94 protein-coding genes, 1 tRNA gene and 17 pseudogenes (1 of these 112 running past the window's edge) are annotated in these 115343 nt (G+C 67.6%); 48 read left to right on the plus strand and 64 right to left on the minus strand.

Annotation, left to right across the window (positions count from 1 at the left end; genetic code table 11):
* From T428_RS29300 to T428_RS0118255, 7 genes and pseudogenes are all read left to right on the plus strand, one after another.
* Positions 1 to 1484: pseudogene (locus T428_RS29300) on the plus strand (ATP-binding cassette domain-containing protein); the annotation flags it as partial.
* Between the two features lie 86 nt (positions 1485 to 1570).
* Entirely contained in the window at positions 1571 to 2038 is a 468-nt protein-coding gene (locus T428_RS0118230) for a ribonuclease FAU-1 family protein (RefSeq protein WP_025737598.1), read from the plus strand.
* A gap of 8 nt (positions 2039 to 2046) precedes the next feature.
* Positions 2047 to 2451, plus strand: coding sequence for a DNA polymerase ligase N-terminal domain-containing protein (locus T428_RS34845; protein WP_245604980.1), 405 nt, complete (start codon positions 2047 to 2049; stop codon positions 2449 to 2451).
* Positions 2452 to 2610: 159 nt separating this feature from the next.
* Positions 2611 to 3608, plus strand: a pseudogene (gene ligD / locus T428_RS34850) (non-homologous end-joining DNA ligase).
* Entirely contained in the window at positions 3608 to 4498 is an 891-nt protein-coding gene (ligD, locus tag T428_RS0118245) for a non-homologous end-joining DNA ligase (protein WP_025737599.1), read from the plus strand. The pseudogene ligD (T428_RS34850) and the gene ligD (T428_RS0118245) overlap by 1 nt, the downstream one beginning before the upstream one ends.
* Positions 4491 to 5266 (plus strand): annotated as a pseudogene (locus T428_RS29315) (Fpg/Nei family DNA glycosylase). Before ligD (T428_RS0118245) ends, T428_RS29315 begins: the two are co-directional and overlap by 8 nt.
* A gap of 24 nt (positions 5267 to 5290) precedes the next feature.
* Complete coding sequence (locus T428_RS0118255) at positions 5291 to 5701, plus strand: hypothetical protein (RefSeq protein WP_025737600.1); 411 nt, start codon at positions 5291 to 5293, stop codon at positions 5699 to 5701.
* A 1-nt stretch (position 5702) separates the two neighbouring features.
* On the opposite strand, the gene coaE is transcribed toward T428_RS0118255, so the two are convergent.
* From coaE to polA, 3 genes are all read right to left on the minus strand, one after another.
* Positions 5703 to 6917 (minus strand): dephospho-CoA kinase, encoded by a 1215-nt coding sequence (gene coaE / locus T428_RS0118260; RefSeq protein WP_025737601.1) that lies wholly within the window; start codon positions 6915 to 6917, stop codon positions 5703 to 5705.
* A gap of 6 nt (positions 6918 to 6923) precedes the next feature.
* Positions 6924 to 8372 carry a 30S ribosomal protein S1 gene (rpsA, locus tag T428_RS0118265; RefSeq protein WP_025737602.1) on the minus strand — a complete coding sequence of 483 codons (1449 nt, stop codon included), beginning with the start codon at positions 8370 to 8372 and terminating at the stop codon, positions 6924 to 6926.
* 238 nt (positions 8373 to 8610) lie between these two features.
* On the minus strand, positions 8611 to 11271 hold the full coding sequence (gene polA, locus T428_RS0118270; protein WP_025737603.1) for a DNA polymerase I: 2661 nt from the start codon (positions 11269 to 11271) through the stop codon (positions 8611 to 8613).
* Positions 11272 to 11405: 134 nt separating this feature from the next.
* Between polA and T428_RS0118275 the strand changes: the two genes are divergently transcribed.
* On the plus strand, positions 11406 to 11861 hold the full coding sequence (locus tag T428_RS0118275) for a Zn-ribbon domain-containing OB-fold protein (protein ID WP_025737604.1): 456 nt from the start codon (positions 11406 to 11408) through the stop codon (positions 11859 to 11861).
* On the plus strand, positions 11858 to 13060 hold the full coding sequence (locus T428_RS0118280) for a lipid-transfer protein (RefSeq protein WP_025737605.1): 1203 nt from the start codon (positions 11858 to 11860) through the stop codon (positions 13058 to 13060). The genes T428_RS0118275 and T428_RS0118280 overlap by 4 nt, the downstream gene beginning before the upstream one ends.
* Before the next feature lie 76 nt (positions 13061 to 13136).
* On the opposite strand, the gene T428_RS0118285 is transcribed toward T428_RS0118280, so the two are convergent.
* Positions 13137 to 13763, minus strand: a complete 627-nt coding sequence (locus tag T428_RS0118285; protein WP_156942996.1) for an ANTAR domain-containing response regulator — start codon at positions 13761 to 13763, stop codon at positions 13137 to 13139.
* A 112-nt stretch (positions 13764 to 13875) separates the two neighbouring features.
* On the opposite strand from T428_RS0118285, the gene T428_RS0118290 reads away from it, so the two are divergent.
* A tRNA-Leu gene (locus T428_RS0118290) sits at positions 13876 to 13952 on the plus strand.
* A 339-nt stretch (positions 13953 to 14291) separates the two neighbouring features.
* On the opposite strand, the gene T428_RS29320 is transcribed toward T428_RS0118290, so the two are convergent.
* Positions 14292 to 15086, minus strand: coding sequence for a sensor domain-containing protein (locus T428_RS29320; RefSeq protein ID WP_169733674.1), 795 nt, complete (start codon positions 15084 to 15086; stop codon positions 14292 to 14294).
* Positions 15083 to 16312 (minus strand): serine/threonine-protein kinase, encoded by a 1230-nt coding sequence (locus T428_RS29325; RefSeq protein WP_281173959.1) that lies wholly within the window; start codon positions 16310 to 16312, stop codon positions 15083 to 15085. Before T428_RS29325 ends, T428_RS29320 begins: the two co-directional genes overlap by 4 nt.
* 333 nt (positions 16313 to 16645) lie before the next feature.
* Between T428_RS29325 and T428_RS32900 the strand changes: the two are divergent.
* The 9 genes and pseudogenes from T428_RS32900 to cydC all read left to right on the plus strand — a co-directional run.
* A pseudogene (locus T428_RS32900) lies at positions 16646 to 17131 on the plus strand (DUF6308 family protein); the annotation flags it as partial.
* A 104-nt stretch (positions 17132 to 17235) separates the two neighbouring features.
* Positions 17236 to 17439 (plus strand): hypothetical protein, encoded by a 204-nt coding sequence (locus tag T428_RS0118315; protein ID WP_025737609.1) that lies wholly within the window; start codon positions 17236 to 17238, stop codon positions 17437 to 17439.
* 435 nt (positions 17440 to 17874) lie between these two features.
* On the plus strand, positions 17875 to 18258 hold the full coding sequence (locus T428_RS0118320) for a hypothetical protein (RefSeq protein ID WP_025737610.1): 384 nt from the start codon (positions 17875 to 17877) through the stop codon (positions 18256 to 18258).
* Between the two features lie 158 nt (positions 18259 to 18416).
* Positions 18417 to 19600: pseudogene (locus T428_RS35835) on the plus strand (adenylate/guanylate cyclase domain-containing protein).
* Positions 19601 to 19641: 41 nt separating this feature from the next.
* The gene (locus T428_RS0118330) at positions 19642 to 20223 is read left to right on the plus strand and encodes an HdeD family acid-resistance protein (protein WP_425412054.1); all 582 of its coding nucleotides are present in this window, start codon (positions 19642 to 19644) and stop codon (positions 20221 to 20223) included.
* A gap of 68 nt (positions 20224 to 20291) precedes the next feature.
* Positions 20292 to 21746 carry a cytochrome ubiquinol oxidase subunit I gene (locus T428_RS0118335; RefSeq protein WP_025737612.1) on the plus strand — a complete coding sequence of 485 codons (1455 nt, stop codon included), beginning with the start codon at positions 20292 to 20294 and terminating at the stop codon, positions 21744 to 21746.
* Between the two features lie 19 nt (positions 21747 to 21765).
* Positions 21766 to 22806, plus strand: coding sequence for a cytochrome d ubiquinol oxidase subunit II (gene cydB, locus T428_RS0118340; protein WP_025737613.1), 1041 nt, complete (start codon positions 21766 to 21768; stop codon positions 22804 to 22806).
* Positions 22807 to 22862: 56 nt separating this feature from the next.
* On the plus strand, positions 22863 to 24476 hold the full coding sequence (gene cydD / locus T428_RS0118345) for a thiol reductant ABC exporter subunit CydD (RefSeq protein ID WP_025737614.1): 1614 nt from the start codon (positions 22863 to 22865) through the stop codon (positions 24474 to 24476).
* 58 nt (positions 24477 to 24534) lie between these two features.
* Positions 24535 to 26250 (plus strand): annotated as a pseudogene (gene cydC, locus T428_RS29335) (thiol reductant ABC exporter subunit CydC).
* On the opposite strand, the gene T428_RS36165 reads toward cydC, so the two are convergent.
* The 12 genes and pseudogenes from T428_RS36165 to T428_RS0118405 all read right to left on the minus strand — a co-directional run bounded on the left by T428_RS36165 (position 26163) and on the right by T428_RS0118405 (position 37297).
* Positions 26163 to 26345: a hypothetical protein gene (locus T428_RS36165; protein ID WP_425412057.1), complete on the minus strand. Its 183-nt coding sequence runs from the start codon at positions 26343 to 26345 to the stop codon at positions 26163 to 26165. The pseudogene cydC and the gene T428_RS36165 sit on opposite strands and share 88 nt — an antisense overlap.
* 5 nt (positions 26346 to 26350) lie before the next feature.
* Positions 26351 to 27113, minus strand: a pseudogene (locus tag T428_RS29340) (phosphatidylglycerol lysyltransferase domain-containing protein); the annotation flags it as partial.
* 122 nt (positions 27114 to 27235) lie between these two features.
* Positions 27236 to 28121 (minus strand): annotated as a pseudogene (locus T428_RS29345) (acyl-CoA thioesterase domain-containing protein).
* 19 nt (positions 28122 to 28140) lie between these two features.
* The gene (gene pyk / locus T428_RS0118365) at positions 28141 to 29559 is read right to left on the minus strand and encodes a pyruvate kinase (protein WP_025737615.1); all 1419 of its coding nucleotides are present in this window, start codon (positions 29557 to 29559) and stop codon (positions 28141 to 28143) included.
* 98 nt (positions 29560 to 29657) lie between these two features.
* Positions 29658 to 30080 carry a DUF2752 domain-containing protein gene (locus T428_RS0118370; RefSeq protein WP_025737616.1) on the minus strand — a complete coding sequence of 141 codons (423 nt, stop codon included), beginning with the start codon at positions 30078 to 30080 and terminating at the stop codon, positions 29658 to 29660.
* On the minus strand, positions 30070 to 30459 hold the full coding sequence (locus T428_RS0118375) for a TM2 domain-containing protein (RefSeq protein ID WP_025737617.1): 390 nt from the start codon (positions 30457 to 30459) through the stop codon (positions 30070 to 30072). Before T428_RS0118375 ends, T428_RS0118370 begins: the two co-directional genes overlap by 11 nt.
* A 41-nt stretch (positions 30460 to 30500) precedes the next feature.
* Complete coding sequence (lgt, locus tag T428_RS0118380; protein WP_025737618.1) at positions 30501 to 32057, minus strand: prolipoprotein diacylglyceryl transferase; 1557 nt, start codon at positions 32055 to 32057, stop codon at positions 30501 to 30503.
* Positions 32054 to 32860 carry a tryptophan synthase subunit alpha gene (trpA, locus tag T428_RS0118385; RefSeq protein ID WP_025737619.1) on the minus strand — a complete coding sequence of 269 codons (807 nt, stop codon included), beginning with the start codon at positions 32858 to 32860 and terminating at the stop codon, positions 32054 to 32056. Before trpA ends, lgt begins: the two co-directional genes overlap by 4 nt.
* Entirely contained in the window at positions 32857 to 34122 is a 1266-nt protein-coding gene (trpB, locus tag T428_RS0118390) for a tryptophan synthase subunit beta (RefSeq protein WP_036468440.1), read from the minus strand. Before trpB ends, trpA begins: the two co-directional genes overlap by 4 nt.
* Before the next feature lie 63 nt (positions 34123 to 34185).
* Positions 34186 to 35004 (minus strand): indole-3-glycerol phosphate synthase TrpC, encoded by an 819-nt coding sequence (gene trpC, locus T428_RS0118395; protein ID WP_025737621.1) that lies wholly within the window; start codon positions 35002 to 35004, stop codon positions 34186 to 34188.
* Between the two features lie 102 nt (positions 35005 to 35106).
* Positions 35107 to 35766: a TIGR02234 family membrane protein gene (locus T428_RS0118400; protein WP_025737622.1), complete on the minus strand. Its 660-nt coding sequence runs from the start codon at positions 35764 to 35766 to the stop codon at positions 35107 to 35109.
* The gene (locus tag T428_RS0118405; protein ID WP_025737623.1) at positions 35759 to 37297 is read right to left on the minus strand and encodes an anthranilate synthase component I; all 1539 of its coding nucleotides are present in this window, start codon (positions 37295 to 37297) and stop codon (positions 35759 to 35761) included. Before T428_RS0118405 ends, T428_RS0118400 begins: the two co-directional genes overlap by 8 nt.
* A 123-nt stretch (positions 37298 to 37420) precedes the next feature.
* Between T428_RS0118405 and T428_RS0118410 the strand changes: the two genes are divergently transcribed.
* On the plus strand, positions 37421 to 37885 hold the full coding sequence (locus T428_RS0118410; protein WP_025737624.1) for a peroxiredoxin: 465 nt from the start codon (positions 37421 to 37423) through the stop codon (positions 37883 to 37885).
* Positions 37886 to 37904: 19 nt separating this feature from the next.
* Here T428_RS0118410 and T428_RS0118415 read toward each other — a convergent pair whose 3' ends face one another.
* From T428_RS0118415 to hisD, 9 genes are all read right to left on the minus strand, one after another.
* The gene (locus tag T428_RS0118415; RefSeq protein WP_025737625.1) at positions 37905 to 38984 is read right to left on the minus strand and encodes a calcium:cation antiporter; all 1080 of its coding nucleotides are present in this window, start codon (positions 38982 to 38984) and stop codon (positions 37905 to 37907) included.
* Positions 38985 to 39041: 57 nt separating this feature from the next.
* The gene (hisI, locus tag T428_RS0118420; RefSeq protein WP_025737626.1) at positions 39042 to 39389 is read right to left on the minus strand and encodes a phosphoribosyl-AMP cyclohydrolase; all 348 of its coding nucleotides are present in this window, start codon (positions 39387 to 39389) and stop codon (positions 39042 to 39044) included.
* Positions 39386 to 40171, minus strand: coding sequence for an imidazole glycerol phosphate synthase subunit HisF (hisF, locus tag T428_RS0118425; protein WP_025737627.1), 786 nt, complete (start codon positions 40169 to 40171; stop codon positions 39386 to 39388). The genes hisI and hisF overlap by 4 nt, the downstream gene beginning before the upstream one ends.
* Position 40172: 1 nt before the next feature.
* Positions 40173 to 40973 carry an inositol monophosphatase family protein gene (locus T428_RS0118430; protein WP_025737628.1) on the minus strand — a complete coding sequence of 267 codons (801 nt, stop codon included), beginning with the start codon at positions 40971 to 40973 and terminating at the stop codon, positions 40173 to 40175.
* 4 nt (positions 40974 to 40977) lie between these two features.
* Positions 40978 to 41709 (minus strand): bifunctional 1-(5-phosphoribosyl)-5-((5-phosphoribosylamino)methylideneamino)imidazole-4-carboxamide isomerase/phosphoribosylanthranilate isomerase PriA, encoded by a 732-nt coding sequence (priA, locus tag T428_RS0118435; protein WP_025737629.1) that lies wholly within the window; start codon positions 41707 to 41709, stop codon positions 40978 to 40980.
* Positions 41710 to 41773: 64 nt separating this feature from the next.
* Positions 41774 to 42394 carry an imidazole glycerol phosphate synthase subunit HisH gene (gene hisH / locus T428_RS0118440; protein WP_025737630.1) on the minus strand — a complete coding sequence of 207 codons (621 nt, stop codon included), beginning with the start codon at positions 42392 to 42394 and terminating at the stop codon, positions 41774 to 41776.
* Positions 42391 to 43005, minus strand: coding sequence for an imidazoleglycerol-phosphate dehydratase HisB (gene hisB, locus T428_RS0118445; RefSeq protein ID WP_025737631.1), 615 nt, complete (start codon positions 43003 to 43005; stop codon positions 42391 to 42393). The genes hisH and hisB overlap by 4 nt, the downstream gene beginning before the upstream one ends.
* Positions 43002 to 44201, minus strand: coding sequence for a histidinol-phosphate transaminase (locus T428_RS0118450; protein WP_025737632.1), 1200 nt, complete (start codon positions 44199 to 44201; stop codon positions 43002 to 43004). Before T428_RS0118450 ends, hisB begins: the two co-directional genes overlap by 4 nt.
* Positions 44198 to 45514 carry a histidinol dehydrogenase gene (hisD, locus tag T428_RS0118455; RefSeq protein WP_025737633.1) on the minus strand — a complete coding sequence of 439 codons (1317 nt, stop codon included), beginning with the start codon at positions 45512 to 45514 and terminating at the stop codon, positions 44198 to 44200. Before hisD ends, T428_RS0118450 begins: the two co-directional genes overlap by 4 nt.
* 109 nt (positions 45515 to 45623) lie before the next feature.
* Between hisD and T428_RS0118460 the strand changes: the two genes are divergently transcribed.
* The gene (locus T428_RS0118460; protein WP_025737634.1) at positions 45624 to 46034 is read left to right on the plus strand and encodes a nitroreductase family deazaflavin-dependent oxidoreductase; all 411 of its coding nucleotides are present in this window, start codon (positions 45624 to 45626) and stop codon (positions 46032 to 46034) included.
* Between the two features lie 217 nt (positions 46035 to 46251).
* The gene (locus T428_RS32210; protein ID WP_156942992.1) at positions 46252 to 47352 is read left to right on the plus strand and encodes a GGDEF domain-containing protein; all 1101 of its coding nucleotides are present in this window, start codon (positions 46252 to 46254) and stop codon (positions 47350 to 47352) included.
* 52 nt (positions 47353 to 47404) lie between these two features.
* Here T428_RS32210 and T428_RS0118480 read toward each other — a convergent pair whose 3' ends face one another.
* From T428_RS0118480 to nadA, 4 genes are read right to left on the minus strand one after another with little or no spacing between them, the layout of a single operon-like run.
* On the minus strand, positions 47405 to 48385 hold the full coding sequence (locus T428_RS0118480; RefSeq protein WP_245604984.1) for an alcohol dehydrogenase catalytic domain-containing protein: 981 nt from the start codon (positions 48383 to 48385) through the stop codon (positions 47405 to 47407).
* Positions 48386 to 48443: 58 nt separating this feature from the next.
* Positions 48444 to 49298, minus strand: coding sequence for a carboxylating nicotinate-nucleotide diphosphorylase (gene nadC, locus T428_RS0118485; RefSeq protein WP_025737639.1), 855 nt, complete (start codon positions 49296 to 49298; stop codon positions 48444 to 48446).
* A gap of 11 nt (positions 49299 to 49309) precedes the next feature.
* Positions 49310 to 50878 (minus strand): L-aspartate oxidase, encoded by a 1569-nt coding sequence (locus T428_RS0118490; protein WP_025737640.1) that lies wholly within the window; start codon positions 50876 to 50878, stop codon positions 49310 to 49312.
* Positions 50875 to 51906, minus strand: a complete 1032-nt coding sequence (nadA, locus tag T428_RS0118495) for a quinolinate synthase NadA (RefSeq protein ID WP_425412056.1) — start codon at positions 51904 to 51906, stop codon at positions 50875 to 50877. Before nadA ends, T428_RS0118490 begins: the two co-directional genes overlap by 4 nt.
* A gap of 65 nt (positions 51907 to 51971) precedes the next feature.
* On the opposite strand from nadA, the gene T428_RS0118500 reads away from it, so the two are divergent.
* Together T428_RS0118500 and T428_RS0118505 are read left to right on the plus strand one after the other, a co-directional pair.
* The gene (locus tag T428_RS0118500) at positions 51972 to 52694 is read left to right on the plus strand and encodes an NUDIX hydrolase (protein ID WP_025737642.1); all 723 of its coding nucleotides are present in this window, start codon (positions 51972 to 51974) and stop codon (positions 52692 to 52694) included.
* Positions 52695 to 52806: 112 nt separating this feature from the next.
* The gene (locus T428_RS0118505; protein WP_025737643.1) at positions 52807 to 54147 is read left to right on the plus strand and encodes a lipase family protein; all 1341 of its coding nucleotides are present in this window, start codon (positions 52807 to 52809) and stop codon (positions 54145 to 54147) included.
* An 8-nt stretch (positions 54148 to 54155) separates the two neighbouring features.
* On the opposite strand, the gene T428_RS0118510 is transcribed toward T428_RS0118505, so the two are convergent.
* The 3 genes from T428_RS0118510 to bioB are packed head-to-tail and all read right to left on the minus strand — an operon-like array spanning position 54156 to position 56084.
* Positions 54156 to 54794: a DUF2567 domain-containing protein gene (locus T428_RS0118510; protein ID WP_036468401.1), complete on the minus strand. Its 639-nt coding sequence runs from the start codon at positions 54792 to 54794 to the stop codon at positions 54156 to 54158.
* A gap of 8 nt (positions 54795 to 54802) precedes the next feature.
* Positions 54803 to 55030, minus strand: a complete 228-nt coding sequence (gene bsaP, locus T428_RS0118515; protein ID WP_025737645.1) for a biotin synthase auxiliary protein BsaP — start codon at positions 55028 to 55030, stop codon at positions 54803 to 54805.
* 16 nt (positions 55031 to 55046) lie between these two features.
* Positions 55047 to 56084, minus strand: a complete 1038-nt coding sequence (gene bioB / locus T428_RS0118520) for a biotin synthase BioB (protein WP_025737646.1) — start codon at positions 56082 to 56084, stop codon at positions 55047 to 55049.
* A 137-nt stretch (positions 56085 to 56221) separates the two neighbouring features.
* Here bioB and T428_RS0118525 point away from each other — a divergent pair, with 137 nt between their 5' ends.
* From T428_RS0118525 to T428_RS29360, 4 genes and pseudogenes are all read left to right on the plus strand, one after another.
* Positions 56222 to 56401, plus strand: coding sequence for a hypothetical protein (locus T428_RS0118525; protein WP_025737647.1), 180 nt, complete (start codon positions 56222 to 56224; stop codon positions 56399 to 56401).
* 95 nt (positions 56402 to 56496) lie between these two features.
* Positions 56497 to 58335 (plus strand): annotated as a pseudogene (locus T428_RS29355) (hypothetical protein).
* A 4-nt stretch (positions 58336 to 58339) separates the two neighbouring features.
* Positions 58340 to 58690, plus strand: a complete 351-nt coding sequence (locus T428_RS0118535) for a hypothetical protein (protein WP_025737648.1) — start codon at positions 58340 to 58342, stop codon at positions 58688 to 58690.
* Positions 58687 to 60025: pseudogene (locus tag T428_RS29360) on the plus strand (hypothetical protein). The gene T428_RS0118535 and the pseudogene T428_RS29360 overlap by 4 nt, the downstream one beginning before the upstream one ends.
* Here T428_RS29360 and T428_RS0118545 read toward each other — a convergent pair.
* Genes T428_RS0118545 through T428_RS0118560 form a run of 4 tightly spaced genes read right to left on the minus strand, consistent with a single transcriptional unit; the run spans position 60022 to position 63676 of the window.
* On the minus strand, positions 60022 to 60528 hold the full coding sequence (locus T428_RS0118545; RefSeq protein ID WP_025737649.1) for a 2'-5' RNA ligase family protein: 507 nt from the start codon (positions 60526 to 60528) through the stop codon (positions 60022 to 60024). The pseudogene T428_RS29360 and the gene T428_RS0118545 overlap by 4 nt on opposite strands.
* The gene (gene bioD, locus T428_RS0118550; protein ID WP_025737650.1) at positions 60528 to 61220 is read right to left on the minus strand and encodes a dethiobiotin synthase; all 693 of its coding nucleotides are present in this window, start codon (positions 61218 to 61220) and stop codon (positions 60528 to 60530) included. Before bioD ends, T428_RS0118545 begins: the two co-directional genes overlap by 1 nt.
* Complete coding sequence (locus T428_RS0118555) at positions 61217 to 62365, minus strand: 8-amino-7-oxononanoate synthase (protein ID WP_025737651.1); 1149 nt, start codon at positions 62363 to 62365, stop codon at positions 61217 to 61219. Before T428_RS0118555 ends, bioD begins: the two co-directional genes overlap by 4 nt.
* A 6-nt stretch (positions 62366 to 62371) precedes the next feature.
* Entirely contained in the window at positions 62372 to 63676 is a 1305-nt protein-coding gene (locus T428_RS0118560; protein WP_025737652.1) for an adenosylmethionine--8-amino-7-oxononanoate transaminase, read from the minus strand.
* Positions 63677 to 63837: 161 nt separating this feature from the next.
* On the opposite strand from T428_RS0118560, the gene T428_RS29365 reads away from it, so the two are divergent.
* The 6 genes and pseudogenes from T428_RS29365 (at position 63838) to treZ (ending at position 73959) form a co-directional block, all read left to right on the plus strand.
* Positions 63838 to 64230, plus strand: coding sequence for a hypothetical protein (locus tag T428_RS29365; protein WP_051465284.1), 393 nt, complete (start codon positions 63838 to 63840; stop codon positions 64228 to 64230).
* Positions 64231 to 64566: 336 nt separating this feature from the next.
* The gene (ripD, locus tag T428_RS0118570) at positions 64567 to 65421 is read left to right on the plus strand and encodes an NlpC/P60 family peptidoglycan-binding protein RipD (RefSeq protein WP_025737654.1); all 855 of its coding nucleotides are present in this window, start codon (positions 64567 to 64569) and stop codon (positions 65419 to 65421) included.
* Between the two features lie 103 nt (positions 65422 to 65524).
* Positions 65525 to 67693 carry an acyltransferase family protein gene (locus T428_RS0118575; protein WP_025737656.1) on the plus strand — a complete coding sequence of 723 codons (2169 nt, stop codon included), beginning with the start codon at positions 65525 to 65527 and terminating at the stop codon, positions 67691 to 67693.
* Between the two features lie 113 nt (positions 67694 to 67806).
* Positions 67807 to 69945 carry a glycogen debranching protein GlgX gene (gene glgX / locus T428_RS0118580; protein ID WP_025737657.1) on the plus strand — a complete coding sequence of 713 codons (2139 nt, stop codon included), beginning with the start codon at positions 67807 to 67809 and terminating at the stop codon, positions 69943 to 69945.
* 3 nt (positions 69946 to 69948) lie between these two features.
* Positions 69949 to 72245 (plus strand): annotated as a pseudogene (gene treY / locus T428_RS29370) (malto-oligosyltrehalose synthase).
* Positions 72238 to 73959, plus strand: a pseudogene (gene treZ, locus T428_RS32215) (malto-oligosyltrehalose trehalohydrolase). The pseudogenes treY and treZ overlap by 8 nt, the downstream one beginning before the upstream one ends.
* A gap of 14 nt (positions 73960 to 73973) precedes the next feature.
* Here the strand turns inward: treZ and T428_RS0118595 are convergent.
* On the minus strand, positions 73974 to 75296 hold the full coding sequence (locus T428_RS0118595) for an aminotransferase class I/II-fold pyridoxal phosphate-dependent enzyme (protein ID WP_025737659.1): 1323 nt from the start codon (positions 75294 to 75296) through the stop codon (positions 73974 to 73976).
* 40 nt (positions 75297 to 75336) lie between these two features.
* On the opposite strand from T428_RS0118595, the pseudogene T428_RS29385 reads away from it, so the two are divergent.
* Positions 75337 to 75983, plus strand: a pseudogene (locus T428_RS29385) (pyridoxamine 5'-phosphate oxidase family protein).
* Positions 75984 to 76057: 74 nt separating this feature from the next.
* On the opposite strand, the gene ilvA reads toward T428_RS29385, so the two are convergent.
* On the minus strand, positions 76058 to 77353 hold the full coding sequence (ilvA, locus tag T428_RS0118605) for a threonine ammonia-lyase (RefSeq protein ID WP_025737660.1): 1296 nt from the start codon (positions 77351 to 77353) through the stop codon (positions 76058 to 76060).
* A 43-nt stretch (positions 77354 to 77396) separates the two neighbouring features.
* Positions 77397 to 77834, minus strand: coding sequence for a nitroreductase family deazaflavin-dependent oxidoreductase (locus T428_RS0118610; protein ID WP_025737661.1), 438 nt, complete (start codon positions 77832 to 77834; stop codon positions 77397 to 77399).
* Between the two features lie 209 nt (positions 77835 to 78043).
* Between T428_RS0118610 and T428_RS0118615 the strand changes: the two genes are divergently transcribed.
* Positions 78044 to 78877 carry a mycofactocin-coupled SDR family oxidoreductase gene (locus tag T428_RS0118615; protein WP_025737662.1) on the plus strand — a complete coding sequence of 278 codons (834 nt, stop codon included), beginning with the start codon at positions 78044 to 78046 and terminating at the stop codon, positions 78875 to 78877.
* 2 nt (positions 78878 to 78879) lie between these two features.
* Here the strand turns inward: T428_RS0118615 and T428_RS32220 are convergent, their stop codons facing one another.
* Positions 78880 to 79668, minus strand: coding sequence for an AraC-like ligand-binding domain-containing protein (locus T428_RS32220; protein WP_084298795.1), 789 nt, complete (start codon positions 79666 to 79668; stop codon positions 78880 to 78882).
* A gap of 349 nt (positions 79669 to 80017) precedes the next feature.
* A pseudogene (locus T428_RS32225) lies at positions 80018 to 81909 on the minus strand (lysophospholipid acyltransferase).
* Between the two features lie 186 nt (positions 81910 to 82095).
* Here T428_RS32225 and T428_RS0118630 point away from each other — a divergent pair.
* Positions 82096 to 82941, plus strand: a complete 846-nt coding sequence (locus T428_RS0118630) for a class I SAM-dependent methyltransferase (protein ID WP_025737664.1) — start codon at positions 82096 to 82098, stop codon at positions 82939 to 82941.
* On the opposite strand, the gene T428_RS0118635 is transcribed toward T428_RS0118630, so the two are convergent.
* Positions 82938 to 83333: a MerR family transcriptional regulator gene (locus T428_RS0118635; protein WP_025737665.1), complete on the minus strand. Its 396-nt coding sequence runs from the start codon at positions 83331 to 83333 to the stop codon at positions 82938 to 82940. The genes T428_RS0118630 and T428_RS0118635 overlap by 4 nt on opposite strands.
* Before the next feature lie 51 nt (positions 83334 to 83384).
* Between T428_RS0118635 and T428_RS0118640 the strand changes: the two genes are divergently transcribed.
* On the plus strand, positions 83385 to 83819 hold the full coding sequence (locus tag T428_RS0118640; RefSeq protein ID WP_036468409.1) for a PPOX class F420-dependent oxidoreductase: 435 nt from the start codon (positions 83385 to 83387) through the stop codon (positions 83817 to 83819).
* A 127-nt stretch (positions 83820 to 83946) separates the two neighbouring features.
* Here T428_RS0118640 and dnaE read toward each other — a convergent pair whose 3' ends face one another.
* Positions 83947 to 87489 carry a DNA polymerase III subunit alpha gene (gene dnaE, locus T428_RS0118645; RefSeq protein WP_025737667.1) on the minus strand — a complete coding sequence of 1181 codons (3543 nt, stop codon included), beginning with the start codon at positions 87487 to 87489 and terminating at the stop codon, positions 83947 to 83949.
* A 65-nt stretch (positions 87490 to 87554) separates the two neighbouring features.
* The gene (locus tag T428_RS0118650; RefSeq protein ID WP_025737668.1) at positions 87555 to 87986 is read right to left on the minus strand and encodes a type II toxin-antitoxin system Rv0910 family toxin; all 432 of its coding nucleotides are present in this window, start codon (positions 87984 to 87986) and stop codon (positions 87555 to 87557) included.
* 176 nt (positions 87987 to 88162) lie between these two features.
* Here T428_RS0118650 and T428_RS0118655 point away from each other — a divergent pair, with 176 nt between their 5' ends.
* From T428_RS0118655 to T428_RS0118665, 3 genes are all read left to right on the plus strand, one after another.
* Complete coding sequence (locus tag T428_RS0118655; protein ID WP_025737670.1) at positions 88163 to 88573, plus strand: group I truncated hemoglobin; 411 nt, start codon at positions 88163 to 88165, stop codon at positions 88571 to 88573.
* A 74-nt stretch (positions 88574 to 88647) separates the two neighbouring features.
* Complete coding sequence (locus tag T428_RS0118660; protein WP_025737671.1) at positions 88648 to 89274, plus strand: MliC family protein; 627 nt, start codon at positions 88648 to 88650, stop codon at positions 89272 to 89274.
* An 8-nt stretch (positions 89275 to 89282) separates the two neighbouring features.
* Positions 89283 to 90038, plus strand: coding sequence for a class I SAM-dependent methyltransferase (locus T428_RS0118665; RefSeq protein ID WP_025737672.1), 756 nt, complete (start codon positions 89283 to 89285; stop codon positions 90036 to 90038).
* Here the strand turns inward: T428_RS0118665 and T428_RS0118670 are convergent, their stop codons facing one another.
* Positions 90039 to 90965, minus strand: coding sequence for an RluA family pseudouridine synthase (locus T428_RS0118670; RefSeq protein WP_025737673.1), 927 nt, complete (start codon positions 90963 to 90965; stop codon positions 90039 to 90041).
* The gene (gene lspA, locus T428_RS0118675; protein ID WP_025737674.1) at positions 90962 to 91582 is read right to left on the minus strand and encodes a signal peptidase II; all 621 of its coding nucleotides are present in this window, start codon (positions 91580 to 91582) and stop codon (positions 90962 to 90964) included. Before lspA ends, T428_RS0118670 begins: the two co-directional genes overlap by 4 nt.
* Before the next feature lie 75 nt (positions 91583 to 91657).
* Here lspA and T428_RS0118680 point away from each other — a divergent pair, with 75 nt between their 5' ends.
* On the plus strand, positions 91658 to 92584 hold the full coding sequence (locus tag T428_RS0118680; RefSeq protein WP_025737675.1) for an asparaginase: 927 nt from the start codon (positions 91658 to 91660) through the stop codon (positions 92582 to 92584).
* On the opposite strand, the pseudogene T428_RS29400 reads toward T428_RS0118680, so the two are convergent.
* Positions 92549 to 93759: pseudogene (locus T428_RS29400) on the minus strand (DNA polymerase IV); the annotation flags it as partial. The gene T428_RS0118680 and the pseudogene T428_RS29400 overlap by 36 nt on opposite strands.
* A gap of 356 nt (positions 93760 to 94115) precedes the next feature.
* On the opposite strand from T428_RS29400, the gene T428_RS0118690 reads away from it, so the two are divergent.
* Positions 94116 to 95549, plus strand: a complete 1434-nt coding sequence (locus T428_RS0118690) for an FAD-binding oxidoreductase (protein WP_025737676.1) — start codon at positions 94116 to 94118, stop codon at positions 95547 to 95549.
* Between the two features lie 13 nt (positions 95550 to 95562).
* The gene (locus T428_RS0118695; protein WP_211243976.1) at positions 95563 to 96594 is read left to right on the plus strand and encodes a class I SAM-dependent methyltransferase; all 1032 of its coding nucleotides are present in this window, start codon (positions 95563 to 95565) and stop codon (positions 96592 to 96594) included.
* Positions 96595 to 96597: 3 nt separating this feature from the next.
* Here the strand turns inward: T428_RS0118695 and lpqB are convergent, their stop codons facing one another.
* The 10 genes and pseudogenes from lpqB to T428_RS0118740 form a co-directional block, all read right to left on the minus strand.
* Positions 96598 to 98352 carry an MtrAB system accessory lipoprotein LpqB gene (gene lpqB, locus T428_RS0118700; protein WP_025737678.1) on the minus strand — a complete coding sequence of 585 codons (1755 nt, stop codon included), beginning with the start codon at positions 98350 to 98352 and terminating at the stop codon, positions 96598 to 96600.
* Entirely contained in the window at positions 98352 to 100043 is a 1692-nt protein-coding gene (gene mtrB, locus T428_RS0118705; protein WP_084298796.1) for an MtrAB system histidine kinase MtrB, read from the minus strand. Before mtrB ends, lpqB begins: the two co-directional genes overlap by 1 nt.
* 49 nt (positions 100044 to 100092) lie before the next feature.
* Positions 100093 to 100779: a two-component system response regulator MtrA gene (mtrA, locus tag T428_RS0118710; protein ID WP_007168097.1), complete on the minus strand. Its 687-nt coding sequence runs from the start codon at positions 100777 to 100779 to the stop codon at positions 100093 to 100095.
* 102 nt (positions 100780 to 100881) lie between these two features.
* On the minus strand, positions 100882 to 101514 hold the full coding sequence (locus T428_RS0118715) for a dTMP kinase (protein ID WP_025737680.1): 633 nt from the start codon (positions 101512 to 101514) through the stop codon (positions 100882 to 100884).
* 61 nt (positions 101515 to 101575) lie between these two features.
* Positions 101576 to 103033, minus strand: coding sequence for an adenosylhomocysteinase (gene ahcY / locus T428_RS0118720; RefSeq protein WP_025737681.1), 1458 nt, complete (start codon positions 103031 to 103033; stop codon positions 101576 to 101578).
* Positions 103034 to 103134: 101 nt separating this feature from the next.
* A complete protein-coding gene (gene alkX, locus T428_RS0118725) occupies positions 103135 to 103740 on the minus strand; it encodes a TetR family transcriptional regulator AlkX (protein WP_036468414.1) in 606 nt (201 codons plus the stop codon).
* A 26-nt stretch (positions 103741 to 103766) separates the two neighbouring features.
* Positions 103767 to 103949: a rubredoxin gene (locus tag T428_RS0118730; RefSeq protein WP_025737683.1), complete on the minus strand. Its 183-nt coding sequence runs from the start codon at positions 103947 to 103949 to the stop codon at positions 103767 to 103769.
* Positions 103946 to 104128, minus strand: a complete 183-nt coding sequence (locus T428_RS33305; RefSeq protein ID WP_169733675.1) for a rubredoxin — start codon at positions 104126 to 104128, stop codon at positions 103946 to 103948. The genes T428_RS0118730 and T428_RS33305 overlap by 4 nt, the downstream gene beginning before the upstream one ends.
* Positions 104125 to 105367, minus strand: a pseudogene (locus T428_RS29405) (alkane 1-monooxygenase). Before T428_RS29405 ends, T428_RS33305 begins: the two are co-directional and overlap by 4 nt.
* Before the next feature lie 100 nt (positions 105368 to 105467).
* On the minus strand, positions 105468 to 106943 hold the full coding sequence (locus T428_RS0118740) for an amino acid permease (protein ID WP_025737685.1): 1476 nt from the start codon (positions 106941 to 106943) through the stop codon (positions 105468 to 105470).
* 96 nt (positions 106944 to 107039) lie between these two features.
* Between T428_RS0118740 and T428_RS29410 the strand changes: the two are divergent.
* A pseudogene (locus tag T428_RS29410) lies at positions 107040 to 108422 on the plus strand (FAD-dependent oxidoreductase).
* Here the strand turns inward: T428_RS29410 and manA are convergent.
* The 4 genes from manA to T428_RS0118765 form a co-directional block, all read right to left on the minus strand.
* Positions 108400 to 109626, minus strand: coding sequence for a mannose-6-phosphate isomerase, class I (manA, locus tag T428_RS0118750; protein ID WP_025737687.1), 1227 nt, complete (start codon positions 109624 to 109626; stop codon positions 108400 to 108402). The pseudogene T428_RS29410 and the gene manA sit on opposite strands and share 23 nt — an antisense overlap.
* Positions 109627 to 109634: 8 nt before the next feature.
* The gene (locus T428_RS0118755) at positions 109635 to 110720 is read right to left on the minus strand and encodes a hypothetical protein (RefSeq protein ID WP_025737688.1); all 1086 of its coding nucleotides are present in this window, start codon (positions 110718 to 110720) and stop codon (positions 109635 to 109637) included.
* Positions 110717 to 112114 carry a phosphomannomutase/phosphoglucomutase gene (locus T428_RS0118760; protein ID WP_025737689.1) on the minus strand — a complete coding sequence of 466 codons (1398 nt, stop codon included), beginning with the start codon at positions 112112 to 112114 and terminating at the stop codon, positions 110717 to 110719. The genes T428_RS0118755 and T428_RS0118760 overlap by 4 nt, the downstream gene beginning before the upstream one ends.
* 67 nt (positions 112115 to 112181) lie before the next feature.
* The gene (locus tag T428_RS0118765; protein ID WP_211243977.1) at positions 112182 to 112631 is read right to left on the minus strand and encodes a DUF3499 domain-containing protein; all 450 of its coding nucleotides are present in this window, start codon (positions 112629 to 112631) and stop codon (positions 112182 to 112184) included.
* Between the two features lie 173 nt (positions 112632 to 112804).
* Here T428_RS0118765 and T428_RS0118770 point away from each other — a divergent pair, with 173 nt between their 5' ends.
* On the plus strand, positions 112805 to 113227 hold the full coding sequence (locus T428_RS0118770) for a metallopeptidase family protein (protein WP_025737691.1): 423 nt from the start codon (positions 112805 to 112807) through the stop codon (positions 113225 to 113227).
* A 9-nt stretch (positions 113228 to 113236) separates the two neighbouring features.
* On the opposite strand, the gene T428_RS0118775 is transcribed toward T428_RS0118770, so the two are convergent.
* Positions 113237 to 113602 (minus strand): WhiB family transcriptional regulator, encoded by a 366-nt coding sequence (locus tag T428_RS0118775; RefSeq protein ID WP_342666348.1) that lies wholly within the window; start codon positions 113600 to 113602, stop codon positions 113237 to 113239.
* Positions 113603 to 113889: 287 nt separating this feature from the next.
* Between T428_RS0118775 and cofD the strand changes: the two genes are divergently transcribed.
* Together cofD and T428_RS0118785 are read left to right on the plus strand one after the other, a co-directional pair.
* Positions 113890 to 114891, plus strand: coding sequence for a 2-phospho-L-lactate transferase (gene cofD / locus T428_RS0118780; protein ID WP_025737693.1), 1002 nt, complete (start codon positions 113890 to 113892; stop codon positions 114889 to 114891).
* Positions 114888 to 115343, plus strand: the start of a protein-coding gene (locus T428_RS0118785) for a coenzyme F420-0:L-glutamate ligase (RefSeq protein ID WP_025737694.1). It continues 897 nt past the right edge of the window; 456 of the gene's 1353 nt are visible here — the first part of the coding sequence; its start codon is at positions 114888 to 114890; its stop codon lies off the right edge, out of view. Before cofD ends, T428_RS0118785 begins: the two co-directional genes overlap by 4 nt.

The following is a 115343-nucleotide window of genomic DNA, read 5'->3' on the forward strand; positions in this document are numbered from 1 at the left end:
TTCGAGGGCCACAACATCCATACGGAGTACGCCTCGCTGCGCAGCCGGATCGGGATGGTCCCCCAAGACGACGTCGTGCACCGTCAGCTGACCGTCAACCAGGCGCTGGGCTATGCCGCCGAGTTGCGGCTGCCACCGGACACCAGCAAGGCCGACCGCGAACAGGTCGTCGCGCAGGTGCTCGAGGAACTCGAGCTGACCAAGCACGCCGACACCCGCGTCGACAAGCTCTCCGGCGGCCAGCGCAAGCGCGCGTCGGTGGCCCTGGAATTGCTCACCGGCCCGTCGCTGCTGCTCCTCGACGAACCCACCACCGGCCTGGACCCGGCGCTGGACCGCCAGGTGATGATGATGCTGCGCCAGCTGGCCGACGCCGGCCGCGTCGTGTTGGTCGTGACGCACTCGGTGTCCTACCTCGACGTCTGCGATCAGCTGCTGCTGGTCGCGCCCGGCGGCAAGACGGCCTACTGCGGCCCGCCCAGCCAGATCGGCGCGGCGATGGGCACCACCAACTGGGCCAAGATCTTCACCAAGGTGGGTGCCGATCCCGAGGAAGCCAACCAGCGCTTCCTGGAGCGCAGCGCGGCGCAGCACCGGAAACGTTGGCGGGCAAGGACGACGAGCCGGGTGAGCTGGGCGAGCCGGTGCATACCAGCGTGCGGCGCCAGATCTCGACGATCGCCCGCCGGCAGATCCGCCTGGTCGTCGCCGACCGCGCCTACTTCATCTTCCTGGCGCTGCTGCCGTTCATCCTGGGGTCGCTGTCACTGACGGTTCCGGGCTCGAACGGGTTCCATCTGCCCGCCCCGAACGCGGGCACCCCCGACGAATCCGCCCAAATCCTGGCCCTGTTGATGCCCGCCACGGCGTTCATGGGCACCGCGCTGACGATCCGCGACCTGGTCGGCGAACGCGCCATCTTCCAGCGCGAGCAAGCGGTCGGGCTGTCCACGACCGCCTACCTGCTGGCCAAGACGGCGGTGTTTTGCGGGTTCGCGATCGTGCAGTCGGCGATCATCACCGCGATCGTGGTGATCGGCAAGAGCGCACCGACACGGGGCGGCATGCTGCTGGGCCACGGAACGGTCGCGGCCACCGTCGAGCTGTTCGCGACCGTCGCGGCGACGTGTGTGGCGTCGGCCGTTCTCGGCCTTGCCATTTCGTCGCTGGTGCGCTCCAGCGAGCAGATCATGCCGCTGTTCGTGGTGGCGGTGATGGCGCAGCTGGTGCTGTGTGGCGGCATGGTCCCGGTGACCGGCCGGCTCGGGCTGGACCAACTGTCCTTCACGATGCCGGCGCGCTGGGGTTATGCCGCGGCCGCCGCGACGGTCGACCTGCGGCACTTGGTACCGGATTCGCTGCTCTCCCAGGACCGTTTCTGGCAGCACACATTGCGGACGTGGCTGTTCGATATGGGGATGCTGGGCGGCCTGTCCATGCTGTACCTCGGCTTTGTACGGTGGAAGATCCGGCTGCGCCGCTGAGCGCCCGGTAAAGTGACGCCATCCATCCACCGAAGCGCGAGACGTTCGACCTGCGCGACCGCACCAACACCGATCCGAAGGGCATCGTGCGGGCGGTCGACGAGTACGCGGTGCATCCGTGGGGCCTCTACGTGGCCCGCCCCACTCCCGGCCGCGCCCAGTTCCACTACCTGGAGTCGTGGCTGCTGCCGTCGCTGGGATTGCGCGCCACGGTGTTCCACTTCAACCCGGGTCACCAGCGTGACCACGACTACTACCTCGACGTCGGCGAGTACACGCCCGGCCCGGACGTGTGGCGCGCGGAGGACCACTACCTCGACATCGAGGTGCGCACCGGCTCCGGCGCGGCGCTCGCCGATGTCGACGAGCTGCTGGAGGTGATGCGGCACGGCCTGCTGCCCGCCGAGGTTGCCGAGCAGGCGGTGCGCCGCGCCGTGCACGCCGTCGAAGGGCTGGCCCGAAACGGGTATGACCTGCACCGCTGGTTGGCCGGCAACGGCATCGACCTCACCTGGCGCGGCCGGGAGCGGTTTCCGAAGCGGACGCCCGGGTAATCTGCGACATGCCCTTGAGCGAATATCGGCGCAGACGACGGTCCGGGCGCAGCCCGGAGCCGCGCGGGCGGCGGGCACACAAACGCCGTACCACCGCGGCCGAGCCGTGTTTCGTCATTCAGCATCACGCCGCGACCAGCGACCACTACGACTTTCGCCTGGAGATCGGGGGCGTGCTCGCATCGTGGGCGATACCCAAGGGCCCGTCGACGAACCCGAAGGACCGGTGGATGGTGCGCCGCACCGAGGATCAGCCGCTCGATTACGCGGATTTCGAAGGTGTGATCCCCGACGGGGAATACGGTGCCGGACCGGTGATCGTCTGGGACCGCGGCACCTACGTCAATGCCACCGACCACGAGATGACCGAATGCCTGGGCACGTTTCGTTCCGTCTGCAGGGCGCCAAGCTGAGCGGTGGCTTCGCGCTCACCAGGATTCGTGAGGGCAAGGACGAGATCTGGCTACTGATCAAACGCAAAGACGAACATGCCGACGCTCGGCGCAAACCCGTCAAAGCCAACCCGAATCGGTGTTGTCCGGCCGCACGTTCGACGATCTGGCCGAGTCGTCATGACCGATCTGGCCGGTCTGCCCGCCGCGGTGCAAGCCGCACTGCGCGACGAGCCGGTGCCGGATTGGCGGGCCCCCAACCTGGCCACCCTGACCGACAAGAGGTTCAGCGACCCGAAATGGATCTTCGAGCGCAAGTTCGACGGCATGCGTTGGCTGGCGTTTCACGACGGCGACCGAATCCGGTTGCTATCGCGAAATCGGCAGCCGCTCAACGGAACCTACCCGGAGCTGGTCGACGCGCTGGCCGCGCAACGCGCCACCCGATTCGTCGTCGACGGTGAGGTCGTCGCATTCCAGGGCCGCCACACCAGCTTCGCCAGGTTGCAGGGACGCCTGGGCATCACCGACCCGAGGTGGCCCGCGCATCGCGAATCCGGGTCTACTACTACCTTTTCGACCTGCTGCACCTGGACGACAAGTGCCTCACGGAAGTGCCGCTGCGGTGGCGGAAACGACTGCTGCGCGACACGATCAGTTTCGACGACCCGCTGCGCAACACCGCTCATCGTGTCGGCGACGGCCTGGCCGCCTACCAGGCGGCGTGCGAACGCGGTGACGAAGGCGTGATCGCCAAGCTGGCCGACTCCACCTACGAAAGCGGCCGCTCCAGGAATTGGCTGAAATTCAAATGCGTCCGCGACCAGGAATTCGTCGTCGGCGGCTACACCAGTCCCAAAGGCAGCCGAATCGAGTTGGGCGCGTTACTGCTCGGCTACCACGACGGCCACGACCTCGTCTACGCCGGCAAGGTCGGCACCGGCTTCGACGAGACCACGCTGCGCAGCCTGCACGAAAGACTCTCCCCCATCGAGCAGGACACACCGCCGTTCACCCGAGGGTTGGTGCGCGAGAACGGCGCTCGGTGGGTACGTCCGGAGCTGGTGGCCCAGATCAGATTCACCGAATGGACGCGCGACGGGAAACTCCGCCATCCGCGCTACCAGGGCCTGCGCACCGACAAGGACGCCGCCGATGTGGTACGGGAGACAAGCTGATGCCACGCATCGAGGTCGAAATCACCCATCCGGATCGGGTGTTGTTCCCGCAGAGCGGAATCACCAAGCGCGAGCTGGCCGACTACTACGGCGAGGTCGCCGACACCATGCTGCCGCACCTGAAGGGTCGTGCCTTGACCGTGCAGCGGTTCCCGCGCGGAATCAGCGAAAAAGGCTTCCTACAACAGGATTTCGCTGATACACTGCCGAGCTGGATGAGCGGTGTCGAGGTGACGAAGGAAGGCGGCACCCTGGTACACCCACTGGCCGAACGCCCGGAGGACCTGCGCTGGCTGGCGAACCAGAACTGCATCACGCTACATGTGTGGCAGTCGCGGAAGGACCGGCTGCACAATCCCGACCGGTTGGTCTTCGACCTCGATCCGTCCGACACCGATTTCGCGGTGGTGCGTGCCACCGCCCATGCGCTGGCCGGCGTGCTGAACGATCTGGGGCTGGCCCGATACGTGCAGACCACCGGGTCGCGCGGACTGCACGTCGTGGTGCCCGTGCGCCCCGAGGTCGACTTCGACACCACTCGGCAATTCGCCCGCGATGTCGCCGAACTGGTCGTCGCCGACGACGACGCGCACCGCACCGTGGCGGCCCGCAAAGACAAGCGCGGTGGCCGGGTGTACCTGGACGTCATGCGAAACGCGTACGCGCAGAAGGCCGTTGCGCCGTATTCGGTCCGGGCCCGCGAAGGCGCGCCGGTGGCCACCCCGCTGGAGTGGGGCGAGCTGGATGCGCGGGGCCTGCGAGCGGACCGGTTCACCATTCGAGGCATTCCGAAACGGGTTGCCGGACAACGTGATCCGTGGGCGGATATGTACCGGCACGCCCGGTCGCTGACCGGGCCGCGAGCGCAATTGGCGAAACTTCGTGCCTAAACTACCCGATGTCGAAGGGTTTCGTCGCGAGCTGGCTAACACCTTGCCCCGCCGCCGGATTCAGCGCGTGCAGGTGCACGATCCCGGCATTCTGCGCAACACCTCCCCCGCCGCGATCGGCCGCCACCCCACCAGCCACCGGTTCCAAACGCCGCGCCGACACGGCAAATGGTTGATACTTCCGACCGACGGGCCCACGCTGCTGATCCACAGTGGCATGACCGGGCATCCGTACTTCGCCGCCCCCAACGCCGAGCCCGAACGGTGTGAGCGGCTGGTGGTCTCGCTCGACAAAGGTGAGCTGCGCTACGCCGACCTGCGCAAGCTACGCGGGGTATGGCTGGCTCATGGCGACGACGACCTCGCCGAGGTCCTGGGTCCGCAAGGGCCCGACGCGCTGGGGCTGCGGGTCCCCGAGTTCCGCGACGTGCTGGCCGGTCGGCACGGACGGTTGAAACCCACGCTGATGGACCAGTCGGTCATCGCCGGCCTCGGCAATCTGCTGACCGACGAAATCTGCTGGCGGGCCAGGTTGCGTGTCACCCAACCCGTTGCCGACCTCACCGACGACGACGTACAGCGCCTGCACGCCGCAATGGCTCAGGTGTTGCGCACCTCGGTGCGACACGGCCGCGTTCCGGGCTGTCCCGCTGGCTGACCGGCGTGCGTGACGAGCCGGATCCGAGCTGCCCGCGCTGCGGAACACGCCTGCGCCATGACCGGGTGGGCGGCCGGATGTCGTTGTGGTGCCCCCACTGCCAGCGCTAGTGGCTGGGCGTAATCTCTGCAGCTATGACCCCTCGTACAGGCAGGTGGCTGCCGCTGGTCGCAGAGACCGTGATCGGCTCGCAGTTGGCGCCCGCGACTGCGCATGCGGACCTGCACAACATCACCTACCGGGCCAGGATCGACGCCCTGACGACCGGCAGCAAGGCCACCTTCGTCACCAACGGCGGCCAGACGAACACCACGAACCTTCCGTCGATGCCGGGCAACGTCTTCGAAGCCAACACCGTGTTGCCCGATCCGGCCGAGGCCGGGCTACGGATCGTGCTGCATTTCCCGTACGCGGCCAACGTGCACTGCGAGATCGACGTCGACGACAACGTTTTCACCCAGACCGATCAGATGGTGCGCCCGCTACCCGGCAGTTCCGATCCCAATAACGGTGCGCTGCAATGCGGGGCGCCGCTACCCGGCTGAATCAGGGCTTCCAGCCGGTGAAGTCCGCCCACTCCCAGGCCCGGCGGTAGGCGTCGGCGAACCACGGCTCCTTGGCCTCGAAGTAGGCCGCCATATCGCCGTCTGCGGGCTTCCCGGCCTCGTGCTTGACGGCCAGGTAGTTCACCCGCTCCCCGGGGTTGGCGGCCAGCCAGTCGACGAACAGCAGGGCGAACTGCTGGTTGGGCCAGCCGGCCACCCTGATGTGCACATTGGTGGGCCGCCCGGGATCGGCCGAGGCATGAATTCGCTTGCGCCACAACGCCGGATCGTCGCTGCGGTCGTACTCGCGGACGGTGCTGCGCGCATCGGCCTTCGCCTCGTCCCGATCGACGTGCTCGATGCGCGGGTAGCCCGCCGCGAGCAACGCCTCGCCGAGTTCGTCTGGCAGCCCCAGCGATTCGACCGTGATCTGGATGTCGATGACGTCCTTGGCGTCGAAGTCCGGCACCGCGGTCGAACCGATGTGGTCGACGCGCAACGCCTTGTGGCCGCACGCCGTCGCCAGCCGGTTCACGATCCGTCGCGCCTGATCCGGCCAGGTCGGATCGGCCGGCACCACGCGCGCCGGGGCGCGGACGAACCGTCGCTCGGCCAGGTTGTGCGCGAACGGCACGATCCTGTCGTTCCACACCTCGCGGGCCCGCTTGACCAAATCCTCTTGGCTGCCAGAGTTATCCAGCCAGATGTCGGCAACGGCTTCGCGCTGCTCGTCGCTGGCCTGCGCCGCAATGCGGGCGCGGGCGTCGTCCTCGGACATGCCGCGCAACTCGACCAGCCGACGCACCCGCAGCTCGACGTCGGCATGAACGATGATCACCAACGGAAACAGCGGCGCCATGCCGGATTCCACCAGCAGCGGAATGTCCTCGACGACGACCGCATCCTGCGGCACCGACGCGATGATCTCCTCGCGCCGCTTGCCCACCAGCGGGTGAACGATCGAGTTCAGCTTCTGGCGCGCCGCGTCATCGGCAAAAGCCTTGGCCGCCAAGGCCGGACGATCCAATGACCCATCGGACCGCAGGATGTCCTCACCGAACGCCGCGACGAGCGACACCAACCCCTCGGTGCCCGGCTGGACAACTTCCCGGGCGATGACGTCGCCGTCGACGATGATCCCACCGCAGTCCGCGAACGTGGCCGACAGCGCCGATTTCCCGGCGCCGATGCCACCGGTCAACCCGACGCGCAGCATCGAGGGTTAGGCGTTGCCGGCGAGCTTTTCCCGCAGCGCAGCCAGTTGGGCGTCGCTGGCCAGCGAGCCGCCCGCGGCTTTCTCCGCGGGCGCGCCATTGCCCTGCGTCGGGTGGTCGCCACCGGCGTACACCTCGGCCTCGGCGGCGGCGAACTTCTCCATCTGCGCGGTGTGCATCTTGTGCCGGCGCTCGGCCTCGGCGTAGCGGGCCTCCCACTCGTTGCGCTGAGTGTCGAAACCTTCCATCCACTCGTTGGTTTCGGAGTCGAAACCCTCGGGGAAGATGTAGTTGCCCTGCTCGTCGTAGCTGTCCGCCATGCCGTACTTGGCCGGGTCGAACTCGTCGGTGTAGTCCTCGTTGGCCTGCTTGAGGGACAACGAGATTCGGCGGCGCTCCAGGTCGATGTCGATGACCTTGACCATCGTGTCGTCGCCGACGGCCACCACCTGGTCGGGCACCTCGACGTGGCGCTCAGCCAGCTCGGAGATGTGCACCAGACCCTCGATGCCCTCCTCGACGCGCACGAACGCGCCGAACGGCACCAACTTGGTGACCTTGCCGGGCACGATTTGGCCGATCGCGTGCGTGCGGGCGAAGTGACGCCACGGGTCTTCCTGAGTTGCTTTGAGCGACAACGAAACCCGCTCGCGATCCATGTCGACGTCGAGCACCTCGACGGTGACCTCGTCGCCCACCTGCACCACCTCGGACGGGTGATCGATGTGCTTCCAAGACAATTCGGACACGTGGACCAGACCGTCGACACCGCCGAGATCGACGAACGCACCGAAGTTGACGATCGAGGAGACCACACCCTTGCGGATGGTGCCCTTCTGCAGTTGGTTGAGGAACTCGCTGCGCACCTCGGACTGGGTCTGCTCCAGCCAGGCGCGCCGCGACAACACCACGTTGTTGCGGTTCTTGTCCAGTTCGATGATCTTGGCTTCGATCTCCTTGCCGATGTAGGGCTGCAGATCGCGAACCCGGCGCATCTCGACCAGCGAGGCGGGCACGAAGCCGCGCAACCCGATGTCGAGGATCAGGCCGCCCTTGACGACCTCGATGACGGTGCCCTTGACGGCCTCGTCCTTCTCCTTGAGCGCCTCGATGGTGCCCCAGGCGCGTTCGTACTGGGCGCGCTTCTTGGACAGGACCAGCCGGCCCTCTTTGTCCTCCTTGGTGAGAACAAGGGCCTCGACCTCATCACCGACGGAAACGACCTCGTTGGGGTCGACATCGTGCTTGATGGACAGTTCGCGGGCGGGGATGACCCCCTCGGTCTTGTAGCCGATATCGAGGAGCACCTCGTCCCGGTCCACTTTGACGATCGTGCCTTCGACGATGTCGCCATCGTTGAAGTACTTGATCGTTTTGTCTATTGCGGCGAGAAAGTCCTCGCTCGAGCCAATGTCGTTGACGGCTACTTGCGGCGAGGTGACGGCGGGACTCGGCATATTGTTGGGGTGCTCCGGACAGGTTGGGTCGTAGGGATAAAACCGGGATTTAACTGATAAGGCTACTCGACAGGGCGCACGCTGGACAAACTCGCCCGGCGCGCCTCGTACGCCACGCCCAATATTCGACCCGCCGCGACCTCGGCGCAACCCGGAATTTGAGGTCGATTGTTGTCATCGCACCGGCCGCGAAAACGGCCGGGCCTGCGGTTGGGGGCAATGAGCTCCGACTGTTTAGCTAATGCGCGGCGCTGTCCCAGGAGCGCCCGTAACCGACCGACACCTCCAGCGGGACATCCAACGGGTAGGCGGAACCCATCTTGTCCCGGACCAACGCCTCGACCCGCTCACGCTCGCCGGGGGCAATTTCGAACAGCAATTCGTCGTGGACCTGCAACAACATCCGCGACTTCAGCCCGGCCTCCTTGAGGGCCTTGTCGACCTGGATCATCGCCACCTTGATGATGTCGGCCGCCGAACCCTGGATGGGCGCGTTGAGCGCGGCCCGCTCGGCGGCCTCCCGCACGTTGCGGTTGCTGCTGTCCAGCTCGGGCAGATGGCGCCGGCGGCCGAACACCGTGGAGGTGTAGCCGTCCTTGCGGGCCTGTTCGACGACGTCGCGCAGATAGTCGCGGATGCCGCCGAACCGGGCGAAATAGGCGTCCATCTGCTCTTTGGCCTCTTCGGTGGAGATTTTCAGCTGGGCGGCCAATCCGTAGGCGCTCAATCCGTAGGCCAGGCCGTAGGACATCGCCTTGACCCGGCGGCGCAGCTCGGCGGTGACCTCCTCGATCGGCACCCCGAACGCCCGGGACGCGACGAAGGAGTGCAGGTCTTCGCCGGTGTTGAACGCCTCGATCAGGCCCGCGTCGCCGGACAGATGCGCCATGATCCGCATCTCGATCTGGCTGTAGTCGGCGGTCATCAGCTCGGCATAGCCGTCGCCGACCACGAACGCGTCGCGGATGCGCCGGCCGGCCTCGGTGCGGATCGGAATGTTCTGCAGATTCGGCTCGATCGACGACAACCGCCCCGTCGCGGCGATGGTCTGGTTGAACGTGGTGTGGACACGCCCGTCGGAGGCCACCGAATTCAGCAGCCCGTCGACGGTGACCTTGAGCCGGGTGGCGTCGCGGTGGGTCAGCAGATGCTGCAGGAACGGATGGCCGGTCTTGTCGAACAGCGACTGCAGGGCATCCGCGTCGGTGGTGTAGCCGGTCTTGGTGCGTTTGGTCTTCGGCATGCCCAACTCGTCGAAGAGCACCGTCTGCAACTGTTTTGGCGAGCCCAGGTTGATCTGTTTGCCGATCACCTCGTAGGCCGCCTCGGCGGCCTCGCGGATCTGGGCTGCGAAATCGCTTTGCAGCTCGGACAGTTGGCCCATGTCGACCGCGATGCCGGCGTGCTCCATGCCGGCCAGCACCCGCTGCACCGGCAGCTCCATGCCCTCCAACAGCGACGTGGAGTTGATCCGGGCCAGCTCCTCGTCGAGCGCGTCGGCCAGGTCCAGCACCGCCACGGCGCGCAGGATCAGCGTCTGCACCGCCTGGTCGTCGAGCCCGTCGGAATCGTCGAGGAGTGAAAGCTGTTGCTGCTCAGCAGTTTCGGCACGCAGCTCCCGACGCAGGTAGCGCAGCGAGAGGTCGTCGAGGGCGAAGCTGCGCTGCCCGGGCCGCACCAGATACGCGGCCAGGGCAGTGTCGGAGGTGACGCCGTTCAGTGTCCAGCCCCGCCCGGCCAGGTCGTGCATCGCCAGCTTGGCTTCGTGCAGCGCCTTGGGCGGGCCGGGGTCGGCCAGCCAGGATGCCAGCACCGCCTCGTCGTCGGGGTCCAGCGCCGAGGTGTCGATGTAACGGCCCTCGCCGTCGGAGGACACGATGGCCAGCGCGGTGGCGTCGGCGTCGTAGGCCAGGTGCGTGCCGACGACGGCCAGGCCGAACCGCTTGCCCGAGCTGTGTTCGGCCAGCCACACGGCCAGCTGCCCGGCCTCCAGCGCGCCCCCCCGGACGTCGAATCCCTCGTCCACCTCGGGCTCGATGGCGGCCAGGGTGTCGAACAGCCGGTCGCGCAGCACGCGGAATTCGAGGTCGTCGAAGAGCCGGTGGATCTGGTCGCGATCCCACGGCAGCATCCGCAGCGTGTCGGGGGTTTGGGCCAGCGGCACGTCTTTGACCAGGTCGGTGAGCTCGCGGTTGCGGATGATGTTGGCCAGATGGGCCCGCAGCGCGTCGCCGACCTTGCCGCGCACCGAGTCGACGTTGTCGACCAGGCCCTGCAGCGAGCCGTACTCGGCGATCCACTTGGACGCGGTCTTCTCGCCGACGCCCGGAATGCCGGGCAGGTTGTCGCTGGGGTCGCCGCGCAGCGCGGCGAAGTCGGGATATTGCGCGGGAGTCAGCCCGTATTTCTCGACGACGGCCTCCGGGGTGAACCGGGTGAGTTCGCTGACGCCCTTGCGCGGGTACAGCACCGTCACGTCGTCGCTGACCAGTTGCAGGGAGTCGCGGTCGCCGGTGACCACCAACACCCGGTAGCCCTCGTTCTCGGCCTGGGTGGCCAGCGTCGCGATCAGGTCGTCGGCTTCGTATCCGGGCTCGGCCAGCACCGTGATGCCCAGCGCGCCCAGCACCTCCTTGGTGATGTCGATCTGCCCGCGGAACTCGTCGGGGGTTTCCGACCGGCCGGCCTTGTACTCCGGGTAGCGGTCCAGCCGGAACGTCTGGCGCGAGACGTCGAACGCGGCGGCGACGTGTGTCGGCGCCTCGTCGCGCAGCAGGTTGATCAGCATGGCGGTAAAGCCGTAGACGGCGTTGGTGGTCAGGCCGCTGCGGGTCTTGAAGTTCTCCGCCGGCAGCGCATAGAAAGCCCGGAAGGCCAGCGAATTGCCGTCCAGCAACATCAGCGTCGGCTTGGTCTGTTCCTCTGTGGCGGCAGGCACGGCTTTCACTCTAGGCACCCGCTGTGACGAGTCACCCGCCCCGGCAGAACTGCAACACGTTTCAGTTTTGTGTTTGACCTGGGTAGTCTGGCCGAGTGCCAGAGGTGACCAGTACGCAAGCCGCGATCGACGGGTGGTTCGCCACCGACCCATCTACTGAGGGGGCCGGAAAAACCCATCTGATCGGCGGCAAGTGCCCCGAATGCGGAACGTATGTGTTCCCGCCGCGAGAAAACAACTGCCCCAACCCGGCCTGTACCAGCGACACCCTCGAATCCGTCGCGCTGTCGACCCGGGGCAAGCTGTGGAGCTACACCGAAAACCGGTATCCCCCGCCCGCGCCCTATCCCGCGGCCGACCCGTTCGAGCCGTTCGCGATCGCCGCGGTGGAACTGGCCGCCGAGGGCATCATCGTGCTGGGCAAGGTGGTCGAGGGCACGCTGGCCGCCGACCTGAAGGTCGGCATGGAGATGGAGCTGACCACGATGCGGCTGTTCACCGACGAGGACGGTGTCGAGCGCATCGTGTACGCCTGGAGGATCGCATCATGAGTACGCCCGAACCGTTGTACATCCTCGGCGCCGGGATGCATCCCTGGGGCAAATGGGGCCGCGACTTCACCGAATACGGCGTGGTCGCCGCGCGCGCCGCGCTGGCCGAGGCCGGGTTGGACTGGCGACAGATCCAGCTGGTCGCCGGCGCCGACACGATCCGCAACGGCTACCCCGGCTTCATCGCCGGGTCGACGTTCGCGCAGAAGCTCGGCTGGAACGGCGTACCGGTCAGCTCCAGCTACGCCGCCTGCGCCAGCGGTTCGCAGGCGCTGCAGAGTGCCCGGGCCCACATTCTGGCCGAGTTCTGCGACGTCGCGCTGGTGATCGGCGCCGACACCACGCCGAAGGGCGCGTTCGCCCCGGTCGGCGGGGAACGCAAGAACGACCCCGACTGGCAGCGGTTCCACTTGATCGGCGCGATGAACCCGGCGTACTTCGCGTTGCTGGCGCGGCGACGGATGGACCTCTACGGCGCGACCTCGGAGGACTTCGCCCGGGTGAAGGTCAAGAACTCTCAGCACGGGCTGCAGAACCCGAACGCCCGCTACCGCAAGGAGTCTTCGGTCGAGGACGTGCTGGCCAGCCCGGTCGTCTCAGATCCGTTGCGGCAGCTGGACATCTGCGCCACCTCCGACGGTGCGGCGGCGCTGATCGTGGCCAGCGCGGAGTTCGCCCGCAAGCACCTGGGTTCGCTCGACGGGGTGCCGTCGGTGCGCGCGGTCAGCACGGTCACGCCGCAGTATCCACAGCATCTGCCCGAATTGCCGGATATCGCAACGGATTCCACCGCCGTCGTGGCCGCGCCCGAGCGGGTCTTCAAGGATCAGATTCTCGACGCGGCCTATGCCGAGGCCGGCATCGGGCCCGAGGACGTGAGCCTGGCCGAGGTCTACGACCTGTCGACGGCGCTGGAACTGGACTGGTACGAGCACCTGGGGCTGTGCGCCAAGGGCGAGGCCGAGCAGTTGCTGCGCAGCGGCGCCACCGCGATCGGCGGCAAGGTGCCGGTGAACCCGTCCGGCGGCCTGGCATGCTTCGGCGAGGCCATCCCGGCCCAGGCGATCGCTCAGGTCTGCGAGCTGACCTGGCAGTTGCGGGGCCAGGCGACGGGCCGGCAGGTGGAGAACGCCAAGGTCGGCGTCACCGCGAACCAGGGCCTGTTCGGCCACGGTTCGTCGGTGATCGTGGCCCGCTAAGGCTCACGCCCTCTCGGGTGTGCGCCCACGGCTTTCGGTATGCATCCAGGGCGCCCTCAATACACGCGTAAGCGGCTTAGCCGGACGCCTCGTCGGACTCGCCGCTGAGGGTTTCCAGCACGACCTCGGCCACGCGCTTCATCGTGGTCCGGCGATCCATGGCGGCGCGCTGGATCCACTTGAACGCCTCGGGCTCGGTCATGCCCTGCTTGGCCTGCAGCAGCCCCTTGGCGCGCTCGACGACCTTACGGGTCTCCAGCCGGTCGGACAGCGTCGCGACTTCGCGTTCCAGCGCGGTGAGCTCGCCGAATCGGCTGACGGCCAACTCAATGGCCGGAATCAGGTCGCTGATCGTGAACGGCTTCACCAGGTACGCCATCGCCCCGGCGTCGCGCGCGCGCTCGACCAGGTCGCGCTGGCTGAATGCGGTCAGCACGACAATCGGCGCGATGCGTTTGCTGGCGATCTCCGAGGCCGCGTCGATGCCGTCCCGGCGCGGCATCTTGACGTCCATGATCACGAGGTCGGGCTTATGCAGCTCGGCGAGTTCGACGGCCTCCTGGCCATCCCCTGCCTCGCCGACGATCTCATACCCCTCCTCTCGCAGCATCTCGGCCAAGTCCATGCGGATCAGCGCTTCGTCTTCCGCGATCAGGACCCGGCGCGGCACAGCGGCGTCGGTGTCGGTCGTGGGGCCTGTCATGACGGACATTGTCTCGTGGATCGCGACGACCAGCGACATCGGGGGCGGTGAGAGCGCACGCCCACACCGATCCTCTATGGTGGGAGGCCGCTTAAGGTAAATAACAAGTAGAGCCCTCGTATCCCAACTGGCAGAGGAAACGGATTCAAAACCCGTCCAGTGTGAGTTCGAATCTCACCGAGGGCACCACCAAAGAGCTGGCTACAGCGATTCCCCATCGTGGCCGACGGCTCTCGGGTTCCAAGTCGTCCGCAGACCGTTCGCAGCAGCTTTAGCGGCGGCATCAAGGACGTCCGCATCCGGCCAGATCATCGGGGAAAGGTGCCCGTAGCGCTGGGAAAGCTTGCGGCGACACTTCGATTCATCACATGCCTGGGCGAGGATCCCCGGCCTGAGGGGCGATCCGTGATGGCGGTGCCGGTTAGCATCTGGCCAGCAAGGTTCGCTCACAGCTTGACGTTTTCCAGCATCGCTTTTGCTATCCCTGCGGCGTCAGGTACCGCCGATCCAGGATCTCTTGGCCAGCCCTTAACTGGGTTCGTAGTTGGCGGCTACGTTCGGAACTTGGCAGGTGCGGGTTTCGACGACGACGTTTTCATGCGCTCCCAATGCCTGCTGACAAGCATCCGGTCCATTCAGCCCGCTATTGGTCGCCATGGAAACTGTGATGAGGTTTCCGTGCCGTTGTACCTGGCCAAGAACGTATCCGGCACCGTTTTCGAAGCCGAGGGTCGCATCGACCTCGCCCTTGGCGCAGGTCGTCCATTGAGCCTGCGAAGAGGTCAAAAAATCTTGTGCCTGCCTGGTGGACGGATACACGGCGGCCGTCTGCTCAATAAGATGTGGCCCTTTGTCCGGTCCGCCGAGGTACAGGTTGCCAAACGTCTGAGTCTTGATTTCCGTGGGCTGTGAGGCGGCGTAGACATCATGCTCGCCGGTGAACACCACGCCGACACACGACCGTGGTTTGACCTGACCCGAATGATCTGACATCCCATATGACGAGGAATTGATGCCAAGCGCAATGCCTCCGCCCGCGCTACCAGGGTTGTCACTGACGTCGGCTCCCAGCAGCTTGCTCAGCTGGTCACCAGTTAGCAACACCTGATCAATCGCCTTGGGTGAGAACAAGGGCTGCGGAATCGGCGGTGGTGACCCGTTGCCGGGGCCGACACGATCAGACTCATCGAGAAGCATCACGCCATCCACCAATGCCACCTTGAGCCAACGGTTTTCAGTACTGGACGTGCCGTCGCGACGGACGTACTTGAGTTCGGCAACGACGCTGCTCGCATCTCGCGGGCTAATCGAGACAACTGTCACCGACTGGATTGTCGCCCAAAACCCGTTGAAATCGCTTTGCCCAGTTTGGTTTTGGCAGTGGGCATCGAGCTTTCCCATGCATCGTTGGGATGCGCTGGAAGGTCGGCGTAGTAGCCGGTGACGAAATCTCGCATACTTTCGAAAGTGATTGCTGGCGCGACCGGTGTTGCGGTACCGGCACCGCTAATAGTGCTTTGGTTGCGCGACGGTGACCACAGTAGGAACGAGGCCGCTCCGATTGAAGCGACCAATCCAACCGCAATTATGGCGGCTATGGATACAGTCCGTCGCCTTGCCGGTTTAGCCGGTCTAGCCACAGGGCCGGCAAGGGGCATAGCCCTGGGCGCCGTAGCCGTGGGAGCCGAAGTCGTTGTTCTACTGGCTGAGTCGATTTGCTCGCTCAAGGCCCGCGCGAAATCGGAACAGCGTTCGAATCGGTCTTCGGGGCGCTTGGCGAGACCGACCGCAAGCACCTGGTCCAATTTGGCAAGTTCCGGTCGACGATCTGCTAAAGCCGGCGGTGAGACGTTGAGATGGCGGCTGATGACAACCGCAGGGTTGGAGTTTTGAAACAGCTGAGTTCCCGTGAACAGGTGGTAAGCAGTGGCCGCTAATGCGTATTGATCAGCTCGGCCATCGATGCCTTCGCCTAGCAATTGCTCGGGCGCGCAGTAGGCAACCGTACCGACGGTCATGTTGGTCTTCGTTAACCCGCTAATGTCGTTGACGTTGCGGGCTATTCCGAAGTCCGTCAACAGGATTCGGTGCTCGCCCTCATCGTCGAGATGGGTCATCATAATGTTGGCTGGCTTGATATCGCGATGCAAGAGAGCCTGTTTGTGGGCGTAATCCAATGCACCGGCGACGGCGATGATAATGCGAACGACTTCCTCGACTAGCATTCCGGCCGGGTAGCGATCGGCCAACAGCCGAGCCGCATCGAGTCCGTCGACGAAGTCCATGGATATCCACAGTTGCCCGTTTTCTTCACCGCGGTCGTGCACACCGACGATGTGGGGATGCCAGAGTGTCGAAGCCAGGTCGGCTTCTCGGGCGAAGCGAGCCCGGAACTCCTCGTCGGCCGACCACTCGGGAGGCAGCAGCTTCAGTGCATCACGCCTAGGCAGTCGCGGATGCTGGGCCAGGTAGACGTCGCCCATACCGCCGGATCCCAGCAGGCGAACAATGGTGTAACCGGCGAACACCTGCCCGCTAGCTAACGCCATGGGGCGGATGCTACACAGGCGGCCACGCCTTTTGGACCGTATCTGGTGAGAGCCAACCTGGGTGTTGCCAGTAGTGTTCGTCAAGGGTGCTGACGCTGCACGAGCTAGCAGGCGAGCAGACAACCTTGCCGACGCTCGTGGCGCTTGTCGGCCACGGAAGGCACAATCAGCAATCGTGCCTAGCTTTAATCGCGATCTCGGCGATTGGTTTGAGATCAATGCCGCACAAGTGGAACGTAACCTCGGCCGATACTTTGGTGGCAAACTTAAGGACCTATTCACGAGGCGCTGGTTTGATCACTTCGCCGCCATCGGTGACCCAGCCGATTCGAGGCGACAGATATTTTGGCAGCCGATGCTCTACTTGTGGGCCATGAGATACTCCCAGATGCAGCTGCCAAGTTGCTGATCACCGAGCCAGATCGCTTCAACAGCTTCCTGCGAGAAATCCCATGGTCGCTGGATATCTGGCAAGTTCGGCGCTTAGACCTGGATGTCGGAAGCAGCGCTAGCGATTTGCACGAATTGTTGTGTAGCGATGCGGTCCCCGGCATCGGATGGGTTACGGCGGGCAAGCTACTGGCCGCAAAGCGTCCGCGATTGGTACCGATTTTATATAAGGAGGTCCAGGCATTCCTGCAGCCTCGCCAAGGACTCTTCTGGGTGTCGATGTACGACGAACTTTCCGACGATTATCGGCGCAAAACTATCGCTGACGTATGCAGAAGCGCACCATCGCATGTCAGCTTGTTACGCCGCATGGATGCGGCGTTGTGGATGGCCGCGAAGCGTGAAAACCTACGCCCAGGGCGTGGTTGAGGGCGACGATGTGTCACCGTCCACGTGACGCAACAGTCGAAACCGTCACCTCGCCCCGACTGCAACAAGCCGCATTGTCAATTACCATATCTACGATCCAGGTAATGGAATCTGATGACATCGCTAAACAAGGTGATGCCGCGATCCAAGCCCTCTTGGCGCTCAGCGCAGACAACACCCGCAACGAAGAGAAGCGGGACATGCTCGTGGATTTCATTCTGGCTACCCCGCCGCTCGCGGAGTGGCCATCCGACTGGCGGGCATCGATGTCAAGGCTGCCGGATCGCGTTTCGGCAACCCCGCAATAACGCGACAATCCCGAATACAACACAGTTGGTTCGCGACACGTTTCGGCTTGTTTGACAGACGTACAGTAAGCACGCTTTGCCAGTCTCAGAGAGTAGAGTTCGTCGTGTCGCGTGTCCGCAGAATTTTCGTTGCCTTCGTTATCGTGCTCACCCCGCCCACCACTTCGGGATGCGGAAGCTTCTGCCTTTCTGGCGGATCCTGCATCGCGTTCTAAGTGGCTCGGCTCTATCACCCCTCCACGGAGGGGTGATAGTCGTTTCCACGGCGGCGGCCGACAGCTGAGACCGACTGTACGCCGACGCATTCGATGAATCCGCTGGCGAGAGGTTGTGGTGTGAAACTACGACACGATCGACAAGAACCGTTGGCGGACATCGTCATTGAATTGAATGACCCCAGCGACCTGTTCGCATCGCGTTGGATATCGCCGGCGAGTGGCCGGCGGTGCGCCGCTACGGCGAGTCATCCGAGCGCCGGGCCAACCGGCCGCACGACCTGATCTGGCGGCAGGGCATGCGGTCATCAGCGGCTCGGGGCTGTTCGTGATCGGAATAGCGCTGTCGTACCTGTTCACTCGCCCGGTGGTCGACGAACTCGCAGGCCAACTACTCGGCAACGGTGTGTTTCCGATGGTGACCTGGGTCGGTGTGTGGTACCCGTTCCACGTGCTATTCATCGCCCAGGGGCAGGCAAACCGCGAGGCCCGAGTGTCGGCCACCATGGCCTCCGTGCCCGTCGTGGTCCAGACCAGCGTCCTGGCGGTCCCACGACTTCGCCGCCACGCTGGGTATATGCGGCTTCAGCGGTTACGCTTTTGAACGTGGCGGCTAGAAATTGTGGCGCCCCACCCAGTCGGCCGGATGGCTCGGCACGCCCGGACTGTAAAGCGGCGGTACGGGCACAAAACCGCGCCCGCACCGACCACTACGCCGACAGCCACGCCCGTCGGGTCAGGGTCCTCAACATCAACGCGGTGATGGGCGTGGTCGTCTGCCTGGTTTTCGCCGTTCTCGGCTTCTGGTCGGGGCCCGCCGCCTACCCCATCCAAGCGGTCAACGTGGTGACCGGCATCATCTTCGCGTTGGTTCCGTGGCTGCACCGCTTCGGGGAATTGGTTGCGCCGCTTACCGTTATCTTCACGGCATACACCGCTGTCGTCGTGACGTGCTGGGACGTGGGCACCGGCGGCGGCGTGCAGTACTACCTCGTGACGACCGCCAGCCTGGTGGTGTTGCAACTCGGAATCGAACGCATCGGCCTCGCGGCGCTGCTGGCGACCCTCGGCGTCGCGCTGGTGGTCATGCTGCAGTTCCTGGTCCCCCGCTCCACCGGCCTGGAACCGGCCTGGGCGATGACGATGAGCTTCGTCATCACCACCGTCTCGGCGTGCGCGATGGTGGTGGTGACGGTGTGGTTCGCAATGCGTGACACCGAGCGCGCCGAGGCCGTCATGGAGGCCGAACACGAGCGCTCGGAGGCGCTGCTGGGCAACATGTTGCCGGCCAGCGTCGCCGACCGGCTCAAAGAACCCGAGCACGACGTCATCGCCGACCGGTACGAAGAAGCCTCGGTGCTGTTCGCCGACATGGTGGGCTTCACCGAGCGCGCAAGCTCGACCGCGCCCTGCGACCTCGTGAAATTCCTGGACCGCGTCTACAGCACGTTCGACGAACTGGTCGACAAGCACGGACTGGAGAAATCAAGGTCAGCGGGGACTCCTACATGGTGGTCAGTGGAGTCCCCCGGCCCCGGCCCGATCATGTACACGCACTGGCCGACTTCGCCCTCGACATGGTCGCTGCCGCCGCGAAAATCAAAGACGCACAAGGCCTCTCGGTGCCCCTACGAGTCGGCTTTGCCATGGGCACCGTGGTCGCGGGCGTGGTGGGGTCGCGGCGCTTCTTCTACGACGTGTGGGGTGACGCGGTCAATGTCGCGGCCCGGATGGAATCCACCGACTCGGTGGGACAGATTCAAGTGCCCCAGGACGTTTACGAGCGCCTGAAGGACGAGTTCGTGCTGTGGGAGCGCGGCCGCATCGAGGTCAAGGGCAAAGGCGTGATGCGCACCTGGTACCTGATCGGGCGCAAGCCGGCACCCGCCGAAGCCGCTGACCTGGCCACCGAAAAGCCCCGAACGGCCCACGGCGCCACGGTCTAAAGCCCCTATTCTCGGCCGCATCGTTGTGCCACAGTGAGGCTATGCAGCCCCGCGAAGTCCCAAGCATGTTGCCACACCTCTGGAAATCCACACTGGCATCGGGAGTGCTGACGCTGATCGTCGGCGCATTGGTGCTCGCATGGCCGGGCATCTCCGTGCTGGCCGCCGCGATCGCCTTCGGTGTCTATCTGTTGATCACCGGTGTCGCCCAAGTCGTATTCGCATTCAGCCTGCATGTTTCGACGGGCGGCCGCATCCTGCTGTTCGTCAGCGGCGCCGCGTCGCTGATCCTGGCCGTGCTGGCTTTTCGCCACTTCGGTGAGGGTTACGCGGTGCTGTTGCTGGCCATCTGGATCGGCATCGGATTCATCTTCCGTGGCGTTGCCACAACGGTTTCCGCGATCAGCGATCCGGTGCTGCCGGGACGCGGCTGGTCGGTCTTCCTCGGCGCGATCAGTCTGATAGCCGGCGTGGTCGTGCTGGCATGGCCGGTCGCGTCGATCATCACCCTGGCGATCGTGGTCGGCATTTGGCTTGCCGTCATCGGCGTCTTCGAAGTCGTCGCATCGTTGCGGATTCGCAAGGCCTGCAAAGAACTCGGGAGTGGCGCCACCAGCGCCTAACTACTACACTGTGTCGTAGAACGCTGCAGTCACAGGAGCTGACCGATGAATGTCGTCGACATTTCGCGGTGGCAGTCGTCGACATTTCGCGGTGGCAGTTCGGTATCACCACCGTCTACCACTTCATCTTTGTGCCGCTCACGATCGGCTTGGCCCCGTTGCTCGCGGTCATGCAGACCGCGTGGGTGGCCACCGGCAACACCGCGTGGTATCGATTGACCAAGTTCTTCGGGAAGCTCTTCCTGATCAACTTCGCGATCGGGGTGGCCACCGGAATCGTGCAGGAATTCCAGTTCGGCATGAACTGGAGTGAGTACTCGCGGTTCGTCGGCGACATCTTCGGCGCCCCGCTCGCGATGGAAGGCCTAGCCGCGTTCTTCTTCGAATCCACCTTCCTCGGGCTGTGGATCTTCGGCTGGAGCAGGCTGCCGCGATTGGTGCACCTGGCATGCATCTGGATCGTCGCCATCTCGGTCAACGTGTCGGCGTTCTTCATCATCTCGGCGAATTCGTTCATGCAGCATCCGGTCGGCGCACACTACAACCCCGTGACCCGGCGTGCCGAGTTGGACAGCATCGGGGCGTTGCTCGGCAATAACACTGCGCGAGCGGCGTTTTCACATGCGGTCAACGGTTCGCTGCTGACCGCGGCCACCTTCGTCGCCGCCGTGAGCGCTTGGTGGCTGATCCGCGCGAAGAAGACCTCGAACGTCGACCTCGACACGGTGTTTCGCCCCGCCGCCGTGCTGGGGTGTTGGGTGGCACTGTTCGCCGCCGTCGGACTGTTCTTCACCGGCGACCAACAGGGCAAGCTGATGTTCGTCCAGCAGCCGATGAAAATGGCGTCGGCGGAATCGTTGTGCGACACCGAGACCGATCCGGACTTCTCCATCCTGACCGTCGGTACACACAACAACTGCGACAGCATCACCCGCGTCATCGAGGTGCCCTACGTCCTGCCGTTCCTCGCCGAGAGCAAGTTCACCGGCGTGACATTGCAGGGCGTGCGCGATATCCAGCAAGCCTCGCAACACAAGTTCGGGCCAAATGACTACCGGCCCAACCTGTTCGTCACCTATTGGTCGCTCCGAATGATGATCGGGTTGATGGCGATCCCGGTGCTGTTCGCGCTGGCCACCTTGTGGCTGACGCGCGGCGGTCGCACCCCCACCCAATCGTGGTTCTCCTGGTTCGCGCTGTTGACCATCCCCACGCCGTTCCTGGCCAACAGCGTCGGCTGGGTGTTCACCGAAATGGGCCGGCAGCCATGGATTGTGGTGCCGAACCCGACCGGCGACCAGCAGGTCCGGTTGACGGTCAGCCAGGGCGTGTCGGATCACACGTCCGGCATGGTGGTGACCTCGCTGGTGACGTTCACTCTGGTCTACGCGGTGCTCGCGGTCATCTGGTTCTTCCTGCTGAAGCGCTACGTCGCCGAGGGACCGTTGAAGCACGACGCGGAACCCGCACCGCCGAAGGCACCCGGCGACGACGAAGTCGCGCCGCTGTCGTTCGCCTACTGACCCGGGAAGGAGCTGACCAATGGCGCTGCAAGAGTTGTGGTTCGGCATCATCGCCGTGCTGTTCTTGGGCTTCTTCATCCTGGAGGGTTTCGACTTCGGCGTGGGGATGCTGATGGAACCGTTCGCTCGTGTCGGCACCGGCGATCCGGAAGTCCACCGGCGCACCGCGCTGAACACCATCGGGCCGGTATGGGACGGCAACGAGGTGTGGCTGATCACTGCCGGTGCCGGAATGTTCGCCGCGTTTCCCGGGTGGTATGCGAGCGTGTTCTCGACGCTGTATCTGCCGCTGCTCGCAATTCTGTTCGGCATGATCGTGCGCGCCGTGGCCATCGAATGGCGCGGCAAGATCGACGACACGAAATGGCGGGCCCTGGCCGATTTCGGGATCGCGGCCGGGTCCTGGCTGCCCGCGGTGCTGTGGGGTGTGGCGTTCGCGATCCTGGTACGGGGTCTGCCGGTGGACGCCCGGGGCCATATTCATCTCTCGATCGGCGACGTACTGAACGTCTACACGCTGCTGGGTGGGTTGGCAACAGCCGGGCTGTTCTTGTTCTACGGCGCGGTGTCCATCGCGTTGAAGACCTCCGGCGCGATCCGCGCCGACGCGCACCGGTTCGCCAGGCAGCTGTCGGTACCGGTCACGGGACTGGTTGGCGTCTTTGGCCTTTGGACGCAACTGGCGCATGGCAAGGACGGGACCTGGCTGGTGCTGGCGGTGGCGGTCGTCGCGCAGCTTGCCGCGGTGGCATCGGTGTGGAGTCGCGCCTCCGACGGCTGGGCGTTCGCGAGCACCGCGCTGGTGGTCGCGTCGGTGGTGATCTTGTTGTTCGGTGTGCTGTATCCGAATTTGGTGCCCTCGACCCTGAACTCGCAGTGGAGCCTGACGATCTACAACGCATCGTCGACGCCCTACACGCTCAAGGTCATGACGTGGATGACCGCTTTCTTCGCTCCGCTGACGGTCGCCTACCAGGCGTGGACGTATTGGGTGTTCCGGCAACGGATCTCGGCTGACCGGATACCGGCGTCGATCGGGCTGGCAAGGCGTCCGTCCTGAGCACACGCAATTCCCGCGCGCCCCTGGACCCGCGACTGTGGCGGGCGTCCGGCGCGTTGCGCTGCTACTTGGTCGCAACGGTGAGCTGTGGAGTGGTGATCTCCGCCTGTGCGATCGGCTCGGCGATCGTGCTGGCGGGCATCGTCGCGACGGTCATCACCGATCCCTCGGCCCGAGGTCTGCGGGGCTGGCTTGGCCCGCTGTCAATCCTGTTGACGCTGTGGGTAGTTCGCACAGTGACGCACTGGCTGCAAGCGCGGCTCGGTCAACGGGGCGCCAGCGCGGTGATCGCCGATCTCAACGGCGAGGTGCTGGCGGCGGTCACCGCCCGCCAACCCCACGAACTGCCCGCGCAGCGGGATGCGGCCGCGATCGTGGTGACCCGGGGCCTGGACGGCTTGCGCCCTTATTTCACCGGCTATGTGCCCACGCTGCTGCTCGCCGCGATCCTGACGCCGGCGACCGTGGCCGTGATCGCAATCTATGACTTGAAATCCACGTTGATCGTGGTGATCACGCTGCCGCTGATTCCGCTTTTCATGGTGCTGATCGGGCTCGCGACGGCCGAGCGATCCGCGGCGGCGCTGGCCGCCATGACCACCCTGCAGGGTCGGCTGTTGGACCTGATCGCCGGTATCCCCACGCTGCGGGCGCTGGGTCGCGCCGCGGGTCCCGAGCACCGCATCGCCGAACTCGCCGCCGCCCACCGGCGCTCGGCAATGGCGACGCTGCGCATCGCATTCCTGTCCGCCCTGGTCCTCGAGCTGCTGGCCACCTTGGGTGTCGCCCTGATCGCGGTCGGTATCGGCCTGCGCCTGGTGTTCGGCGAGATGAGCCTGACCACCGGGCTGACGGTGCTGCTGCTGGCACCCGACGTGTACTGGCCGCTGCGCCGCATCGGCGTGGAATTCCATGCGGCCCAAGACGGTCGGACCGCCGCCGACGAGGCGTTTGCGTTGATCGGCGAGCCCACCGCGGCGGTGCCGCGCAGCCGAACCGTCGCTGCCCGGGGTGCGGAGATCCGCGTGGAGAACTTGAGTGTGGCCGGGCGAAACGGCAATTTGCCGTTCGAGTTGACCGCGGTGATCCCGCCGGGCCGGGTGACGGTGCTGACCGGCCGCAACGGCGCCGGCAAGAGCACCACCTTGCAGGTCATCGCCGGGCTCACGGCGCCGTCGTCGGGGCGGGTCACCGTCGACGGCGTCGACGTCACCGAGCTCGAACAGACCGGGTGGTGGCGCCAGCTGTCCTGGCTGCCGCAACGCCCGGTGCTTGTGCCCGGCACGGTCCGCGACAACCTGGCCCTGCTCGGTAAGTTAGACGATATGGAAAGTGCTTGCGCCGCATCGGGATTCGATGCGGTGCTGGCCGAGTTGCCGGACGGGCTGGACACCCCGCTGGGGCGCGACGGCCTGGGGCTGTCGCTGGGACAGCGACAGCGGTTGGGCCTGGCGCGTGCGCTCGGGTCGCCCGCCCCGGTGCTGCTGCTCGACGAACCCACCGCCCACCTGGACGCCGCCACCGAACAGCGGGTGCTGCGGGCCATTGTCGAGCGGGCACGGACGGGGGCGACGGTCGTGGTCGTCGGGCACCGGCAGCCGGTCGTGGCGATCGGAGACCACGTTGTCGAGGCGGTATCGGAGAGCGAGGTGCATTGTGCGCTCGTCTGATCCCGCGGCGATCGCAGGCGCGGCAGAGCCGGGCGCAACGGGACGACGTGCGAGCCTCCTGCTGGCCGCGTCCAGCCTGTTGCGGCCGCGGTTGCCCCGTATCCTGGCGGCCATCGCGTTGGGAGTGCTCTCGCTGGGCAGCGCGCTGGCGCTGGCCGGGGTGTCGGCGTGGCTGATCACGCGGGCCTGGCAGATGCCGCCCATCCTCGATTTGTCCGTCGCGGTCGTCGCGGTGCGCTTGTTCGCGATCGCGCACGCCGTGCTGCACTACTGCGAGCGGCTGGCCACCCACAACACCGCGCTGCGCGCGGCCGGGGTTGCGCGCGCGGAGATCTATCACCGGCTCGCCGACGGACCGGCCGCGGTGGCCGTCCGGCTGCACAGCGGCGAGCTGGTGGCACGGGTGGGCGCCGACGTCGACGCACTGGCCGACGTGCTGGTGCGGGCGCTGATCCCGATCGGTGTCGCCGCGGTATTGGCTCTGGCGGCAACCGTTGCGGTCGGGGTCATTTCGCCGGCGGCCGGCACGGTACTGGCGATCTGCCTGCTCATCACCGGTGTGGCGGCGCCACTGCTTGCCGGCAAAGCCGCGGTCACCCAGGAAGAGGTTGCCCGCCAACATCATTCCGAACGCGATACGGCCGCGACGATCGCCCTCGAACACGCCCCCGAGCTTCGGGTTGCCGGCGCCCTGCCCGACGTCATCGCCGAATCGCGTCGCCGCCAACTCCATTGGAGCGATGCGCTGGACGCGGTTGCCCGACCTGCCGCGCTGGCCGAATCCATGCCGACCGCCGCGATCGGCGCCAGTGCGCTGGGCGCGGTCGTGGCCGGGATCGGGCTGGCACACGCGGTGGCCCCCACCACCCTGGCGGTCTTGATGCTGTTGCCGCTGTCCGCCTTCGAGGCGATGACTCCCCTGCCGGCGGCCGCCATCCAGCTGACCCGTTCCCGCATCGCGGCGCGCCGTCTGCTCGATCTGGCTCCGGAAGTCCCCACGGTCGCATCCCGCACGCCGACACCACTTCCGGTCGGCACCGCCCGGCTGTCGGCTGACCTGCTTTCCGGTCACACGCGGGCCTTCGCCCACCGGGTGACGGTCGACCTCGAACCCGGGCGCGGTTGGCCATCACCGGCGCCAGCGGCTCCGGCAAGACCACGCTGCTGATGACCCTTGCCGGGCTGATCCCACCGCTGGACGGCCATGCGATGCTGAACGGAGTCGACCTGGACAGCTTCGATCAGCATGAATTACCCGGCGCCGTAGCCTTTTTCGCCGAGGCCGCGCACGTGTTGGCCACCACGGTCCGAGACAACCTGCTGGTCGCCCGGGGCGACTGCGGGGACGCCGACCTGGCGGCAGCATTTGATGCGGTCGAACTCGGCGAGTGGCTCGCCAATCTGCCCGAGGGCTTGTCGACGGTGCTGACCGGCGGGGCGCGCGCCGTCTCGGCCGGTCAGCGCCGCCGGCTGCTACTGGCCCGGGCGATGCTGTCGCCGGCGCGGATCGTGCTGCTCGACGAGCCCTCCGAACATCTCGACGCGGCCGACGCCCAACGAATGCTGGCGGATCTGCTGTCCCCGACGTCCGGGCTGATCAGCGCGGAGCGGACGGTTGTGGTAGCCACTCATCATCTACCCGAAGGCATCCGCTGCCCCGAATTGCGCATCGGCTAGCCGCCCACCTCAGAGGTGGCGCCGGCGCGGCATGAATTCCAGTGTCAGCAGCACGAATACCAGCGGCACCAGCTGCGTCAGGGAGATCAGCGCGTAGCGTCGGGCATCCAACGCATGAAACTTGTGCACGTACCGGTACAGCGATTCGAGCGCGATCAACGGGTCGAGCAAATGGATCAGCCGGTAGAACACGCGCTCCGCCCGGCCATCTCGAACCCGGTCACGTCGACGCCGACGTCGCGACCGATCGGTACGGGCCGCAACGATTGCCGGACCACCGCTCGGTCACTCCACAGCGCGAGCCGGCGTTCGCTGCACCCGACCACCGCGATTCGCCAGCCGTGGGTGTGACACATCGAGGCGAAATCGGCGACCAGTTCAGGGAATTGCGTCTCGTCACCGATCGGGTCGCCGCCGACCACCGCGAAGCCCATCCGGGTGCGATAGGCCAGCGCCGCGGTCCCCGCGGCGCTGAAGTGATAACTCTTACCCGTTTGCATCGCGAACGGCGCCAACGGGTCGTCGCTGGTGGCGTCGATCAACGCCCATACCCGGGGCAGATTCTCGGGCTCTGGATGCGATGCCGTCGGCCACATCAACACCAAACCCGAACCGGCGATCAGCACGTCACCGAACAGGTCGAATCCCAACACATGCGAACCCAGCCCCGCCAATACACACAGGGCGGCCGCTCCCGCGTGCATGGTCGTCACGGGGCGCCCCAGGAAAATGCCACGGGCGATCAACGCCACCGCGGCCAGCACCGTCAGCGACCAGCCCAGCCGATCGGCGTAATGCCATTGCGGCTGAGAGCGGTGGTGGGCGACGACGGTGACCAGCCAGCACGCGGCGCACAGCAATGCCACGGCGCCCACGCAGCGCGCCGCGAGCGAATCGACGGGCACCACAACGCGTTCGCGCGCGCAGTTTAGGAAGGAGATCTGCCGACGGGCCCTTCACGCGTCACCTCCCGATGGGCGTAGTGCTTGTTCCATCGAATACCCGGCTCGTTTGAAGTTACGCTCGATCGCGGCCCAGCAGGACCGAAATCGGACCGGTGTCCGGTAGCTATTCGATAACCGCTACCGACCGGACGGCGGGAAGTATTTCAACACGCCTTCTTGCACCACGGTCGCGACGATTCGGCCGGAGCGATCGAAGAAATGGCCAGTGCCCAGCCCGCGGGAATCGGCGGCCACCGGCGACGATGTCGAATACAGCACCCAGTCGTTGAAGTCGACCTGCCGGTGAAACCACACCGAATGATTGGCCGACGCGGCGAAAATGCGGTCGAAACCCCACGACAGCCCGTGCGTGGTGATCACCGAATCCAGCACCGTGGTGTCCGAGGAGTACACCATCGTCGCGGTGTGCAGCACCGGATCGTCGGGCACCGAACCCAGCGCCTTGAGCCACACCCGGTTGTGCGGTAACCGTTCACCCTTGTCCCGCATCACCCACGCCGGATCGTTGGTATAGCGCCATTCGATCGGCTGCAGCGCGTCGACGAAGTGCGGGACGGTTTCCTCGTAGCCGCGCAACAGGTCACGTAGCGGCGGCTGATCGTGGGCTTCGCCCACCTGCGGCGGCTGCACGCCGTGCTCGAGACCCCGCCCGCCGGACATGTAGGCGATCATCGCCGAGGACAACAGCACCCCGTCCTGCACGGCGTCGACGCGGCGGTTGGCGAAGCGGCGCTCGTCGCGCAACCGGCAGACGTGGAATTCGATGTCCTTGGTCGTGTCGCCGCCGTTGATGAAGTACACCGAGAGCGCGCTGGGCGGCAGATCGCCGCGGACCAGGCTGCGGCTGCCCGCGACGAACGATTGCGCCATCAGCTGCCCGCCGAAGGTCCGCATCGGGTTCTTGCTGGGATGGGAACCCGACGAACAGGTCGTCACCCAGGCGATTGAGGTCCAGGACCGCCAGCAAATCGTCGAAGTCGGTATTCGGCTGATCGCCGGCCAGCACGGGCTCTCCTTGTGGGTTAGAGGTCGTCCTCCCCGATGCGGTGGACGTGGATCAAGTTGGTTGACCCTACTGTGCCAGGTGGGGCGCCGGCGACGATCACCACCAGGTCCCCCCGCTTGTATCGGCCCAGCTCGAGCAGCGATTTGTCGGCCTGACGGATCATCTCGTCGGTGGAATCCATGATGGGCACGATGAACGTCTCGGTGCCCCACGTCATCGCCAGCTGGCTGCGCACCTCCGGCCATGCGGTGAAGGCGAGCAGCGGCAACGGGGTGTGCAGGCGCGCCAACCGCTTCACGGTGTCGCCGGACTGCGTGAACGCGACCAGTGCCTTGGCGTCGAGCCGCTCGCCGATGTCGCGGGCGGCATAGGAGATGACTCCCCGCTTGGTGCGCGGCACGTGGGTCAGCGGCGGGGCGGCCGTCGAGTTGTCCTCGACGGCGGTCACGATGCGCGCCATGGTGCGGACCGCGGCCAGCGGGTACTTGCCCACCGAGGTCTCCCCGGACAGCATCACCGCGTCGGCGCCGTCGAGCACGGCGTTGGCGACGTCGGAGGCCTCGGCGCGGGTGGGCCGCGAGCTTTCGATCATCGACTCGAGCATCTGGGTAGCGACGATGACGGGTTTCGCGTTCTCCCGGGCCATCTGAATGGCCCGCTTCTGTACCAGCGGAACCTCTTCCAGCGGCAGCTCGACGCCGAGGTCGCCACGGGCCACCATGATGCCGTCGAAGGCCAGCACGATCGCTTCGAGGTTGTCGACGGCTTCGGGCTTCTCCAGTTTGGCGATCACCGGCACCCGCCGGCCGATCCGATCCATCACCTCGTGCACCAGTTCGACGTCCGACGGCGAGCGCACGAACGACAGCGCGACCAGGTCGACGCCCAGGTCCAGCGCGAAGGTCAGATCGTCAATGTCCTTGTCCGACAACGCCGGTGCGGACACGTTCATCCCGGGCAGCGACATGCCCTTGTTGTTGCTCACCGGGCCGCCCTCGACGACGGTGCAGACGACGTCGTCTCCGTCGATGGCCTCGACGACGAGCCCGACCTTGCCGTCGTCGACGAGGACCCGGTCACCGACCGCGGCGTCCTTCGACAGCGTCTTGTAGGTGGTCGATACCCGGTCGTGGGTTCCTTCGCAGTCTTCGACGGTGATCCGGATCGTTTCGCCGTCGGCCCAGTAGGTCGAGCCCGTGGCGAAGCGCCCGAGCCTGATCTTCGGGCCTTGCAGGTCGGCGAGCACCCCGACAGCGCGCCCGGTGGCATCCGAGGCGGCACGTACCCGCTCGTACGCGGCCTTGTGATCGGCATAGTTGCCGTGGCTGAAGTTCATTCGGGCGACGTCCATTCCAGCCTCGACTAGCGCCAGAGTCAGCTCGTCCGTCTGGGTCGCAGGGCCGAGGGTGCAGACGATCTTCCCGCGTCTACTCACGCCGAACAGCTTAGTCGTGCGGTCGGTTACCGGGGTGACCCGAAGGTGACCGCGCGTTGAGCCACCGGGAAATCACCACGCCGCGTTTTGGTGCCCGGCTACCCGCCGAGCATCGTCGGAACCAGCGGAAACCCGGGCACGTTGCGCAGCACCGTCCACGCGATCGCGGCGACAGTGATCGTTATCACCGCCGGCATGGGCAGCAATGGTTGCCGACTCTGCCGCCACCGCAGCAACAGAAACCCGGCCAACACCGGGAGACCGACCAGCACGAAGACGTTGTCGTAGACGCTGGCCGCCAGGTGTCCGTGCAGCAGGTCATGGGTCATCCGAAGCCCGCCACACAAGGGGCAATCCCAGCCGGTGAGCCATTTGAACGGGCAGTGCGGGTAGGCCGAATTCGCGTCGTGCGGGTCTACCGACCCGACATAGCCGAGCGCCGCGGCCAGCAGCAGGCCGGTACCGGCGGCGATGTAGCGGCCGGGGTGACGAGCCGTGCGGGAGGCCGAGTCAGGTTCCATCGCGCAGCGGTCGACCGTGTGGGTCGTTGACTTTGTCGGTCAAGATCAGGATGGCGTCGACGATGCTCCAGATCAGACCGATTCCGCAGGTCAGCAGGCCCACGAGCAGTTGTGCGACGCCCAGCCCGATGTCGCCGATGTAGAAGCGGCCGATTCCGCCGATGCCGACCAGGCTGAGCAGCTGCAGCAGACCGGCGATGGTCTTCGACTTGTCCGAATACGGCAGTCCCGTCACCGGGTGACGGCCGTACGGCGCCGCCGGGTCGTAGCCGCCTGCGCCCGGGTACGGCTGGTGTTGCGGGTACGGCGGTGGGTATCCCGACGGCTGCGGTGGTGGTGCGCCTGGGTTTGGGCCATCGCTCCACGACGGTTCGGTCACCGCTTCAGCATGCCAGATGAACAGGCTGTACCCAGGGCTTGCTAGCCGCGCGAACGCCTGCTCCGCCGTCGCAGGGCCCAGCGACGGCGCGTTCCCGTGTCGTCGCCGCCGCTGGTTGTCCCGGGCGTTTCGCCCGCGGGTTCTTCCGGCGTCACGTCGCCGGCCTCAGCTTCGGGCTCGGGCTCGCTCTCGTCGGTTTCGGCGGCCTCGTCCGGCTCCGGTTCGCTCTCGTCGGGCTCGGCGGTCTCGGCGGTCTCGGGATCGGCGTCCAGTTTTTCGGCGTCGGATGCCTCGGGTTCTTGGGTCTCGGTTTCTTGAGCCTCAGTTTCTTCGGGCGCTGGTTCCTCGGCGCCTGCCTCTTCAGGCTCGGCCGCTTGGGCCTCTTCCGCTTCCGGCTCTGCTACCGCTTCCGGTGCGGGCTGTTCGGCTGCAGGCTCCTCGGTTCCGGGTTCCTCGAGTTCTGCCTCCGGCTCCTCGGCTTCCGGCTCGGCCGCTTCAGACTCCTCGGCTTCGGGTTCTTTGGTCTCTGCAGGCTCCTCAGCCTCTTCGCCTCCCGACTCGTCAACCTTCGCCGTTTCGACCGACCCCGCGGAAGCGTCCGCACCGGCCGCATCCGCCCTGGCAGCAGTCGCGGCCACCGAAGCCGCGGCCACACCGGCCGGTTCCTCCGCCGGCTCTTTTTCGGGCTCGGATTTCTCCTCAGCCGCATAATCCTTGCCACGCAAACTCTCGGGATCTTCGCGGCCCTTGGGCGCCAAAACGCGGCCCTTGGGCGCCAAAACGATGTACACGACGGCGCCGATGAACACGAAAGTCGATGTGAACGAGTTGATCCGGATACCGGCGATATGCGTGGCCGTATCGTCACGCAGCAGCTCGACCCAGAAGCGCCCCACGCAGTAGAGCGCGACGTAGCTGGCAAACAGCCGTCCGTGACCGATCGCGTAGCGGCGGTCGATGTAGATCAGAATCACGGAAACCAGGACGTTCCACAGCAATTCGTACAGAAACGTCGGCTGCACGACGACCGCGAGCTGCCCGGTCGACACCCCGTCAAGCGAATGCGGGTCGATGTAGCCCGAGGGATCGCGGCGATAGAAGATCTCCAGACCCCACGGCAACGTGGTTTCCCGGCCGTACAGCTCCTGGTTGAAGTAATTGCCGAGCCGACCGATGGCTTGGGCCAAGATGACTCCCGGGGCGAGGGCGTCGAGGAAGGCCGGCAACGGCATTCCTCGCCGCCGGCAACCGATCCACGCCCCGAGCACACCGAGCGCGACCGCGCCCCAAATGCCCAAACCGCCGTCCCAGATCCGCGCCGCCGCGCCGAACCCGGCACCACCCGGACCCCAATACGTCCGCCAGTCGGTGGCCAGGTGATAGAGCCGGCCGCCGATCAACCCGAACGGCACCACCCACAGCGCGATGTCGTAAATCACCCCGCGCTGCCCGCCGCGCGCTGCCCAGCGCCGGTCGCCGATCATCAGCGCGACGACGATTCCGGCAATGATGAACATCGCGTATGCGCGAATCGGCAACGGCCCAAGGTGCCAGACACCTTGCGGTGGGCTAGGGAAATACGTGGGCAGCATCGTCATGATGTCGACACTCGCACACCTTCGGCCAATTCCTGGGTCAAGGCACGCAAGCTAGGCAGACCGTCGGTGAGCGCCGATACCAAAGCCGAACCGACGATCACCCCGTCGGCGTAGGCGCCGATCTGCGCCGCCTGCTCGCGCGATCGCACGCCCAGGCCCACGCCAACCGGGATTTCGGACACCGCTTTGACCCTGCTCACCAACTCGGGAGCGGCGTTCGACACCGCATCACGGGCCCCGGTCACTCCCATCGTCGAGGCGGCGTAGACGAATCCGCGCGACGCCTCGATCGTGGTCACCAGGCGCTGCGGTGTCGACGACGGCGCGACCAGAAAGATCCGATCCAGGTGATGTGCCTCGGATGCGGCCATCCACTCGTCGGCTTCATCGGGGATCAGGTCCGGCGTGATGAGCCCGTGCCCGCCCGCCGCTGCCAGGTCCCGCGCGAAGGCGTCAACCCCGTAACGCAGCACCGGGTTCCAGTACGTCATGACCACCGCGCGACCACCGGCCAAGCTGATCGCCTCGACCGCGGCCAACGTGTCGCGCACCCGCACTCCCCCGCGCAGCGCGGCCTCGGTGGCCCTGGCGATGGTCGGGCCGTCCATACCGGGATCCGAATACGGAACCCCCACTTCGATGAGGTCGCAACCCGATTCGGCCAGCGCGGTCATCGCGTCCACCGACGTCCGCACGTCGGGGTAGCCCGTCGACAGATAGCCGATCAGCGCGGCGCGGTTTTCGGTCCGGCACGCGTCGAAAAGCGGTGCCAGCCTGCTGGCTTGGCTCTGCTCCACCGTCATCGCTTGTCCAGGGAGTCCATCAGACCGAACCATTTCGCCGCCGTCTCGACGTCCTTGTCGCCGCGGCCGGACAGGTTCACCACAATGACTGCGCCGCTGCCCAATTCGTTGCCGAGCTGGACGGCACCGGCGACGGCGTGCGCGGATTCGATGGCCGGGATGATGCCTTCGGTCCGGCACAACAGGCGAAACGCGTCCATCGCCTCGGCGTCGGTGATCGGCCGGTACTCGGCGCGCCCGGTCTGCCGGAGCCACGCGTGCTCCGGCCCCACTCCGGGGTAGTCCAAACCCGCTGAAATCGAATGGGACTCGATCGTCTGCCCGTCTTCGTCCTGCAGCAGATACGAAAACGACCCCTGGAAGGCACCGGGTGAACCACCGGTGAATGTCGCCGCGTGCCTGCCGGTCTCAACACCGTCACCAGCGGCCTCGTAACCGATCAGCCGCACACCGGGGTCGTCGATGAACGCGTGAAAGATTCCGATCGCGTTGGATCCCCCGCCGACGCACGCCGTCACGGCGTCGGGCAGCCGGCCGGCCTGCGTTTGGATCTGCGCGCGCGCCTCCAGACCGATGATGCGCTGAAAATCGCGCACCATCGTCGGGAACGGGTGCGGCCCCGCCGCGGTGCCGAAGCAGTAGTAGGTGCTGTCGGCGTTGGTGACCCAATCCCGGAACGCCTCGTTGATGGCGTCCTTCAGTGTTTGCGATCCCGTGTCGACCGAGACGACCTCGGAGCCCAGCAGTCGCATCCGCGCCACGTTGAGCGCTTGGCGCGCCGTGTCGACGGCGCCCATGTAGATCACACACTCCAGGCCGAGCAACGCGCAGGCGGTGGCCGTGGCCACGCCGTGCTGGCCGGCGCCGGTCTCGGCGATCACCCGGGTCTTGCCCATTCTCTTGGCCAGCAACGCCTGTCCCAGGACGTTGTTGATCTTGTGAGAACCGGTGTGGTTCAAGTCTTCTCGCTTGAGAAACAGCCGCGCGGAGCCGGCGTGCTGGCTCAGGCGAGTGGCCTCGTAAAGCGGCGACGGCCGGCCCGCGTAGTTGGCCTGCAAATCGTCCAGCAAATCCAGGAATTCGGGGTTGACGCGTTCCTTCTCGTAGGCGGCGGTGACTTCTTCGATCACCGCCATCAACGCCTCGGCGACGTAGCGCCCGCCGAACACGCCGAAATGCCCACCCGCGTCGGGATCGTGCCGGGTGGGTTCGGAAATCGCCGCACTGGAAAGCGGAAGGGCTGGGCGAGTCAGATCCACCATCACCAGTGCGCAACGCGGAGATGGCTCATGGGGTTCAACGTTACAACGCGGGGCTCTTGATAACTAACGAGCCGGTTTCGGACAGGACGGATGGGTGCCCGCGGTCACCAGATCGGCGACCGCGGCACGCGGGTCGCCACTTTTGACCAGACCCTCACCGACGAGGACCGCGTCAGCGCCGGCACCGGCATAGGCCAACAGGTCCGCGGTCCCCCGCACACCGGATTCGGCGATCCGGATCACGTTGCTGGGCAGCCCGGGTGCGATCCGCGAGAAGCTGTCCCGGTCCACCTCCAGCGTCTTGAGATCGCGGGCATTGACCCCGATCACGTTGGCACCGGCCGTGAGCGCGCGATCCGCCTCTTCTTCGGTGTGCACCTCGACAAGCGCTGCCATGCCTAGCGATTCGGTGCGGTCGAGCATCGCGGCCAACGCCGACTGCTCCAGCGCGGCGACGATCAGCAGCAACATGTCGGCACCGTGCGCGCGCGCCTCGTGGATCTGATAGGGCTGCACCACAAAGTCTTTGCGCAAGACCGGGATCGACACGGCGGCGCGAACCGCATCGAGGTCGTCGAGCGAGCCCTGAAAGCGCCGCTCCTCGGTCAACACGCTGATGATCCGGGCGCCGCCGTCTTCGTAGGCCTGGGCCAGCTTGGCCGGATCGGCAATGGGCGCTAGCGGACCCGCCGACGGGCTGGCCCGCTTGATTTCGGCGATGACGCCGATGCCGGGCTCACGCAACGCCGCCATCACGTTCAGTGCGGGAGGTGCCGCCGCGGCGGCCGCCTTGATCTCGGGAAGCGGGATACGGGCTTCGCGCGCAGCAACATCGGCCCGAACTCCCTCGAGGATGGAGTCAAGGACAGTCGCCGGACTCATACCTGTCGTTTCCCTTCCACATGTCGCTCACGGTCACCTAACCGGTTTCGAGCCGATTTCGACGACGTCAATGAAGGGTAGCGACCGTCGGCTCGCGACCCGTCACCGACCCTCGGTGTCAGACCCGCGGGGCCGATCGGTCGGGTCGTGCCCCTCATCGAGTGCGTCCCAGATCATCCGCTCCGACATCTCTGGGGCCCCCGGCTGCTCCAGCATCGCCCCGTCGGCGCCCTCGCGTCTCGCGATTGAGCGGCGGGTCGCCGGCGCGACGTACTTTTTTGCCCTGGCGCGCGCCGACATCGCCGACCGCATCAACAGCACGGCCGCGACCAACGTGCACACCGCGGCGCCCACCGCGAACCCCGCTCCGGCGTAGCGGCGCTCGCTGCCCACTAGCGTCACCAGCGAAATGTGGGCCAGTTCGGTCGCCCGCACCGCTACGTCCGGCAACGCCCACAGGCTGACGCCCAGATAGCCGATCGCCAGGCTGATCACGGCCAGCAACCCCGCCACCGCGCGCAGCGCCCAGCCGTGCACCGCCAGCGCCGCGACGGCCGTGGCCAGCATCAGCAGCGCCAACGGCAGCAGGGCCGTCGACCACTCCGCACCGGCCAGGATCACCTGCTTGGGCGGCCCCAGCCCGTCGAACGACCGGATCACCACCCACGGCAGCCGCGAGGCCGTCCACAACAGGCCCGCGGCGACGACGAGCAGCAGCTGGGCGACGCCGATCGTCAGCCGGGCCCGCCGGGCATCAGCCATTGCGGGCGGCGTCCGGGGCGCTGAGCGTCTGCGCCGCGGCGATGGCGTTGAGCACCGCGCGCGCCTTGTTGCTGGCCTCGGTGTACTCGTACGAGCCGTTGGATTCGGCGACGACGCCACCGCCGGCCTGGACGTAGGCGGTACCGTCGCGCATCAGCGCGGTACGGATCGCGATCGCGAAGTCGGCGTTACCGGCGAAGTCGAGGTATCCGAGCACACCCCCGTAGACGCCGCGGCGCGTCTTCTCCACCTCTTCGATCAGCTCCATGGCGCGCACCTTCGGCGCTCCGGACAGCGTGCCGGCCGGGAAGCAGGCCGTGACCGCGTCCAAGGCGGTGCGGCCCGCGTCGAGCATGCCGGTCACCGTGGAGACCAGGTGCATCACGTGGCTGTAGCGCTCGATGTGGCTGTAATCCTCGACCCGGACCGTGCCGGGCGTGCAGACCCGGCCGAGGTCGTTGCGGCCGAGGTCGACCAGCATCAGGTGCTCGGCGCGTTCCTTGTCGTCTTCCAGCAGCTCCTTTTCCAGCAGCTGGTCTTCTTCCTCGTTGGCTCCGCGCCACCGGGTGCCGGCGATCGGATGCGTGGTCGCGCGGCCGTCGACGACGGTGACGAGCGCCTCCGGGCTGGACCCGACGATCGAAAAGTCCGTCTCCCCAGCACTATTCGGCACGTGCACCAGATACATGTACGGGCTCGGGTTGGTCACCCGCAGGATCCGGTACACGTCGATCGGGTCGACGTCGGTGTCCATCTCGAAGCGCTGCGAGGGCACCACCTGGAAGGCTTCGCCGGCCGCGATCTGGTCGACGAGGTAGTCGACGATCTTGCCGTATTCCTCGACGGTGCGCTGCGCCCGGTACTGCGGCTCGGGCATGCTGAACGTGGCCACCGTCGACGGCAGCGGTTGACCCAGCGCCTCGGTCATCACGTCCAGGCGCGCGATGGCGTCGTCGTAGGCCTCGTCGACCCGCTCGTCGGTGCCGTTCCAGTTCACGGCGTTGGCGATCAGCGTGATGGCGCCCTCGTGGTGGTCGACCGCCGCCACGTCCGTGGCCAGCAACATCTGCATGTCGGGCAACTGCAGGTCGTCGACGGCCATCTCCGGCAGCCGTTCCAGGCGCCGCACCATGTCGTAGGCGAAGAACCCGACCAGGCCGCCCGACAGCGGCGGCAGCCCCGGCACCGCGGCGGTGGCCAGCAGCTCGAGGGTGGCCTGCAGCGCCTCCAGCGGGTCGCCGCCGGTGGGGGCGTCCTGCGGCACCGCACCCAGCCACACCGCTTCCCCGTCGCGCACGGTCAACGCCGAGGGCGACCCCGCGCCGATGAACGACCAGCGCGACCACGAGCGGCCGTTCTCCGCGGACTCCAGCAGGAACGTGCCGGGTCGATTGGCGGCCAGCTTGCGGTACGCCGACAGCGGCGTCTCGCTGTCGGCCAAGACCTTCCGGGTCACCGGAACAAAGCGGTGCCCGGCCGCGAGCAGGCGAAACTCCTCCCGTGAGGTCGTGTCGGCGAGGTGAGGGTGCACCAAACCATCCTCGCAGATCCCCCGGGTCAGCCCGCGAGCGTAGCGCCACGACGGCCCTCGGCCGCGATTTTCACCGCGGCGTTACGCCCGTCGGGCGCGCGGCCACGGCGTAGCCTGACGCCCATGAAAACTGGTGACACAGTGGCCGACTTCGAACTTCCCGATCAGACCGGAACGCCGCGCAAGCTCAGCGCGCTGCTTGCCGACGGCCCGGTGGTGCTGTTCTTCTACCCCGCGGCGATGACTCCCGGGTGCACCAAGGAAGCCTGCCACTTCCGGGACCTGGCCACCGAATTCGCGGCGGTCGGCGCCAACCGTGTCGGCATCAGCACCGATGCCGTGCAGAAGCAGGCGAAATTCGCCGACAAGGAGAACTTCGACTACCCGCTGCTGTCGGACATCGAGGGCACCGTCGCCACGCTGTTCGGCGTCAAGCGGGGCCTGCTCGGCAAGTTGATGCCGGTCAAACGCACGACGTTCGTGATCGACACCGATCGCAGGGTGCTCAACGTGATTTCCAGCGAGCTCAGCACGGACACCCACGCCGACCAGGCGCTGCAGACGGTGCGGGCCCGCTCGTCGGCGTAATCGATTGTGCTGCTTGTGATTACGGGATGATCGCGAGAAACACGAACGCGGCCAGCAACACCAGATGGACCTCGCCCTGCAGCCGGGTCGCCCGGCCCGGGATCACGGTGAGCATGCTGATCACCACGGTCAGAGCGAACAGCACCAACTGAGTCGGGCCCAGCCCGAGAATCAGCGGTCCCTTGATCCAGATCGACGCCAGCGCGATGCCGGGAATGGTCAGCCCGATGCTGGCCATCGCCGAGCCGTAGGCGAGGTTGAGGCTGGTCTGGATGCGGCCTTGACGCGCCGCCCGCACCGCCGCCAGCGTCTCCGGCAGCAGCACCAGTGCCGCGATCACGACGCCGACGAACGAGTGCGGGAAGCCCGCCGCCGACACCAGTTCCTCGACGGCCGGCGACTCCTGTTCGGCCAGGCCCACCACCGCGACCAGCGCCGCCACCAGCAGCCCCAGGCTGCGCAGCGCCGCGGCGTTGCTCGGCGGTTCGGCGTGGCTTTCCTCGTCGAAGGGGCTGTGCTGGCCGCGCTGCGCGACCGGCAGGAAGAAGTCGCGGTGCCGCACCGTCTGGGTGAACACGAACAGCAGGTACAGCAGCAACGAGGCGACGGCGGCGAATTCGAGCTGCCCGGGGGAGAATTCCTGACGACCCCGGGTGATGGTGAAGCTGGGCAGCGCCAGGCTCAGGGTCGCCAGCGTGGTGAGCGTCGCCAGCGCCGCACCGCTGCCGTGCGGGTTGAACAACGTCACGCCGTACCGATGCGAACCCAGCAGCAGCGACAGCCCGGCAATGCCGTTGGTGGTGATCATCAGGGCCGCGAACGCGGTATCTCGGGCCAGTGTCTCCGCCTCGTTACCGCCCGAGGCCATCAGCGCGATGATCAGGGCCAGCTCGATGACGGTCACCGCGGTGGCGAGCACCAGCGACCCGAACGGCTCGCCGACCCGGTGCGCGACCACCTCGGCGTGGTGCACCGCGGCCAACACGGCGCCGATCAGCAGCACCGCGAGCCAGGCTCCCGGCTGCGTGCCCCAGGTGAGTGCCAGCGTGACGAGGGCGACCAGCGGCACCACCACGTTCCACGAGATCCGTTCGCGCATCGTCGCCCATTCTCACCGAAATCGTCGGCCGGTGCCCGCTGGTGTCGGGCGCCGCGCTTAATCCTCGGGTGCCAGCAGCGTATCGGCGTCGAAGCAGCTGTGGTCTCCGGTGTGGCACGCGGCGCCGACCTGGTCGACGCTCAACAGCACCGCATCGCCGTCGCAGTCCAGGCGCACCGAGTGCACGTGCTGGGTGTGGCCCGACGTCGCACCCTTGATCCACTGCTGGCCGCGGGATCGCGAAAAGTAAGTTGCCTCACGGGTTTCCAGGGTGCGGGCCAACGCCGCATCGTCCATCCAGGCCACCATCAGCACGTCGCCACTGCCCCGCTCCTGCACCACGGCGGTGAATAGTCCGTCGGCATTGCGCTTGAGGCGCGCGGCGATATCGGGGTCCAGCGTCATCGCACCGTGATCCCGTCCGCGGCCATCGCGGCCTTCACCTGTCCGATCGTCAGCTCGCGGAAGTGAAAGACGCTGGCCGCCAACACCGCATCGGCCCCCGCCTCGACCGCCGGAGCGAAATGGTCCACCGCGCCGGCCCCGCCGCTGGCGATGACCGGAACCGTGACCGCGGCGCGCACCGCGTGCAGCATCGCCAGATCGAAACCGGCCTTGGTGCCGTCGGCGTCCATCGAGTTGAGCAGAATCTCCCCCACTCCGAGTTCGGCGCCGCGGACCGCCCACTCGACGGCGTCGATGCCGGTGCCGCGCCGGCCGCCGTGCGTGGTGACCTCCCAGCCCGACGGCGTCGGCGCCGAACCGGGCGGCACCGTGCGGGCGTCGACGGACAGCACGATGCATTGCGAGCCGAATTGCCTTGACATCTCCGCCAATAGATCGGGGCGGGCGATCGCGGCGGTGTTCACCGAAACCTTGTCGGCCCCGGCCCGCAGCAACACGTCCACGTCGGCCACGGTGCGCACACCACCGCCGACCGTCAGCGGGATGAACACCTGCTCGGCGGTGTGGCGCACCACGTCCAGCATCGTCGCGCGGTTCGACGACGACGCGGTCACGTCGAGAAAGGTCAGCTCGTCGGCGCCTTCGGCATCGTAGGCGGCGGCGAGTTCGACGGGGTCACCCGCGTCGCGCAGGTTCTCGAAGTTGACCCCCTTGACGACCCGCCCGTGGTCGACGTCCAGGCACGGAATCACCCGTACGGCAAGGTCGGTACCCGTATGCATCTCAGTAATCCTCCGGCCGGCCGGCACTGCGCAGAATCTCGAGGATCTCCTCGTACGCGCCGGGGGCCGCGGCCAGCACCGACCGCGACTCGGGGGTCCACAATCGACCGGCCAGATCCGAGACGGTGCCGCCAGCGGCCCGGACCTGCGCGATCCCCGTCGCGTGATCCCACACCTGACCACCGAAATAGACTGCGCCGGCCAAGATTCCGTCGGCTACATAGACCAGGTCGATGCCGGTCGAGCCGTGCATGCGCAGCCGCGAGGACACCCGGCTCAGTCTCTCCAGCACCGCAAGCCGGTACCGTCCGGGGAATCGGCCCCGGGAATCGACGTTGAAGGTGCCGACGCCGATCAGTCCCTCGGCCAGCGGCGTATAAGTCAACGGAAGCTGTGCCACAGCGTTTTTCACCAGTAACCCGCCGGCAACGGCCGTGTAGCGGTCGTCGGTGAACGGTATCCAGGTCAGGCCGGCCACCGGCTCACCGTCGTGCAGCAGGCCCAGCAGTATCGCGGCCATCGGTGATCCGGCGGCGTAGTTGAAGGTGCCGTCGATCGGGTCCAACACCCACACCCACGACGAATCGACCGGTGTGCCACCGAATTCCTCACTGTGCACCCTGATTCCGGTGGCGGCCTGCAGCGCGGCCACGACCTGCCGCTCGATCGCGAGGTCGACCTGGGTGGCGAAGTCGTTGCCCTTCTTGCGAACCGCCGAGTCGGCGCGGTGCCCGGCCACGAATGGCTCCACCGCGGCGTCGAGAATGGTCGACGCCTCGGCGAGCAGCCCGTGCAGGTCCATCGGTCTACTGCCGTACCGCGTCGAGTGCCTGCGGCAGGGTGAACCGCCCGGCGTAGAGCGCCTTGCCCACGATGGCGCCCTCGACGCCGCGGTCGGTGAGCGTGGCGATGGCGCGTAAGTCATCCAGGCTCGACACGCCGCCGGACGCGATGACCGTAGCGTCGGTGCGCTCGGCGACGCGGGCCAGCAGGTCCAGATTCGGACCGCCCAGCGTGCCGTCCTTGGTGACATCGGTGACGACGAAGCGCGAACATCCTTCGCCCTCAAGACGTTCCAGCACATTCCACAGGTCGCCGCCGTCGGTTTCCCAACCACGCCCGCGCAGCCGGTGCTCGCCGTCGACCATCTGCACGTCTAGCCCGACGGCGACCTTGTCGCCGTGCTCGCTGATCGCCCGCGCGCACCACTGTGGATTCTCCAGCGCCGCGGTGCCCAGGTTGACCCGGGCGCAACCGGTCGCCAGCGCCGCCGCCAGCAAATCGTCGTCGCGGATGCCGCCGGACAGTTCCACCTTGACGTCGAGCTTGTCCACCACCTCGGCGAGCAGCTCGCGGTTGGAACCGCGGCCGAACGCGGCGTCGAGATCCACCAGATGGATCCACTCGGCACCGTCGCGCTGCCAGTTCAGCGCCGCGTCCAGCGCCGAGCCGTACTCGGTTTCGCTGCCGGCCTTGCCCTGCACCAGGCGCACGGCGCGACCCTCCACGACGTCGACGGCCGGTAACAGAATCAGCACTGTCTCTCCTTTGCGCCAAGAATGCGATTGGCTACGCCGCTTCTCGACGTGTGCGTGGTCGGCTTCACAGTCCCGCAACCCAATTGCTCAATACGGCTGCGCCGGCATCCCCACTCTTCTCCGGGTGGAATTGCGTGGCGGCCAACGGGCCGTCCTCGACCGCCGCCAAAAACGGCACCTGGTGGGTGGCCCAGGTCAGTACCGCCTCCGACGAGCCCTCCCACCACTGCGCGGCGTAGGAATGCACGAAGTAGAACCGGGCCGAGGCGTCCAGCCCCCGGAAAAGTGCACTGCCCGAACCGGATCGCACGACATTCCAGCCCATGTGCGGGATGACCGGGGCGTCCAGCCGGGTCACCGCCCCCGGCCATTGCTCGCAGCCGGTGGTCTCGACGCCGAACTCCACGCCGCGCGCGAACAGGATCTGCATGCCCACGCAGACCCCCAGTACCGGGCGTCCGACGGCGACCCGGTCGGCGATGATGCGCTCCCCCGCGATCTTGCGCAGCCGCGTCATGCACGCTTCGAAGGCACCGACGCCGGGCACCACCAGCCCGTCGGCGGCCGCGGTCGCCCCCGCGTCGGCGGTGACTTCCACCGTCGCACCGACCCGCTGCAGCGCCCGCTGCGCGGACCGAAGATTGCCCGAGCCGTAGTCCAGCACAACGACGGATTTGCTTGTCAAAAAACACCTTTGGTGGACGGCACACCCGACACGCGAGGATCGGGCTCGACGGCTTGGCGCAGCGCGCGCGCCACGGCCTTGTACTGCGCCTCGGTGATGTGGTGCGGGTCGCGTCCGTAGAGCACCCGCACGTGCAGGGCGATGCGGGCATTGGCGGCCAGCGATTCGAACACGTGCCGATTGATCACAGTGTGGTAGGGCACCGAGTTCCCGGCGATCGTGGTGTGCTGCAGGTGATCCGGCTCGCCGCTGTGCACACAGTACGGCCGGCCGGACACGTCCACGGCGGCGTGGGCCAGCGTTTCGTCCATCGGAATGAAGGCGTCGCCGAACCGGCGGATGCCCTTCTTGTCGCCGAGAGCCTGCCCGAGTGCCTGTCCCAGCGCGATCGCGGTGTCCTCGATGGTGTGATGCCCCTCGATTTCGACATCACCGGTGGTGCGCACGCTCAGGTCGAAGCTGGCGTGGCTGCCCAGCGCGGTCAGCATGTGGTCGTAGAACGGCACCCCGGTGTCGACGTGGACCTGCCCGGTGCCGTCGAGGTCAAGCTCGATGACAATGTCGGATTCCTTGGTGCGGCGCTCGATTCGCGCGCGGCGAGTGGTGGTCACGGGGCTCCTATCACACGGTCGCGACCCGCTTCGCGCGGCCGCGCCGCGCTCGCGATCGCTGCTACGGGGCCGGCATCGGCCGGGGCCAACTCGGTGGCGGCGACTCGGGCGCTCGCCTCGAGGAATGCGTCGTTCTCGTCGGCCAGCCCGATGGTGGTGCGCAGATAGCCCGGGATGCCCACGTCGCGGATCAGGACGCCGTCGTCCAGGTAACGCTGCCAGGCCGCGGGTGCGTCGGCGAATACGCCGAACAGCACGAAGTTGGCGTCGCTGGGGATGACCCGAAACCCCAAGCGGCTCAAGGCCGTCACGACGCGTTCGCGTTCGGCGATCAGGGTGGCGACGCTGCCCAGCGTGTCGTCGGCGTGGCGCAACGCGGCGCGGGCGGCGGCCTGGGTGAGCGCCGACAGGTGATAGGGCAACCGCACCAGCAGCATCGCGTCGATCAGCGCCGGCGTGGCGACCAGATACCCGAGCCGCCCGCCGGCGAACGCGAACGCCTTGCTCATGGTGCGGCTGACCACCAGCCGAGTCGGGTACTCCTCGATCAGCGCCACCGCGCTGGGCTGCGACGAGAACTCGCCGTACGCCTCGTCCACGATCAGGATGCCCGGGGTCACGTCGAGCAGCCGGCGCAGATCCGGCAGCGTAATGCTTTGCCCCGTCGGGTTATTCGGGCTGGTGACGAACACCACGTCGGGCTTGCGCTCGCTGACCGCGACGACCGCCACGTCGACGTCGAGGCTGAAGTCGTCGGCACGCGGGGCCGTCAGCCATTCGGTGCGAGTGCCGTCGCAGATCAGCGGATGCATCGAGTAGGACGGGACGAACCCGATCGCGCTGCGTCCCGGCCCGCTGAACGCCTGCAGCAGCTGCTGCAGAATCTCATTGGAACCGTTTGCGGCCCAGAGGTTTTCGACGCCAAGCAGGGTGCCGGTCTGCGCGGTCAGATAGCCGGCCAGGTCGGTGCGCAACGCCACCGCGTCGCGGTCGGGGTAGCGGTGCAGGTCCGCGGCGGCCTCTTGTACGGAGCGGACGACGTCGTCGACCAGCGCCCGACTGGGCGGGTGCGGGTTCTCGTTGGTGTTCAGCCGCACCGGGACCGCCAATTGCGGTGCGCCGTAAGGTGATTTACCGCGTAGGTCGGCACGCAGCGGCAGGTCGTCGAGGGTGACCTGCCGTTCGGATGCGGTCATCGTTCGAACCTACGCTGTACCGCCTCGCCATGGGCGGGCAGGTCTTCGGCCTTCGCCAGCGTAACCACGTGACCGGAGACGTCTTTGAGGGCCGCCTCGGTGTAGTCCACGACGTGGATGCCGCGCAGGAACGTCTGGACCGACAGGCCGCTGGAATGCCGGGCGCTGCCCGCGGTCGGCAACACGTGGTTGGACCCGGCGCAGTAGTCGCCGAGGCTGACCGGCGCATACGGGCCGACGAAAACGGCTCCGGCCGAACGTATTCGGCTGGCGACCTGCGGCGCGTCGGCGGTCTGGATCTCGAGGTGCTCGGCGGCGTAGGCGTCGACGACCTTGACACCGGCGTCCAGGTCGTCGACCAGGATGATCGCCGATTGCGGGCCGCTCAACGCGGTCGTCACGCGTTCGCGGTGCACCGTGGTCTGCAGCTGCGCCGCGACTTCGGTGGCCGTGGCCGTGGCCAGCTCCTCGCTCGCGGTCACCAGCACGCTGGCGGCCATCTCGTCATGTTCGGCCTGGCTGATCAGATCCGCGGCCACATGAGCCGGGTCGGCGGTGTGGTCGGCGAGGATGGCGATCTCGGTCGGCCCGGCTTCGGCGTCGATGCCCACCAGCGAGCGGCACAGCCGCTTGGCGGCCGTGACGTAGACGTTGCCGGGCCCGGTGATCAGGTCGACCGGCGCCAGTTGCGTGCCGTCGGTGTCGACGCCGCCGTAGGCCAGCAGCGCCACCGCCTGCGCACCGCCGACGGCCCACACCTCGTCGACCCCGAGCAGCCGGGCCGCGGCCAGGATCGTCGGGTGCGGCAGGCCGTCGAATCGCGCCTGCGACGGGCTCGTGACCACCAGCGACTCGACCCCGGCCGCCTGCGCTGGCACCACGTTCATCACCACGCTGGACGGATACACCGCGTTGCCGCCGGGCACGTAGAGACCGACGCGCGCCACGGGGACCCACCGCTCGGTGACCGTCGCGCCGGGACCGAGCACGGTGGTGGTGTCGGTGCGTCGCTGGTCGGCGTGGACGGCGCGGGTCCGCTCGATCATCACCCGCAGCGCGTCGCGGACGTCGGCATCCAATCCGTCCAGCGCGGCCTGCAACGCGGCCTCTTGTACCCGGACGGCGGCGGGGCGTACGCCGTCGAACGAGGCACCGTAGTCCAGCGCCGCCTCGGCCCCGCGCTCGGCGACGGCCGCCACGATCGGGCGCACCTGCGACAACACCGTCTCCACATCGGCGCCGCCGCGCGGTAGCGCCGCCCGCAACCGGGCGGTCGTCAGCTCCGCCCCCCGCAGGTCGATGCGGGCCAGCACGGATGGGGGTGTGGCAGTCACAGCGTCCATTGTCCCAGAGGAACTCAAATCAATATCCGACCGGTACAGTGCCGGTATTCAGGCAACAGACGTTCCGCAAGGGAGCCGCATGTCCACCAAGGATCACCCGAACAACGCCCCGGGCATCCCGATGGTGTATCCGGAGTGGTTTGAGAACTTCCAGGTCAAGTACGTCAACCCGGCGCTGAAGCCGATCGCGCGTTTCCTGCCCGGGACCGGCACGATCGAGCACCGCGGCCGTAGGTCGGGCAAGTCGTACCAGACCATCGTGACGGCCTATCGCAACGGCAATGTGCTGGCGGTCGCGCTGGGCCACGGCAAGACCGACTGGGTGAAGAACGTGCTGGCCGCGGGCCAGGCTGACCTGCACTTTGCCCGCAAGGTCGTGCACATCACCAATCCCCGGATCCTGCCCGCCGGCTCCGACGGCACCGGCCTGCCCTGGCTGGTGCGCCTGCAACTGCGCCGCATGGCGGTATTGGTCGCCGACGTCGCCTGAGTGTGGTGGGTTACCGCTCGTAGCGGGTTAGCTCGGGGACTGCGCGCCACCGCCGCATGGCTGCCGTGCCGGGGCGGGGATCAGTGGCTACTCTTGTCATCCTCATCATTCGATCGCGCCAGTTGACACGGCTTTACGGGATTGGCGGCCCAGAGCGGGTTCGTGACCGGACCTCTCACGGAGGTACGGATTGCGTGCACATTCGAGAAGCTTCGTCGTGTTCGCTCGATTTATGCGCGACTGGTGGCGGGGGCCGGTCGACTACACCACACAGGTGGAGTACTTCACAAAGCGTGGGATGTCCGGGGCGATCCAGACGCTGATCGGGGCGGGCACGACATTGAACGGGTTGATCACGCTGACGATCCTACTGCCGTCCGCGGGTACGCGCTGGTCGCGCGTCGTCGTCGCGTTGCTCGCCTTGATCGAGCTCGGCTGGGGATGGGTGTTTGCCCGACGGCCATGGCCGTCGGGTCGGACGTCACTGGCGTTCGTGGTCTCCGCCGACATCGGGATAGCCGGGGTGGCCACCGTGGACGCGAGTTGGCTGTTGGGCTTGTTCGCGTTCAACGCGTTCTCGATGATCTCGGTGTATCTGATGTTCTTCGACGGGCCGAAAGTACTTGCGGGCCATGGATTGTGGATACTGATGTCGACCGCGGCCTTCGCCATACAGGCCGGCGCGGCCGCGGGGTTCGACGTCGTCGAACTCACCGCCAGCACGCTAACGGCCGTGGCACCGGCCGTCGTGACACCCCTGGGTATCCAGCTCGGCATCTCGGCGCTGCGCAAGGACGCCAATGAGTCGGTCACCGATCCGCTGACCGGGTTGTTGAACCGGCGCGGTCTTCACCTGCATATCGAAGACCTGTTGCGCGACGGCACCAACATGGCCGCCGAGGTGGTCGTGATGGTCGTCGACTTGGACCGCTTCAAGGACGTCAACGATGCGTTCGGCCACACCGCGGGCGACGCGGTGTTGATCCGCTGTGCGCGACGGATCAAGTCGGCGGTTCGCGGCACCGCGCTGTGGCACGGATCGCGGCGAAGAATTCGTCGTCGTCGACCTCGCCGAACCGGTCCACCGGGCGCACCGGGACTTCGACCTCGTCAGGACGGCGATCGCGGCTCCGGCCGACCATGCGGTCACGGCCAGCGTCGGCGTCGCAAGCGTGGACGTCGCCAGCTTCGCGGCGCCCGGACTCGGTGTCGCGCAGTTGCTCGACGCCATGATCGAGCGAGCGGACCAGGCGATGTTCGACGCGAAACGCCAGGGCGGCAACGCGACCGTCCACATTCGCTAGCCCCGAGACTGTAACTACCGACGCATCGGCCGAGTGGCACCGTCGGCAGTTGCAGTCTCGCGGCCCCTAGGCGCGGGTGAAGACCGTCTTGCCGGTCATCGTCGGCCATACCGACGACGCCTCGGCCCAGGGCACCACCCGGTCGACGGCCGAAGCCAGGTCGCATCCGGCGGCCAGCAGTTCCAGCACCGCGGGAATCGCCGACCGCGCGTTGACCCGGCCGGTGACGAACCTCACCCCGTGGGTGTACATCGGCAGCAGCGGCATCTCGACAACGGGCTGGTAGTAGATCCCGGTGTCGGTGCACACGCCGTCCGGCCAGGTCGCCCGCAGCGTGGCGGCCAGCATCGACGGATCGGCGGAGGTATGCACGGTGACCGGATACGGCTCCCAGGACTTGTCCGGCTTGACCCGATCGTGGACCACCGCGCCGAGCTTTTCGGCGGCCGCCAGGCGGCACACGTCGTGGTCGACGTAGTCGACGCGGGCTCCCAGCGCGGCCGCGAACGCCGCGGCATACAGCCCGATCGACAGCTTCCCGATCACCAGCACGCGACGGTCGGTCGCATCGAGTGCGGCCAGCTCGGCCGCATACGGCCCGACCGCGCGCCAGCCGTCGGGAATGTTGTCCGACAGCGACGCAATCGCGTTGGGCGCCACGCCATCCGGGACGGGGATCAGCATCGCGTCGGCATACGGCACCAGCACCTCGTCCGACATGAATCCCCCGCCGTTCAGACCGGCGAGCGGGCCGAGGCCGTACATCGCCATCAACGGCACCGAGCCACACGAGCCGGTCGCGCCGCGGCGGCAGGCCGAGCAGCTGCCGCAGCTGATCTGGAAGGGCACCACCACCCAGTCGCCCGGGCGGACACCGTTTACCGCGTCGCCCACAGCCACCACCTCGGCCAGGCCCTCGTGCCCGACGGCATAGCCGGGCGGCAGCGGCGCCTGGCCATTGGCGACCGCGATGTCGAGGTCGCAGCACGCCACCACCAGCGGCCTGACCACGGCTTGTTCCGGTGCGGTGATTTCCGGTTCCGGCACATCGCGCCAGGCGTACCGCCCGGCGTCTTCGAAGGTCAGCTGCCGTATCTCGGCAGACCTACATGTCCAGCCCGATATCGAGCACGCGCACCGAGTGCGTCAGCGCGCCGACCGCCAGGTAGTCCACCCCGGTGCCGGCATACGCCGCCGCGGTGTCCAGGCTGAGCCCGCCCGACGACTCCAGCAGCACCGCCGGCGCGCGGGCGTCCCGACGCTGCACGGCGATCTGGGTCTGCCACACCGGGAAATTGTCCAACAGGACCAACTCCGGCTTCTCCGGCAGTACCTCGTCGAGCTGCTCGAGCGAGTCCACTTCGACCTCGCAGGGCAGATCGGGGGCGGCCTCGCGGACCGCCCGCAGCGCCTCGACGACCGATCCCGCGGCCGCGACGTGGTTGTCCTTGATCAGCGCGGCATCGCCCAGCCCGAGGCGGTGGTTGACCCCGCAGCCGACCCGCACCGCGTACTTCTGCAGGGCGCGCAGACCGGGCAGCGTCTTGCGGGTGTCGCGGATCTGAGCCTTGGTGCCGCTCACGGCGTCCACCCAGGCGGCCGTCGCGGTGGCGATCCCCGACAGGTGACAGATCAGGTTCAACATCGTGCGCTCGGCGGTCAACAGCCCGCGGTTCTCCGCCCGCACGGTCAGCACCGGGCGGCCGGGCTGGATGCGGGCACCGTCGGAGACGCGGTCGAGCACCTGATAGCCGTCGGCGCCGAGCACCTCGTCGAGCACCAGCAGCCCTACGTCCAGGCCCGCGATCACGCCCGGCTCCCGAGGCACCATCGCCGCCGTGGCCGCGCCGGCGGGCACCGTGGCGAGCGTGGTGATGTCGGGCCCGTAGCGCAGATCCTCGTCCAGCCCACGCCGGACGATGTCGACGGCCGCGGCGAGTTCGGCGTCCGACAGAGTCATCAGGGTGGCCATCAGGACACCGCCGCCAGGTCCTCGACGAACACCGTGTCGGCCGACCGCACCAAGATGCTGCGGGCCTTGTCCGGGGCGGCCTCCGGGTACTCCGCCCGGTGGTGGCAGCCGCGGCTTTCGCCGCGCGCCAACGCCGCGGCGACCACCGCGCGGGCGGTCAGCGTCAGCGCCACATCCTCGAAATCGCGACGGCCCTCGACCGCGCGGACCCGCGCCCGCGACAGCGTCTCGGACAACCGCTGCAACCCCGCCGCGTCGCGGACCACCGACGCGTCGCGGGTCATCGCGGTCTGCAGTTCGCGGCGCCTGGACGCCGTGTGCGCGATCGGCTCGGGCGGGGCCGCGAGCACCCGGCCCGCCGACAGCGCGTGCCTGGCCGCGGCCTTCCCGGCGCGACCACCCACCACCAGCCCTTCGAGCAAGCTGTTGGACGCCAACCGATTTGCGCCGTGCATCCCGGTGCGGGCCACCTCGCCCGCGGCGAACAGGCCGGGCAGCTCCGTTCGACCGTGCACGTCGGTGACCACGCCGCCACAGCTGTAGTGCGCGCCCGGAACGACGGGGATGGGTTGGGTGACGGGGTCGATGCCGGCGGCCCGGCAGGCGGCAGTGACATTGGGGAATCGGGCCTCGAAGCCGTCGATGCCGCGCGCGTCGAGGAACACGCATTCGTCGCCGGTCGCCCGCAGCCGCGCGTCGATGGCCCCGGCCACGACATCGCGCGGCGCCAGATCGCCCATCGGGTGAACGCCGGCGGTAACCGAATTGCCTTGCCGGTCAACCAATACCGCACCCTCGCCGCGGATGGCCTCGGTAATCAGTGGTCGGCGACCACCGGCCTGGCCGGCGAACAACATGGTGGGGTGAAACTGAACGAACTCGAGATCGCTGACGGGAACACCGGCCCACAACGCCAAAGCGATTCCGTCGCCGGTGGATCCGTCCGGGTTGGTGGTGGCGCTGTAGAGCTGCCCGAGGCCGCCGGAAGCAAGGATCACCGACGGCGCGGTGACAATCCCGACGCCGTCCGAGTTGCCCACGGCCACCCCGGTCACCGCCGCACCGTCGTGCAGCACACGCAACGCGACGTGGCCGCTGCGAATGTCCAGTGTCCGGGCGGCGTGATCCAGTGCCCGCTGGACCTCGGCACCGGTGGCGTCGCCCCCGGCGTGCACGATGCGCCGCCGCGAGTGGCCACCCTCGCGGGTCAGCGCCCACCGGCCCGGCACCGATTCGTCGAATCGCGCTCCGTCGGAGACCAATTCGCTGACCGCGCGGTAGCCGTCGGCGACGATCGAGTACACCGCTCCCGGATCGCACATGCCCGCGCCGGCGGCCAGGGTGTCGGCGACGTGCGCCTCGACGGAGTCGTCGTTGTCCGGCAGCACGACCGCGATCCCACCCTGCGCGTAGTGCGTCGCGGTGACCCCGTGGGCTTCTTCGGCCTTGCTGAGCACGACGACGTCACGGCCGGCACGGTGGGCCGCCAGCGCGGCGGCCAATCCCCCGACTCCCGTGCCGATGACGACGACGTTGGCGCGACCGGTCCATGCCGGACGGGCCGTCATTCGCCACCGCCGGGCTGGCCGATCTCGATCATGCGCTGCACGCTGCGCCGGCCCGCGGCGGCGGTTTCCGGGTCGACGTACACCTCGTCGGCGCCCTCGACCAGGCAGCGCAGCAGCGCCGCGGGGGTGATCATCTTCATGTACTTGCAGGACGCACGGTCGTCGACCGCGCGGAAGTCGACTTCCGGTGCGGCTCTGCGCAATTGGTACAGCATACCGACCTCGGTGGCGACCAGGACCTGGCGGGCGCGGGTCTGGTGCGCCGCGTCGAGCATGCCGCCGGTGGACAAGATCTTCACCCGCTCGGCCGGGAAGGCTCCCTCACCGGCGAGGTACAACGCCGAAGTGGCGCAACCGCATTCGGGGTGCACATACAGCTCGGCGTCGGGATTGGCGCGGGCCTGCTCGGCGAGCTCTTCGCCGTTGATCCCGGCGTGCACGTGGCATTCGCCGGCCCACACGTGGATGTTCTTGCGGCCGGTCACCCGTTGCACGTGGGCACCGAGGAACTGGTCGGGGCAGAACAGCACCTCGCGATCGGGGTCGATGGACTGCACGACGTCGACCGCGTTGGACGAGGTGCAGCAGATGTCGGTGAGCGCCTTGACGGCCGCCGTGGTGTTGACGTAGGAGACGACGACGGCGTCCGGGTGCTCGTCTTTCCAGGCGCGCAACTCGTCGGAGGTGATCGAATCGGCCAGCGAGCAGCCGGCCCGCTGATCCGGAATCAGCACGGTCTTGTCCGGGCTGAGGATCTTGGCCGTCTCGGCCATGAAGTGCACGCCGCAGAACACGATGGTGCCCTCGGGGGCTTCGGCGGCGACGCGTGACAGCGCGAGCGAGTCTCCGACGTGGTCGGCGACGTCCTGAATCGCGGGCAGCTGGTAGTTGTGTGCGAGCACGGTGGCGCCGCGCAGCTTCGCCAGCCGGCGAATCTCGTTGGCCCACTGCTCATCACCGTCGATGCCGCCGTAACCGGTGGCCGAATTGGTGATGCTGGCAACCATATCTTCGGCGAGCGTGTCCATGCGATGCACGACCGTCACGGCGGCTCCTTATCGACCTAGCAGGTTTTCGACTTATAATCGAAAACATGCCCAATGGTAGCACCGCCCACGAAGTGCTCGCGGTCGTGTTCCAGGTTCGGCACGCTACCGAGCAGGTTAAGACCGCCTCCCGAACCGGAAAACCGCAGCTTAACGTGCTGTTATGGGAGCGTGCGCGCGATCCGCAACGGCGCGCGTGGTCACTGCCGGGCGGGCGGCTGCGCAACGACGAGGATATGACCACCTCGGTGCGCCGTCAGCTAGCCGAGAAGGTGGATTTGCGTGAGCTGGCCCACCTGGAGCAGCTCGCGGTGTTCTCCGATCCGGGCCGCGTGCCGGGCGCACGGGTGATCGCGTCGACGTTCCTGGGGCTGGTACCCTCCCCCGCCACTCCGGAGCTGCCGCCGGACACCCGCTGGCACCCGGTGAGCGCACTGCCGCCGATGGCGTTCGACCACGGCCCGATGGTGACGCACGCGCACGCCCGGCTGGTCGCCAAGATGTCCTACACCAACATCGGATTCGCCTTAACACCAAGGGAATTCGCGCTGTCCACGCTGCGCGACATCTACAGCGCGACGCTGGGCTATCAGGTCGACGCGACGAATCTGCAGCGGGTGCTGGCCCGCCGCGGCGTGATCACGCAGACCGGCACCATCGCACAGTCGGGCCGCAGCGGCGGGCGACCGGCCGCGTTGTACCACTTCACCGATTCGCAGCTGCGGGTCACCGACGAATTCGCCGCACTTCGGCCACCCGGCCAGCCTTGATCTGGGTCACCCGACCCGGTCGACGAGAAATCGCTCACAGCCTGGCCATTACATTTTGATTACCGCCCGTTCATGCGCGAAGATGCGCGATGGCCTAGAAGGGATCGGCGAATTGGTTGAACTCGGCAATTTGGCGGGCACCGACGGTGCGGAATGGATCGGTCGGCCGCCACACGAGGAATTACGGCCCAAGGCGCGCCCGCTGCTGCCCGCGGACGACCCGTTCTACCAGCCACCGTCGGGCTTCCAACACGCCGCGCCCGGCACCGTGCTGCGCTCCCGCGACGTCGAACTGGCGTTCCTCGGCCTGATCCCGCAATCGGTTTCGTCCATCCAGCTGCTGTACCGGACCACGGACATGAACGGCGCCCCCGAGGCCTGCGTGACGACGGTGCTCATTCCGGCCGAACGCGTCGTCGGGCAGAACACCCCGCTGCTGTCCTACCAGTGCGCGATCGACGCCATGTCCGCGCGCTGCTTCCCGTCCTACGCGCTGCGCAGGCGGGCCAAGGCGCTCGGATCCATCGCCCAATTGGAGCTCTTCCTGGTCGCCGCGGCCCTCGCCGAGGGCTGGGTGGTGTCGGTGCCCGACCACGAGGGCCTGTTGGGCATGTGGGGTGCTCCGTACGAGCCCGGCTACCGCACCCTGGACGGCATCCGCGCCGCCATGAACTCCGACCGGATCCCGACGTCGACGTCGGCGCCGGTCGGGCTGTGGGGCTATTCCGGCGGCGGGCTGGCCAGCGCGTGGGCCGCCGAGATGTGCGCCGATTACGCGCCCGAGCTCGACATCGTCGGGGCGGTGCTGGGATCGCCGGTCGGAGATCTGGGCCACACCTTCCGCCGGCTCAACGGCGGCTTTCTGGCGGGGCTACCCGCGATGGTGGTGGCCGCCCTGGCGCACATCTACCCCGACCTGAACAAGGTCATCGAAGAGCACACCAACGCCGAAGGACGCGCCCTGCTGAACCGGCTCGAGTCGATGACGACGGTCGAGGCCGTGCTGCGGATGGCCGGCAAGAACATGGGCGACTATCTCGACGAGCCGCTCGAAGACATCCTGTCGACTCCCGAGGTGTCGCACGTCTTCGACAGCATCAAGCTGGGCGTCGCGACACCCGCGCCGCCGGTGCTGATCGTGCAGGCCGTCCACGACTACCTGATCGACGTCCACGACATCGACTCGCTGGCGGACGCCTATTCGGCCGGCGGCGCCAGCGTCACCTATCACCGCGACGCGTTCAACGAGCACATGCTCCTGCACCCGCTGTCGGCGCCGCTGACGCTGCGCTGGCTCACCGACCGCTTCGCCCGCCGCCCGATCGACGACCACTTGGTCAGGACCGTTTGGCCGACGGCGTTCAACCCCATGACCTACGCGGGCATGGTGCGATTGGGCGTGATCGCGGCCAAGGTCCTCACCGGGCGAAAGATCCGCCGCCGTCCACTCTGAGGCACCCGCTAGGACACCGAGGCTTCCGGCTCCATCGGCAGCGCGTGCGACGGTTGACCGGCAAGCGCCGAGCTGCCCAGGTCGTCATGGGCGCTGCTGGCCGCCAGCAGGGCATAGACCAGCGCGGCGATGGCGGCGGGCCACAACAGCGTGGTGGCCATCTGCAGCGGCCCGGGCCCGAAGAACACAGGGGGCGCCTGGATGACGTAGGACACCGCGGGACTGCCCACCACCGGCACCTTGTCGACGTCCAGCGCGCCGTAGCGCAGCAGCACCAGCACCGCCCCCACCGCCGAGGCCAACCCGGCGGCGCCGACCATGCCGACCGTCAGCCCGACGACCATGCCCGGGCCCCGCAGCCGGCGCCACTGCCACGCCAGAACCGGCGCCACCACCGCCAGCACCGTCAACAGCCCCAGCATCAGGCACGGCACGTCGAAGAAGTGCTCGGACTCCGTACCCAGGTAGTCATGCACCCGCTCGCCGGCGCGAGTGATCGCCACCACCAAATGAATCGGCGGGGCCATCCACGCCCACAGGCCACCGACCAACACCCCGGTTGCCGAAAGTGCAAGCGCCGCAACGACTATCGCGCGCAGCTGCGGCGGGGCCGGGAGACCTGCGGGCTGGGGAGCCCCGGGCACCATGGGAGCGGTCACCGCTGCGTCTCCAGATCCGCCGAGTCCACCTCGCCGTGCCGCGAACAGCGTGCCCGCCAGCCGTCGGGGCGAACCTGGACGATCATCCGGCGCCCGCATTCGGCACAGAAGCGCGGGGGCTCGAGACCCAGCTGGGCCGCGGTGGGCACGGTCGTGCCCCCCAATTCCCCGGTGTAGACGTTGTAGACGCCGGCGCCGACTGGAGCGCCCAGATCTGCCACCACAAACCCAACCTAGCCGCTACAAGGTGGCATTCAGCGCCTTGATCGGCATCTGCAGATCCTCGAGCAGTTCCAGGTCGGATTCGGCGGGACGGCCGAGCGTGGTCAGGTAGTTGCCGACGATCACGGCGTTGATCCCGCCTAGGATGCCCTGCTTGGCGCCGAGGTCGCCCAGGGTGATCTCCCGGCCGCCGGCAAAGCGCAGCATCGTGCGCGGCAACGCCAGCCGGAACGCGGCCACCGATTTCAGCGCCTCGCTGACCGGCATCACCTCGAGGTCGCCGAACGGCGTCCCGGGCCGCGGGTTGAGGAAGTTCAGCGGCACCTCGTCGGGGCCCAGCTCGGCCAGATCGGCGGCGAACTCCACCCGCTGCTCCAGCGTCTCGCCCATGCCGAGGATGCCGCCGCAGCACACCTCCATGCCCGCGTCGCGCACCATGGTCAGCGTCTGCCAGCGCTCTTCCCACGTGTGGGTGGTGACGACGTTGGTGAAGAACGACCGCGCGGTCTCCAGGTTGTGGTTGTAGCGGTGCACGCCCATCGCGGCGAGCTCGTCGACCTGCTCGGCGGTCAGCATGCCCAGCGAGCAGGCCACGTTGATCTCGACCTCGTTGCGGATCGCCTCGATCCCGGCCGCGACCTGCGACATCAGCCGCTTGTCCGGGCCACGCACCGCGGCCACGATGCAGAACTCGGTGGCACCCGACTTCGCGGTTTGCTTGGCCGCCTCGACCAGGCTGGGGATGTCCAACCAGGCGCTGCGCACCGGGGAGGCGAACAGGCCGGATTGTGAGCAGAAGTGGCAGTCCTCGGGGCAGCCGCCCGTCTTGAGGCTGATGATGCCCTCGACCTCGACCTCGGGGCCACACCAGCGTATCCGCACCTCGTGGGCCAGCGCCAGCAGCTCCTCGAGCCGCTCGTCGGGCAGCTGCAGCACCGCAAGGACCTGGTCCCGGCTCAATCCCTCGCCGCCCTCGAGCACTTGCCGGCGGGCTACCGCCAGGATGTCTGCGTCGTGGCCGGCTTCGGTGGTGGGTCGAGTTGCCGCTTGAGTCACCAAGTACTCCCCTGCATCTTTGTCGCGTCCGCAGCTGCGGTCACATCCGCCACTACGCCGTGGCAGCCTGAATGAAACGGTGTTCAAAGTAGGGTAACGGCCGTAGTACACCGAAACCGTCGGGGTATACGAGGACCATGGCTACTCAGCATGTCGAGTACCTGGCACACCACATGCTCCTGCTGGCGGCGCCGGCCTTCCTGCCGGCCGTCATCGTCGTCGGCGTCGTCCTGTATGTCGCGTTGAAGGACCGCCGCGCCGGTTCGTCCGGGGATTCCCAGGAACCGGCCGAAGCTCCGGACGACAAGGGTGATTGACGCGCCCTCGATCTGGGCATTACAGGTTGGGTCAGGGTGAACTTACCTGCCAGTAATGAGGGTCTCCCGGGACGTCCCGGCGCAGTAGGGAGGACATGACAATGGCGTCAACGGTGCTACCACTTCTGGCCGAACCGTCGGCTCGCGGTGCCGGCCTCAACCAGGTGATCGGGCTGTCGATCGCCGCGGTGATCATCACGCTGGTCATGTTGTGGGTGGGCCACGCGCACCGCACTCGTCGCATCACGTGGTTGACTCGCCTGGCCGACAAGCTGGGCGAGAAATTCCACCGCCCGAACTGGGTGGCGCTGCCGACCCTGATTTACACCACGTCGATCATCTGCGCGCTGTTCGGCTTCATCTGGGACGTCAGCTGACACATCGGCAACGGCCGCGATCCCGGGCCGCTGGCCAACCCGGCGCACTACTTCATCATCATCGGCTTGTTCGGGGTGTTCCTGGCCGGCATGACCGCGATCGTCACCCCGTACGACAAGCTCGGCCCGGCCGCGGTGCGCATCACCCGGGACTGGCACGCACCGGTCGGCGGGGTACTGATGGCCGGCTGCGGGCTCTACGCGATGATCGGCTTCCCGCTCGACGACGTCTGGCACCGGATCTTCGGCCAAGACGTCACCCTATGGGGCCCAACGCATTTGATGATGATCGGCGGCGCCTGCTTTTCGCTGTTCGCGGTGTTGATGCTGGAGCGCGAGGGCGAGGCCCAGCAGGCCGCCGAGGCCGCGCACGGCGCTTTCATCACGTTCTTGCGCTACCTGTCATTCGGCGGGATGTTCATCGGTCTGTCGGTCTATCAGATCGAATACGACTTCGGCGTCGAACAATTCCGGCTGGTGCTGCAGCCGATGATGATCGCCTTCGCGTCGGCACTGGCGGCCGTCGCCGCCCGCATCACCATGGGCCGCGGCGCGGCGATCATCGCGGCGTTGTTGGCGATCGCGTTGCGCGGCGGGGTCGCGCTGCTGGTGGGCCCCATCCTGGGCGCGCCGATCAACTGGTTCCCGCTGTACCTGGGTCCCGCACTGGTCGTCGAACTGATAGCACTGACTCCATTGTTCAAGCGCCCCATCGCTTTTGGCGCCGTCTCCGGCTTGGGAGTGGCGACGGTGGGGCTGTGGCTGGAGTCGCTGTGGATCGGCGCGGTCTATCACTACCCGTGGCCGGTCAGCATGTGGGGCGAGGCCCTGGCCATGGCGGTACCGGTCGGGGTGCTGTCCGGGATGTGTGGCGCGATGTTCGGCATGGTACTGACCGGCCAGCGGCTGCCGCAGCGCTGGATCGGCGTTTCGACGGTGGTGGCCACCGTGCTGGTGATCGGCGGCGCGGTCGCCAACGGCCTGCACATCGTGGTGCCCGAGCAGGGCAAGGCCGCGATAACACTGACCGAGCTGCCGAGCAAACCCGGCCAGCGCATGGTGTCCGCCGATGTGCAGCTGACACCGGCCAATACGGTTGGCCCGCAACCGGATTGGCTGACGGTGCTGTCCTGGCAGGGTCGCATGGAAAACCAGCGGGGTCTGGTGATCGACCGGCTCGAAAAACTGGGCCCCGGCCATTACCGCACCACCCAGCCGGTACCGGTGTGGGGATCGTGGAAGACGCTGCTGCGCATCCAGGACGGCTACACCATGACGGCCGTGCCGATCTACGAGCCGGCCGACGACGCCATTCCCGCCGCCGAGGTTCCCGCCCTGTCCTCGATCGACCGGCCGTTCGTGCACGAGATCACCATCTTGCAGCGCGAACGCGATCAGAACGCGCCCGGCTGGCTCTACAACGCCGGTTCGCTCGTCGTGCTGGTGCTGACGCTGATGGTCATCGCGGGGCTGACGTGGGGCGCGGGCCGCATCAACAACGCGCTGTCCGAGCCCGAGCCGGTCTCCGAAAAGCAACCCCTACCGCGGGCGGCGTGAGCCGATGACGTTGCGCGGCACGCTTATTACGGCGTGGGTGACGGTGCTGATGGGCTGCGGCAGCGAACCGGGCCAGCCTCCCGCCGAGGCGTTGAACATCGACGTGACCATTTCGTACGGGCAGGTGACCCCGACCAACGCCATGCTGCAGGCCAAGGTCAAGCAGCAGATCACCCTGCACGTGGCCAGCGACGTCACCGACGAGTTGCATGTGCACTCGGTGCCCGATCACAAGTTCCCGGTCGCCGCCGCACCTAACCAGCTGTTCCATTTCAGCGTCGACGTCCCGGGCAGGGTTGACGTAGAACTCCACCATCTGGACCGCACGATAGCGACGATTCAAGTCGAGCCGTGACGGTGCTGCTGGCCCATGGCCTGGGCGGGTCGGGCGATCTTCCGGTGCCCTACCTGTACGCGATGGTCGGTGCGGCGTGGGCGTTGACGTTCACGTTCGCGTTGGTCGCCTTCGCGTGGCGGCGACCGCGGTTCGATCCGGATGCGCCCGGCCGTCCGTTGCCGGCGTGGGTGACGACGCTGGTCGACGCCCGCGCCACGCGCCGGACGGTCGCGGCCCTGGCCCTGGCCTTCGCCGTCTGGGTGGTGCTGGCCGGGGTGTTCGGCCCGCAAACCCACGCCAACGGCCTGCTCGGGGCGTTCTACGTGTTGCTGTGGGTGGGGCTGGTCGCGCTGTCGTTGGGGTTCGGGCCGGTGTGGCGAGTGCTTTCCCCGATGCGCACGGTGTATCTGCTGCTGCGGGCCGCCGTGCCCGAGCGGCTGAGCCGGCCGCGGCTGTGCTACCCGGAAAGCTGGGGCTACCGGCCCGCCGCGGCCGGGCTGTTCGCCTTCGTCTGGCTGGAGCTGGCCAGCCCGAACTCGGCGTCGCTGCCCTGGGTGCGCGGGTGGCTATTGGTCTACGCGGTGGTGTTGCTAGTCGGGGCGTGGCTGTGCGGGCAGCGCTGGCTGGCCAGGGTCGACCCGTTCGGCGTGTACAGCATGGCGGTGTCCCGGCTGTCCCCGTTTCGGCGTTCAAAAGCCAACGGGCAGATCGTCATCGGCAACCCGTTCGACCATCTGCCGTCGCTGCCGGTGCGCCCCGGTGTGGTCACGGTGCTGGCGATGCTGCTCGGGTCGACCGCGTTCGACAGCTACTCGTCGTCGCCGACGTGGCGCGGTTTCGCCGACGGATTGTCCCGATCCGCCCACGCTGATGTCGTCGGCGCTGCGCACCGCCGGGCTGCTGGTCTTCATTTCGGTTGTCGCGCTGACGTTCTCGCTGGCGGCCCGGGCAACCGGCGGGGTGGACCGCGCGCTGCGCCGGGCACTGCCCGGCCAGCTGGCGCACTCGCTGATCCCGATCGTGGTGGGCTACATCTTCGCGCACTATCTTTCCTATTTGGTGGAGCGCGGGCAGCAGGCCGTGATCGCGCTGGCCGATCCGTTCGTTCAGGGCTGGAACCTGTTGGGGCTGGGGCATTTACCGGTGGCCTACGTGTTGTCCCAGCATCCGCCGGTGCTGGCCGGCATCAAGGTGGCGTGCGTGGTGACCGGGCATATCGTCGCGGTGATCGCCGCGCATGACCGGGCGCTGCGGCTGCTGCCCGCCGGCCATCAGCTGACCGGGCAACTCACCATGATGCTGGTCATGGTCGGTTACACGTTCACCGGTTTGTATCTGCTGTTCGGCGGCTAAAGCGGGTGCTCGACCCGCTTGTCGCCGTCCCAGCGGCGCAGTCCCGCGAAGCTGCCCGCGATCTGCGCCGGCCGGCCCGCGATGCGCAGCGCCCGGCCCAACTGCGCGCCACCGACCCGGCGCGCCAGCGTGACGTGTGCGGTCCACTGCCCGGGCAAGCTGTTGGGCATCGGCACGGGCGCCAGGAACGGACCGCACACCCGGTGCACCTCGGCGTGCAGCGCCAGCAGCTCGCTGCTCAGTACCAGCAGCCGGGCGAACACCGCGCCGGTGCGGCCGAACAGCACCGGTGCGCCGATCAGCGCGCCCAGCGGAAGCCACGCGGTCACCGGACGCAGTAGCTCGTCGACGTCGGCCGAAATGCGTTCCGCCACAGCCAGTGTGACGTGCGGGCGGCTGGCCGGGGCCTGGCTGGGGATGCCGGCGCCGGCCAGCTCGTCGGCGATCCGCCGGACCGCGGCCTCGGTGTCGCGGTCGAAGACCAGCTCGATCGAATGGACCATCAGCGCACCAGGGCGCCCACCCAGTCGCGGTCGAAGGCCGCCGCGCTCATCGCCGCGAAGTCGTCGACGGGCAGCGCGCCGGCCCCGGCGGGCAGCGCGGCCCGCACCGGCGCCAGCCGGTCCAGGGCCGACCGGTTGGACGTCTGCAGGACGCCGGGCTGCGACGGCCAGCTGCCGATCACCACGCCCGCACACGAAAGACCTTGTCCGGCGATCGATTCCAGGGTGAGCGCGGTGTGGTTCAACGTGCCCAGTTCCGCGGTGACGGTGACCAGCACCGCGGCACCCAGGTCGACGGCCAGATCGCGCAGCGTGACGCCGGCTTGACCATCTCGTCGGCCGAGTTCGACCAGCAGCCCGCCGGCGCCCTCGACCAGCGTCAGCCGCCCCGGGCGGTCCAGGTCGCGGACGAGCCGCCGCATCTCCTCGCGGGTCGGCAGTGGCATGCCGGCCTGCTCGGCTGCGGCGACGGGGGCCAGCGGCTGCGGATAGCGCGCCAGCCCGGCGACCTCGGTCACCCCAGACAGCCGGGTGACCTCGGCGAGGTCGTCGTCGCCGCAGTCGGTGCCGGTCTGCACGGGTTTGCACACCGCGACGTCGATCCCGGCCTGACGCGCGTGACAGGCCAGCGCCGCGACGGCGACCGTCTTACCAACTCCCGTGCCGGTGCCCGTGACGGCCAGGACGGTCAACGGCGCGCCACGGCAAGCACATCGGTGAGCACCCGCCGCGCGACCTCCAGGTCGGCGTCGTCGAGCGACGCCCGCGCGGTCAGCCGCAGCCGTGACGTCCCGGCGGGCACGGTCGGCGGCCGGAAGCAGCCGACTCGCACGCCGGCGTCCAGGCAGGCGGTCGCGGCGGCCACCGCCGCCTCCGGGTCGCCCAGGATCACCGACACCACCGCCGACCGCGGCTCCTCGGGCACGCCGCAGATGTCGGCCAATGCGCGGGCGTGCCGCAGCACCGCCTCGGGCCGCCACGCCTCGGTGCGCAGCACCTGCAGCGCGGCCCGCGCGGCGCCGACGGCCGCCGGAGCCAGGCCGGTGTCGAAGATGAACGGACGGGCCGCGTCGATCAAGTGAGCACGCACCTCGGCGGGCCCGAGCACCATGCCGCCCTGGCTGCCCAGCGCCTTGGACAGCGTCGTGGTCATCACCACGTCGGGGGCACCGGCCAGCCCGAGCTCGTGCAGCAGTCCGCGCCCCCCGCCGCGCACCCCGAGCCCGTGCGCCTCGTCGACGATCAACAGCGCCCGGTGGCGGCGGCAGACCTCGTGCAGCGCGCGCAGCGGGGCCAACACGCCGTCGGCGCTGAAGACCGATTCGGTGATGACGACGGCGCGCTCCTTGTCGCGAGCGGCCAGGGCCGCGTCGACCGCGTCGACATCGCGGTGCGGCGTCACCACCACCCCCGCGCGCGACAGCCGACAGGCGTCGACCAGCGACGCGTGCGAACGGGCCTCCGACACCAGCAGCGAGCCCGGGCCGGACAGTCCGACGACGGTGCCGAGGTTGGCGGTGTATCCGGAGGAGAACAGCAGCCCGGCGGCGGCGCCGACGTAGTCGGCGAGCTCGGTCTCGAACTGCTGGTGCAGTTCGGTGTCGCCGGTGACCAGGCGCGATCCGGTGGCGCCGGCACCCCAGAGCCGCAACGCCGCCACGCCGCCCTCGATCACGTCGGGATGCTGCGACAGGCCGAGGTAGTCGTTGGACGCCAGATCCAGCTCGGTGGCCACGGCCGGGCGCGGGCGCAGCGACCGACGCAGCCCGGCCGCGCGGCGCTGCTGTTCGGTCGCCTCCAGCCAGGCCAGCGGGGAAGCCTCGATCGGTGCCTTCATCGGCGTTCAGCCTACGAGCCCCGCGACCCCGACCATCGCCGAGGTGATCTGCGCGATCTCGTCCGGGCCGCAGATGTAGGGCGGCATCGCGTAGATCAGGTTGCGGAACGGGCGCAGCCAGACGCCGTGGTCCAGCGACGCCGGGGTGGCCACGGCCAGGTCGACCGCCCGGTCGCACTCGATGACACCGATCGCGCCGCACACCCGTACGTCGGCCACCCCGCGCAGCGCGCGGGCCGGCTCGAGCCCCGCCGTGAGCCCGGCCGCGATCTCGGCGACCCGTGACCGCCAATCCTGGCCCAGCAGCACCTCGACGCTGGCCACCGACACCGCACAGGCCAGCGGGTTGGCCATGAACGTCGGCCCGTGCATCAGCGCGCCGGCCGCACCGGAGCTGATCGTGTGCGCGATCTCGGTGGTGCACAACGTCGCGGCCAGGCTGAGGTAGCCGCCGGTCAGCGCCTTGCCGACGCACATGATGTCCGGGCTGACGCCGGCGTGGTCGGCGGCGAACAACTCGCCGGTGCGGCCGAACCCGGTGGCGATCTCGTCGAAAACCAGCAGCACGTCGTGCCGGTGGCAGATCTCGCGCAGGTCGCGCAGGTAGAGCGGGTCGTGGAAGCGCATGCCGCCGGCGCCCTGGACGACGGGTTCGACGACGACGGCCGCCAGCTCGGCCGCGTGCCGCGCGAGTTGCTCCTCGAACGCGGCGCTGTAGGCCGGGTCGTGGGCGCGGGGCACCTGTGGGGCGAACACCTGCCTGGCCAGGATGTCGGTCCACAACGAGTGCATGCCGCCGTCGGGGTCGCAGACGCTCATCGGCGTGAAGGTGTCGCCGTGGTAGCCGCCGCGCCACGTCATCAGCCGGTGCTTGGCCGGCTCACCGCGGCTGCGCCAGTACTGCAGCGCCATCTTGACCGCGACCTCGACCGAGACCGACCCGGATTCGCTGAAGAACACCGTGTCCAGGCCGGCCGGAGTGGTCTGCACCAGCAGCTCGGCCAGCCAGGCCGCCGGTTCGTGGGTCAGGCCGCCGAACATCACGTGGTTCATCGCGTTCAGCTGGGCTTTCAGCGCGGCGTCCAGGACCGGGTGGCCGTGGCCGTGGATCGCGGTCCACCAGGAACTCATCGCGTCCAGCACGTCGACCGTTCGGCCGTCTCTGACCAGCGTCAACCGCGAGCCGCGGGCCCCGACGGCGACCACGGGCGGGATGGCTTCGCTGCCGATCGTGCTGTAGGGATGCCACAGATGCGCGGCGTCGATCGCGCTGATCTGCTCGGGCGTCAACCCGGATCTCGCCGCAGGCATAGAGACCGAGCGTAAAGCAGCCGGTTCGCGCAAAAGCCGACCATCGGGGAGCATCTATCGGCATGGCGTTGCCGTACCCGTTCGAGGATCCGCACCGCGGCGACCGCGCCGGCTCCCCGCCGCCGTCGCCCGGACCCGCCGAGCCCGCCGATTTCCGGCCAATGACGTACGGCGACAACGACTCTGACGGTAAGCCGCGCGTGATCCGGCTTCGGGTGGCGCCGTGGGACCTGGTCGCCACCCTCACCCTGGTGACGCTGCTGATCATCCTGGCCACCGCGACGACGTGGCCGACCAAGCTCTATGGCTTCCTTGGCGAGGTGTGCTCGGACGAGTCGTGCGGCCTGGTGCCGTTCGGCATCGACGCCTACATCTACCCGGTGGTGTGGGGCGGGATCGGTGCCGCGATCGCCGCCGCGGGGATCGGACCGTTCGTGTCGCTGCTGAAGGGCTGGCACATGTCCTTCTGGCCGGTGTTGTCGCTGGCGCTCATCATGGTGAGCTCGGTGATCGGCGATGCGCTCACGGTGTTCAGCGCGCGTTACTGGCACTGAGTCCCGACGGCCCGGCGTAAGTTGCGGCCGGGCACCGGTGTGGGACCGAAATCACAACTGCCGATAAAGATTTGGGATCGCCAGTCACCGTCCGGTCACGGTCCTACACCAAATCCTTCGTGGGCCTCACCAGCTATTTTCCGGGTGCAATTCCTGTTGTAAAAGTGTCTTTAGTGACTGGTGTGACTCAACGGGCGAACCAACTGATCCACGTCCCCGCAAGGAGGCGGCGTTCGATCCCCGACCAGGGGGTCGTCGCGAGTCATCGAATGGCCGCCGAGGCGCCCACCGCGCCGAGGCCTTGACCCGACAGAGTTCAGGAAGGCTGCAACTCCAATGAAGCGCATCTATTCGTTTGCCATCGGTCTCGCCATCTTGGCGGCCCCGCTGGCCGCCGCCCCGGAGATCGCGGCCGCCGACCCCGGCGTGCGGCCGATGGACTACCAGCAGGCCACCGACGTCGTCATAAGGCGCGGCCTGTCGCAGCGCGGCGTGCCGTTCTCGTGGGCCGGTGGGGGCATCAACGGTCCCTCGCGCGGCACCGGCACCGGCATCAACACCGTCGGGTTCGACGCCTCGGGTCTGATGCAGTACGCCTACGCTGGCGCCGGCATCAAGCTGCCGCGGTCGTCCGGCGCGATCTACCGGACCGGACAGAAGGTGTTGCCGCAGCAGGCCCAGAAGGGCGACATGATCTTCTACGGCCCCGAGGGCACCCAAAGCGTCGCGATGTACCTCGGCAACAACCAGATGCTCGAGGTCGGCGACGTCGTGCAGGTCTCGCCGGTGCGTTCGGCGGGCATGACGCCGTACCTGGTCCGCGTCATCGGCGTACCGCTGCAGCAGGTGCCGGGGCAGACGCCCGCGCAGCAAGCCCCACTGCAGCAGCCACCCACCCAGCAGGCCCCGCTGCAGCAAGCGCCGCTGCAGCAGCTGCCAGCCCAGACACCCGTGCAGCAAACCCCACTGCAGCAGCCACCCACCCAGCAGGCCCCGCTGCAGCAAGCGCCGCTGCAGCAGCTGCCGGCCCAGACACCCGCGCAGCAGGCCCCGCTGCAACAGGCACCGGTGCAGCAGCTCCCGGCGCAGCAAGCGCCGGTGCAACCGGTGACGCCCGCACCGCCGGCGCTGCCGCAGCTGCCGAACCTGCAGACGCTGTTGCAGCCGGCTCAGCCAGGCACCGCCCGCTAAAGTTTCGCGGCTGTTACAAAACGCCACCTGCTCCGCTGAGCAGCCTCGCCGCCCGGCGAGCGCTCAAGGGCAGGTGGCGTTTTTGGGTAAGTTAACCGTGATCATGCAGACCACGTTGCCGCCCCCAACTCCGGCCGCTACGGCGAATCCGGGCAGCTCACAAGCGCGCGCGAAGGGGTCGGCCGGGTTCTATCGCTACGACCTGGACGGCTTGCGCGGCATCGCGATCGCGCTGGTCGCCGTGTTTCACATCTGGTTCGGCCGGGTCTCCGGCGGGGTGGACGTGTTCCTGGCGCTGTCCGGGTTCTTCTTCGGTGGCAAGATCCTGCGTGCCGCGCTCAACCCTGCCGTCACGCTCTCTCCCGTCGCGGAAGTGATCCGGCTGATCCGCCGCCTGGTGCCCGCGCTGGTCGTGGTGTTGGCCGCGTGTGCGGTGCTCACCATTCTGGTGCAGCCGCAAACCCGATGGGAGACCTTCGCCGACCAGAGCCTGGCCAGCCTCGGTTACTACCAGAACTGGGAGCTGGCCAATACCGTCTCGGACTATCTGCGGGCCGGCGAGGCGGTCAGCCCGCTGCAGCACATCTGGTCCATGTCGGTGCAGGGGCAGTTCTACGTGGCATTCCTGCTGCTGATTGCCGGCTGCGCCGTGCTGTTCCGGCGCCCGCTCAAGGCCCACCTGCGCACGCTGTTCGTGGTGCTGCTGGGTGCCCTGACGGTGGCCTCGTTCGTGTACGCGATCTTCGCGCACTCGCATGACCAGTCGATCGCCTATTACGACAGTTTCGCCCGGGGATGGGAGTTGCTGCTGGGCGCGCTGGTCGGCGCGGTGGTGGCCGATATCCGCTGGCCGATGTGGCTGCGGACCGTCGCCGCCTCGGTTGCGCTGGCGGCGGTGGTGTCGTGCGGGGCCCTGATCGACGGCGTCGACGAATTTCCGGGTCCCTGGGCCCTGGTCCCGGTCGGGGCCACCATGCTGATGATCCTGGCCGGGGCCAACCTGCACGGCGATCCCGACACCACCGGTCGGCTGCCGCTCCCCAATCGGCTGCTGGCCACCCGGCCCCTGGTGGAGCTGGGCGCCATCGCCTACTCGCTGTACCTGTGGCACTGGCCGCTGCTGATCTTCTGGCTGTCCTACAGCGGGCACAAGCACGCCGACTTCGTCGAAGGCGCGGCGGTGCTGCTGATCTCCGGCGTGCTCGCCTACCTGACCACCCAACTCGTCGAGGATCCGCTGCGCTACCGCGCGCCGCAGGGATCCCCGGTCGCACCGTCCCAGCCGTGGTGGTCGCGGCTGCGCCGGCCGACGATGGCGCTGGGCGCGGCGGTGGTGCTACTGGGTGTCACCCTGACCGCGACGTCGTTCACCTGGCGTCAGCACGTGACGGTGCTCCGGGCCGCCGGCAAGGAACTGGCGGTGCTCAACCCGCAGGACTATCCCGGCGCCCGGGCCCTGACCGAACACGTGCGGGTGCCGACGCTGCCGATGCGGCCCAGCGTCCTCGAGGTCAAGGACGACCTACCGGCGTCCACGCGGGACGGCTGCATCAGCGACTTCGTCAACCCGGCGGTGGTCAACTGCGTCTACGGCGACCTGGCCGCGACCCGGATCATCGCGCTGGCCGGCGGTTCGCACGCCGAGCACTGGCTGCCCGCACTGGACGTCCTCGGACACGCCCACCACTTCAAAGTTGTGACATATCTCAAAATGGGCTGTCCGTTGTCGACCGAGCAGGTGCCGCTGATCATGGGCAACAACGCGCCCTACCCGCAGTGCCGGGAGTGGGTGAACCGGACGATGGACAAGCTGGTCTCCGATCGACCGGATTACGTGTTCACCACCACGACGCGGCCCTGGAACATCAAGAGCGGTGACGTGATGCCGGCGACCTACATCGGTATCTGGCAGACGTTGTCCGACAACAACATTCCGATTCTCGGCATGCGTGACACCCCGTGGCTGGTCAAGGACGGCCAACCGTTCGACCCGGCGGACTGCCTGGCCAAGAAGGGGGGCAACCCGACATCGTGCGCGATCAAGCGCTCCGATGTGCTGTCCGAGCGCAACCAAACCCTGGATTTCGTCGAGCAATTCCCGCAGCTCAAGGTGCTCGACATGTCAGATGCCATCTGCCGCACCGATGTTTGCCGTCCGGTCGAAGGAAACGTGCTGATCTACCACGGTGCTCACCACCTGACCCCCACTTACATGCGGACCATGGCCCACGAGCTGGGCTTGCAGATCGCGGCCGCCACCGGCTGGTGGTAGACCCGGACAGGACAGTCCCCCGCGGATAAGGTCGAGTAGTGCCGTCAACCAACCCGGCTTCCGGACCGGCCGCAGCTTCGGGTGCTGCCACACCGGCCGAGGCCACGCCCACGCTGCCCACCGTTTGGCCCGGGGACGCCTATCCCCTCGGGGCCACCTATGACGGGGCGGGCACTAACTTTTCGCTGTTCTCCGAGATCGCCGAACGGGTCGACTTGTGCCTGATCGACGAGCGGGGCGACGAATCGCGGATCCCGCTCGACGAGGTCGACGGCTATGTGTGGCACGCCTATCTGCCGAACATCACTCCCGGTCAGCGGTACGGATTCCGGGTGCACGGGCCGTTCGATCCGGCCGCCGGCCACCGGTGCGACCCGAGCAAGTTGCTGCTCGACCCGTACGGCAAGTCGTTCGACGGCGATTTCACCTGGGGACAGGCGCTGTTCTCCTACGACCTGAAGGCCATCGACCCGAACGGAGACACCGCGATCACCGGGACTCCCCCGATGATCGATTCCCTGGGCCACACGATGACCAGTGTAGTGGTCAACCCGTTTTTCGACTGGGCATTCGATCGCGCGCCGATGATCCCCTACCACGAGACCGTGATCTACGAGGCCCACGTCAAGGGCCTGACCCAAACCCATCCCGGCATCCCCGCGGGACTGCGCGGCACGTACGCCGCGCTGGCCCATCCCGTGATCATCGAGCACCTCAAGTCGCTCAACGTCACCGCACTGGAACTGATGCCGGTACACCAGTTCATGCACGACGAACGCCTGCTCGACCTCGGGTTGCGAAACTACTGGGGCTACAACACATTCGGATTCTTCGCCCCGCACTACCAGTACGCGTCGAATCGACAGGCCGGCGGGGCGGTCGCCGAATTCAAGATGATGGTGCGCAGCCTGCACGAGGCCGGCATCGAGGTCATCCTCGACGTCGTCTACAACCACACCGCCGAGGGCAACCACCTGGGCCCGACCTTCAACTTCCGCGGCATCGACAACCGCGCCTACTACCGGCTGCTCGACGAGGACCCGCGGTTGTACAAGGACTACACCGGCACCGGCAACAGCCTCAACGCCCGCCACCCGCACGTCCTGCAGCTGATCATGGACTCGCTGCGCTACTGGGTGACCGAGATGCACGTCGACGGGTTCCGCTTCGACCTGGCCGCCACCCTGGCCCGGGAGCTGCACGACGTCGACCGGCTGAGCGCGTTCTTCGATCTGGTGCAACAGGATCCGATCGTCAGCCAGGTCAAATTGATCGCCGAGCCATGGGATGTCGGCGAGGGCGGCTACCAGGTCGGCAATTTCCCGGGTTTGTGGACCGAGTGGAACGGGAAGTATCGCGATACTGTGCGTGACTACTGGCGGGGTGAGCCCGCAACCCTGGGCGAGTTCGCTTCCCGGCTGACCGGGTCGTCGGACCTGTACGAGGCGACCAGCCGCCGGCCCAGTGCGAGCATCAACTTCGTCACCGCGCACGACGGGTTCACCCTCAACGACTTGGTCTCCTACAACGAGAAGCACAACGAGGCCAACGGCGAGGACAACCGCGACGGGGAAAGCCATAACCGGTCCTGGAACTGTGGTGTCGAGGGGCCCACCGACAACCCCGAGATCGTCGAGCTGCGCAGCCGGCAGATGCGCAACTTCTGGGCCACCCTGATGGTCAGCCAGGGCACCCCGATGATCGCGCACGGCGACGAGCTGGGCCGCACCCAGCTGGGCAACAACAACGCCTACTGCCAGGACTCCGAATTAGCATGGATGGATTGGTCTTTGGTGGACAAGAACGCCGATCTGCTGGCCTTCGCCCGCAAGGTGACCACGCTGCGCAAGCGGCACCCGGTGTTTCGGCGGCGCCGGTTCTTCGACGGCGAGCCGATCCGCAGCGGCGACGAAGTCCGCGACATCGCGTGGCTGACGCCGAGCGGCCGGGAGATGACGCACGACGACTGGAACCAGGCCTTCGACAAGTGTGTCGGTGTGTTCCTCAACGGCGAGGCCATCACCGCCCCCAATGCCCGCGGCGAGCGGGTGGTCGACGACTCATTTCTGTTGTACTTCAACGCCCATAAGCGGGACGTGGAATTCGTGATGCCGCATGACGACTACGCGCGGGAATGGACCATGGAGCTGGACACCAATCATCCCGCGGGCGACGCGGACCTGACCGTTGCGGCCGAAGGAAAGATCACCGTCCCGGGCAATTCGGTATTGATCCTGCGAAAGACAGCCTGACACATGGCCTTTCCCGTGCGGTCCACCTACCGGTTGCAGTTGCGCGGATCCGCCAGTGGCAGCGCCTTCACCTTCGCCGACGCCGAAAACCTGCTGGACTATCTCGACGAGCTCGGGGTGTCGCATCTGTACCTGTCCCCGATCCTGAGCGCGGTCACCGGGTCCAGTCACGGATACGACGTCACCGACCCGACCACGGTGTCGCCGGAGCTGGGTGGCGCCGAGGGTCTGGCGCGGCTGTCGGCGGCCGCCCGCGCCCGCGGCATGGGGCTGACCGTCGACATCGTGCCAAACCACGTCGGGGTCGACCAGCCCCAGCAGAACCCGTGGTGGTGGGACGTGCTGCAGCACGGCCGCTCATCGGACTACGCAACGTATTTCGACATCGACTGGGACCTCGACCAGCAGGGCCGCATCGTACTGCCGGTGCTGGGCTCCGACGACGACGTCGCCGATCTGACGGTGGACGGCGACCTGGTGCGGTTGGGCGACCTGGCGCTGCCCATCACGCCCGGCACCGGCGACGGCAGCGGCCCCGAAGTACACGACCGCCAGCACTACCGGCTGGTGGGCTGGCGCAGCGGCGTCGTCGGCTATCGGCGTTTCTTCTCGATCACCTCGCTGGCCGGGCTGCGTCAGGAGGACCGTGCGGTGTTCGACGCCAATCACGCGGAGATCGCACGCTGGTTCCGCGAGGGCCTCGTCGACGGGATATGCATCGACCACCCCGACGGATTGACCGACCCCAGTGGGGATTTGGCGTGGCTGCGCGAACTGGTCGGCCCGGACGCGTGGATCGTCATCGAAAGATCCTGACCGTCGACGAGGCGCTGGAGCCGACGCTGCCGATCGGGGCACCACCGGTTATGACGTATTGCGGGAAGTGGGCGGGGTGTTCATCGACGCGGCCGGAGCTCCCGCGCTGACCGAACTGGTCGAGTCCGCCGGGGTGGACTACCACGACACCCACCGGTTGCTGGCCGACCTCAAGGTGCAAGTCGCCACCGAGACGCTCGGCAGCGAGTTGGGCAGGTTGCGGCGGGCCGTCGCCGCGGCCGCCGGCACCGACCACCCGCAGCTACCCGAAGCGGTGGCCGCACTGCTCAGCCACGTCGACGTCTACCGCAGCGACTACCTCGGGTTGTCCGCCGTCCTGCCCAGCGCGTTCGCCGAAACCCAAGCCGCACAACCGGAACTGGGACCGGCGCTGCAGGTGCTCGCCGCGACACTGGCACGCGGCGGCGAAACGGCGGTGCGGCTGCAGCAATTGTGCGGCGCGGTGACCGCCAAGGCCGTGGAGGACTGCTTGTTCTACCGTGATGCCCGGCTGGTCTCGCTCAACGAGGTGGGCGGTGAGCCAGGCCGGTTCGGCGTCGGCGCCGCGGAGTTTCACCACCGCACCGCCACTCGCGCCCGACTGTGGCCGCAGGCGATGACACGTTGTCCACCCACGACACCAAACGCGGCGAAGACGTGCGCGCCCGCATCGGCGTGCTGTCCCAGGTGCCGTCGCTGTGGGCGGAGTTCGTGGCCCGCTGGGAAACCGAGGCGCCGTCCCCCGATGCCGCTACCGGACAATTCTTGTGGCAGAACATCTTCGGCGTGTGGCCGCTGAACGGCGAAGTCACCGAACAACTGCGCGACCGGCTGCACGCCTACGCCGACAAGGCAGCGCGGGAGGCGGCGCTGCACACCTCATGGAACGACCCGAACACCGAGTTCGAAAACGCGATCCATCGCTGGCTGGATGCGGTACTGGACGGCCCGGTGGCCGGCCAGCTGACCGAGCTTGTCGCCCAACTCAATCCGCACGGCGCCAGTGATGCGCTGGGCCAGAAACTGCTCGCGCTGACCGTGCCCGGCATTCCCGACGTCTACCAGGGCACCGAGCTCTGGGACGACAGCCTGGTCGACCCGGACAACCGCCGCGCAATCGACTATGCCGCCCGCCGAGCCGCTCTGGCCGAACTGCAGCACCCGAAGCTACGCGTGGTCACCACGGCGCTGCGGCTGCGGCGCACCCGCCCGGACGGCTTCCTGCACGGCGACTATGTCCCGCTGCTCGCCGATGGCGACGCCAGCGACCACATACTGGCCTTCGGCCGCGGCGCGGACGTCGTGGTCACGGTGACCCGCTGGACGGTCCACCTCGCCGAAACCGGTTGGGGCAACACCGTTCTGCCGCTTCCCGAGGGAATCTGGAAGACACGCTCAGCGGGGCCATCGCGGACGGACCGACGTCGGCGGCCCAGTTGTTCGCCGACCTGCCCGTCGCACTATTGGAGCGCCATCATGGCTGAATTCCGGGTCTGGGCCCCCAAACCCGCCCTCGTCCGCCTCGACGTCGACGGCGCGGTGCACGCGATGACGCCCACGCAAGACGGCTGGTGGCACGCGAGCGTCGACGCACCGGCGGACGCCCGCTACGGATTCCTGCTCGACGACGACCCTACGGTGCTGCCCGACCCGCGGTCGCCGCGCCAGCCCGACGGGGTGCACAAGCGCTCCCAGCTGTGGGATCCCACCGAAGCCACCTGGACCGACGACGGGTGGTCGGGCCGGGGCGTCGAAGGCGCGGTGATCTACGAACTGCACATCGGCACGTTCACCGAGGCCGGTACCTTCGATGCGCCATCGAAAAGGTGGACTACCTGGTCGATCTCGGCATCGACTTCGTCGAGCTGATGCCGGTCAACTCCTTCGCCGGAACCCACGGCTGGGGATACGACGGCGTGCTGTGGTACAGCGTGCACGAGCCCTACGGCGGGCCCGACGGCTTGGTCCGGTTCGTCGACGCCTGCCATGCCAGGGGTTTGGGCGTGTTGATCGACGCGGTGTTCAACCACTTGGGCCCGTCGGGAAACTACCTGCCCCGGTTCGGCCCGTACCTGTCGTCCGGGAGCAACCCGTGGGGCGAGGGCGTCAACATCGCCGACGCCGACTCCGACGAGGTGCGTCGCTACATCATCGGCTGCGCGCTGCGCTGGATGCGCGACTTTCACGCCGACGGGCTGCGGCTGGATGCCGTGTACGCGCTGGTGGACACCACGGCCGTGCACATTCTCGAGGAGATGGCGACCGAAACCGATTGGCTGTCACAACAAGTGGGCCGTCCACTGTCGCTGGTCGCCGAGAGCGACCGCAACGACCCGCGGCTGATCACCCCGCGCGATCACTACGGCTACGGGATCACCGCGCAGTGGGACGACGATATCCACCACGCCATCCACACCGCGGTATCCGGTGAACGCCAGGGCTATTACGCCGACTTCGGTTCACTGGCTACGCTGGCGGACACCCTGCCACGGCTTCTTTCACGCCGGCACCTACTCGTCGTTTCGCCGGCGCCGGCACGGCCGGCCGCTAGACACCAAAGCCATCCCGGCCAGTCGGTTGCTCGCCTATACCTGCACACACGACCAGGTCGGCAACCGCGCGCTCGGGGACCGGCCCTCGCAGCACCTGACCGGCGGCCAGCTGGCGATCAAGGCCGCCCTGGTGCTCGGATCACCGTACACTGCAATGCTTTTCATGGGCGAGGAATGGGGCGCGTCGACGCCGTTCCAGTTCTTCAGCTCGCATCCCGAACCGGAGCTGGCCCGGGCCACCGCCGAGGGGCACAAGGCCGAGTTCGCCGAACACGGCTGGGATGCCGATGACATCCCCGACTCGCAGGATCCGCAGACATTCCAGCGCTCCAAGCTGAATTGGGGCGAGGTCGACACCGCCGAGCATGCGCGCCTGCTGGGCTTCTATCGAGACCTGATCGCTTTGCGGCGCAACGAGCCCGACTTGACCGACCCCTGGCTGGAGCGTCTCGTCGTCGACTACGACGAGGAACTGCGCTGGATCACGTTGTCGCGCGGGCAGTTACGCATCGCGTGCAACCTCGGTAGCGAGCCGGTAACGGTGCCGGTCGCCGGCGAGGTCGTGCTGGCGTGGCGTGAGCCGACCGCCGACGGTGGCGGCACGGCGCTGCAAGGGTATTCGATCGCGATCCTGCGCCACGGTTAGCCGTAAACCCGAACTCACACGCTGACACGACCGGCGGTGCGCGTCGCGTCGGCGATCGCGTCGGCCAGCGGCCCGATCTCGCCTTCGGCCAGATCGGCGATGGTGACCCGGATTCCGGCCGGCGTGCCGATCCGGAACCGGGACCCCGGCGCGGCGGCCCACCCCGCGTTGATCAACCGCGTGATCGCGACCGTTTCGTCGGGCACCGGGATCCACACGTTGAGCCCGGAGCGGCCGTGCGCGGTGATCCCACGGTCGGTCAGCGCGGCGCGCAGCCGGGTGCGGTTGTCGGTGTAGCGCTGCGAGGCTTGGCGAATCAGACGCTCGGCGGCCGCGTCGGACCACAACCGCACCGCGACATCCTGCAGCAGATGGCTCACCCACCCCGGCCCCAGCCGCAGCCGTCCGTGCACCCGCTCGACGGTGCGCTGATCGCCGGCGAGGACGGCCACCCGCAGGTCGGGACCGTAGGCCTTCGACGCCGACCGCACAAACGCCCAGCGGCCGCTCGACCCGGCCAGTGAATGCAGCAGCGCACCGGAAATGCCGGCGCAATGGTCGTCCTCGACGAGCAACACGTCGTCGCGCGCGGCCAACACGTCACGCAGCTCACCGGCGCGTCGCGCGGACAGCGCCGCCCCGGTCGGGTTCTGCGCGCGGGTGGTCACCACCAGCGCCCGCGCCCCGCGGCCCAACGCCCTGGCGACGTCGGCAACCAGCGGCCCGTCATCGTCGATACGCACGGAATCGACCGAAAGCCCAAGCGCCGCAATCAAATCCAGTAGGTTCGCCCAGCCCGGATCCTCGACGGCCACCCGGTCGCCGGGGCGCAGGTGCGCGGCCAGCACCCGCTCGATGCCGTCGAGCGCACCGCTGGTGAGCGCGAGATGATCGGCCGGAACACCGTCGGCGCCCAGTGTCGTGCGGGCCAAGTCGACCAGTACCGGCGACATGGCCGGCTCCCCGTAGAGCACCGTTCGCTCGGACGAAACATGTTGCGGGACAGCCGTAATGGGTAGCAGCGCCGGATCCGGGTTGCCGGTGGACAGGTCGCGCACGCCGGCGGGGACGTCCAGGCCCAGTAGCGAGCGCGGCGTGATGGCCGGGCGGTGGCGCACCCGGGTGCCGCGCCGGCCCGAGGTTTCGACGGCCCCGCGATCGCGCAATAGGCGGTAGGCCGCGGCGGCGGTGTTGGCGTTCACGCCGAGTCGCGCGGCCAGCTCCCGCACCGGCGGCAATACGTCACCGGGCGCCAGCGCGCCGCTCGAGATGCCGTCCTCGATGCTGGCGGCTATGGACTCCGCACCGGTCCCCGCTATGCTGTATTGCACTGGCACAGTAATCAGTATGTACTAATTCAATATCATCGGCAATCCGATGCACTACCGTCTCACGTCTCGCACGACGCCCACCGCTACCGGGAGCGCGCTCGCTACGACCGCGACACCGTCCATCGGATCCTGGACGAGGCCCTGATCTGTCACCTCGGGTACCTGAACGCCGGTCGGCCGGTGGTGTTGCCGACGACGCACGCCCGGCTCGGGGAAACTCTCTACCTGCACGGATCCACCGGCAGCCGGCCGATGCGGGGCGCCGGCGCAGGCCTGCCGGTGTGCGTCACCGCCACCCTGGTCGACGGGCTGGTGCTGGCCCGCTCGGCGCTGCACCATTCGCTGGTCTATCGCTCGGTGGTGGTGATCGGCGACGCCCGCCTGGTGGACGACACGGCGGAGAAGTCGCGGGCGCTTGCCGGGCTGCTCGATCACATCGCGCCCGGACGTGCCGCCGACTGCCGAGCCCCGAACGCGAAGGAGCTCGCCGCGACCGCGGTGCTCGCCGTCGACATGCTCGAGGTGTCGGCCAAGGTACGCGATGGTGGGCCCGCCGACGAGCCGGAGGATCACGCGCTACCGCACTGGGCCGGGATGGCTCCGCTGCGCCTGACCGCCGGTGTGCCGATACCGGCCGACGACCTCGACCCCGCCATCCTGGCCCCGGCTTATCTGGCGCAGTACTCGCGGTGATGCTCGGCGAACGTCGACTTGGTGGGGTGTTTTCGCGTTTTCATGCCCGACAACTCGACGTTCGGCGCGCAAAGTCAGAGCAACAAGTAGCGGTAGGCCGGCGAGCCCGGTTGCAACGTCTCGAAGTGAATCTCGGTCTCGCGCATCCGCTCCAGCAGATCGTCGAGGTCGGCCGACGAGCCCAGCTGGATGCCGACCAGCGCCTCGCCCGTCTCGCGGTTGTTGCGCTTGACGTACTCGAACAGCGTGATGTCGTCGTTGGGCCCGAGCACGTCGTCCAGGAATCGGCGCAGCGCGCCGGGCTCCTGTGGGAAGTCCACCAGGAAGTAGTGCTTGAGCCCGAGGTGGACCAGCGAGCGTTCGAGCACCTCGCCGTAGCGCGACACGTCGTTGTTGCCGCCCGAGATCAGGCACACCACGGTGGATCCGGGCTCGACGTCGGCTTCCAGCAGGCCGGCGACGGACAGCGCGCCCGCCGGCTCGGCGATGATGCCCTCGTTCTGGTAGAGATCCAGCATCGCGGTGCACACCGCGCCCTCGTCGACCGTCGTGATCGACACCATGTCGCCCGCGGCGGCCAGCGCGGCATGCGTCAGCGTCCCGGCTCGCTTCACCGCGGCGCCGTCGACAAACTGGTCGACGTGGTCCAACGTCACCGGCTCGCCGGCGGCCAGCGCGGCCATCATCGCCGCGGCGCCCGCCGGTTCGACCCCGAGTACCGCGGTGCTCGGCGTGCGCTCGGACAGATAGGTCGTGATGCCCGCGATGCAGCCGCCGCCGCCCACCGGAACCACCACCAGGTCGGGCTCCCCGATGCCAAGCTGGCCCAGTTGGTCCAGCAGCTCGACGGCGATAGTGCCCTGCCCGGCCATCGTGCGCAGGTCGTCGTACGGCGGAACCAGCGTCGCGCCGGTGCGTTTCACGTCCTCGAGGGCCGCCTCGGCGGCCAGGTCGTAGGTGGATCCGCCCACGATCAGCTCGATGAAGCTCTCCCCGTGGTAGCGGATCCGGTCGCGCTTCTGCTTGGGCGTCTTGGCCGGCACGTAGACGCGGCCATGCACACCCAGCGCCCGGCAGGCGTAGGCGAACCCTTGCGCGTGGTTGCCCGCCGAGGAGCACACCACGCCGGCGCCGATCTCCTCGTCGGAGAGCTGCACCAGCAGGTTGTAGGCCCCGCGCAGCTTGTAGGAGCGCACGACCTGCAGGTCTTCACGCTTGAGGTAGACCTGCGCACCGGTGATCGCCGACAGCCGGTCGCTGTACTGCAGCGGGGTCGGGGTGACGACCGGTGCAATCCGCTGAGCAGCGCCGTCAATGTCGGCCGCGGTCAGCGGCGACGTGCTGGGGCTCTGGCTCGGTTCGGCGGACACCGATTAATGGTGCCATGCACCCCCCGCCACCGGCCTAATCGGCTCAGCTCACCGGGGTGAGCACAAACACCGGAATCTGGCGGTCGGTCTTCGTCTGGTACTCGGCGTGGTCCGGCCACGCCGCCACCGCCCGTTCCCACCACATGGCCTTCTCGTCGCCGAACACCTCGTGGGCGTCGTAGTCGCGGGTGACGGCGCCGTCCTGCAGCTCGACGCGCGGGTTCTTGACGATGTTGTAGTACCAGACCGGGTTCTTCGGGGCGCCGCCCAGCGAGGCGACGACCGCGTACTGGCCGTCGTGCTCGACCCGCATCAGCGGGGTCTTGCGCAGCTTGCCGGTCTTGGCGCCCACCGTGGTCAGCAGGATGATGGGCTTGCCCTTCATATCCGCTGCCTCGGTACCACCGGATGCGGCGTACTTGTCGGCTTGTTCGCGGGACCAATCCCAGGGGCTGGGGGCGTATTCACCTTCTAGCGGCATGGCCACCACTGTAAGGCCCCGTTTCGGTCCCGGGGGGCGGGCGCGGTTCGCGCACGACCTCCCGGCGACGCTCAGCGAGTTGCGCGGAGGCCGGACCGTCGAAGGCGGCGCGCGGACGCAAATCCGGTGCGCGCACACCCAAGGGCTCGTACCGGGCGCGCACCATAGTGGAGCTGACGGCGCGCGATAACTCGATCAGCGGGGGCACCATGACAGGCCAGTTCGCCGGCAAAGTTGCGTTCATCACCGCCGCGGCACGAGGCCAGGGCCGGTCGCACGCAGTGCGCTTCGCCGAGGAAGGCGCCGACATCATCGCCGTCGACATCTACGACCAGATCGGCTCGGTCGCACACAAACTGGCCAGCGCGGAAGACCTAGACGAAACGGTCAATCTGGTAGAGAAGACCGGTCGTCGCATCGTGGCCGAACGTGCCGACGTTCGGGACTTCAACCGGCTCCAATCCGTCTTGGATGATGCCGTCGCCGAACTCGGCCGCCTCGACTTTGTGCTGGCCAACGCCGGCATGGCACTCGGCGCCGGTCTGCCTGAGCCATCCATATCGGCTTACCTTGATGCGGTCGACGTGATGTTGAACGGTGTCTACTTCACCATCGAAGCCGCGCTACCTGCCTTGCTCGAGCACGGTGAGGGCGGCGCGATAGTGATCACCAGTTCGGCGGCCGGGCTCAAATCGATCGGTCGAAGTTTCGACACCCGCGAACATGGATTAGCGGGCTATACCGCAGCCAAGCATGGCGTCGGCGGATTAATGCGCTACTTCGCAACCATCCTCGCCGAGAAGAACATTCGGGTGAATTCGGTGCACCCGACAGGCGTCGCGACGCCGATGATCCAGAACGACGCCGTGGAGAGCTACGCACGGGAACATCCGGCCTTCGCTGAGGCTTTCGTGAATTTACTCCCGGTGCCGGCGATCGATACCGCCGACGTCACCGACGCGATGGTCTACTTGTGCGGCGAGTCTGGGCGCTACATCACCGGTGTGACGTTGCCGTTGGATGGCGGGCTTCTGCTCAAATGAGCTTATGCCGGAGCGGATCTGACGACACTGGCAGCCGATTTCCCGCCACAATAGTCCCGCGGGCAGACGCCGTAGGTCGAGCTGAACATCCGCGAGAAGTGCGACGGGTCGATCAGGCCCCAGTTGGCAGCGATCGACGCTATTGAGCGTTCGGCAAGGTCGGGATTTGAGAGATCTTTACGGCAATGCTCGAGACGACGAATCCTGATCCACCCCGTGACGGTCTGTCCGGCGCCCTCGAATAGTTTCTGCAACGTACGAACCGATATGTAGTGAGCCGCAGCAATGCTCGGCACATCGAGATATGGATCGGAAAGCTGATTCTCGATGTATGCCTGGACCCGCAGGAGCAGGCCCGCGTTGCTGCTACCGCCCGGCTCGACGGCCAATTGCTCGGCGAACAATGCCGCAAGGAGATCCAGGGTCGCATCGGCGAGGCGCGACGACGCCAAAGGCACTCCGCCGTCGAGCTGTCGACGAAGACCGACAAGGTATTGTGCGACAAGCAAACCCAGCCCTTGCTCACCACTTATCGGTCGCAACCGTAAGTGCTCCAAGTGCCCTGGAGACAGTCGCAGCGCGGGGCGGGGAAACATCACCGTCTGCATCCGGAATGATGCACCGGTGCTGATTTCGTACGGGCGGGTGGTGTCATACAGGATGATGTCACCCGGGCCCAGACAAACCTGTCGATCTTCTTGCGATACCGCAGAAACACCGGACAGCTGAATGCCGACCTTGAGATATTCGGGACTGCTTGCCGAGGTCAGCTTTCGGGTGCGACGAGCCACAAACGGACAGCTGGATGTGCCCCAGCCTCGCCGACCGCGCTTTGGCTTGGAAATTGCCGACGTCGTCGGCAGACAATCGCATCGGGATCAATTCGTTGGAGATGAATTGGCCAAACGCTCGAATTGTCCGGGGCCGAGCCAGTGCCACTCCGCCGAGGCGTCGCTGGCAATGCCTTCCACCGTTCGGCTTTGCTCCGCGTGGTTGTCGTCGCACATCCAACGTCCCCCAGTCTCCGGCTTGCGTCTCCGGGCCGCCGACGTGACCACGCGCAGCCCTCACCCGCTATGAGAGCGAGCGTCAATTAGCTGGACACGAGATGTGGGCCGAATTAGTTCGCCCGGCCGGAGATCAGTGCGCCCGGGCGATTTCGGCGATGGCGTTGACGCGTCGCGTCGCCGTCGCGACCTCGTCCGCGAACTCCTGGTGACGCTTGGCCAGTTGCTCGGAGTCCAAACCGTCGACCAGCTCGCGATGGCGCGCCAGCCGCAGCGCGGTCTTGAAGAGCTCCATCGACCCCGACTCGGCGCTGGCGATCCGGCGCTGCAACTCCCACTGCTTGCCCAGTTCCAGACATTCGTTGAGGAAGGCGTTTTCGTCGAGGGACTCGTCCTCGAGGGCGGCCAGCCGGTCGGCGACGATGTGGTAGGCGTCCAAAAACGGACGCAACACCAGGTGTGCCAGCAACAGGTCGGCGGACTCCAAAAGCCCGCGCACGTCGGCAGCGGCCGCGGCCTTGCTGGTGTCCTCCACCGGGCCGATCAGGCGTACCTCGTCGGCGAGCTCCTTCTCGAACTGGGCACGGCCGGAGAACAGGAACTCGAACTTCAGCAACTCCCGCAAGCTCAGCGCCTCGTCGCGCACGGTCACCGGCGACACCATGCCGTCCGCGGAATTCTCGGCATTTTCCACCGCGGCCAGCAGCGCGGTTTCGGCGATCGCGCGATCGACCAGAATGTGGATCGCGGTGTTGCGGTAGAACGCCGCGACCAGGTGCTGGTCCTCGCCGATCCCCCACACCGCTTCGGTGCCGGCCTCGTACACGCTGACCACGCCGGAGGCGACCAGTTGGTGCAACGTCCAGCGGATCGTGGAGCGGTTCGTCAGGTCGGCGGCACCGGCAACCTACCAGTTGCGTGCCGTGATGTAGCTGGCCAGTGGTCGCACGGTGGCCAGCACCTCGCTGATCGACAACGACCGGTCCGCGCCCAGCAACGCCAGGCTCACCACCGCGGTCGGCGTGACCGCCGTCGCGCGGTTGATCCGGTGCTCGACGTCCAGCGCGATGCGTTCGATCTCGGTTCCGGTGCCCGCTTCCTCACCCCGCAATTCCTCGAGGCGTTTGCGCAGCGGCAACGGCTCGCCGAAGTCCAGGTAGGCCCGGCCGAGCCGCTTGCCCTGCTGGCGAGCCAGCCCGACCAGGAAACGCAGATCTTCGGGCCGTTTGACCGCGCCGTAGGCTTCGGTGGTCATCGCCTCGACCTCATGCAGCTGGTCGTACACGATCGACGTGGGCACCAAATACACTTCGGGACCGTCGATTTCGTCGACGGCGTCGGTGATGTAGCGCAGGATCCCGAACACCGGGGGACGCAGTTTGCCGGTCCTGGTTCTGCCTCCCTCGATCGACCAGGACAGGTTCGCGTGGTTTTGCACCAGTTGCGCGGAATAGGCGCGTAAGGCGAAGCAGTAGACGGGAATGTCCTTGGTCTGACGCCGGATTAAGATGGTGCCGGTGCGCTTGGCCCAGCCGCCCACGGGGAAGAAGTTCAGGTTCGATCCGCCGAAGGTTAGCGCCGGCGAGAGCCGGTTGGCCAGGATCATTTCCGGCAACACCATGCCGTCCAGGTAGGAGCGGTGCGAAAGGCAAAGGCCAGCGTCGCTTTGCGATCGAGTTTGCGCAGCTGCTCGATCTGATCCTCGTCGACCAGCACGTCGTAGGCCCGCATCAGCCAGCGGCTGAATCCGCGCCAGCCCTGCACCGCCCGCTCGTCGAGTGAGGCCGCCATCTCGCGCAGGTAGCCCGCCGCTTCGGCGCCCACGTCGCCGGGGTCGCGGCCGAGCTCGTCGGCCAACTTGGCCAGCTTCTCGTCGTACCACGGCGCACCTAGCAACTGGGCCACGGCGGCGGGATCGGTCGACAGCGGTGTCACCGATTCCTTGACAATTCCGGTGCGCTGCAATATCTTTCGTGCCCAAGCACGTCCGAGTTCACGTGCCGTCGCGAGCCGCCCGCCGGTCATGCCGCTCGCACCGTTCTGGTCATTGCCGTTTCTCCTTCAGCTGGCGCTCGGGTGGGCGGCCCGGCTTGTCACCACTCCACCCCCCTCGCTGAGCGTACGTCCGCCGTCGGGGGCCATGGGACACAATTTGCGATTTTGCGGGTGGACCGGTCTGCCCGATCGAGGGGCGCCGAGTACGTTCGGATGATGCGGCCCCAGCCCGATATCGGCGCGAGCGACCTCACGCCGCTCGAGGAGACCGCGTTGCTGACCCAATATGCCCGAGCGGTGGACAGCCGGTGGCCGCGGCCCGTTCTCGGCGACTCGCTGGCCGCCGAGATCGTCGACCAGATCGACTACGACTTTGCCGGACTCGGCGTTCCGGCGAGCGTGGTCTGCCAGACGGCGCTGCGCGCCAAGATGCTCGACGAGCGGGTGCGGGCCTTCACCGCCGCGCATCCGGACGCGGTCGTCGTCGATCTGGGCGCGGGGCTGAATTCGGGCCCGTTTCGGGTGCACCCGCCGGCGGGTGTCTACTGGTACAGCGTCGACCTGCCCGGTGTCAGCGCACTGCGCCGCCAGCTGCTACCGGCCAGCAAGCACGCCCACGTGGTGACCGCTTCGGTAGCAGACCAGAGCTGGCCCAACACCATGCCGTCCGGTCGGCCCGTGATCGTGGTAGCCGATGGACTGTTCGCGTTCTTGTCCGAGCCGGTGCTGATCGCCCTGTTCCGGCGCATCACCACCTACTTCACGTCCGGGGAGCTGGCCTTCAACGACTACGGGCGCATCGGCTGGGTCACCCGGCTTGCGGTGACACTGGCCCCGCAGCGCATGTTCAGCAGCGTCGGCGCCCAATGGGGCTATCCGGGGTTCGAAGACCCGCGAGTGCCGGAGAAATGGAATTCCTCGTTGCGGCTCGTCGAGGAGGTCAGCTTGGCACACGCTCCGGAGGTCGAGCTGTTTCCGGGCTGGATTCGGTTCGCCACCAAGGCTTCCGGGATGTTCGAGGCGTCCGCCCGCAAAGCCCGCATCTTGCGCTACCGGTTCTAGGCCGGATGGATGCCGCAGGTACAGGCGTCGATCGACGGGCAGGTGCAGTTCATCCCCGACTCGATGACGGCCCGCGCCCTGGCCAGCGACGCCATCTGCTCGTCGATCTCGGCGAGTTTGGCCTCGGCCAGGGCCCGGCTGGCGGGGCGCCCCGGCGCGTCGTCGGCGAACAGCAGCTGGATTTCCTCCAGCGCGAAGCCGGCGAATTTGCACAGCCGGATCACCTCGAGGCGGGCCAGGACCGAGTCGTCGTAGCGGCGCCGTCCGGCCAGCCGCGCCGGTGACGGCAGCAGCCCGATCTGCTCGTAGTAGCGCAGCGTGGTCGCGGCCACCCCGGCTTGGCGCGCGACCTCGCCGATCGTGAGCGTCCGGCCGGTTGTCACCGCAGCCATCGCACCTCCGTCGCTTGACTTCGAGTCAACTCTAAGTCGTTGACTGGGACCATGCACAACACCGCACTCGGTAGTGCTCGCTACGCCCTGCTCCGATCGTTTCGCCGGGACGGCACCCCCGCCGACACCCCGATCTGGTTCGCGATGGACGGCGATGCCGTGGTGTTCCGGACCAAGGTGGGTCCCAAGACCAGGCGCCTGGCGGCCCGCCCCGACGTCGAACTGCGCGCGTGCGACTACCGCGGCCGGGTTCGCGACGGTGCGGCGGCGGTGACCGGGCGCGCCACGCTGTTGTCGGGCGACGAGGCCGAACGGGCCAATCACATCCTGCACCGGCGCTACGGCTGGCAGTGGAACATCGTTCCGCTGATCAAGGTGCCGGGCGTGACCAACGTGCACCAGGACCTGGGTGTCGCCGAGAAGCTGCGCCGGGCCCGCGATCGGGGGGTTTGGGCCGTCAGCGTGATCGTCCGAGTCGAGCTTTAGGTCGGCTTCGGTGTGCGCCCACGGCTTTTAGTGTGCGCGTACGGCGGCGACACGCCGGGCGACTCCAGCCTGGACGCACACTCAAAACCCTTGTCGCACAATCGCCGAGGCGACCGGCGACGAACACCTAGCTGCCCAGACACCCCGGACCGAGCAGCTCTTTCAAGTCGCCCATCAGCGCCGGCGACGGCGTCACCCGCAGCGAGTGATCGAGCTCGAGCGTCGTGATGCGGTCTCCGCTGATCAACCGCAGATGCACCTGTGACGTTCCCGGGTGGCGCGCCAGCACCTGCTTGAGCGCGCTGACTTTGTCGATGGTGCACTGCCGGGTGGGCAGGCTGACCGCAATCGGCCGGTCGGGCTGAGCGTTCGAAAAGTCCGGCACCACAAGTTCGTTGGCGATCAGTGAGATGCGGTCGTCACGGATCGCGACCTTGGCGTTGATCAGCACCACGGCGTCGTCGACGATGTCGGCGCCGTAGGCCGAGTACGCGTGCGGGAAGAACATCACCTCGATGCCACCGGTAAGGTCTTCCAATTGGGCTGACGCCCAAGGCATTCCGTTCTTGTTGACCCGGCGGTTCACCGAGGCCAGGATGCCACCCACCCGCACCTGGGTGTCGTTGCCGACGTCGCCGTCGAGGATCGCGGGAATCTGGGTGTCCACCTGTGCCGCCAACAGGTGCGCCACGCCGTTGAGCGGATGCCCGGATACGTACAGCCCCAGCATCTCCCGCTCCAGGGCAAGCTTGTGCTTGTCCTCCCACTCGTCCTCGGGAACCCGGATGGTGAACACCGCGTCGCCGCCGGCATCGCCGCCGCCGAACAGGTCGTACTGGCCCATCGCCTCGGCCTTCTTGGTGCCCAGCACCGAGTCGACGGCGTCGGTGTGCACCAGGAACAGCCCCTTGCGGGCATGCCCCAGCGAATCGAACGCGCCGGCCTTGATCAGCGATTCGGTGACTTTCTTGTTGCACGCGGAGATGTCGATCTTGTTCAGGTAGTCCGAGAAATCGGTGAATTTGCTTTTCTCGCTTCGGGTTTTGATCAGCGAGCCCACCACGTTGGCGCCGACGTTGCGCACCGCGCCCAGGCCGAAGCGGATGTCCTTACCGACCGAGGCGAAGTTGACCAGGGACTCGTTGACGTCCGGCGGCAGCACCGTGATGCCGAGCTTGCGGCAGTCGGCCAGATACACCGCGGCCTTGTCCTTGTCGTCGCCGACCGACGTCAACAGGCCCGCCATGTACTCGGCCGGGTAGTTGGCCTTCAGATAGGCGGTCCAGTACGAGACCAGGCCGTAACCGGCGGCGTGGGATTTGTTGAACGCGTATCCGGCGAACGGAAGAATGGTGTCCCACAACGCTTTCACCGCTTTTTCGGAGAAGCCGTTGGCCGTCATGCCTTCGTAGAAGCCCTTGTACTCGGCCTCGAGCACCTCGAGCTTCTTCTTGCCCATCGCCTTGCGCAGCGCGTCGGCCTTACCCATCGTGTAGGAGGCGACCTTCTGGGCAATGAACATGATCTGCTCTTGGTAGACGATCAGGCCGTAAGTCTCGGCCAGGATGTCGCGCAGCGGTTCCTCGAGCTCGGGGTGGATCGGCTTGATCGGCTGGCGGCCGTTCTTGCGGTCGGCGTAGTCGTTGTGGGCGTTCATGCCCATCGGCCCCGGCCGGTACAGCGCCAGCACGGCGACGATGTCGTTGAACTCGGTCGGCTGCATCCGGCGCAGCAGATCGCGCATCAGCCCGCCGTCGAGCTGGAACACCCCCAGGGTGTCACCGCGGCCCAGCAGCTCGTAGGTGAGCTTGTCGTCGAGCGGGACGGATTCCAGGTCGAGGTCAATTCCCCTGTTGGCCTTGATGTTATCCAGCGCGTCGCCGATGATCGTCAGGTTGCGCAGGCCCAGGAAGTCCATCTTCAGCAGGCCGATGGCCTCACACGACGGGTAGTCCCAACCGGTGATGATGGCGCCGTCCTGCGGCCGCTTCCACAGCGGGATGGCCTCGGTCAGCGGCTCGCTGCTCATGATCACCGCGCACGCGTGCACACCGGCGTTGCGGATCAGGCCCTCCAGGCCGCGCGCGGTCTGGTAGATGGTGCGCACATCCGGATCGGTTTCGATCAGGCTCCGCACCTCGGCGGCTTCCTTGTACCGCTCGTGGGCCGGGTCGGTGATGCCCGACAGCGGGATGTCCTTGGCCATGATCGCCGGCGGCAACGCCTTGGTGATCCGGTCGGCGATGGCGAACCCGGGCTGGCCGTAATGGATCCGCGCCGAATCCTTCAGCGCCGCTTTGGTTTTGATCGTGCCGAAGGTGATGACCTGGGCGACGCGATCCGAGCCCCACTTGTCGGCGGCGTAGCGCACCATTTCGCCGCGACGGCGGTCGTCGAAGTCGATATCGATGTCGGGTGCCGACGGACGTTCCGGGTTGAGGAAGCGCTCGAACAGCAGACCGTGCGGAATCGGGTCGATGTTGGTGATGCCCAGCGCGTAGGCGACCAGCGAGCCCGCCGCCGAGCCACGCCCCGGCCCGACCCGGATATCGATCGACTTGGCGTGGTTGATCAGGTCCGCGACGATCAGGAAGTAGGCCGGAAAACCCTTGTCGCAGATGACCTTGATCTCGTACTCAGCCCGGTCGATGTACTCCTGGCCGACGCCGGGTCCGAAGCGGCGCTGCAGCCCCGCCATCACCTCGTGGTGCAGCCAACTCGCCTGGTCGTGCCCGTCGGGCACCGGGAAGTCCGGCATCCGGTCGCGCGGCGCCCATACGTCGGCGTAGGACTGCACCCGCTCGGCGATCAGCAGCGTGGCGTCGCAGGCGCCGGGCACCTCGTCGTCCCAGATCTTGCGCATCTCGGCGGCCGACTTCAGGTAGTACCCGTCGCCGTCGAATTTGAACCGGTTCGGGTCCGACAGCGTCTTGCCGGTCTGCACGCACAACAGCGCCTCGTGATTGTGCGCGGCGTCGCGGGTGACGTAGTGGCAGTCGTTGGTGGCCAGCGGCGGGATGCCGAGCTTGCGGCCGATCTCGAGCAGGCCGTCGCGGACCCTTTGCTCGATGGACAGCCCGTGGTCCATCAACTCGAGGAAGAAGTTGTCGGCCCCGAAGATGTCGCGCCATTTGGCGGCCGACTCGAGCGCCTCGCGGTCATGCCCCAGCCGAAGACGCGTCTGCACCTCGCCCGACGGGCACCCGGTGGTGGCGATGATGCCCTCGGCGTGCTCGGCGATCAGCTCGACGTCCATCCGCGACCACTTGCCGAGCTGACTCTCGAAGGACGCCAGCGACGACAGCTTGAACAGATTGCGCAGCCCGGTAGCGTTTTCGGCCACCATCGTCATGTGGGTGTAGGAGCCGCCGCCGGAGACGTCGTCGGCTTTCTGGCTGGGATCGCCCCACAAAATCCGCTTGGTGTCGAAGCGCGAGGCCGGCGCGATGTAGGCCTCGACGCCGATGATCGGCTTGATCCCGGCCTTGGTCGCCGCGTTGTAGAACTCGCTGGCACCGAACATGTTTCCGTGGTCGGTCATGCCCACCGCGGGCATTTCCAGCCGCTGGACCTCGGCGAGCATCGGCGTGATCTTCGCGGCACCGTCCAACATCGAGTACTCGGTGTGGTTATGCAGGTGCACAAAAGACCGCGAAGATGAACCGCTCATAGGGACGCCAGTCTATGACCGACTACCGACACTTCCTCGGCGTGTCGCGCAAGTGTGTCTGGGTTTTATCCGTACAGCTGGACGAAGTTCTTCAGCGACTTCTCGACGTCGCCCTTGACGGCCCGCGCCGCCGCCGATCCGACCGGTCCGAACAACGCCCGACCGCCCAGCTCGAGGCGCAAACCGAGGGTCGATCCGGCGCCGGCGGGTCGCACGGTCAGGCTGACGGCGTACTTGGTTCCGCCCTTACCCGCACCCGACATCGCGACCTCGTGCGGCGGGTCCCACCTGGTCACCGTCCAGGTGACGCGGTTACGCATGCCCTTGGCCCGCGCCACGCCGACGATCTGAGTGCCCTCGGCGATCTCGTCGGGCAGTTCGCTGCGCCACCCTTCGTGCATCGTCAGCCAGTCGCCCAGGTCCGACAGATCCGAGACGTGGTTCCACATGTCCTGCGGGCGCATCGGGACGTCGGCGGTCAGCTCCACGGCGGCCATCACGCAAACCTATCCCGGCCGCGCATGTGCGCCCAGGGCTTTGACTGTGCGCCCGAGGCGACCTCACCCGGCGGCCGACAACCTGCCACTTGCCGGCAATCGGCTTGTTACGTCGGGCAATCCGAGCGTGATCGCGGACTAACTGAGGGGCAATGCCCAAGTGTTCCGCTGGATACATGAAACTCTTCGCAACGTTCCGCAAGGCGGAGCCGACAAGCATCTACCACCGCATCGGCGGGCACGAGGCGCTCGAGGCCGTCGTCGAGGACTTCTACGTTCGGGTGCTCGCCGACGACCAACTGTCCGGCTTCTTCACCGGGACGAACATGAATCGCCTCAAAGGCAAGCAGGTGGAGTTCTTCGCGGCCGCCCTGGGCGGCCCGGAGCCCTACACCGGTGCCCCGATGAAACAAGTGCATCAGGGGCGCGGCATCACGATGCACCACTTCAGCTTGGTGGCCGGGCATTTGGCCGACGCGCTGGCCGCGGCGGGAGTTCCGCCGAAGACGGTGACCGACATCCTCAGCGCCGTCGCACCGCTGGCACCCGAGATCGTGTCCGGGGAGGCCAGCACCGCCAAGCTGTAACCGGCGGCGACGAAATCGGCGGCGCGCGGGCGTGTCGCACACCGTGATCGTCGCGCAGCCGGTAGTCAGCAGGTATGAGGCCGATCGCTGTCATCGTCGTGGCCATGATCCTGAGCGGCTGCGGCTCCTCCCCGACCACCACTCCGGCGCCCAGTCCGTCGACGACCACCCAATCCAGCACCGCGGCCGCGGCGCCGCTCGACTGCACCAAGCCGGCGAACTCCGCCCAGCAGCTGATCTGCACCGACTCGCATCTGTTCGACCTCGAGCGTCAACTGCAGGGCGCCTATCAGCAGGCCCTGGCCCGCCCCGGCGCGGATAAATCCGCACTGGCGGCCGCGCAGGGCAGCTGGGCGACGACCCGCGACGACTGTGTCCGCAACGCCGATGTGCACACCTGCGTGCTGGAGGCGTATCAGACCCGGCTGGTGCAGCTGGCCATCGCCGACCCCAACACCGTCGCCCCACCCGTCATCACCTACCACTGCCCGGCCGACTCCGGCCCGCTGACAGCGCAGTTCTACAACCAGTTCGCCCCGCTCACCGCGGTGCTCAACTGGAAAGGCACCCAGCAGATCTTGTTCATCCAGCCGTCGGGCAGCGGCGCGCGATACGGCCGGCAGGGCTCCGAGTACTGGGAGCACCAGGGCCAGGTAACGCTCGACTTCAACGGCACCAAGTTCGTCTGCACAACGTCGTGACGCCTAACGTGGGCCGAACCTTCGAAGATTTGGTCGCAGAAGCCGATTCGGTGTCCGTCGACGGCTTGGATTACTCATGGCTGGACGGCCGTGCCACCGAGGAACGTCCGTCGTGGGGGTATCAACGGCTGATCAGCCGTCACTTCGCGAACGTGTCGGCCGCGGTGGATCTACAGACCGGCGGCGGCGAAGTGCTGGCCGGCGCGGGACCTTTCCCGCCCACGATGGCCGCGGTCGAGTCGTGGCCGCCGAACGTCCCGCTGGCAACCAAGCTGCTGCATCCGCGCGGTGTGGTGGTGGCCACCCCGGACGAGTCGCGATTGCCGTTCGCCGATAATGCTTTCGGCCTGGTGACCAGCCGGCATCCACACACCGTGTGGTGGACCGAGATCGCCCGGGTGCTGCGCCCGGGCGGTACCTATTTGGCCCAGCACATCGGGCCCGCGACGGTGTCCGAGCTGGTCGAGTTCTTCACCGGGACGCAGCCCGACGCGCCGGATGTGCGGCACCCGGACAACGAGCGAGCCGCGGCCGAGGCCGCCGGACTGGAGATCCTCGAGATGCGTCCGGAACGACTCCGGCAGCAGTATTTCGATATCGGTGCCGTGGTGTACGTCCTGCGCAAGGTGATTTGGTGGGTGCCGGACTTCACCGTGCAGCGCTACCGCGACCGGCTGCGCGAACTGCATGACCGCATCGAATCCGACGGCCCCTTCATAGCGCACGCCACCCGGGTGCTGGTGCGGGCCCGCAAACCCGACTGATCAGGACTCGTCGCGCAGCACACCCAACGCGTGCTGCAGGTCGGCCGGGTACGGGCTGACGAATTCCACCCACCGACCGTCGGCGGGATGAGCGAATGCCAGCGACCGTGCGTGCAGCCATTGCCGTTGCAGGCCAAGTCTTTTCGCGAGCTTGGGGTCGGCACCGTAGACCAGGTCCCCACAGCATGGATGATGCAGCGCGGCGAAATGCACCCGAATCTGGTGGGTCCGACCGGTTTCCAGGTGCACGTCGAGCAGGCTGGCCGCGACATGCGCTTCCAGGGTGTCGTAGTGCGTGACGCTGTGCCGGCCGCTCTGGGTGACCGCGAACTTCCACTCCCCGCCACGATGACGCCCGATCGGCGCGTCAATGGTACCGCTGGACGGATCCGGATGTCCTTGCACCAGAGCGTGATAGCGCTTGTCGACGGTGCGCTGTTTGAACGCCCGCTTGAGCAGGGTGTACGCCCGCTCGGAGATCGCGACCACCATCACCCCGGAGGTGCCGACGTCGAGGCGATGCACGATGCCCTGCCGCTCGTGCACACCCGAGGTGGTGATGCGGTAGCCGGCGGCGGCCAGGCCGCCGAGCACCGTGGGACCGCTCCAGCCCACCGAGGCGTGCGCCGCCACCGCCGCCGGCTTGTCGACCACGACGATGTCGTCGTCGGAGTACAGAATCGCCATGCCCTCGATATCGACCGGGGTGTTCTCCAGCGGCGGCGGCGCCTCGGGCAACCGCACCTCGAGCCAGGCGCCGGAGGTCAGGCGGTCGGACTTGCCCGCGGGCACGCCGTCGAGTTCGACGCCGCCGTCCTCGGCGATGGTCGCCACGGCGCTGCGGGACAGCCCCAGCAAGCGCGACAACCCGGCATCGACACGCATGCCCGCCAATCCCTCCGGAACGGGCATCGAGCGGTTGCTCATTTGGCTTGGTCGGCCTGATTCCCGGCCTCGGATTTGTCGGTGCTCTTACGCCGTCCCACGGTGTCGAAGTCGAAGCCGAACACCGAGAGCGCGACGAGCAGGATCGCGCCGCCCACCACCGAGGGATCGGCGACGTTGAACACTGGCCACCAGCCGATCGACAAGAAGTCCACGACGTGGCCGCGCAGCGGTCCCGGCGCACGGAAGAAGCGATCGACCAGGTTGCCCATGGCGCCGCCCAGGATCATGCCCAGCCCCACCGCCCACCAGGGCGAGACCAGCCGCCGGCCCATCCAGAAGATGCCGATCACCACACCGGTGGCGATCAGCGTCAACACCCAGGTGTATCCGGTCGCCATCGAGAAGGCGGCCCCCGAATTCCGCACCAACGTCCAGGTCACCGTGTCGCCGATGATCGACACGGGCTGCCCCGGGGGCAGCAGCCGCACGGCGAGCACCTTGGTCACGATGTCGAGCACCAGCACGACGGCGGCCACTGACACCAGCAGTCGCCGCCGCCGCGGAGGGACTTCGGGTTCCACCGGCTCCCCGGACGTCGCGGCGTCGGCCGCCGACGACGTCACCGGCTCGGCCGATCCTGTGGGTTCTTCGGGCACCTAACCATCATCCCCTAGCTCCCGGCGCCCTCGGGTGCGGCCTCACCGGCCCGGCGCATGGGCAATGATTCGACTATGGGTCGTCTCACCGTCATCGCCACCGGCGGCACGATTTCGACCAGTACCGGCGCCGACGGCGTTCGCCGTCCCAGCCGCAGCGGATCCGACCTCACCGCCGGCCTCGACGTCGACGTCGTCGACCTGATGGCGGTGGACAGCTCGGAGCTGACGACGGCGGACTGGGATCGGATCGGCGCCGCGGTGCGGGCCGCGGTCGACGGGGGCGCCGCGGGTGTGGTCATCGCGCACGGCACCGACACCATGGAGGAGAGCGCGCTGTGGTTGGACCTCACCTACGGCGGTGATCCCCCGGTCGTGCTGACCGGCGCGATGCGCAGCGCCGACGCTGCCGACGCCGATGGTCCGGCCAACCTGCGCGACGCGGTGGCGGTGGCGGCCAGCCCGGCCGCACGCGGCCTCGGCGTGTTGGTGTCCTTCGCCGGCCGGGTGCTGCAGCCGCTGGGCATGCACAAGGTGGCCACCCAGGATCTGAGCGGCTTCGCCGGCGAGCTGGTCGGCACGACGCACGGCGGCGTGGCGCTGACCGGCGCGAATGTCCGTCCCTACCTCGGTGAGCTACGCGCCGCCGACGCGCCGCGGGTCGACATCGTCGCGGCCTACCTGGGCAGCGACTCGGTGGCGCTGGACGCCTGCGTGGCCGCCGGGGCACGCGCCGTCGTGCTCGAGGCGCTGGGTTCGGGCAATGCCGGGGCCGCGGTGGTCGACGGCGTCCGCCGGCACTGCGCCGACGGGGTCGTCGTCGCGGTGTCCACCCGAGTCCCCGGCGGCGGGGTCAGCGCCGGCTACGGCCCCGGCCACGACCTGGTCGAAGCCGGCGCCGTGCTGGTGCCGCGGCTGCGGCCGCCGCAGGCCCGGGTGCTGCTGATGGCCGCGCTGGCCGCGCGGCTACCGATCGGCGACGCCATCGCCCGCTGGGGCTGACGCGGTGTCCTCGGCGCGCAGCGCGCCCAGGTAGTCGCTTCAGTCCAGCGAATCGACCGGATTGGCGGCGACGAGATCGCCGGTGTCGGCGGGGAACGTATGGGCCTGGCCCGGTCCGCTGCTGCGGGTTTCGAACCGCACGGTGACGACGCCGTGGCCGGCGCCCTGCACCCAGCCGTGCCCGAGTTCGCGGTGCTCGACGTCCAGTCCCACCCGCCACGGCGACGCCTCCGGCGCCGGTGCGAACATCGCGTCGGTCGCGGTCTCGACCGAGTGCTGTGCGTCCGATTCCGGCGCGGCGAGCTCCAGGTCGGGAAACAGCGACTCCTGGCGCACCTCGCTCAATCCCGAAAACCCAACGCCGAGTAGGCGAATCGGCCCAATCGCGCGCGGATCGAGCAGCAGCCGGCGGGTCAGCGCGAGCAGCGCGCCGGCCTCGGTCGTCGCGTACGGCAAGGTCGCCGAGCGGGTCAGCGTGCTCATGTCGGACTTCTTCAACTTCACCGTGACGGTGCGGGCGCCCCGGCCGTCGCGCAGCAGGCGTTGATGCGCATGCTCGGCGATCGGCTCGATGGCGTCGTGCAGCTGCTCGAGGCTGGTCAGGTCGACGGCGAAGGTGGACTCGGCGCTGATCTGCTTGGCCTCGGCGCGCTCGGCGACCGGACGATCGTCGATACCGCGGGCCAGCCGGTGCAACGCCGGCCCCACCGTCGCGCCCAGAATGTTGGCGACCTCGGCGTCGGTCAGCGCGGCCAGCTGCCCGATCGTCTCGATGCCGAGCCGGTTCAGCTTCTCCTCGGCGACCGGGCCGATTCCCCACAGCCGCCGCACCGGCAGCCCGTCGAGCAGCAACCGTTCCTCGGCGCGCCCGACCACCCGAACGCCGTCGGGTTTGGCCAGCCCGGAAGCGATCTTGGTGATCTGCTTGCCCGAGCCCGCGCCCACCGAGGCAATCAACCCGGTCTCGTCACGCACCCGTCGTCGCAGGCCCTCGCAGAACGCCTCGACGTCCGCCTCCGACGCCCCGGCCAGTTGCGGGGGCTCCCGAACGCCTCGTCGAAGGAGAGATGCTCGACGACGGGCACCACGCCGCGCACGACGTCGAACACCCGCCGGCTGGCGACCCCGTACACCACGCCGCGCGGCGGCAACACCACCGCCGTCACCCCGACCAGGTGAGACATGGAGAACGAATCGTGGTCGTCCAGCAAGCGCATGTGGACGCGGCCGCAGCACACCCGGGCAAAGTCGTCGAACGCGATCGCGCGTTTCCAGATGTGCGCATCCGAAGCATCCGCTGTCGGTGGCTCCGTCATCCGGTCGTTTCTCTCCAATTCACCGATGCCCCTTTCGCAATTGCGTGCCAACAAGCTAGCGTTGCCGACCGAGGCGGCGCTATGCCGTGCTGGTGGCCGTGCGCGATCCGGCCCAACCACTGCGTCTTTAGGCTAACCCCGATGTGAGCACAGACCTACGCCCTATCGTGGGTATCGTGCCGAGTGACCCGTCCACCGAAACCGGGAGTCTGCCCATGATGCACGCTGAATCCGTTCCCGTTCAGCGCTTTTCGGATCATCAGCTCGCCGCGTTGGACGCTCGGCTGGACGGTGACATCGTGCACTGTCGGCACCCGGAGTACCAGCAAACCCGCCGCATCTGGAACGCGATGATCGACCGGCACCCCGCGTTGGTTGCTCGTTGCCGCACAGATGGGGACGTCGCCACCGCAATCGAATTCGCGCGCGAGCACGGCATCGGATTGACCGTCAAAGGCGGCGGCCACAGCGTCACAGGGCATTCCATGATCGACGATGGGCTGGTCATCGATCTCGCTCGGATGCGCCAGGTCACCGTCGACCCCGAGGCCGCAACGGTTCGCGTCGGTAGCGGCTGTCTGCTCGCCGATATGGACCACGCGACGCAGATGCACGGTTTGGCAACGCCGGCCGGTGTGATGTCGCAGACCGGGGTGGCCGGGCTGGCGCTCGGCGGCGGCACCGGCTGGCTGACCCGTAAATTCGGCCTCACCTGCGATAACCTGCTATCGGCTCGAGTAGTGCTGGCCGACGGCAGCGTGGTTCGCGCCAGCGCCGACGAGAACGCCGATCTATACTGGGGCCTGCGCGGCGCGGGAACGAATTTCGGCGTCGTCACCGAATTCGAATTTACAACACACGTCGTCGCACAACCACTTCCGGTTGGCACCGCGCTGTATCGCCTACAGAATGCGGCCGCTGCGATCACGCACTACGACCAGACGATGCAGCGGGCCCCCGACGACCTGAAGGTCGTGGTGTATCTGCGGCGAGCTCTCGCCGAGCCGGGGATGCCCGACGATCTGGTCGGCGCGCCGGTGTGCGTGCTGGTGAGTGTCTGGACCAGGGATACCGCGGATACAAGATCGATCAACGAGGAGTTGTGGAGCGGTGCGCCGCAGGTGTTCTCGAGTATCCAGGCCATGCCGTTGGTCGAGCTGCAATCGATCAACGATGACCTGCTGGGCCCGGGCGCGTGCAATTACACCAAAGGCGGCTATCTCGGTGAAATCACCGGTGACTGCATCGGCGCACTGATCGAGTCGGCGCAGCTGCTGCCGTCGCCGACCTCGGTGCTGGAGTTCTCGTATCAGCATGGCGCCCAGGATCTGCTGTCCGAAGACGACACCGCGTTTCCGGATCGCCACGCCGATCATTTCCTCAATGTGCTCACCCGGTGGGATCCCGGCATCGAAGGCCGTCGCCATATCGATTGGGCACGAGAGACTTACGCCAGGACCTCCGGCTGGCACAGCGGCGGGATCTATTCGAACTTCCTGGCCTACGACGACGACGCGCGGGTACGGGAGGCTTACCGAAACGGCAAGTACGAGCGACTGGCCACGATCAAGTCGAAATACGATCCGGACAACATCTTCAACAGCAACCCAAACATCGCTCCCGACAATACGATCGAACGGCCAATCTGACGTGCACTTGGCCATGATCCCGGACGACCCGGCCGAATGGAAGGCCCTGGCGTCACGACAACTCCCGTTGCCATTCTTCGATACCCACTTCGCATTCGGCCGGGCGCGCGCGATCATGGCGGCAACCAAACTCGGTGTGTTCGAGTCATTGCGTCACCAGGCGGCGACGCCCGCCGAAATCGCGGACCGATGCGGCACCGACACGGTGGCGACGCAGCAGCTGCTGATTGCGCTCGCCGGGTCGGATTACCTGACATACCGCGACGGCCGGTACGCGTTGACGCCGACGGCGCGCACCTGGCTACTGACGAAAAGCCCGAGCTCGGTGGTCGATGCGGTGCTGTTCGCGTTCGACGAGTGGGAGCTGATGGCGCACGTCGAAGACTATGTGCGCACCGGTATCCCGCTCGAGCTGCATCAGACCGTGACCGGCGTGCAGTGGGAGCATTACCTGCGAGCCATGCGGGCCCTGGCCGGCCTGGCGGCACACGAAGTCGCGCAGTTCCTCCCGGTGCACGGCGGTGCGACCGACATGATCGACGTCGGCGGCGCGCACGGGCGCTATTCGGTTGCCTTGTGCCGGCGCCATGCCCAGTTGCGTTCGGTGGTCCTGGACCTACCCGAGGCCGTCCGGGTGGCGGCGCCGCTGCTGGCAGCGGAGAACATGGGCACTCGCGTCGTCCATCTCGAGGGCGACGCGCTGTCGCACGATTTCGGCGCCAAGACTTACGACGTGATACTGCTGTCCAACGTCGCACACCACTTCACTGCCGCGGAGAACGCACTGTTGTTCCAGCGCCTGGGGCGGGCGCTGCGGCCAGGCGGCGTCTTCGCGGTGGTCGAACCCTTCCGCCTCGAAACAGGGCATGGCGCAAGCCAATTCGCCGCACTCAACGAGCTGTACTTCGGAGTGACCAGCCGCTCCGGGACTCCGACGACCCGAGAGACCGCACGATGGCAGCGGGACGCCGGACTGCAGCCCGCGGCCGAACCGATCCTGCTGAGCGGCGGCGACGTGGGCTTGCAGATCGCGACAAAGTGCTAGCGCCTACCCCGGCAGCACCGGCGCGGCGCCACCGGTCATCAAGCCCGGTACCTCCGACCAGCTCTGCTGGCTTTCCGGCGCGGACGCCGAGTACTGCAACACGCCCTGCGGCGCCGCGACGTAGACGGTCGACGGATTGGCCGCGATCGCGGTCAGCGGGATCTGCAGGCCGTGCGCGGGGGCATCGGAGTTCACCCCGTCGAGGTTGACGTACGAAACCGGGTGCGCGAGGTCGTTACGGGTCACCACGATGTCGTCACCGGTGCGCCAATACAGCGAGACCACCGAATTGCCCAGCCCGAAACCCAACCGCCGCGGGTAGGTCAGCGCATACTGCCCGGCCTGGGTCTGCTCGACGCCGGCGAGAATCACCATGCCGCCGATCACCATCGCGGCGCGGGTGCCGTCGCGGGACAGTTGCAGTTCGGTGATCGGCCCCGGGAATTTGCTCGCCACCGCCCCGGAATCGACCGGTAGCCGCGCGGGTTGGCCGGAGGCCGGTTCCTGGATGGCCCGCAGCACGTTGTTGCCGTCCACCACCACCCACACCGCGTCGTCCAGCGACCAGCTGGGGCGCGACAGGCTGTGCCCATCGGCGGACTGGACCGCCTCGCCGCCGAGATCGCCGATCCACAACGACTCCGCCATGTCCGGCGCGCCGCGGTGCAGGGTCACCACGGACGCCACCTGCCGGCCGCTGCGGGACAGCGCGGCCAGTGTCTGGTCGCCCATCCGGCCGAACGCGCCGGGCACCGTGGTGGTCCGCTGTCCGTCCAGCCCGACCAGCGACCCGTTGATCAGGGCGTGCAGGCCGGCGCCGGCACCGTCGGCCACGCCCGGGTCGGTGGCGGCGACGTCGGAGGTGGTCCAGCCTTCGGCGAACCTGTCGTCCAGCGGCGCCCCGTCGGCGTTGATCACGTACGGGCCCCGGATGTCGGCCCGGGCCAGCGTCCAAATGATCTGTGCGGCAAGCAATTGCCGACTGTGCGGATCGGTGGTGGACAGTTTCTGTAGGTCGATGCGCGCGCCGCCATAGCCTCGGCCGATCCCGTTCTTGCCGCCATCGGCCCGGGTCACCGGCCCGCGCAGGCGCAGCGGCGGGGCCAGCAAATTGCGCACCGTGTGCGCCATCTCCGGCCGGGGTCCGGCCAGCAGCTTGGACACGAGTTCGGTGGGCAGCTGATCATGATCGGAGACCGCGACATAGCGCGGGTCAGGCACCACCGTCTTGCCGGTCGGGTCGGCGAAGTACAGTGTGTTGCGCTTGTAGGTGGCCTGAAACTGTTGCCAGTCCAGGAAAACCCCGTTGGGCAGCTTGTCGATTCGCCAGCCGCCGGGGGTCTTGACCAGCTCGATCGGGCCCGGGTCGGGCAGCACGCCCTCCGCCGTTTCGAACACCCCGACATCGGACAGCGAACCCAGGATGTCGGCCCGCATGGTCGCCGAAACCCGTTCGGCGCCACGGGTTTCCACGAACACCACATGGTCGATCAGCAGAGCGCTACCGGCGTCGTCCCACGCGTTGGATGCCGACTGGGTGAGGAACTGCCGCGCGGCCAGATGCCGGTTGGCGGGATCGGCTGTGGCCTTGAGGAATTCGCGCAGCAACACGTCGGGATCCATGCCCGGGGTGGGCTTGGGTAGATTCGACGGCGCCGGGCGCTCGACGGTGCCGATGGCCTGCGGCGCCGACGTGCTGGGCACCCCCGCACAGCCGGCCAGCAGCACCGCCAGCAGCGCGACGAACAGGCGCCGCATCACAGACTCCTCTCGGCGTGCTCGTGTTGGCGCGGGCGCTCTTTGCCCGCCGGTGGCGCGGGTTCCCCGGGCGGCGGCGTGGGCTGCGGGATCGGTTTCATCGGCAACGGGCTGGTGGTGACCTTGTGTCCGCGGACCAACGGAAGCGTCAGCCGGAAGCAGGCGCCCCGGCCGGGCTCGCCCCACGCCTCCAGCCGGCCCTGGTGCAGGCGGGCATCCTCGACGCTGATCGCCAGGCCCAGCCCCGTTCCACCGGAGCGCCGCACCCGCGACGGGTCCGAGCGCCAGAACCGGCTGAACACCAACTTCTCCTCGCCGGGCCGCAGCCCCACCCCGTAGTCGCGGACCGTGACGGCGACGGTGTCCTCGTCGGCCCCCATCCGGATGCGCACCGGTTTGTGCTCGGCATGGTCGATGGCGTTCGCGATCAGATTGCGCAGGATCCGCTCCACCCGCCGCGGATCGACCTCGGCGATCACCTCTTCCGACGGCATGTCCACCAGCAGCTCGACGCCGGCGTCCTCGGAGAGGTGGCCGACGTTGCTCAGCGCGCTCTGCACCGTCGTGCGCAAATCGACTGCCTCCACGGACAATTCGGCCACGCCGGCGTCGTGGCGGGAGATCTCCAGCAGGTCGTTGAGCAGCGTCTCGAAGCGATCGAGCTCGTTGACCATCAGCTCGGTGGACCGTTGCAGGGTCGGGTCCAGCTCGGCGCTGTGGTCGTAGATCAGGTCGGCGGCCATCCGCACGGTGGTCAGCGGCGTGCGCAGTTCGTGGCTGACGTCGGAGGTGAACCGGCGCTGCAGGTTGCCGAACTCTTCGAGCTGGGTGATCTGCCGCGACAAGCTCTCGGCCATGTCGTTGAACGACACCGCAAGTCGCGCCATGTCGTCTTCGCCGCGCACCGGCATGCGTTCGGACAGATGCCCCTCGGAGAACCGCTCGGCGATCCGCGAGGCCGAGCGCACCGGCACCACCACCTGGCGCGACACCAGCAGGGCGATACCGGCCAGCAGCACCAGCAGCACCGCGCCGCCGGTGATCATCGTCCCGCGCACCAGCGTGATCGTGGCCTGCTCGCTGGCCAGCGGGAAGATCAGATACAGCTCCAGGTTTGCCACCTGCGACGACGCCGGCGAGCCGACGATCAGCGCCGGCCCCGAGAACCCTTCGGTGTGCACTGTGGCGTACTGGTAGGCCGCCTGCCCGGCCTTGACGAAGCCGCGCAACGCGGCGGGCACCTGGTCGACCGGCCCGGCGGCGGCCGCCGCGCGCGGGCCGTCACCGGGCACCATCAACACCACGTCGAACGCGCCGGCCAGGCCGGGACCCGACGACGGGTCGGTTTTCGACGTCAGCGTGTTGCGGGCCAGCTGCAGGCTGCTGTCCAGTGAGCGCGACTCCTCGCCGTTGACGATCCCGCCGACCGTCGCGCGCGCTCGTTCGATCTGCTCGATGCCCGCCTTGACCTTGACGTCAAGAACCCGGTTGGTGACCTGGCTGGTGAGCACGAAGCCGAGCGCCAAGATCACCGCCAAGGACAATCCCAGCGTCAGCGCCACGACCCGCAGTTGCAGCGAGCGGCGCCAGGCGATGCCGACGGCTCGACTCAACGCACTCATGCCCCGAGTCATGGGACCGGTTCGTCCCCAGCGGTGACCGTGAATACGTCGCCGCGAGCCCCAGATCAATGGCGGCGCTCCTCAGCATCGTGACGTCTTACACCGGCGCCGCCGCGGATCACGGAGGTCCGGCCTTGTAACCCACTCCTCGAACGGTCAACACCACAGTCGGGTTCTCCGGGTCTTTTTCGACCTTGGCCCGCAGGCGCTGGACGTGCACGTTCACCAACCGGGTGTCCGCCGGGTGACGGTAGCCCCACACCTGTTCGAGCAGTACATCACGAGTAAACACCTGGCGCGGTTTGCGTGCCAGCGCCACCAGCAGGTCGAACTCCAGCGGGGTCAGCGAAATCTGCTCGCCGTTGCGGGTGACCTTGTGCGCCGGCACGTCGATCTCGACATCGGCGATCGAGAGCATCTCGGCCGGCTCGTCGTCGTTGCGCCGCAGCCGCGCCCGCACCCGGGCGACCAGCTCCTTGGGCTTGAACGGCTTCATGATGTAGTCGTCGGCGCCGGACTCCAGGCCCAGCACCACATCCACGGTGTCGGTCTTGGCGGTCAGCATCACGATCGGAACACCGGAGTCGGCGCGCAACACCCGGCACACGTCGATGCCGTTCATGCCCGGCAACATCAGGTCCAACAGCACCAGGTCGGGCCGCAGCTCGCGCACCGCGGTCAGAGCTTGGGTGCCGTCGCCGATGACCGCAGTGTCGAAGCCCTCCCCACGAAGAACGATGGTCAGCATCTCCGCGAGCGAAGCGTCGTCGTCGACGACCAAAATCCTTTGCCTCATGGAGTCCATGGTGTCACCAGATCGGGACAAAACTGGGGCGCCACACGGGCGTTTCTCTTTCGATACGGGCAAATCGTGACAAATTTGTGCTGTTCGGCGGTTATTCGCGGCTCATTCGGAGACCAACTCGGCCGCCAGGCGGCCCGGATCGACGTCCGCGTCGACCACCAGCCAGCGCCCGCCCCAGCCGGCGTCGGCCAATCCGGCGTAGACCGCGCGGGTGCGCTGCTGCAGCTCGTCGTCGCGTTCGTAGCTGTCCCGCGGACGGCCCGGATCGTTTTCGGCGCGGCGCCGGGCCCGCTCTCCGGCAAGCTCGGCGGACACCCCGAGCAGCACCTGCCAGTCCGGCGCCGGCAGCCCGAGCCGGTGGAATTCCAGCTCGTGCACCCAGGCGGCGGCGTCCCCGGCCGCGTCCTGGTGCAGCCGCGCGGCGCTGTAGGCCGCGTTGGAGGCGACGTAGCGGTCGAGAATCAGCACGTCGTGATCGCGGCTCAGCGTGGCCATCTCGTCGATCGCACCCGCGCGGTCCAGCGCGAACAACATCGCCATCGCGTACACCGACGACGCCAGGTCCCCGTGCTCGCCGTGTAATGCCTCGGCCGCGACGTCGGCGGTCATCGACTGCCCGTAGCGCGGGAAGGCCATCGTCACCACCGACTTGCCGGCGGCTTCGAAGGCCTTGCGCAACCCCTCGGTCAGCGTCCGCTTGCCGGAGCCGTCGACGCCTTCGATCGCGATCAGCACGGCGCGAGCCTAACGCCTCGTCGAATGCCCGGCCGGCCGCCCGCTCGGCGACCGGCGGTGCCTAGTAGCGGTAGTGGTCCGGCTTGAATGGGCCCTCGACGTCGACACCGAGATATTCGGCCTGGTCCTTGGTGAGCTTGGTCAGCTTGCCGCCGAGCGCCTCGACGTGGATGCGGGCCACCTTCTCGTCCAGGTGCTTGGGCAGCCGGTACACCTCGTTGTCGTACTCGTCGTTCTTGGTCCACAGCTCGATCTGGGCGATCGTCTGGTTGGCGAAGCTGTTGCTCATCACGAACGACGGGTGGCCGGTGGCGTTGCCCAGGTTCAACAGCCGGCCCTCGGACAGCACGATGATCGACTTGCCGGAATCGCCGAACGTCCACAGGTCCACCTGCGGCTTGATGTTGAGCTTGGTCGCACCGGAGCGCTCCAGCGCGGCCATGTCGATCTCGTTGTCGAAGTGGCCGATGTTGCCCAGGATGGCGTGATCCTTCATCGCCTTCATGTGATCCAGCGAGATGATGTCCTTGTTGCCGGTCGCGGTGACGACGATGTCGGCGTCGGCGATGGCGTCCTCGACCGTCACCACGTCATAGCCCTCCATCAGCGCCTGCAGGGCGTTGATCGGGTCGATCTCGGTGACGGACACCCGCGCGCCCTGGCCCTTGGCCGCCTCCGCGCAGCCCTTACCCACGTCGCCGTAACCGCAGATCAGCACGTTCTTGCCGCCGATCAGCGCGTCGGTGCCGCGGTTGATGCCGTCGAGCAGCGAGTGCCGGGTGCCGTACTTGTTGTCGAACTTGGACTTGGTCACCGAGTCGTTGACGTTGATCGCCGGGAAGGCCAAATCGCCGGCCGCGGCGAACTGGTACAGCCGCAGCACGCCGGTGGTGGTCTCCTCGGTGACACCCTTGACCGACTCCGCGATCTTGGTCCACTTGGTCTTGTCGGTCTCGAAGCGCTTGCGCAATACGCTCAGGAAGACCTTCCATTCCGTCGGGTCGTCATCCTCGGCGGGCGGCACCACGCCGGCCTTCTCGTACTGGGCACCGCGTAGCACCATCATGGTGGCGTCGCCGCCGTCGTCCAGGATCATGTTGGCCGGCTCGCCCTTCCAGGTGAGCATCTGCTCGGCGCACCACCAGTACTCCTCGAGCGACTCGCCCTTCCACGCGAACACCGGGACGCCCTTGGGCTCCTCGGGGGTGCCGTGCGGTCCGACGACGACCGCCGCCGCGGCGTGGTCCTGCGTCGAGAAGATGTTGCACGACGCCCACCGGACCTCGGCGCCGAGGCTCGTCAGCGTCTCGATGAGCACCGCGGTCTGCACAGTCATGTGCAGCGAGCCCGAGATGCGGGCGCCCTTGAGCGGTTGCACGTCGGCGTACTCGCGCCGCAGCGCCATCAGGCCGGGCATCTCGTACTCGGCCAGATCGAGTTCCTTGCGGCCGAATTCCGCGAGCGACAGGTCGGCGATCTTGAAATCGATGCCGTTACGAACGTCGGGCGTCAGAGTCATGGCGGGTCTGTTCCTTCTGCGGCTCAGGGGCTCAAGTGGATTTCGTTAGCTTGGGTATACGCTCGTCCGCCACTGTAATAGGCGCCGGTGAGCCCGCCAGGTCAGGGGATGTTGATGACGCCGTGACGTTCGGCAAAAGGTGTCATCAGACGGGCCAGATCGCGTGCGACGTCATGATCGGCCTCCGGCGGCATCGAGACGTAGCTCAACGCCAGCCGCACGATCGCGCGCGCCAGCACGCCGGCGTCCTCGTCGCTGGTCGCCACCCAGGTGGTGGTGAACGCCAGGGTCAGCCGCTCCGAGGCACGGGTGATGATCGGCGCGCTGTCGGTGGTGATGATCTGCAGCAGATCGGGCTTGGCGACCCCGCTGAGCAGGGAGATCACCAACGGGTCGGACGCCGACTCGGCGAAGAACGCCCGGAAGCCCTGCAGGAACGCTTCGAACATGTTGCCGACGTTGGCGTCCAGCGCGGTGTGCACGCTGTCGACCAGGCGATCGGCCAGGCGCAGGGCGTACCCCTGCGCCAGACCTTGCCGGGAGCCGAACTCGTTGTAGATGGTCTGCCGGCTGATGCCCGCGGCCCGGGCCACGTCGGAAAGCGTGATGGCCGACCAGTCCCGCGTCAGCAGCAAGTCGCGCATCGCGTCCAGCACCGAGTCACGCAGCAGCACGCGCGAGGCCTCGGCGTATGGAATCCGCTTCACAGGCGCGACATTAGTTGCTGAGGCCGTCAGGATCGAGCTACCTCGACCATCTCGAAGTCGGATTTCGCCGCGCCGCAATCCGGGCAGCTCCAGTCGTCGGGGATGTCGTCCCACCGGGTGCCGGGGGCGATGCCGTCCTCGGGCCAGCCCTTGGCCTCGTCGTATTCGAATCCGCACTGCACGCAGGCGAAAAGCTTGTAGTCGCTCATGAATTCACTCCTGATTCTTCCGACGCTTCGAAATCGACCTTTTCGAGCACCGCGCAATCGGGGCAACACCAGTAGTCGGGGATGTCGGCAAACGGCGTGCCTGCGGGAAACCCTTCCCGCGGAGCGCCTTTCGCCTCGTCGTAGGTGTAGCCGCAGCAGGGACAGCGGTAGACGCTCATGCGTGCACCTTCTCGGGGGCTCCGTACTTCGCCAGCACCCGCGCGCATCCGGGGATGGATGTTGACCCTGGTGATGTCGCCGTCGTAGTGCGCCAGCACCCGGTGGTCCATCACCTTGCGCCACACCGCCGGGATGTAGGTCAGCGCGATCATCGACGCGTACCCGCTGGGGAGGTTGGGCGCACCGGCCATGCTGCGCAGCGTCTGGTAGCGCCGGGTGGGGTTGGCGTGGTGATCGCTGTGCCGCTGCAGGTGGTAGAGGAACAGGTTGGTGACGATGTGGTCGGAGTTCCAGCTGTGCACCGGGGCGCAGCGCTCGTAGCGGCCGTTGGCGTTGCGCTGCCGCAGCAGGCCGTAGTGCTCGAGGTAGTTGACGGTTTCCAGCAGCGAGAAGCCGAAGACGGCCTGGATGACGAGGAACGGAATCACGCCGACGCCGAAGACCGCGATCAGCGCGCCGAACAGCAGCACCGACATGGCCCAGGCGTTGAGCACGTCGTTGGACGCATACGTCCGCGGATCCCAGGGGCTGCGGCCGAGCCGGCGGATCCGTTGCGCCTCCAGCCGAACGGCCGAGCGCAGGCTGCCGAAGACGCTGCGGGGCCAGAACTCCCAGAACGTCTCGCCGAAGCGGGCCGACGCCGGGTCCTCGGGGGTGGAGACGCGCACGTGGTGGCCGCGGTTGTGCTCGATGTAGAAGTGGCCGTAGCCGGTCTGGGCCAGGGTGATCTTGGACAGCCAGCGCTCCAGCAAGTCCTTCTTGTGCCCCAGCTCGTGCGCGGTGTTGATGCCGACGCCGCCGAGCACCCTGACCGACAGCGCGACGCCGATCTTGCCGGCCCAGCCCAGGCCTGTTTCGAAGCCCAGCCAGCCCAGGTCCGACGCGGTGAACAGGTAGGCGCCCAGCACCACGCTGAGGTACTGGAACGGGATGTAGATGTAGGTGCAGTAGCGGTAGTACTTGTCGTTTTCCAGCCGCTCCATCACCTCGTCGGGCGGGTTCTGCCTATCCGGCCCGAACCGCAGATCCAGGATCGGCAGCACGATGTAGAGCAGGATCGGCCCGATCCACAGCGGCACCTGCGCCGCGCCGTGCCAGCCGAGGTAGTTCAGTCCCCAGACGATCGGCAGCATCACGAACAGCGCCGTCGGCGGGATCAGCCCCATCAGCCACAGGTAGCGCTTCTTGTCGCGCCACTCGGTTTCCCCGAGCTCCTGGGCTGGGATCTGTGTGGTCATATGCCAAACCTCCTTGTGAGTCACACCACTTGAGGTTGGACAATACTGCCGTTTGCGTCTTGTATCTATACAAAACGACTGATTTGTAATCGAGCGTGGGCTACGTCGGTCGCGCGACCTCCCGGCGACCCTGCATCGAATGGCGATACCCGTAGCTGAGATAGATCGCGGTCCCCAGCGCCAGCCACACGGAGAACCGGACCCAGGTCAGCGCGGTGAGGTTGACCATCAGCCAGACACACGCGCAGATCGAGGCGATCGGCAGCACCGGCACCCACGGCGCCCGGAACCCGCGCTCCAGATCCGGGCGGGTCCGGCGCAGCACGATCACCCCGGCCGACACCAAAACGAACGCGAACAGCGTCCCGACGTTGACCATCTCCTCGAGCTTGCTGATCGGGAACACCGACGCCGTCGCCGCGATCACCAGCCCGACCAGCACGGTGATCCGCACCGGCGTCCCGCGTGAGCTCGTCTTGGCCAACGGCCGCGGCAACAACCCGTCGCGCGCCATCGCGAACAGCACCCGGCACCCACCGAGCACCAGCACCATCACCACCGTGGTCAGCCCGGCCAGTGCCCCGACGGCGATGATCTTGCTCGCCCAACCGATCCCGTTGGCGGTGAACGCGGTGGCCAGGTTCGCCGCCTTGCCGCCGGGCATGGTTTTGAGCTGGGTGTAGGACACCATGCCGGACAGCACCACGGAGACCGCGATGTACAGCAAGGTGACCACGCCCAGCGACGTCAAGATCCCCCGCGGCACGTCGCGCTGCGGATGTTTGGTTTCCTCGGCCATCGTCGCGACGATGTCGAATCCGATGAACGCGAAGAACACGATCGAGGCGCCAGCCAGCACGCCGTACCACCCGTAATGACTGCTGTGCGCCCCGGTCACCAGCGACAGCACCGACTGGTTGAGGCCGCTGGCCTCGTGCCCGGCTTCCGGCTTGGGGATGAACGGCGAGTAGTTGGCGGCCTTGATGTAGAAGACGCCGACCACCACGACGAAGATCACCACCGACACCTTGATCGCGGTGATCACCGCCGAAATCCTCGACGACACCTTGGTACCCACGGCGACCAGCGTCGCCACCAGGAAGACGATCAGCAGCGCGCCCCAGTCGACATTGATCGAGCCCAAAGTGATTGTGCCACCGGCAAATCCGAAAACCGACCCGAGATAACTCGACCAGCCCTTGGACACCACGGCGGCACCGATTGCCAATTCCAGCAACAGATTCCAGCCGATGATCCAGGCCAGGAACTCACCGAAGGTGGCGTAGGAGAAGGTGTACGCGCTGCCCGCGACGGGCAGTGTGGAGGCGAATTCGGCGTAACACAACGCCGCCAGCGCACAGGTGACCGCCGCGATCGCGAAGGAGATCCAGATCGCCGGGCCGGTGATGTCACCGGCGGTCGACGCGGTGACCGTGAAGATGCCGGCGCCGATCACCACGGCCACCCCGAACACCGTCAGGTCCCACCAGGTGAGCACCTTGCGCAGTCGGGTGTCGGGCTCGTCGGTGTCGGCGATGGACTGTTCGACTGACTTGGTGCGCCATCGGTTGGCCATCTGCCGCCCTCTCGTTAACGTCAGAAGTCATTGGACCGCACAGTACTGGGTACTCCCCCCCGGATGCCGGAATCCGCAGACCCGCGAGACCACGCGGTGGTGATCGGCGCGAGCATCGCGGGGCTGTGCGCCGCGCGGGTGCTCTCGGATGTGTATTCGCAGGTCAGTGTCTACGAGCGGGACGACCTGCCGCCCGCCCCGGCTAATCGGGCGGCGACTCCGCAGGATCGGCATCTGCATTTGCTGATGGCGCGCGGGGCCGCCGAATTCGACACCCTGTTTCCGGGCCTGCTCGAGGACATGGTGGCCGCCGGCGTGCCGATGCTGGAGAATCGCCCGGACTGCATCCACCTGGGCGCCGCGGGTCATGTCCTGGGAACGGGTCACACGCTGCGCGACGAGTTCACCGCGTACGTGCCCAGCCGGCCGCATCTCGAGTGGCAGTTGCGCAGCCGCGTGCTGGACATCGACAACGTAAAGATCCTGCGGCGATCGGTCGCCGAACCGCGGTTCGACCCGGCGCGCCAGCGGGTGACCGGGGTGCTGCTGGACCCGGTCGACGGCGCCGAACCGGACTTGGTGCCGGCCGACCTCGTCGTCGACGCGGCGGGTCGGGGCACCCGGCTGCCGGTGTGGTTGACGCAGTGGGGATATCGGCGGCCGACCGAGCAAACCCTGGACCTCGGCATCAGCTACGCCAGCCACCAGTTCCGCATCCCGGAGGGGTTGATCGCGGCGAAGGTGGTGGTGGCGGGCGCCTCCCACGACCAGTCGCTGGGCATGGGCATGCTGTGCTACGAGGACGGCACCTGCGTGCTGACCACCTTCGGCGTGGCCGGCGCCAAGCCGCCGACAACCTTCCCGGAGATGGTCGCGCTGGCCATCGCACTACTCCCGGCGCATTTCATTGAGGTGCTGACGAACGCCGAACCCGTTGGCGCACCGGCATTTCACGCGTTCCCGGCCAGCAGATGGCGCCGCTACGACAAGCTGGACCGGTTTCCGGCCGGAATCATCCCCCTCGGCGACGCGGTGGCCAGCTTCAATCCCACCTTCGGGCAAGGCATGACGATGACGTCACTGCAGGCCGGTCATCTGCGGCAGGCATTGCGGTCCGCGGACGGCGACCTGGCCGCTCGACTCAATCGGGCGACCGCCAAGACCACGTATCCGGTGTGGACGATGAACGCGATCGGCGACGTCGCTTTCCACCACGCCGGCGCTCGTGATCCGATCCCCTGGTAGTGGCGGCCGTCGGGAGCGCTGTTCGATCAATTCCTCGGCGCCGCCGAAACCGAACCCGTTCTCGCCGAATGGTTTTTGCGCCGGTTCTCGCTGCTCGACAGCCTCTACATGGTTCCGCCGCCGCGGATCATCGGCCGGACCATCACTCACAACCTGCGGCTGTGCCTGCGTGACCGCCGCAAATCGCGCCGCGCCGGCAGCGAACCGGCCGTCACAAACCCACTGTCGCCCTGAACAATTTGGCGGGTTCGTGTGCGACCAACCCCACCGGGCCGTCGTCGGCCGCGACCCAGGCGGCCATGCCCCGCTCCAGTTTGAGTGAGCCGGATTTCCCGTGTACCACCGCAGAACCCTCGGTGCACAACAAGATCTGCGGACCGTCGTGGTTCGGCGACGCGTCGACCTCGTGGCCCAGATGCTCACCCTCGAGCGTCAGCAGGGCGACCGCGAACTCCTCGGCCGGGGTTTTGTAGATCAGCCCGAGCCCCTTGCGGTGGACCTTCGGCCGCAACTGCGCCTCGGCGGTCGGTGCGAAGTCCAGCACCCGCAACAACTCGGGCACGTCGACGTGCTTGGGGGTCAGTCCGCCGCGTAACACGTTGTCGGAGTTAGCCATAACCTCGATCGCGAACCCGCGCAGATAAGTGTGCAGGTTGCCGGCCGGGATGTACAGCGCGTCGCCCGCGGCCAGGCTGATCCGGTTGAGCAACAACGAAGCCAGCACCCCGGCGTCGCCGGGGTAGCGTTCGCCGAGTTCCAGCACCGTCTTGGCCTCGGCCGCGAATTCCGTTGCGCCGGAGCTGACGTACTGAATGGCGCCGTCGATCACCGCGGACACCAGCACGTCGATGTCGGGCTGCGGCGCGGTGATCCAGGTGGTGAACAGCGCGCGCAGACCGTCGGCGTCGGACTGGTCGTTCAGCAGTTCGAGGTAGGGATCGAGGTCGGTGACGGTCAACGCCCGCAGCAACTCGACGGTGCGCGACGCCTGACGAAACCCGGCGAGCGCCTCGAATGACTGCAGTGCCACCAGCAATTCGGGCTTGTGCGAGGTGTCGCGGTAGTTGCGGACCGGCGAGGCCACCGGGATGCCCAACTTTTCCTCGCGCAGGTAGCCCTCGATGGCTTGTTCGGCACTCGGATGCGCCTGCAGCGACAGCGGTTCGTCGGCGGCGAGCACCTTGACCAAGAACGGCAGCACGTCACCGAACCGGTCGCGCGACGCGGAGCCGAGCTGTCCCTCCGGATCGGCGGTCACCGCATCCAGCAACGAGACCTCGCCGTGCTCGGTTTCCAGAAAGGCCGGATCCCCCGGATGCGCGCCGAACCAGAGCTCGGCCTCGGGGTGAGCCGCGGGCACCGGACGCCCGGTGAATTCGGCGATGGCCGTGCGCGACCCCCACGCATACGTCCGTACGGCACCGCGAAGCTGTTCCACTTGTCTATCTATCTCCGCACCAGTCTCAAGTAAACGGCGGCCATCTCCAGCCGAACGGCCAATACTGCCAGTTGCTGCTCGGGGCGCCCGGCACCGCCCGGCTCGCGCGCCGGTCCGGCCGGGTCGGGCAGCTCGGGCACCTCCTCGGCCGCGATCAGAAAGACGCCGTCGAGCCCGGCCACCCGCGCCGCGGCCACCGTCCGGTCGGTGGACAACGTCAGCGCCAGCACCCGCAGTCGCTGCGGCAACGGCCCGTCGATCTCCTCATCGTGGAACAGTGCGTCGACCGACGACGTGCTCTCGCCGAATTCGCGCAGTGCCACAACGGCATCGGCCAGCCCGCTGGCCGCGACGACCTGGTGGGCGATCCGCAGCAGCGTCGAACTGCCGTGCCGGGCCAGCGCCAGCGTCGCGGCGTCGTCACCGGCCAGGGCGACCGGGTGCTCGGACAGCCGGGCGGCGATCGTCTTGGCCGGGTTGGTGAACAGCTCTCGGCCCGCGCTGTTGCGCAGCGCCTCGGCATCCAGCTCGTCGGCGAGCGTCGGCAGGTCGATGTCCGGTCGCGGGTCCACCGTCTGCAGCGTGGCCAGGCCGGCGGCCAGGTACCGGCACAGCCCGAACTCGTCGGGAACCCACAGTCGCGGCGCCAGCACCGCAACGCGGCCGGCGGTGGAGTCGCGCAGCGGCCCTTCATACGGCGCGACGACGACCACCCGCGCCCCGCGGCGCACCCCGGTCGCGGCGGCACCGACCAGGGCCGGGTCGCCGGAGTCGTCGCCCGCGACGATCAGCACGTCGAGCGGTCCCACCCACGGCGAGGCCTCGCTGACGAGCGTGATCGGCGCCGACGCCGCGCCGCCCTGCGTCGCGGCCAGCATCGCCCCGGCCGTCTCGGCGGTCCCGCGTCCGGCCACCCAGATCACGCTGCGCGGGCGGTCGCCGGTGCGCAGCGAGTCCAGCTCGCCTTCGTCGGCCGCCGCGGCGATCGCGCGCACCTGCGCGCCGGCCGACGAGGCGGACCGCAACAGGCCCTGCCGGTCGGCGGCGATCAGGCCGTCGGTGTCCTCGAGGTCGATCGCCCGGGTGGCGTTCACGGCACGCCCTCGTTGCGCTGCACCTGGCCGGTGATCTCGGCGCTGATCTCGGCGACCATGGCCTCCACGTCCTCGGTGGTGCGGCCCTCGGCGTTGAGCCGCAGCAGCGGCTCGGTGTTGGAGCTGCGCAGGTTGAACCAGCTACCGTCGCCCAGATCGACCGTCACCCCGTCCAGGTGATCGATGGAGTGGATCCGGCTGCCGAACGCCTTCAACACCGCGTCCACGCACAGCGCGGCGTCGGCGACCTTGAAGTTGATCTCGCCGGAGGACTCGTAGCGCTGGTAGTCCGCGGTCAGCTCCGACAGCGGCCGGTCCTGCTCGCCGAGGGCGGCCAGCACGTACAGCGCGGCCAGCATGCCCGAGTCGGCGCCCCAGAAGTCGCGGAAGTAGTAGTGCGCGGAATGCTCGCCGCCGAAGATCGCGCCGGTTTCGGCCATCAGGCCCTTGATATAGGAGTGTCCGACCCGCGAGCGCAGCGGTGTGCCGCCGCGCTCGGCGACCAGCTCAGGCACCGCGCGCGACGTGATCAGGTTGTGGATCACGGTGGCACCGATTTCCCGGCCGAGTTCGCGGGCGGCCACCAGGCTCGTCACCGTCGACGGTGAGACCGGCATCCCGCGCTCGTCGACCACGAAACACCGGTCGGCGTCGCCGTCGAAGGCCAGTCCGATGTCGGCCCCGGTTTCGCGGACGTAGAACTGCAGATCCAGCAGGTTGGCCGGGTCCAGCGGGTTGGCCTCGTGGTTGGGAAACGACCCGTCGAGCTCGAAGTACAACGGCAACAACGTGATCGAGTCGATCGCGCCGAGCACCGCCGGGGCGATGTGACCGGCCATGCCGTTGCCGGCGTCCACCGCCACCCGCAACGGCCGCAGCCCGGAGGTTTCCACCAGCGACCGCAGAAACTCGCCATAACCGCTCAGCACGTCACGATCGGTGCTGGTCCCGGGCGGCCCGTCGTAGCTCGGCACCCCGGCGATCAGGTGCTCGGCGATCTCCTTCGCCCCGGTGTCCGCGCCGACCGGCAACGCAGCGGCCCGGCAGAGCTTGATGCCGTTGTAGGCGGCTGGGTTGTGACTGGCGGTGAACATCGCGCCGGGGCAATCGAGCGACCCCGAAGCGAAGTACAGCTGGTCGGTCGACGCCAGCCCGATCCGCACCACGTCCAGGCCCTGGCTCGTCACGCCGGTCGCGAAGGCGGCGGCCAGCGCCGGCGAACTGTCGCGCATGTCGTGCCCGATCACCACGCGCTGAGCGCCCTCGCCACGCATCAATGCGGCGAACGCGGCACCGATTTCGGCAACCAGCGACTCGTCGATCTCTTCGCCTACCAGTCCGCGGATGTCATAAGCCTTGATGACGCGGTGGACGGTCGCGGCGGGCCGAGACATGCGGGGCCTCCTTGACGCCATGGAATGATCTGCCTCTTGGCGCCAGCCTATCGGCCCGGGCGTCCTCCTAGTCGGACGGATCGGGCAACACGCGCAGGTGACCGCGGCGGCGACCGGACCGCTTTTCCGGCGGCGCGAGCACCTGGCTGCTGGGGGCGGTGGCCTGGGCGCCGGTCGGGTGGAGACTCGCGTCCGAGAAGCCATTCAGCGGCATGCCGGTGGCGTGGGGCAGCGCCGCCTGCGCACCCCTTTCGCGCACGGCGTCGGCGAGCGCGACCAGGTCGTCTTCATCGGGATTGGTGGGCTCCAACGCCAGGGGCCCGGCGTGGCGCACCAGCTCCCAGCCGCGCGGCGCGGTGATGCGGCCGGCATGTCCGACGCACAGATCCCACGAATGGGGCTCGCGCGCGGTCGCGAGTGGGCCTACAACTGCCGTCGAGTCCGAGTAGACGAACGTCAAGGTCGCCACGGCGTAATGCGGGCACCCGGGCCGGCAGCAGCGACGGGGAACGTTCACGTCGGAAAGGCTATCGTGCGAAAACGCCGCCGAAGCGCCGGACACGCGCAACCGTTCGGCCCACGATGTCCAACCGTTACCATTGGCGAGTGGGTGATTCGCGCGGTTTCCCGCGGAACGGGCGGCCGTCGGGTCGGTCGGCTTCGTACCGGGCAACTCGGCGCGGGCGGGACATGCGCGGTCCTTTGCTACCGCCGACGGTGCCGGGCTGGCGCAGCCGGGCCGAGCGATTCGACATGGCGGTGCTGGAGGCCTACGAACCCATCGAGCGGCGCTGGCAATCACGAGTGTCCGAACTCGACGTGGCCGTCGACGAAATCCCGCGCATCGCCGCCAAGGATCCCGACAGTGTGCAGTGGCCACCCGAGGTCGTCGCCGATGGTCCGATCGCGCTGGCCCGCCTGATCCCCGCGGGGGTGGACGTCCGGGGAAACTCGACGCGGGCGCGAATTGTCTTGTTCCGCAAACCCATCGAACGACGCGCCAAAGACACCGTCGAACTAGGCGAGCTATTGCACGAGATCCTGGTGGCTCAGGTGGCCATCTACCTCGACGTCGAACCGACGGTCATCGACCCGACGATCGACGACGAATAACTCGTCGCCTCAGATGATGCCGCGCTTGAGGCGGCGGCGCTCACGCTCGGACAAGCCGCCCCAGATGCCGAAGCGCTCGTCGTGTGCCAGGGCGTACTCCAGGCACTCGTGACGCACCTCGCAGCCCAGGCAGATCTTCTTGGCCTCGCGGGTCGACCCGCCCTTCTCGGGGAAGAAGGCCTCGGGGTCGGTCTGCGCGCACAGCGCGCGGTCCTGCCATTGGTCGGGCGTGAGTTCGGGTTCCGGCAGCGGCTCGGGCTCGAATCCGATTGGCGCATCGGGGACCACGGTCAGGTGGGGCCTGACCATCGGCGCGGAGCTGATCGTGGCGCGCTCAGTGCTCGGCATGACGCCCCGTAGGTGCTCGTAAGACATGCGTCGTACGCCTCCTCAGCTGGTTTTGAGAGAGTGGTTGTGTCCCGCTGTTCTGCTGTGACAGACAATTCGAACAAGTGATCGAATCTCGGTCTGCGACACCGGAACCGGCCGGCCAACCGGGAAATGACACTGATGTGATTAGACACGGGTTAATCTGCCCGGTCAAGCGTTTCGGCGTATTTCCATACCATCTCGTGATCATTTTCCGGCGTTTCTGTTATTTCGGCCCTTCGGCGTGTCCGTCACAACCGCCCCAAATCTGCTGGCCGGTACTGTCGTCCGGTGTGAAGGTCACCGTTCTGGTCGGCGGCGTCGGGGGTGCCCGGTTCCTGCTGGGTGTTCAACAGTTACTCGGGCTGGGTCAGTTCGCGGTCGAGGGACAAACTTCCGAGCACGAGCTGAGCGCCGTCGTCAACATCGGCGACGACGCCTGGATCCACGGGGTTCGGGTTTGTCCGGATTTGGACACCTGCATGTACACCTTAGGTGGAGGTGTAGACCCGGCGCGCGGGTGGGGCCATCGCGACGAAACCTGGCATGCCAAAGAGGAATTGGCGCGCTACGGCGTGCAGCCGGATTGGTTCGGACTCGGCGATCGCGATCTGGGCACCCACCTGGTGCGCACCCAGATGCTCAACACCGGCTACCCGCTCACGGCGATCACCTCGGCGCTGTGCGACCGCTGGCAACCGGGTGCACACCTGTTGCCCGCCAGTGACGATCGGTGCGAAACCCATGTGGTGATCACCGATCCCGCCGACGACAGCCGGCGCGCGATCCACTTCCAGGAATGGTGGGTGCGCTACCGGGCCGACGTGCCGACCCACAGCTTCGCGTTCGTCGGCGCCGAAACTGCCAGCGCCACAACCGAAGCGGTCGATGCCATCGGCAACGCCGACATCATCTTGCTGGCGCCGTCCAATCCGGTGGTGAGCGTCGGCGCGATCCTGGCCGTCCCCGGCATTCGCGCCGCCCTGCGCGCGGCTGCCGCGCCGATCGTCGGCTACTCCCCGATCATCGGCGGAAAGCCGTTGCGCGGCATGGCCGATGCCTGCCTGAAGGTGATTGGGGTCGAGTCCACCGCGGAGGCCGTCGGCAGATATTACGGAGCGCGCGCTGCCACCGGAATATTGGATCGCTGGCTGGTGCACGAGGGTGATTTGGAAAACTTCGAAGCGGAAATCGACGGCGTCGCGGTGCGGGCGGTGCCGCTGTTGATGAGCGATCCGAAAGCGACGGCCGAAATGGTGCGGGCCGGACTGGAAATCGCGGGCGTAGCGCCGTGACAGATTCTCCGAAGGAGCACGGCACCGCGGCGACGATCGAGATCCTGCCCGTGGCCGGGCTTCCCGAATTCCGCCCCGGCGACGATCTCGGCGCGGCCATCGCCGCCGCCGCGCCGTGGCTGCGTGACCGCGACGTCGTGGTGGTCACCAGCAAGGTGGTGTCCAAATGCGAGGGCCGACTGGTGCCGGCGCCCGCGGACCCCGAGGAGCGTGACGAGCTGCGGCGCAAGCTGGTCGACGCCGAGGCGGTGCGCGTGCTGGCGCGCAAGGGCCGCACGCTGATCACCGAGAACCGGCTCGGCCTGGTGCAGGCCGCGGCCGGCGTCGACGGATCCAACGTCGACCGAAGCGAACTCGCGCTGCTACCGCTCGACCCCGACGGCAGTGCCGCGGCCCTGCGTGCCGCACTGCGCGACAAGCTCGGCGTCGACGTCGCGGTGGTGATCACCGAC

The sequence above is a fragment of the Mycobacterium genavense ATCC 51234 genome (assembly GCF_000526915.1).
Lineage (GTDB): Bacteria > Actinomycetota > Actinomycetes > Mycobacteriales > Mycobacteriaceae > Mycobacterium > Mycobacterium genavense.

Coding starts and splice junctions, on each gene's coding strand:
- T428_RS34845 (WP_245604980.1), top strand. CDS start 2,047: ATGCCCTTGAGCGAATATCGGCGCAGACGACGGTCCGGGCGCAGCCCG.
- ligD (WP_025737599.1), top strand. CDS start 3,608: ATGCCACGCATCGAGGTCGAAATCACCCATCCGGATCGGGTGTTGTTC.
- T428_RS0118255 (WP_025737600.1), top strand. CDS start 5,291: ATGACCCCTCGTACAGGCAGGTGGCTGCCGCTGGTCGCAGAGACCGTG.
- coaE (WP_025737601.1), bottom strand. CDS start 6,917: ATGCTGCGCGTCGGGTTGACCGGTGGCATCGGCGCCGGGAAATCGGCG.
- rpsA (WP_025737602.1), bottom strand. CDS start 8,372: ATGCCGAGTCCCGCCGTCACCTCGCCGCAAGTAGCCGTCAACGACATT.
- polA (WP_025737603.1), bottom strand. CDS start 11,271: ATGTTGCTGGACGGCAATTCGCTGGCCTTCCGGGCTTTCTATGCGCTG.
- T428_RS0118280 (WP_025737605.1), top strand. CDS start 11,858: ATGAGTACGCCCGAACCGTTGTACATCCTCGGCGCCGGGATGCATCCC.
- T428_RS0118285 (WP_156942996.1), bottom strand. CDS start 13,763: ATGACAGGCCCCACGACCGACACCGACGCCGCTGTGCCGCGCCGGGTC.
- T428_RS29325 (WP_281173959.1), bottom strand. CDS start 16,312: ATGGCGTTAGCTAGCGGGCAGGTGTTCGCCGGTTACACCATTGTTCGC.
- T428_RS0118315 (WP_025737609.1), top strand. CDS start 17,236: ATGGAATCTGATGACATCGCTAAACAAGGTGATGCCGCGATCCAAGCC.
- T428_RS0118330 (WP_425412054.1), top strand. CDS start 19,642: ATGCAGCCCCGCGAAGTCCCAAGCATGTTGCCACACCTCTGGAAATCC.
- cydB (WP_025737613.1), top strand. CDS start 21,766: ATGGCGCTGCAAGAGTTGTGGTTCGGCATCATCGCCGTGCTGTTCTTG.
- T428_RS0118370 (WP_025737616.1), bottom strand. CDS start 30,080: ATGGAACCTGACTCGGCCTCCCGCACGGCTCGTCACCCCGGCCGCTAC.
- lgt (WP_025737618.1), bottom strand. CDS start 32,057: ATGACGATGCTGCCCACGTATTTCCCTAGCCCACCGCAAGGTGTCTGG.
- trpA (WP_025737619.1), bottom strand. CDS start 32,860: ATGACGGTGGAGCAGAGCCAAGCCAGCAGGCTGGCACCGCTTTTCGAC.
- trpB (WP_036468440.1), bottom strand. CDS start 34,122: ATGGTGGATCTGACTCGCCCAGCCCTTCCGCTTTCCAGTGCGGCGATT.
- trpC (WP_025737621.1), bottom strand. CDS start 35,004: ATGAGTCCGGCGACTGTCCTTGACTCCATCCTCGAGGGAGTTCGGGCC.
- T428_RS0118400 (WP_025737622.1), bottom strand. CDS start 35,766: ATGGCTGATGCCCGGCGGGCCCGGCTGACGATCGGCGTCGCCCAGCTG.
- T428_RS0118410 (WP_025737624.1), top strand. CDS start 37,421: ATGAAAACTGGTGACACAGTGGCCGACTTCGAACTTCCCGATCAGACC.
- T428_RS0118415 (WP_025737625.1), bottom strand. CDS start 38,984: ATGCGCGAACGGATCTCGTGGAACGTGGTGGTGCCGCTGGTCGCCCTC.
- hisI (WP_025737626.1), bottom strand. CDS start 39,389: ATGACGCTGGACCCCGATATCGCCGCGCGCCTCAAGCGCAATGCCGAC.
- hisF (WP_025737627.1), bottom strand. CDS start 40,171: ATGCATACGGGTACCGACCTTGCCGTACGGGTGATTCCGTGCCTGGAC.
- T428_RS0118430 (WP_025737628.1), bottom strand. CDS start 40,973: ATGGACCTGCACGGGCTGCTCGCCGAGGCGTCGACCATTCTCGACGCC.
- T428_RS0118450 (WP_025737632.1), bottom strand. CDS start 44,201: ATGACCGCATCCGAACGGCAGGTCACCCTCGACGACCTGCCGCTGCGT.
- T428_RS0118460 (WP_025737634.1), top strand. CDS start 45,624: ATGTCCACCAAGGATCACCCGAACAACGCCCCGGGCATCCCGATGGTG.
- nadC (WP_025737639.1), bottom strand. CDS start 49,298: ATGACTCTGTCGGACGCCGAACTCGCCGCGGCCGTCGACATCGTCCGG.
- T428_RS0118490 (WP_025737640.1), bottom strand. CDS start 50,878: ATGACGGCCCGTCCGGCATGGACCGGTCGCGCCAACGTCGTCGTCATC.
- nadA (WP_425412056.1), bottom strand. CDS start 51,906: ATGGACACGCTCGCCGAAGATATGGTTGCCAGCATCACCAATTCGGCC.
- T428_RS0118500 (WP_025737642.1), top strand. CDS start 51,972: ATGCCCAATGGTAGCACCGCCCACGAAGTGCTCGCGGTCGTGTTCCAG.
- T428_RS0118510 (WP_036468401.1), bottom strand. CDS start 54,794: ATGGTGCCCGGGGCTCCCCAGCCCGCAGGTCTCCCGGCCCCGCCGCAG.
- T428_RS0118525 (WP_025737647.1), top strand. CDS start 56,222: ATGGCTACTCAGCATGTCGAGTACCTGGCACACCACATGCTCCTGCTG.
- T428_RS0118535 (WP_025737648.1), top strand. CDS start 58,340: ATGACGTTGCGCGGCACGCTTATTACGGCGTGGGTGACGGTGCTGATG.
- T428_RS0118545 (WP_025737649.1), bottom strand. CDS start 60,528: ATGGTCCATTCGATCGAGCTGGTCTTCGACCGCGACACCGAGGCCGCG.
- T428_RS0118555 (WP_025737651.1), bottom strand. CDS start 62,365: ATGAAGGCACCGATCGAGGCTTCCCCGCTGGCCTGGCTGGAGGCGACC.
- T428_RS0118560 (WP_025737652.1), bottom strand. CDS start 63,676: ATGCCTGCGGCGAGATCCGGGTTGACGCCCGAGCAGATCAGCGCGATC.
- T428_RS29365 (WP_051465284.1), top strand. CDS start 63,838: ATGACGTACGGCGACAACGACTCTGACGGTAAGCCGCGCGTGATCCGG.
- ripD (WP_025737654.1), top strand. CDS start 64,567: ATGAAGCGCATCTATTCGTTTGCCATCGGTCTCGCCATCTTGGCGGCC.
- T428_RS0118575 (WP_025737656.1), top strand. CDS start 65,525: ATGCAGACCACGTTGCCGCCCCCAACTCCGGCCGCTACGGCGAATCCG.
- T428_RS0118610 (WP_025737661.1), bottom strand. CDS start 77,834: ATGCCGCTAGAAGGTGAATACGCCCCCAGCCCCTGGGATTGGTCCCGC.
- T428_RS0118615 (WP_025737662.1), top strand. CDS start 78,044: ATGACAGGCCAGTTCGCCGGCAAAGTTGCGTTCATCACCGCCGCGGCA.
- T428_RS0118630 (WP_025737664.1), top strand. CDS start 82,096: ATGCGGCCCCAGCCCGATATCGGCGCGAGCGACCTCACGCCGCTCGAG.
- T428_RS0118635 (WP_025737665.1), bottom strand. CDS start 83,333: ATGGCTGCGGTGACAACCGGCCGGACGCTCACGATCGGCGAGGTCGCG.
- T428_RS0118640 (WP_036468409.1), top strand. CDS start 83,385: ATGCACAACACCGCACTCGGTAGTGCTCGCTACGCCCTGCTCCGATCG.
- dnaE (WP_025737667.1), bottom strand. CDS start 87,489: ATGAGCGGTTCATCTTCGCGGTCTTTTGTGCACCTGCATAACCACACC.
- T428_RS0118650 (WP_025737668.1), bottom strand. CDS start 87,986: ATGGCCGCCGTGGAGCTGACCGCCGACGTCCCGATGCGCCCGCAGGAC.
- T428_RS0118655 (WP_025737670.1), top strand. CDS start 88,163: ATGAAACTCTTCGCAACGTTCCGCAAGGCGGAGCCGACAAGCATCTAC.
- T428_RS0118660 (WP_025737671.1), top strand. CDS start 88,648: ATGAGGCCGATCGCTGTCATCGTCGTGGCCATGATCCTGAGCGGCTGC.
- T428_RS0118670 (WP_025737673.1), bottom strand. CDS start 90,965: ATGAGCAACCGCTCGATGCCCGTTCCGGAGGGATTGGCGGGCATGCGT.
- T428_RS0118680 (WP_025737675.1), top strand. CDS start 91,658: ATGGGTCGTCTCACCGTCATCGCCACCGGCGGCACGATTTCGACCAGT.
- T428_RS0118690 (WP_025737676.1), top strand. CDS start 94,116: ATGATGCACGCTGAATCCGTTCCCGTTCAGCGCTTTTCGGATCATCAG.
- T428_RS0118695 (WP_211243976.1), top strand. CDS start 95,563: ATGATCCCGGACGACCCGGCCGAATGGAAGGCCCTGGCGTCACGACAA.
- lpqB (WP_025737678.1), bottom strand. CDS start 98,352: ATGCGGCGCCTGTTCGTCGCGCTGCTGGCGGTGCTGCTGGCCGGCTGT.
- mtrA (WP_007168097.1), bottom strand. CDS start 100,779: ATGGACTCCATGAGGCAAAGGATTTTGGTCGTCGACGACGACGCTTCG.
- ahcY (WP_025737681.1), bottom strand. CDS start 103,033: ATGACTCTGACGCCCGACGTTCGTAACGGCATCGATTTCAAGATCGCC.
- T428_RS0118730 (WP_025737683.1), bottom strand. CDS start 103,949: ATGAGCGACTACAAGCTTTTCGCCTGCGTGCAGTGCGGATTCGAATAC.
- T428_RS33305 (WP_169733675.1), bottom strand. CDS start 104,128: ATGAGCGTCTACCGCTGTCCCTGCTGCGGCTACACCTACGACGAGGCG.
- T428_RS0118740 (WP_025737685.1), bottom strand. CDS start 106,943: ATGGCCAACCGATGGCGCACCAAGTCAGTCGAACAGTCCATCGCCGAC.
- T428_RS0118760 (WP_025737689.1), bottom strand. CDS start 112,114: ATGTCTCGGCCCGCCGCGACCGTCCACCGCGTCATCAAGGCTTATGAC.
- T428_RS0118770 (WP_025737691.1), top strand. CDS start 112,805: ATGCGCGGTCCTTTGCTACCGCCGACGGTGCCGGGCTGGCGCAGCCGG.
- T428_RS0118775 (WP_342666348.1), bottom strand. CDS start 113,602: ATGTCTTACGAGCACCTACGGGGCGTCATGCCGAGCACTGAGCGCGCC.